We start from the raw sequence: 114,095 nt of genomic DNA, 5'->3' as shown, positions 1-114,095 counted from the left end.
AGATCGTCGGTGACGTCCGCGACGAACACGACGACGAGGCACCCGATGTGGTGCCCGCGGGCCGCGGCTGGCAGATATCGGGCCTGCTCCGCATCGACGAGGTAGCAGGCGCCACCCCGTTCCGGGCCCCCGAGGGCGACTACGAGACGATCGGCGGCCTGGTCCTCGAGAAGCTCGGCCACATCCCCGACGAAGGTGAGTCGGTCGAGCTCGAAGCGTTCGACCCCGACGGTCCGCTCGAGGATCCGAACCGCTGGCTGGCCACCGTGTTGCGGATGGACGGGCGGCGCATCGACCTGCTCGAGCTGACCGAACTGGGTCGCAGCGGCGAGGCCGTCGATCGGAGAAGCGTCGATGGGTGACCTCCTCGGTGTGCTGCTGACGGTGCTGCTGCTGGCCGTCAACGCGTTCTTCGTCGCATCGGAGTTCTCGTTGATCTCCGCGCGGCGCGATCGGCTCGAGGCGTTGGCCGAACAGGGCAAGAAGAGCGCCGTCACCGTGATCCGCGCCGGTGAACACCTGTCGTTGATGCTCGCGGGCGCCCAGCTGGGCATCACGATCTGCTCGATCCTGCTCGGTCGCGTCGGCGAACCCGCCGTCGCGCATCTGCTGGAGAAGCCGTTCGACGTCGTGGGGGTACCCGATGCGGTGCTGCACTCGGTGTCCTTCGTCGTCGCACTGACCATCGTGGTCGTCCTGCACGTGCTGCTCGGCGAGATGGTGCCGAAAAACATCGCGATCGCCGGCCCGGAGTCGGCGGCCATGCTGCTGATACCGACCTATCTGGTGTATATCCGCATCGCCCGGCCCCTGATCGCGTTCTACAACTGGTGCGCCAACGCGACCCTGCGACTGTTTCGGGTGGAGCCCAAGGACGAACTCGACGTCACGGTGTCCACCGTCGAGCTGTCGGAGATGATCGCCGAATCGCTGTCCGAGGGGCTGCTCGATCCCGAGGAACACAGCAGGCTCACCCGTGCCCTGCAGATTCGCGACCGCGCGGTCAAGGACGTCGCATTCCCGTTGCGCGACATCAGGACGGTGTCGGTGGCGCGCGAAGGGGCGGGACCGACTGTCGGCGCCGTCGAAGAGGCGCTGGCCGAGACGGGGTACTCGCGCTTCCCGATCACCGACGCGTCGGGCACCTACCTGGGATACCTGCACATCAAGGACGTGCTGGCGTTCGACGACGACCCCGACGCCCTGCTGGACCTGTCGATGGTGCGCCCGCTGCCGGTGGTGCCGTCGTCGCTGCCGTTGCCCGACGCGTTGTCGCGGCTGCGTCGCACCAACAGCCACCTGGCGCTGGTGACCGCATCCGACGGCAGCGTGGAGGCGATGGTCGCGCTCGAGGATCTCGTCGAGGACCTGGTGGGCACTGTGCGCGACGGGACCCATCGTGTCTGACGTCGCCGTGCGCGCCGCCGTCGTGCTCTACGAGTCGGACTGGAGCGTCCGCGAGCAGGCGCATCAGCGCCGGGCCGACGCGTTCTGCGCACCGCACCGTCGCCGGGCCCGTTGCGGCGAGAAGCACCCGGTCTGGGATTTCCTGTTCACCTACTACAGCCTGCGGCCCGCCAAGTTGCGGGTGTGGCATCCCGGCTTCGGCGTCGCCTTGGCCGGAGGCGGCGCACACCGGTTTCTGGGCCGAACGGGGTACGCGCGGGGCCACGACGGTGTGGTGGTGAGCCGCGGGCACCTTGCGGCGCGTATCGACACCGTCCGGTTCGTCGGCCGCCTGTTGCGGTCGACAGCGGCGCGTCCCGCCCGGCTGAACTGTTTCGGACTGCACGAATGGGCGATGGTCTACCGGACGCCGACGGTGCGCCACGACCGGGTACCGCTGCGGCTCGGCGCGGCGGGCACCGACGCGGTCGTCGAGTCGATGCCGTTGCGCTGCAGTCACTTCGACGCGTTCCGCTTCTTCACCGAACCCGCCGCCGGACGCAATGCCGAACGACTCACCCGGCAGGGCCAGGTCGCCACCGAACAGCCTGGCTGCCTGCACGCCGCGATGGACCTTTACAAGTGGTCTTTCAAGCTCGGTCCCCTGGTCGACTCCGAGCTCGTGATGGACTGCCTCGAGTTGGCCGCCGACGCCCGTGCACTCGACATGCGGGCCAGCCCCTATGATCTCCGCGAATACGGATTCGAACCGATCGCGATCGAGACACCGGCCGGTCGCGCCGAATACGTGCGGATCCAACAGACCATTGCGGAGCGGGCGGCCCCGCTGCGGGCCGACCTCGCCGATCGGTGCGAAAGGCTTCTCGCCGCGGTCGCCGGCGACGGCTGACCTGCCGGTCGCGGATGAGCCTGGTTACCCCTGGGTAAGCTGGGACGACAGTTCTAGGAGGAATGATGACCGATCGCGTGACGGTGGGAAACCTGCGCGTGGCCCGGGTGCTGTACGACTTCATCAACAACGAGGCGTTGCCCGGCACCGACATCGACCCCGACACCTTCTGGTCCGGGGTGGACAAGGTCGTCGCCGATCTGACGCCCAAGAACGAGGAATTGCTGGCCAAGCGGGACGATCTGCAGGCCCGCATCGACAAGTGGCACCGCCAGCGGGTCATCGAGCCGCTCGACCATGACGCGTACAAGGCGTTCCTCACCGAGATCGGCTACCTGCTGCCCGAGCCCGACGACTTCACGATCACGACCGCGGGCGTCGACGACGAGATCACCACAACCGCCGGACCCCAACTGGTGGTGCCGATCCTCAACGCCCGTTTCGCGCTGAACGCCGCGAACGCCCGGTGGGGTTCGCTCTACGACGCGCTCTACGGCACCGACGTCATCTCCGAGGACGACGGCGCGGAGAAGGGCGACAGTTACAACCGAGTACGCGGCGACAAGGTCATCGCCTACGCCCGCCGATTCCTCGACGGCGCAGCGCCGTTGGCCTCCGGCGCCTGGAGCGAGGCCACCGGCCTGCGCATCGACATGGCAGATGGCGCTGGTCAGCTGCTCGTCGATCTGGGCGACGGCAACTCGGTCGGGCTGGCCGCGCCCGAGCAGTTCGTCGGCTACACCGGCGAGCTCGGCTCGCCGCAGTGGTCGGTGCTGTTGCGCAACAACGGATTACACGTCGAGATTCTCGTCGACCCGGAGTCGCCCGTCGGCTCGACCGACGCCGCGGGCATCAAGGACGTCGTCCTGGAATCCGCGGTCACCACGATCATGGACTTCGAGGACTCGGTCGCGGCCGTCGACGCCGCCGACAAGGTGCTCGGGTACCGGAATTGGCTGGGCCTCAACCGCGGTGACCTCACCGAAGAGGTGACCAAGGGCGGCAAGACCTTCACCCGCAAGCTCAACGAGGACCGCACCTACACTCGGCCGAATCCGGGTCCCGATGGCCCTGGCGAGCTGACACTTCCGGGCCGCAGCCTGCTGTTCGTGCGCAACGTCGGTCACCTGATGACCAACGACGCGATCGTCAGGACCGACGGCAACGGCGAGGAAGTCGAGGTCTTCGAGGGCATCCAGGACGCGCTGTTCACCAGCCTCATCGCGATCCACGGCCTGAAGTCCGGGGACGGCAACGGCCCGCTGGTCAACAGCAGGACCGGCTCGGTGTACATCGTCAAGCCCAAGATGCACGGTCCCGACGAGGTCGCCTACACCGTCGAGTTGTTCAGCCGCGTCGAGGACGTGCTCGGGTTGCCCGCCAACACCCTCAAGGTCGGCATCATGGACGAGGAGCGCCGCACCACCGTCAACCTCAAGGCCTGCATCAAGGCCGCAGCCGACCGGGTGGTGTTCATCAACACCGGCTTCCTCGATCGCACCGGCGACGAGATCCACACCTCGATGGAAGCGGGGCCGATGATCCGGAAGGGCGCGATGAAGAGCACCCAGTGGATCCAGGCCTACGAGGATCAGAACGTCGACATCGGGCTGGCGACCGGTTTCTCCGGCAAGGCCCAGATCGGCAAGGGCATGTGGGCGATGACCGACCTGATGGCCGACATGGTCGAGCAGAAGATCGGCCAGCCCAAGGCCGGCGCCACCACCGCGTGGGTGCCCTCGCCGACCGCGGCCACGCTGCACGCCATGCACTACCACGAGGTCGATGTCTACGCGGTGCACAAGGAACTCGAAGGTGCGAAGCGCACCAGCGTCGAGCAGTTGTTGGCCGTGCCGCTGGCCAAGGAACTCGCCTGGGCACCCGAGGAGATCCGCGAAGAGGTCGACAACAACTGTCAGTCGATTCTCGGCTACGTGGTGCGCTGGATCGACGCCGGCGTCGGTTGCTCGAAGGTGCCCGACATCCACAACGTCGCACTGATGGAAGACCGTGCGACGCTGCGTATTTCGAGTCAGCTGCTGGCTAATTGGTTGCGTCACGGCGTCATCACTCCCGACGACGTGGTGGCCAGTCTCAAGCGGATGGCCGCCATCGTCGACAAGCAGAACGAGCAGGACCCCGAATTCAAGCCGATGGCAACGGATCCGGACCACAACATCGCGTTCCAGGCCGCGCAGGAGTTGATCCTGTCTGGCGGCGAACAACCGAACGGCTACACCGAGCCGATCCTGCATCGCCGCCGCCGCGAATACAAGGCCGCACACGGCGGTGCGTGATCTGGTGACTGGTCGGCGTCGCAGGTAGAGGGCGGAAGTGGGCAGGCACAGCAAACGGGATCCCGGCGATTCGGCAGGCAGGGGTTTCGGCAAACGGCACGACGAGTCTTCGACCGAACGCTTCGGCTATCTCGGCGACCGTCCGGAACCGGGGCCCGGAAGTCATGACGCGGGTTATGGCTCGCAATACGGCGATGTCGACCGTCCCGACTATGCGGATGGTCCGGAAAACCCCAATCATTTGGATCGCGAACCGGACTATCCGCAGTCCGGCGCCGCTGGATCGACTCCCCCGCCGGGAGTCCCGCCGCGCTCGGGTCCGCAGCACAGCGGCGAGTGGGAGGGCGGCGAGTGGACCGGTAGCCATCGGGCGGTGACCCCGGGCAGGCGCGGTGTCAGCGTCGGCGTCATCGTTGCCCTGGTCGCGGTCGTGGTGCTCGTCGGCGCGGTCATCCTGTGGCGATTCTTCGGTGACGCCCTGTCCGACCGCACCGATCAGGCCGCTGCGCGGTGCGTCGACGGCGAGCTGTCCGTCGCGGTGGTGGCCGACCCGAATGTCGCAGAGCCGATCCGGTCATTGGCCGACCGGTACAACGAGACGGCCGCCCCGGTGGCCGACAAATGCGTGAAGATCGGCGTCAAACCGGCCGAATCCGACCAGGTGGTCAACGGCTTCATCGGCGCCTGGCCGCGGGAGCTGGGTGATCGCCCCGCGCTGTGGGTTCCCGGCAGCTCGGTGTCTGCGGCCCGGCTCGAGGCATCGTCGGGTGCGCAGACGATCATCGACAGCCGCTCGCTGGCCACGTCGCCGGTGGTGCTTGCCGTTCGTCCGCAGTTGAAGGGCGCGCTGGCACAACAGAACTGGTCGACGCTGCCTGCGCTGCAGAGCAATCCGTCGTCGTTGGACGCGTTGAATCTGCCCGGTTGGGGTTCGCTTCGGCTGTCGCTGCCGCTGAGCGGCGACAGCGATGCGTCGTATCTCGCCGCGGAGGCGATTGCGGCGGCTTCGGTACCGGCCGGTGCGCCGCCCAGCGACGGCACGCGGGCGGTGAACACGGTGGTGGCGGGTCAACCGAAGCTGGCCGACAAGACGACCTCGACGGCGTTCGACGCGCTGGTCAACGCGCCTGATCCGGCCGCGGCCCCGGTGCACGCCGTCGCGATCACCGAACAACAGCTGTATCAGCGCAGCACCGGATTGCAGAACGCCGCCGGCGTTGTCTCGGCATGGCTGCCGCCGGGCCCGGCGGCGATTGCCGACTACCCGACCGTGTTGCTGTCGGGCGATTGGCTATCGCAGGAACAGAAGAGTGCCGCCAGCGAATTCGCCCGGTTCATGCGTAAACCCGAACAGCTCGCGGAACTGGCCAAGGCCGGTTTCCGCACCCAGGACGGGACGTCGCCGGACAGCGACGTCGTGGACTTCGGGCCGCTGCCGGCCCCACTCACGGTGGGCGACAACCAGACACGCGCGCTGTTGGCCGACACCCTGACCGCCCCGGTCGCCAACCCGGCGGTGACGATCATGCTCGACCAGTCGATGCCCACCGACGAAGGCGGGCAGACCAGGCTCGAGAACGTCGTTGCCGCGCTCAACGCCCGGTTGCAGGCGTTGCCGGCTTCGTCGGCGGTGGGACTGTGGACGTTCGACGGCACCGCCGGCCGTTCGGAGGTGAGCACCGGACCGCTGAGCGATCAAGTCGACGGCCAGCCGCGCTCGGCGGCCTTGACGTCGGCACTGGATGACCAGTCCGCCTCCGGAGGGGGCGCGGTCTCGTTCACCACGCTGCGACTGGTCTACACCGAAGCGATGGCGAACTTTCGTCAGGGACAGAAGAATTCGATTCTCGTGATCACCACCGGGCCGCACACAGACCAGACCCTCGACGGGGAAGGGCTGCAGCAGTACATCCGGGGTGCGTTCGACGAGGCGAGGCCGGTGGCCGTCAACGTCATCGACTTCGGATCCGACTCCGACCGTGCGACGTGGGAGGCCGTGGCCGAGATCAGCGGCGGCAGCTACCAGAACCTCGCCAGCTCCGACTCCCCCGAGCTGACGGCCGCGATCGCGAACTTCCTCGGTTAGCGGTTCAGCCGACTCACGCAGAAAGCCCAGAGGTCAGCCTGCCGCGCTATCCGCCGAACGTGGGTTACCGGCACACTTATTGCGGTTTGGCGTGCGGGTAACCCACGTTCGCCGGCAATCGGGCGGGCGTCCGTCACGCGAAGGCCTCGACCGGCGGGCACGAGCACACCAGGTTGCGGTCGCCGTACGCACCGTCGACGCGACGCACCGGCGGCCACACCTTGGGCCGGAAGTTCTTGCCCAGCGGATAGGCCGCCTGCTCGCGGGTGTAGGCGTGGTTCCAGTCGTCCACCAGCAGGCACTCGGCGGTGTGGGGTGCGTTGCGCAGGGGGTTGTCATCCACGGGCCAGGTGCCGTCGCCGACCTTGTCGATCTCACCGCGAATCGCGATCATCGCCTCGCAGAACGCGTCGACCTCGGCGAGGCTCTCACTTTCGGTCGGCTCGACCATCAGCGTGCCCGCCACCGGAAAGCTCATGGTCGGTGCGTGAAAACCGTAGTCCGCCAATCGTTTCGCCACGTCGTCGACGGTCACGCCGGTCCGCTTGGTGATGGTGCGCAGGTCGAGGATGCACTCGTGGGCGACCATGCCGTTCTCGCCGGTGTAGAGCACCGGGTAGTACTCGTCGAGGCGGCGGGCGATGTAGTTGGCCGACGCGATGGCGGTCAGCGACGCGGCGCGCAATCCGACTGCGCCCATCATCCGGATGTAGGCCCAGCTGATCGGCAGGATCGACGCTGATCCGTACGGCGCCGCCGACACGGTGTACCTGTCGGGAAGCTCCTCGGCGAGCGGGTGGCCGGGCAGGTAGGGCGCCAGGTGCGCTCGCACCGCGATGGGGCCGACTCCGGGGCCGCCACCGCCGTGTGGAATGCAGAACGTTTTGTGCAGGTTGAGGTGGCTCACGTCGCCGCCGAACCGACCGGGCCGGGCCAAGCCGACGAGCGCGTTGAGGTTGGCGCCGTCGACGTACACTTGGCCGCCCGCGTCGTGGACGGCCGCGCAGATGTCGACGATGTCGTGCTCGTACACCCCGTGTGTCGACGGGTACGTGATCATCAAGGCGGACAACCGATCCGCGTGCTCGCGCACCTTCGCGCGCAGGTCGTCGAGGTCGACGTCGCCGTTCGCTCGGCACGCCACCACGACAACCCGCATGCCCGCCAGCGCCGCCGAGGCCGCATTGGTGCCGTGCGCGCTGGACGGGATGAGACAGATATTGCGGTCGGGCTCACCGCGCTCGGCGTGATACGCCTGGATCGCCAGCAGCCCGGCGTACTCACCCTGCGAGCCGGCGTTGGGCTGCAGCGACACCGCGTCGTAGCCGGTGATGTCGACCAGCCACTGCTCGAGGTCCGCGATGAGCTTCCGCAGTCCCGGAGTGTCGGCGGCCGGGGCGAAGGGATGCTGACGGCCGAACTCCGGCCAGGTGATCGGTTCCATCTCGGCGGCGGCGTTGAGCTTCATCGTGCACGATCCGAGCGGAATCATGCTGCGGTCCAAGGCGATATCCTTGTCGGCCAGTGACCGCAAGTAACGCATCATCTCGGTTTCGGTGCGGTACCGCGTGAACGCAGGATGGGACAGGAACTCCGACGTGCGTGTCGCGATGCGGGGGCCGTCGAACTGCGAGTCGACCGGTGCGGCGTCGAAAGCCGACAGCACCGCCTCGACGTGTGCGGCGGTGGTCGCCTCGTCGCAGGACACCGATACGTGGTCGTCGTCGACCAGCCAGATGTTGATGCCGCGCGCCTTGGCGGTGTCGCGCACCGCAGCCGCCTGGCCCGGCACCCGAGCCAGCACGGTGTCGAAGAACGAGCGGTGCACGATCTGCACCCCGGCCGCCGTCAACCCTGCCGCCACCGCCCGCGCCCGCTCGTGCACTCGGCGGGCGATCCCGGTCAGGCCGTCGGCCCCGTGGTAGCTGGCATACATCGCGGCCATAACCGCGAGGAGCACCTGAGCGGTGCAGATGTTGCTCGTGGCCTTGTCGCGGCGGATGTGCTGTTCGCGGGTCTGCAACGCCAGCCGGTACGCCGGCGCGCCGTCGGCGTCGAGCGACACCCCGACCAGGCGGCCCGGCAGCTGCCGGGCGTGCGTGGCGTGGACGGCCAGATACCCGGCATGCGGCCCACCGAATCCCATTGACACCCCGAATCTTTGGGTGGTCCCGAACGCGATGTCGGCCCCGATCTCGCCCGGCGGGGTGAGCAGCGTCAACGCCAGCAGGTCCGCACCGATCGCGACCAGGGCGCCGCGATCGTGGGCCTGCGTGACGAGTTCGCTCCAGTCCACGACGGCGCCGCCTGCCCCCGGCAGTTGCGCGACGACGCCGAAGAACTCGCCGTCGGGCAGCCCCCGGGTCAGATCGGCGGTGACGATCTCGATGCCGAGCGGCTCGGCCCGGGTGGCGAGCACGGCCGCGGTCTGCCGGTACAGGTCGGCGTCGACGGCCAGCCGGTTCGACGGTCCGCGCACTGCGCGGTGCATCAGCGTCATCGCCTCGGCGGCCGCCGTGCCCTCGTCGAGCATGGACGCGTTGGCGACCTCGAGGGCGGTCAGATCGGTCACCATGGTCTGAAAGTTGAGCATGGCCTCGAGGCGACCCTGACTGATCTCCGGCTGATAAGGGGTGTAGGCGGTGTACCAGGCGGGGTTCTCGAGGATGTTGCGGAGCAACACCGGGGGGGTCAACGTGTCGTAGTAGCCCTGGCCGATCATCGACACGGCCACGGTGTTCACGTCGGCGAGCGCGCGCAGTTCGGCGAGCGCCTCCACCTCGGTGGCGGCCGGAGGCAGCCGGTCGAGACCCGGGGCCAGACCGTCGGCCGTCAACGGGTCCAGGATGCCCGACGGCAGCGCCTTCTCCGCGAGTTCGTCGAGCGAGCAGACACCGATCGTCTTGAGCATCGTGGCGACGGCGTCCGCATCCGGTCCGATGTGGCGGTCGGCGAAATCGGGCTGATGGTGATCGAACACTCGGGCTACTCCAGACGCGTGCAAGCAGAGGACCGCTGGGTTCCTCCCCCTCTGTCGTCGACCCGGTGCGGGTGCCTGAGAGATTCGGCGGTCACGACGGTGCGGGATACGCCTTTCCCCATGGGCGGGCGAGCGGACTCCGGGACGAACCCGCGGACCAGCTCACCGCTTTCCAGAGGCATCGGGGTCTCGTGCGGTCCGGGTGCCTGAGAGGTTGACGGAGAGGTGTTGCTCCTTCGGCGTCCGTGACTGGCCGCCACGAAACTCTCCCGCACAAGCGCGATGCGGTGACGAGTTTACCGGCACTCAGCCGATCTTGCGGTCGCGGTGCTTGCGACGCGAAGCCAACTCGTCCTCGGGGGCCGCGATCGACTCGCCGCCGTCGGCACGCTCGCCCGGGAAATCGGCGATCGCGCCGGTCAATTCCCGCATGGCGCCCGAAACGGCGATGCCGAACACGCCCTGACCGCCCTGGAGCAGGTCGACGACCTCTTCGGCCGACGTGCACTCATAGACCGTGGTCCCATCGGAGAACAGCGTGATGTTGGCCAGATCGCGGACTCCACGCTGGCGCAGATGGTCGACGGCGACGCGGATGTTGTGCAGCGAGATGCCGGTGTCGAGAAGGCGCTTGACGATTTTGAGGACCAGGATGTCTTTGAACGAGTACAGCCGCTGACTGCCGGAGCCGGCCGCGCTTCGGATGGACGGCACGACCAGCGAGGTACGTGCCCAGTAATCGAGCTGGCGGTAGGTGATGCCGGCGATCTGGCAGGCGCTCGGTCCCCGGTAACCGACGAGCTCGTCGGGAACCGAGTCGTCGGGGAACAGGCCCGCCTGCACCGGTTCTCCTGCCGGTTCCGAGGGGGTGGTCGGTTCCGAATCCGCGGGGCCGCTAGCAGAAGTGAGGTCCAGCTGCTCCTGACGTGGCGTGTCTCCCACTAGTCGATTCCTCTCGCCGATCGAACCTGCGTCTGTGACCTACGTGGGCACACATTTGCCAAGCCCGAGTGTGTCGAGCATACGCTTCTCGTCGTCCGTGGACTGCCCATCAGCGGTCCGGCCCTCAGAGTATGGCTGCCCGATTCGCCGATGGGGAAACCCTTGCGCCGCGTGTCGAAGCGACGAGACGCTTCCGTGACAAATCCGCAGGGCGCCGGCGCCGCGTCGATGGAGCTAGGTCGCCTTGAAGTCGTCCGGTGAGACGCTGTCGAGGAACTCCTTGAACTTCTCGACCTCGTCCTCGCGCACCGCGCCCGCCGCTTCGTCGTCGTTCTCGTCGGGAATGATCAGCCCGGCCTCTGCAAGCACCGCTTCTTCGACGTAGATCGGTACACCGACCCGCAGCGCGATCGCCACGGAATCCGACGGGCGGGCCGAGACCTTGATGTCGCGATCGAAGATCAGGTCGGCGTAGAAGGTGCCCTCCTGCAGGTCGACGATGCGCACTTCCTTGAGCGAATGACCAAGTGCGGCAATCACATCCCGGATCAGGTCATGGGTCAGCGGCCGGGCCGGCTCGACGCCCTGCTGTTCGAGCGCGATCGCCGCCGCCTCTGACTGCCCGATCCAGATGGGCAGATACCGGTCACCGTTGGACTCCCTCAGCAGCAGGACCGGCTGGTTCTGCGGCTGCTCCACGCGAATGCCGACCACACGAACCTCACCCATCTGTGTCTGCCCTCCGCACCGAAGAAGCGAGCCTGTAAGCCATCGCTCCGAGTCTAATCCTCAGCGATCCAGTACGTCGCGCACAGCCGACTTGATCAGCGACGTGTGCAAGGTGATCGCCAGGGCCGCCACTTCACGCGCCAGGTCGTCGGCGCGGTCGCGGGCACCCGCCTTGTCGGCCTTGACGATCGGCCCGGCGATCTGGGCGATCAGGTCGGATTGCCGATCGGCCGCCGACCGGAACGCCCGCAGATGCCGGGGTTCGACACCGTAGTCCGCCAGTGCGCGCGCACACTGGGCGATCACCACGGAATGCTCGTCGAAGAATCCGGTCCGGCCCGCAGTGATGATCCCGGCCTTCACCAGCGCGTTCAGCAGTTCTTCTCCGACACCCGAGCGGGCAAGCAGGTCCTCCCGGGACAGCCGCACCTGCGTCGCCGCCGTCGCCGCGCCCGCAGGGCTGTCGGCACCCTGCGCGGGAACCGGCACCAAACGCGGTACGCCGTACGCGGATCCGTTCTGCGGCAGCTCGCCGTCGGGTTGCGCGTCGAGCTGTGCCTTGATCACCTTCAACGGCAGGTACTGGTCGCGCTGGGCGGTGAGGATGAACCGCAGACGAGCGCAGTCGTAGGCGGTGAACCGCCGATAACCCGACGCGGTGCGCTCGGGAGTGACCAGGCCTTCGGCCTCCAGGAACCGGATCTTGGAAATGGTCACGTCCGGGAAGTCCGGTCGCAGCAGATCGAGGACCGCTCCGATCGACATCCCTGTGAGCGCGGGAGTGTCGGGTGCGGTCATTTAGCTCCCTGGACCGCTGTCGTCATTCTTCGGGCCGGTGAGGAACACCAGGCGGAACTTTCCGATCTGCACCTCGTCGCCGTTGGCGAGCACTGCGGAGTCGACCGGTTCGCGGTTGACGTAGGTGCCGTTGAGGCTGCCGACATCGACCACCTGGAACTCGCCGCCTTCGAGGCGGAATTCGGCGTGCCGGCGGCTCACCGTGACGTCGTCGAGGAAGATGTCGCTGTCGGGGTGCCGACCGGCCGACGTGGTGGGCTGGTCGAGCAGGAACCGGGAACCCGCGTTCGGCCCACGCTTGACGACCAGCAGCGCCGATCCGGCAGGCAGACCCTCGACCCCCGAAACGGCGCCCTCGGTGCCCGCCGTGGCCGGGGCGTCCAGTTCGTTGAGGAAGTCGGCGCGGAAGACGGATGTCGTTTCCACGGTGACTTCGTCAGACGTCTGGTCGGTCCCAGAGTTCTGGTCGTTTTCCGTCACCCGCTGCTCCTAACTGGCTGCTGTGGCGATACCGAGTCTGATGTCGACCGTACCGCGCGGCGGGCGCGATTGTGCCCACCACCGCCGGATCCGCCCTAGTTGGCGTCCGGTCTGCAAAACCCTAACAACCCGTCACTCGCTCACCGTGGCGCGGTAGCCGTCGGCATCCAGCAGCGCGCCCAGCCCCTCCTCCAGCGCGGCCGGATCGGCCTGCAACTCGACCAGCCAACCCTCCCCGTAGGGGTCGGAGTTCACGAGCTGCGGACTTCCCTCGAGATCGCCGTTGACCGCAACGACTTTCGCGGTGACGGGGGCGTAGAGGTCCGACACCGACTTGGTGGACTCCACCTCGCCGAACGACTCGCCTGCGGTCACCTCGGCGCCGACGTCGGGCAGTTGGACGAACACGACGTCACCGAGCGCCGACTGGGCATAGTCGGTGACGCCGACGCGCACCGTGTCGTCGCCGGTGCGCAGCACCCACTCGTGTTCCTCGGTGAAGTGCAGGTCGGCTGGGATTTCGCTCACGGCGCTCCTCGTGGTTCAGCGGCTCGGCCCGGGTCGGCAACCGACCTCATTTGACTGGCTGAGCGTATTGGCGCTGTTTCGGTTGCCGCAAGGCGGTCACGTCGACCCGATCGGACTGCTGCACAACCATGCTTCCCCCAACCCGTTCGACGCTGTCCATCGCGCCACCGGGAATGGTCATGGCAGCGGCCAGGGTAGGCGGATCGCCAATGGCCAGAACCGAATACGGCGGGCTCATCGTGGTGTTGTCGATCACCAGGGCGCCGGGGTTGCCGACGACCCAGGTGTCGACGCCGACACGCACAGCGGTCTGCGGGTCGGCTCCTCCGCCGCGGATCTCCATCGCCTCGGCGCCTGCGTTGCGCAGTTCGTTGATCACGTCGAGCAGCGCCTCGGCGGGCACGCCGGGCGCGGTGTCGGTGATGGTCAACGTCACGCCGGGGCCGGTCGCGGGCACGGTGCCGATCAGGATGGACAGCGCGGCGAGCCGGGCCTGAGCGTTCTCGATGGCCGCCTGATCGCTGCTGCCGGATGCCTGCAATTGCGCCAGGGTGCGCTGTAGATCGTTCACCTCGGTGTTCAGCGCCGCCTCCCGCTGTTGCAGCGAGTCCAGCAGCACCAGCAGGTCGGCGGGTCGGGCGCTCTCCAGCGAGTCACCGGACTCGTTCTGGCGAACCTGGGTCACGATCGCCACGCCGAGGAGAACGCACAGCACCACGGCCAGCGCCCCGAAAACCACCTGGGAGCGGCCCCGGCGCATCACGCCGGCGATTCCGCCCGCGCGCAGATCGCCGATCTGCTGAGACGGCTCGTCGGGCGGCAGTTCGTGGCGGCCGTGGTGGGCGGCGCGGCGGTCGTCCGAGTGGGCGGGATCGGAGTGCTGCGGCGTGTGCTCAGTCATCGCGTTGGCCCTGTCTATGCGCCGAACAACCTGCGGCGCAATGCAGCTGCGTTGCCGAAGATCCGGATTCCGAGTACCACGATGATCGCCGTCGACAACTGCGTGCCGACCCCCAACTGGTCGCCGAGATAGACGATCAGTGCGGCGACCAACACGTTGAACACGAACGACACCACGAACACCTTCGAGTCGAAGATGCGTTCCAGGTACGCGCGTAGGCCGCCGAAGACCGCGTCGAGCGCGGCGACCACCGCGATCGGCAGGTACGGCTGGACGAACTCGGGCACGTCGGGGTGGAACACCAGGCCGAGCACGACGCCCACCACCAGTGCGGCGATACCGATCATGTGTCTGACTTCATGTGCGTGTCATTGCCCAATCTGCTTGGCGAAGTTGACTTCTCGAACCGAGCCGGCCGGCAGCTGGAGCCCGTCGCCGGCGCTCACGCTCACCCCGACACCGTAGGAGGCCTCCAGCAGCCGCAGCCGCTGCAGGCCGGGGCTGCGGTCGAACACATCCTGCATCGCGTGGGGCGGTCCGATCGCGAGAACGACGTAAGGGCTGCTGATCGGTTGATTGTCGACCAGGATGCCGCCGCCCGCCTGCCGGACCGTCACATTGGGGCCGATCCGCACACCCCCGACCGACAGTGCTTCGGCGCCGCTGACCCACAGCGAGTTGACGACGAGTTGCAGGTCACGGTCGAGGATCACCTGTCGGCTGCCGGGAACCCGTTGTTTGGACACGTCGCTCAGGTCGGCCGACGACGCACCCGGGTCGGTGACGGTGATCGTCAATCCGGGCCCGATCACGGGTGTGGCGGCGGCGGCGAAGCTCGCCCCGTCGAGGCGGCTGAGCAACTGCTGGCCGCGCGCGTCGCCCTCCAGGCGTGTGCGCCGTTCGTCGTCGACCTCGGCAGCCAGCCTGTCCCGGCGCTCGGCGGCGGCGGTGGTGTCAGCCTGCGCCGTTCGCACGCTGCCCGCCAGCACGTGCTGCGTCTCGCGCACACCGGGGGCAGTTGTGCGCGCCTGGGCCACTGCGGCGGCGAACACGACCACCAACAGCAAGGCGCCGGCCAGCTGCCAAACCCACTGTTGCCATCTCGGCCGCTGGCGGCCGGCGCCCTTGGCCTCGGCGGCCGCCGCGTATCCCGGGTCGAGGTGCTCGGTCAACAGGGACCGCAGCAGCGACGGCACTGGAATCTTGGTCGGCCGGTTCGCCTCGTGGACATTGCGGCCCGCGTCCGGGTCGTAACCGCCGAGCGTGTTGCGGAAGCTCTGCGTCATCGCGACACCTTCGGCAGCCGGCGCACCACCATGCCCACCTGAATCAGGTAGAGCACCCCCGACCACAGGTACATCAGCAGCCCCCAGATCAGAAATCCCCAGCCGATGGCCAGCACCACCCGGCTCCACGTGGCGTCCCACTGGCCCAACAGGATCAGCGGAAGACCCGACATCAACGCGAACGTGGCGGCTTTGCCGATGTAGGTGACCGGCAGCGCGGTCAGGCCACGACTGCGCAGCAGCGGCAGCGTCGCGGCGAGTACGGCGTCACGTCCGATCAGGGTGAGCACGATCCACCACGGCAGCGATCCGTGAAGCCCCATGGCGATCGGGATGGTCACCATGTAGATGCGGTCGACCGCGGGGTCGAGCAACTCCCCCAGCCGCGACGACTGGTTGTCGACCAGCCGGGCGATCTTGCCGTCGGCCCAGTCGGAGAACCCGCTGAACATCAGGACGGCCACCGCCCACGCGTTGGCGTGCACCCCGAGCAGGAGCCACAGGAAGACCGGAATGAGCAACAGCCGCACCACGCTGAGCACATTGGGCACCGTCAGCACCCTGTCGGGGGCCTGACCCGCCCCCTCCGGCGGCGAAGGCACCCGGCCATGCGCCTCGGTCATGGGCTAAACCTAGCGGAACACGCCCGGCAGGCTTAGCGCCGAGAGCGAGTCGTCGGCGAGCGGGTTGTCGTGGACCATGTACGTCCATGTCGAGGTCGGGCGGGCCAGCTTGGAAAGATCCAGGCCAGGTCCTTCCTCCAGCTCCGTCGACGGTGCGGTCTCGAACGTCTGCTGGGCCGCCTCGATCGCGTCGGCGGCCAACGACGCGAACGCGTCGACGGCCATCCGGTGGAACTCGTCGATCGGCGTCTGGTTGCCCAACGCCCGCAGGTGGATGCTCTCCCGGATGTCGGCCAGGTACGCCAGGTGGTCGGCCCAGCCGCGATCGAGGTGGTAGAGCATGATCAACCGGCAGATCGTCTCGAGCTTCTCCTCACCGAATCGTTCGGCGAGCTCTTCGTAGCGTTTCGGTGACAGCTCGGCGAGCTCCTCGCGCGCGGTCTCCGTGCGCAACAGGGTGTTTCGTCGTTCGACGATGATCGCGCGCTGCTGGGCGATCAGCTGGTTGTAGCGCCAGTTGTTGGCGTGGATGTCGAGCATCCGGCCTTCGGCGATGCGTTGTGCGTGGTCGAGCAGGCTGGCCGCCTTGGGGCTGACGACGCGGCCGTTCTCGTCGGTCTCCATCGGCAGTTTGGTGGGCTCCAGATGCGCGACGACTACGTCGTCTTCCCAACTGGAGAAGAACACAGACGAGCCGGGGTCGCCCTGGCGTCCGGCGCGACCGCGCAACTGGTTGTCCAGCCGCTCGGTGTGGTGGCGGCCGGTCCCGATGACGTGCAGTCCGCCGAGTTCGGCGACCTCGTCTTTTCTGGCGTCGTGATCGCTGACGTCCGAACCACCGAGCCTGATGTCGGTACCGCGGCCCGCCATCTGCGTGGACACCGTGACGCTGCCCAGCTTGCCGGCCTCGGCGATCACCGCGGCCTCCTCGGCGTCGTTCTTGGCGTTCAGCACGACCGCGGGGACACCGGCTTTGACGAGTTTCTCGTGCAGCTCTTCGGATTCGGCGACGTCGCGGGTGCCGACGAGCACCGGTTGCCGCGTCTCGTGGATTTCCTTGATGTGTTCGACGATGGCGTCGTTCTTGGCCGCCGCGGTGACGTACACGCGGTCGGGTTCGTCCTCGCGGATGTTCGGCTTGTTGGGCTCGATCGGAGACACACCGAGCTTGTAGAACTGGCGCAGCTGCTCGCCGGCCGCCAGTGCGGTGCCGGTCATGCCGCATACCGTCTGGTACCGGTTGACCAGCGCCTGGACCGTGATGGTGTCGAGCACCTCGCCGGTTTCGGTGGTCTCGATCCCCTCCTTGGCCTCGACCGCGGCCTGTAGGCCGTCGGGCCAGCGCTGCAGCTGCGCGATGCGGCCGCGGGAGGCGTTGATCAGGTGCACGGCGTCGTCACGGACGATGTAGTGCACGTCGCGTTGCAGCAGGACGTGTGCGTGCAGCGCGACGTTGATCTCGGTCAGCGTGCTGGAGACGTGCTCTTCGGAGTAGAGGTCGATCCCGCCGAGCTTGGCCTCCATCTTCTGCGCGCCGATCTCGGTGAGATGGACGTTGCGGCTGTCGGTGTCGGTGTCGTAGTCGACGCCGGGCGTGAGTTCACCGACCAAGCGGATGATCTCGATCTTCGGGGTCTCGCGGTGGGTGGTGCCGGCCAGCACCAAAGGAACCAGCGCCTCGTCCACCAACACCGAGTCCGCCTCGTCGATCAGCGCGACATCGGGGTTCGGCGAGACCAGATCGGCGACGTCGGTGACCAACTGGTCGCGCAAGACGTCGAACCCGATCTCGTTCACCGAGGCGTAGGTGACGTCGCACTGGTAGGCCGCGCGGCGCTCCTCGGCCGTCGAACTCTCGGTGATCCACCCGACGGTCAGGCCGAGCGCCTCCAGAAGCGGGCCCATCCATTCGGCGTCGCGCCGGGCGAGGTAGTCGTTGATCGTGATGACGTGCACGCTGCGGCCGCCCAGGGCGTAACCGGCGGCGGCGATCGCCCCCGAGAGCGTCTTACCTTCTCCGGTGGCCATCTCGACGACGTCGCCTGCGAGCATGCGCAGTGCACCGAGAAGCTGCACATCGAAAGGACGCAGCGACGTCTTGCGTTCGGCGGCCTCCCTGGCGATCGCCAGGAACTGCGGGACGTCGGTGGACTCGGCGAGATCGTCGAGGTTCAGCAACGTGGCGGCCTTGCGCAACTGTCCGTCGTCGAGGGCCGCGGCCTTCTCGTCGAAGTCCGCCGAGCCACGCACCTGCGCCATCGATTGCGCCTGGTCCCGGTCGGTGCTGGCGCCCAGCAGCCGCCAGAACCTATTGCTGACACGACCTGACGTGCGGGTCTTCGTCTTCGCCACACCGCTACCGTACGCGCTGACCCCCTTGCCTCGAGCGTGCGAGTCGGCTTCGCGCCGCGCCGCATTTCGCCAGCAGTTTGCGCACACGGGGCCTACAGAGTCGTGGACGCGCACCTTCATGACCTCGGGATCGACGCGAATAGCCAACGGGCCGATTGATTTTCGTCGCCTTCGACCCGTGGCCAGCGTGCGCGAAGTGCTGAGATTTCGCGGCGTGTCGTGCGCAGGCGCGCACGCTCGCGTTGAGAGGGAGGTGAGCGGGGTGGGACCGAAGTCAGGCCAGGTTGGAGCGACGGGGGTACGCGACCGTCGGATCGGTCAGCACGTTGACCACCGCGGGCTGCGCCGACGAGAAAGCCCGCTCGAGGGCAGGTCGCAGTTCGGCGGGCGTCGACACCAACTCGCCATGTCCGCCGAGCGCGGTCACGACCTCGTCGTACCGGGTGCCCGGTCGCAGGTCGGCCACCACGGAATACCCGTAGATCGCCTCCATGGGGTGCTTCTCCAGCGCCCAGACGCCGTTGTTGCCGATCACCGAAACGACCCGAATTCCGTGACGTACCAACGTGTCCCATTCCATACCGGAGAATCCGAACGCACCGTCACCCTGAAGCAGGATCACCTGGCGATCGGGCCGGGCCAGCTTGGCGGCCAGGGCGTAGCCCGGTCCGGAACCGAGGCAGCCGAACGGGCCGCTGTCGAGCCAGGCGCCGGGCACGTAGCTGTCGATGACGCGGCCGGCATACGAGCCGAAGTCGCCAGCGTCGACCACGACGATCGCGTCGCGCTCGAGCATCGCGCTGATCTCCGCGTACACCCGCATGGGGTGCAGCGGTGTGCGGTCATCACGCAGCTCGTCGGCCTCGGACGCACGCGCTGCGGTCTCGGTGGCACGCAAGTCGGCGATCCAGGCTTCGTGATCGTTCGCCCCGGCCGCCGCGAGGGCGGACAGCGTGGCGGTGATGTCGCCGTACAAGGCTGCGGCGACCGGTCGCGGATGCGGTCGGTCCGGCGCGCCGCGGTCGACGGCGATCAGCGCGGTGTCCCCGCCGAACACACCCCCGAAGCCCAGCCGGAAGTCCATCGGCACGCCGACCACCAGCGCAACATCGGCCTGCTTCAACGCCTTTGACCGTGCTCGCGAGAACGCCAGCTGGTGGTCGGCGGGAACGGTGCCGCGGGCCATGCCGTTCATCAGCACCGGGATGCGCAGCGCTTCCGCCAGATTCAGCAGAGCCGTCTCCGCGCGGGCCCACCAGACATTGGTCCCGGCCATGATGACCGGCCGTCGCGCCTGGGCCAGCAGGCGCTGCGCGGCGGTCACCGCGTCGTCGTCGGCATGCGCCGCCGCCTCCGGCTTACTCAGCGCCCCAGGCGCACCGGTGTCCGTGGCCTCGCTGAACACGTGGTCCATCGGGAAGTCGACGAACGACACACCCGAGGGACGTCCCGCCGTCCCGGCCGCGGCCCGCAGCGCGTCATCCACCAGTCCCGCGACGGCATCCGGCGACTCCGCGGTCGCGGCGAAGCGGGTCAACGGCGCGACGAACGGGACGTGGTCGATCTCCTGCAGGCTGCCCTGCCCCCACCGCAACGCCGGTGCGCGCCCGCCGAGGATCACCAGCGGCGACTGATTCTGCTGAGCGGCGGCCATCGCGCTCATGCCGTTCGTGACGCCGGGCCCGGCTGTCAAGGCCGCGACACCGGGCACCCGGGTCACCTTGGACCAGCCCTCGGCGGCGAACGCGGCGGTCTGCTCGTGGCGGGTGTCGACCAGCCGGATGTCCTCCGCCCGGCACCCGTCGTAGATCGAGAACAGATGCCCGCCCGAGAGCGTGAAGACCGTGTCGATCCCGCTCGCCCGCAACCGGCGCGCGATCAGGTGTCCCGCGTTCACCGCGGCCGGAGCGTCGCTGCCCATGTCGGCAGCTTAATCAGGCACGCGTACACGGCGGGCGACGCCGGCGAGGGCTCGAGCGAGGCGACCGGATCGACACCTGCGCCCGGTGAACAACCATTGAACGGCCGCATGAAGGATGTCGCGGTACTTTGCCGGAGTGGATGAGGGAATGTTCACCCCGACGCTGGACTGGGGCAGCGAACTGTGGACCTCGCTGATATGGATCGCGCGGGGCTGGGCCATGGCGGCGGTGTGCACGCTGGTCGTCCTGGTGTTCATCGCCAGGTTCACCACCTGGGGCCGTCAGTTCTGGCGCATCACCGGCGACTACTTCAAGGGCCCGGAGAGCCTCAAGGTCTGGCTGTGGCTGGGCGCACTGCTGCTCTCGGTGATCGTCGGAGTCCGCCTGACGGTGCTGTTCACCTTCCAGGGCAACGACATGATGACCAGCTTCCAGGTGGTGGCGTCCGGCCTCGGCAGCGGCGACGACGCCGTCCGGAACTCAGGCAGAGACGGGTTCTGGCTGTCGATGATGGTCTTCGCGCTGTTGGCCGTCCTGCACGTCGCCCGGATCATGCTCGACCTGTTCATGACGCAGCGGTTCATGCTGGCCTGGCGGGTCTGGCTCACCGACCGCCTCACCGGCGATTGGCTGGACGGCAAGGCGTACTACCGCGGCCGGTTCATCGACGACACGATCGACAATCCGGATCAGCGCATCCAGCAGGACATCGATATCTTCACAGCCGGAGTCGGCGGCCTGCCCAATACCCCCAACAACACCTCGACTTCGACGCTGTTGTTCGGTGCGGTCAACGCGATCGCCTCGATGATCTCGTTCACCGCGATCCTGTGGAACCTGTCCGGGACGCTCACCTTGCCGATCGTCGGCGACGTGCCACGCGCGATGTTCTGGATCCTGCTGGTGTACGTGCTGCTGGCGTCGGTGTTCGCGTTTTGGATCGGTAGGCCGATCATCTGGCTGTCGTTCAACAACGAGAAGTTCAACGCCGCTTTCCGCTACGCGTTGGTGCGCCTGCGCGACGCCGCCGAGGCGGTCGCCTTCTACCGCGGCGAGATCGCCGAGCGGTCGGGGCTACGACGGCTGTTCGCCCCCGTCGTCTCGAACTACAAGCGCTACATCAACCGGATGATGGGCTTCTACGGCTGGAACCTGTCGATGGACCAGATCATCGTGGTACCGCCCTATCTGCTGCAGTTCCCCCGGTTCTACACCGGCGAGATCACGCTGGGCGCGATGAGCCAGACCGCAGCGGCCTTCGGCAACATCGAGCAGGGCCTGTCGTTCTTCCGCAACGTCTACGACCAGTTCGCCGGGTATCGAGCGGCGATCATCCGGTTGCACGGCCTGGTGATCGCCAACGAGGAGGGCCGCGCGCTGCCCGAGTTGACCACCACCGCATGCCACGACGGCACGGTGGAGCTTGCCGGTGTCGAGGTCCGCACCCCCGACGGTAGGCAGCTGCTCCGACCGCTCGATATGCGGCTGAAAGTCGGCGACACCCTGGTCGTCACCGGCCCGTCGGGCAGCGGCAAGACCACCCTGCTGCGCAGCCTGGCCCAGTTGTGGCCGTTCACCACCGGCACGCTGACGCGGCCGTGCGGACCCAACGAGACGATGTTCCTGTCCCAACTGCCCTACGTGCCGCTCGGCGACCTGCGCACGGTCGTCAGCTACCCCAACGAAGTGGGCACGATCGACGACGGGACGTTGCGCAGCATGCTGCACAAGGTGGCCCTGCCGCATCTTGCGGACCGCCTCGACGAGGTCGATGACTGGGCCAAGGTCCTGTCACCCGGCGAACAGCAGCGCATCGCGTTCGCCCGGATACTGCTGACCAAACCCAAGGCGGTGTTCCTCGACGAGTCGACGTCCGCGCTCGACGAGGGCCTGGAGTTCATGGTCTATCAGTTGGTGCGCACCGAGCTGCCCGACACCATCCTGGTCAGCGTGAGCCACCGCAGCACCGTCGAACAGCACCACACCCACGAGCTGGCGCTGCTCGGTGACGGCGAATGGCGGCTTGGACGCGTCGAGGGTGACGAACCGGCGAAGGTCTAACGCGCCGCGGCGTGTTCGCCGGCGCGGCGCGCTGCGTGTCTGCCCACCCGCCGCCCGAAGAACGACCCTTCGCCGAGTTGGGTCCCGCTGGCGTAGCCCTTGCCGTCATGGGCGATGTTCGATGCGCACGCACCGGCCGCATAGAGGCCGGGTACGACGGATCCGTCCTCGCGCAGCACTTCTCCGTCGACGGACACCGCCAGCCCGCCCATGGTGAAGCCGGAGTACATCGCCCGCCCCAGCGACAGGTCGAAGGCCGCGAACGGACCACGGTCCTGGGCGGCGAGATACTCGGGCTGCTTGTGGAAGTCGGGATCCTCACCGCGCGAGGCGAATTCGTTGTACCGGTCCACGGTCGCGACCAGGTTGCCCTGCGGAATACCCAGTGCCGCTTCCATTTCCGCCACGGTCTCCCAGCCATCGATGAACTTGATCAGCGGCATCTCCGGCATCTCCATGTGAGCCTCGTCGACGACGAGGTAGGCCGTCTGCTCTGGCTGCTCGAGCACGAAAGCCGAAGTGCGCGAATGGTATGAGTCCTCGGCGACGAAGCGCTTGCCGTCCTTGTTGACGATCACACCGGTGAGCAGGATCTCGGGCGGATACGCGGCCGCGGTGATGAACAGCTGGTCCATGTTCTTGGCGACTCCGCCCGCCGAGATGCCCATCCGGATGCCCAGACCGTCGTCGTTCGGATTGCCCAGGATGTAGGGCTCCACCTCACCGTGATGCTTGGTCTTGCGCTTCTGCCCGAGCGCGGGGGTGTAGCGAGCGACCATGTCGGGATTCATCGCAAAACCGCCCGCGGCGATGACCACCGCCTTCGCCTTGATCGCACCCGTCTCGCCGAAGTGCTTCCAGCGCACACCGACCACCGCCGCCCCGTCCTCGACGACCAGGTTCGTCACGCCTGTCTCGTAGCGGATCTGCACGCCGAGTTCGGCGGCGCGCTTCACCAACAGGTCGATGACCATGGCGGCACCGCCGAGCTCACCGGGCACCGGCACCGAATGGCCGCGCGGCGCCGGCTTGGCCTGCTCGCAGAACGGCCACACCTTCTCGTTGCCGGTGTACGACAGGCCCTCGGTCCCCGGCGGCACCACCACCTTGCCCGGGTAGTAGCTGCGCTCGAACTGAAAACCCAAGTCCTCCAACCAGTTGAAGTGTTCGACGCTTTCCTCGCAGTAGGCGCGCAGCTTCTCGTGGTCGGGGTCCGGTGAGACCGACACGAGGTACTTGTACATCTCTTCGGGGTTGTCGTCGTGGCCGGTGGCCTGCTGCACCGCGGTGCCGCCGCCGAGGTAGAAGTGCCCGCCGGCCATCGACGTCGTACCGCCCGCGTCGGCCGCCTTCTCCAGCACCAGGACTCGCGCGCCCTCGGCGGCCGCGCTGACCGCCGCACATCCGCCCGCGATGCCGAACCCGACCACCACGACATCGAATTCGTCGGACCACGACCCGACGTCGGCGGCGTCGAGGGTGTCGGGGATCTCGCTGGTGCTCACTGCTGCTCCTGTTTGATGTAGTCGAAGAATGCCCTGATCTCTTCGGGGATGTAGGCGATCTCCAGGTACGGCACACCGGTGGCGGCGATGTAGGCGAACTCCATACCGCCGCTCATCACCCCGCGCTGAATCGCCTCGGCTCCCCGTTCGGCCAATGCCGCCTCCACATCGCCGACCTCGACGCAGATGTGGTGCATCCCTGGGCCCGCGGTGGCGAGGAAGTCGGTGTAGATGCTGCGCCCGGAGACCGGTGCGATCAGTTCCAGCTGGGTGTCGCCCGCGTAGCTCAGCGAGATGTCCGCGACGAAGTCGGCGGGCTCACCGCGATACGTGCAAGTGTCGGGTGCGAAGTGGACGCCGGGCATACGCACCCATTTGCGGGCGCCCAGCAACGTGGTGAGCGCATGCTCGGTGGTGTCGAGGTCCTGCGTCACCCACGCGATCTGGACAGGTGTCTGGGCAAGCATCGCGTCGAGAATATCCGCGGCCCGCCCGATTGGCTAGAACGTGTTCTAGTTCAGGCGTTCACCGTAGTACGCCTTCAGGCAGCGGTCGGCGGCGACGGGGCCGGCCCGCCCGAGGCGATGTTCGCCTCGCGTCAAGGCAGGGATACGGAGCCGACGCTGGCGGATGCAGCGGAGATGACGTCCTCGCGTGCCTGCTGGCTGGCGGTCTGCCAGGACACCGCTGCCGGATACGTCCCCCAGGTGCTGTTGAACATGCCGATCAGCACCGCCCGGTTGTCGGGGGTGACCACATACACCGGGCCGCCCGAGTCGCCCTTCTGGCTGACGACACCGTTGGCCATCGTGAACCAGCCGTTGTTGACGGCCTCGACGTTGCCGCAGCTCTCACCGGTCACGACACCGAAGTGGCACACCGGCTGCCCGGCCGTCGGCACGACACCGGGGTCTGCCACCAGCACCTTGCCCCCCGGCAGGACGTTGTTGACCACGACGTCGGGTGCCAGCGCGATCGCCTCCCAGTCGGCGATCTGATGATTGGTGTCGACGGTCGCGCCGTTGGGGGTGTTGTCGCGGTACACCGTCTGCATCCCGATGAGGTTGCCCTGCCGGTCGCGCACGGGTCCACTGCCCCGGCAGTGGCCGGCGGTGAACGCGATCCGGGTCGCGGGATCGACGTAGCCGAGGGTGCAGACGTTGCTGTCCTGGTGGATCTCCATGCCGGGGTGGACCATTACGCCCGGAGTGGCCTGCGCGGGCGCGGAGCCCAGCGCAAGCGCGGCCATCGGGGCGGCCAGCGCCGCCAGTACCCGTACCGCATGTCGGCGCACTGTCGTCTCCGCTCGTCGAGCCGATGAAGGTCCGGCACCGCCGCGTTGTGAGCCACTGAACCGGGTCAGAAGATGCGACAATCACCGCCCGACCAGGAGCAACCACTCGACGATGGTCCCGTCACCTGCCCATCGGTGAAGGTCACAGAGACGTTACGCCCCGGCCGCGGTTTCGGCACGGGACAGCTACGAATCGAAACCCGGATCAGCGCATCCAGCGTCCGCGGTACGTGTTCCGGCGTTCGGTGGTGTGGTCCTCGCGGTCAAGCGACCACCGGGACGCCCGGATGCCGAGGCGGGCCATCGGCTCAGGTGCTCACCGCGGCCGGGTGGTCTGCCGTGAGCGGTGGTCGCGCCGGCGCCCACCCGGGCGGACCGAACATGTAGCCCAGCTTGTCGCGCCACCGCGGCGCCCGGCGGACGTCACGCGCGATCGCCACGTACTCGTGTGTCTGCAGCGTCCAGATGTTGTAGGTGTCGACCTGCTTGGTCAGCCCGTAGTGCGGGCGAATCGTCTCTGCCTGAAAGCTGCCGAAGATCCGATCCCACAGAATGAAGATGCCGCCGTAGTTCTTGTCGAGGTATTGCTGGTCCATGCCGTGGTGCACTCGGTGGTGTGACGGCGTGTTGAAGACGAATTCGATTGGGCGCCAGAGCCTTCCGATCCGCTCGGTGTGAATCCAGAACTGGTAGATCAAGTTGATCGAGAAGCTGGCGAAGACGATCCACGGCGGTACGCCGAACAGCGGCAGCAGGGCCCGCAGAAACACGTCACCGCTGATGTTCCACTTCTGGCGCAGCGCGGTGGCGAAGTTGAAGTACTGGCTGGAGTGGTGCGCTTGATGGGTGGCCCAGATCAACCGCACCCGGTGTGCCATCCGGTGGTAAAGGTAGTAGAGCAGGTCCACCCCGACGATCGCGATCACCCACGTGTACCACGCGTCCGCGGGCAACTGCCACGGCGCGACGTAGACGAACAACGCCGCATATCCCAGCAGCGCCACGAAGTTCAGCACCCCGCTCGTGCCGATCGAGACCACGCCCATCCAGATGCTGGCCCACGCATCGGACCGCTGATACGCACCTGCCGGTGCACGATCGGCTCCCGCTTCCTCGTGTGCCAGCCTGGCGGCAGCCGCCCACTCGATGACGAGCAGCAACAAGAAGAACGGGACCGCGAATATCACCGGGTCGTGCATCAACGGCGGCAACACCTGCGCGAAGGCGCCACTCACATCCACTTCGAAACCTCCGGGCAAAGCATACGACTCAACGGAAGCTCAGCACCTGATCGCCCCACGCGGTGCGCAGATCGCGGTCGAGGTCGTCGACCACCCGGTCTTGGGCGTCGATCAGCAACGTGGCGCGGTCGCCGGCGCGGTACGACCGCCACACCGGGTCACCGGCCGCACCCACGGGTGTGTGGTCGACGGCGAAGTTCAACCAGCGTCGCCGGATTCGCGCCGACACCCTCTTTCCCGCCTTCGCCCCGCCGAGCTTGAAAGTCGGGTCCTTCGGGCCGGTGTTGAGATTGCCCCAGACATAGGGCAATTCGGTGGCGTGCGCGGCGCCGAGCCGCAGGAGGCGCAACATCGGGGTGGCGAAGTCGAATCGGTAGAGGTACACCGGCGCGACCTCGCGATGGCCTTCGGCGAACCAGACCGACGGCATCCGGAACCCGATGTCGCGTGCGACGCCCAAACCGATGGTCTTGCCTCGCCCCCGGTAGGCGGCGCGGATCTGGCGTTCGTCGGGCAATCGCAGATCGGGTTGCTCGGCTGCGATCTCGGCGAACATCGCCCGGATCGCCTTGGGTGTGATCGGCATCAACGGCGACCTCATCCAGCGGAACAGTGCGGCCTCGTGCTTGTTGGTTCCGATGATCAGTGGCACCGGGCGTGTGCGCCCGTCGCGGGCGAGTTGAACCGGATGCGCAGGCACCACATCGCCGTCGATGATCGGCGCGAACGCCAGCGTGCCAGGTGTGCGCACGGGGATGCGGTCGAATACGTGCTTGGAGGCGGCCAGCAGAGCGGAGGTGGGGACCGACGCCAGCCGCGGGGCGTCGTTGGAGCCCAGCCCGAGGTGCTCGAGGAACATCGCCGCCACCCGTTGGGAGCGCTCGCGGTCGTACACCGAGGTCGCCGGTGAGCTCTGGGCGATCGCGGCGCCGAACAGTCCCTCGGCGGCCGGGCTGGCCAACAGCGTGGTGATGATCCCGGCGCCCGCGGATTCACCGAACACGGTGACGCGCGTCGGGTCTCCCCCGAAGCCCGCGATGTTGTCGCGAACCCATTGCAGCGCGAACAGGACGTCACGCAGCCCGAGGTTGGTGGCGAAGTTTTCGCCCAGCGCGGAAAGATCCAGGAAGCCCAGTGCGCCCAGCCGGTAGTTGACCGTGACGATCACGGCGTCGCCGCCCGCGGCGAGGGCACGGCCGTGATACAGCGGTTGCGCCGACGAACCGAGGACGTAGGCCCCGCCGTGCACCCACACCATCACCGGCCTGCCCGCGCCCGGGTCGATGTCTGATTCCGCCCACACGTTCACGCTCAGGCAGTCGTCGCCCTGCGGAGCGCCGAGGTCGATCGGGAGGCGGCGGTCCGTCGGCTGCGGGCACACCGGGCCCACCCTGGTGGCATCCGCCGGTTCGTCCCAGCGCCGCGGCGGTTCAGGTGCCCGCCACCGCAGCTCACCTGACGGCGGAGCGGCGAACCGAATCCCCTTCCAGGCCTTCACGGTTCCGTCGTCGAGTCCGCGGACCGGTCCGTATGCGGTGTCGACGACGAGCGCGTCATCGGCGGCCCGTGACCCGCCGGTCACCGGAACTCGATCTCGTACGGCATGGGACCCCTCCATCGATGGAACACAGCGAGTTCAGGCTACGTGCGCCGGCGAACAGTCCACCGGCCAGCGGAGCGGCTCGTGCCGGACGGGTGAAGTCCGTTCGGTCGGCTAACTTGATCGCGTGCAGAAGTGGGCCTTGCTGGCCGGTGCGATCATCGTCGAGGTCGCCGCGACGTTGTCGCTGCGGGCGTCCCAGGATCATTCGGCATGGCTTGTGGTCGTCGTCGCCGGCTACGTCGCGGCGTTCACATTCCTGACGCTGGTGTTGCGTGCCGGAATGCCGGTCGGGGTGGCCTACGGAATCTGGGGAGCGGTCGGCACGGCGGGGACGGCGGTTCTGGCCGCGGTTTTCTTCGGTGACCCGTTCACCTGGCCGATCGTCGCGGGCATCGGCTTGATCATCGCCGGTGTCCTGCTCATCGAGTTCGGTTCCCACCGGGCGGTGGAACAGCGGTGATGTATTGGACACTGGCGGCCGCGATCGCCTTCGAGGTGTTGGCGACGCTCTCGCTGCGGGCATCGGAGGGGTTCCGCAAGAAGGCCTGGATCGCACCGATCGTCCTGGGCTACCTGGCGTCCTTCTATCTGCTGTGGCTGACGCTGGCTCTCGGGATGCCCGTCGGCATCGCCTACGGCGTATGGACCGCGTGCGGCGTGGCGCTGGTGGCGGTCATCGCCCGCTTCCTGTTCACCGAACCCCTGACCTGGGTGATGGCGCTGGGGATCGCGCTCGTCGTCGGTGGCGTGCTCACGATCGAGTTTGCCGGCGTCGCGCACTGAGCACGCCGGACACGAGCACGACCAGGACACCGGCGATCGGCACGTCGAGCAGGCCGGTCCGCAGGCTCGTCGCGTCGGCGATCGCTCCGACCAGCACCGGGGCAGCGAAAAATCCGATGCGCATCAGCCAGGTGAGGATCGTCAGCCCGCTCCCCGGCCGCAGGCCCGGCAACTGATCTGCGGCGTGCATCGCCGACGGCACCAGGGTCGCCACGCCGAAGCCGGCCATTGCGAATCCCGCGATCGTGCCGGCAATGGACGGGAATGCCAGCGCCAGACCCATGCCGATCGCGGTGATCGCGCCGCCCGCCCGGACAACGGCGCGTTCGCCGAACCGGTCGACCAGCCTGTCGCCGACCAGTCGCCCGATGAAAAGAAAGGTGGCCGCGGCGATGTAGCCCGTCACCGCGATCGGTCCGGACGCACCGAACGCGTCACGCAGATACAACACCGCCCAGGAGTTGCCGGCGTCCTCGACCGTCGCACCGGCCACCGCGATCAGCACCAACGCGAGCAGCGCGGCGTACACCGCAGCGCCGGCGCTGCCCCCACGGTCGGCGCGCGCTTCCTGGTGGCCGTCGTGATCGGGGACGGGTAGCAGGTGGCGGTACGCGACGAGCACGACCACGCTGCACAGCACAGCCGAGAAGCCGAGATGCAGCGCGCGCGGGACACCCAATACGACCGCCGCCCCGCCCATCACACCGCCGATGATCGCCCCCGCCGCCCACACCGCGTGCAGCGAGTTGATGATCGAGCGACCGTAGATGCGTTGTACCCGCAGCCCGTGCGCATTCTGCGCGACGTCGGTCACCGAATCGCAGGCGCCGGCCGCAAACAGCCCGGCGGCCAACAACACCGGCGACGTCGCCACCCCCGCGAGAACCACGAAGAAGCCGATTCCGATGGTGCCGACGACAGCCACCCGCGACGAGCCATAGCGCCGGATGAGCGTGCCCGCTGTCAGCCCGGCAGCCAGCGCACCCGCGGAGAACGCGGCGACCGCCGCGCCGTAGACCGAATTCGACAGACCCAGATCGCTCTTGATCTCGGGATAACGGGGCAACAAGTTGGCGAACACGGCGCCGTTCGTCAAGAACAGCGCGGCCACCGCAATCCGGGCCCGTCGACCCTGCACCTCGGCCGTCTCCGGTCGGTGGGGCGCCATACCGGCCGACCCTACCCACCGGACCGACCGTACCGAGTGCCGGTTGAGTTCACGCAGATCGGGTATGAGCGAGCCTGTGATGAGACGTGGCGACCGATTCCGGGCAAGATCGGCGACATGACAGACCCCGCCGCGTCACTTGTGGAGTTGGCGCGACGCTACGGTGTCGCAACCGATTACGAAGACTGGACGGGCACGCGCATCGCCGTGGCCGAGTCGACGCTGATCGCGGTGCTGGCGGCCTTGGGTGTCCCCGCGGTCACCGAGGACGACCGCGCCGTCGCGCTTGCCGCACACGACCGCGAGTACTGGTCACGCCACCTTCCGCCGACGATCATCGGGCGCACCGGGGCAACCTCGACGTTCTGGGTACACGTCACACACGGGAACCCGGTCTCGCTGCGGGTCGACCTGGAGGACGGATCCATCCGCACCGATTTGCGTCAACTCGAAAACAACAGGGCGCCTTATGAATTGGATGGCAGACTGGTCGGCGAGGCATCCTTCGAAATACCCGCCGACCTGCCGATCGGATACCACACCCTGAAGCTGCATGCCGATGCGTCGGAGTTCAGCACTCCGATCATCGTCTCCCCCTCGGCACTGCAGCCCCCCTCGGGCAGGAACTGGGGTCTGGCCACCCAGCTCTACAGCGTGCGCTCCGAAAGGTCATGGGGCATCGGTGATCTGACCGATCTAACCGATCTGGCGGTCTGGTCGGCCACCCGCCATGGCGCGGGTTTCATCCTCGTCAATCCCTTGCACGCCGCCGCTCCGGTCGCGCCGATGGAGCCCTCGCCCTACCTGCCGACGTCCCGCCGGTTCGTCAACCCGATCTATCTTCGGGTGGAAGCAATCCCGGAATACGCCTATATCCGCCGTCGCAACCGGTTACGGAAGCTGCGCGAGGCCGTGCAGTCCCGCGCCGACCGCACCGATCAGGTGGACCGCGACGCGGCGTGGAAGGCCAAGCGCTCGGCGCTGAAGGCGGTCTACGAGGTGCCGCGCTCCGCAGGGCGGGAACTGGCGTACGCCGCTTACCGCGACCGCGAGGGGCGCAGCCTCGACGACTTCGCCACCTGGTGCGCGTTGGCCGAACGGTACGGCGCCGACTGGCACCGGTGGCCGAAGCAATTGCAGCATCCGGGCAGTGAAGCCGTCGCGGCCTTCGCCGCCGAGCACGCCGACGCCGTCGACTTCCATCGCTGGCTGCAATGGCAGCTCCACGACCAGCTCACGGTGTCGCAGGCCACCGCGCTGCAGGCGGGGATGAGCCTGGGCATCATGCACGACCTCGCGGTGGGCGTGGACCCCGATGGCGCCGACTCGTGGGCGCTGCAGGATGTGCTCGCGCTCGGTGTCACGGCGGGTGCTCCTCCCGACGAGTTCAACCAGCTCGGCCAGGACTGGTCGCAACCGCCGTGGCGCCCCGACCAACTCGAGAAGCTTGCCTACGAGCCGTTCCGCGCACTGGTCAACGCCGTGTTGCGGCACGCAGGCGGTGTGCGGATCGACCACATCATCGGGTTGTTCCGGCTGTGGTGGATTCCGGACGGGGCGAGACCCACCGACGGCACGTATGTGCGCTACGACCACGAGGCGATGATCGGCATCGTGGCGCTCGAGGCCCATCGAGCGGGAGCCGTCGTCGTCGGCGAGGACCTCGGCACAGTCGAACCGTGGGTGCGCGACTACCTGCTCGAACGCGGCCTGTTCGGCACCTCGATCCTGTGGTTCGAGGCCGACCGCGACGGCGCAGACGGTCCCGCGGGGGGTCCGCTGGCCGCCGAGCGGTGGCGTGAGTACTGCCTGTCGGCCGTCACCACGCACGACCTGCCCCCGACGGCCGGTTACCTGGCAGGCGAGCACGTCCGCCTGCGCGACGAACTCGGACTGCTGACGCGGCCCGCCGTCGAGGAGTTGGCCGACGACCGCGAGCAGCAGAACAGATGGCTGGACGAACTGCGTCGTGTGGGCCTGCTGGATGGGGCCGACGCGGAAGCCGACACCGCATCGATCGTCGAGGCCCTGCACCGTTACCTCGGCCGCACACCGTCGCGGTTGCTGTCGCTGTCACTGGCCGACGCCGTCGGCGACCTGCGCACCCAGAATCAGCCCGGAACCACCGACGAGTATCCGAACTGGCGGGTGCCGTTGGCCGGCCCGGACGGTAAGAAGCTGCTGCTGGAGGACGTGTTCGACGACGTCACCGCGGCGCGGCTCGGTGAAGTCATGCGAGAAGCGGTGCGCCCGGCGGTGTAACGCCGACGGCTTCTGCTCCGGTTTCACATTCGCCACGGCTGCGATATGTTCGCACCGCAGCGACCTGAGGAGATCACGTGAACAAGCTTGTTGTGCTCAGCGGCGGGCTCGTGGGCGTCGGCTCGGCGGCGCTGGTCGGGGCCGGTATCGCGATGTCGCAGCCCAGCACTTTGAACGTGGTCGGCGAACCGTACAACCGGGCGCTGCAGATCTTGAAGTCCCAGGGCGTCAAAGCCTACTTCGGCGGTTCGGTCGGCAGCGTGCTCCCGCAGGCGGAATGCCTGGTCAACCAGCAGAAGATCACCTCCGGCGGTCGGATGCTGCTGATGCTGGACTGCAGCCAGAAGGCGGCGGACCTGATCGCGGAGATGGGTCCCTCGGGCGGGCCGACGGTCGGCCGAAACGGCGTCACCACCGTGACCCCGACTCCGGTGGTGCCGATCCAGGGCGCCCCCGGCGCGGGCACCCCGCCGCCGCCTCCTGCGGGCTGATCAGCCCTCCACCATCCGGCGCAGATTGGTCAGCGTCTGGCTCATCGTGCGGCCGACCTGACGCGCGGCCACCCGGTCGGCGATCAGGCCCAAAAGGTTGCCCGCGGACTCGTAGGACAACCGGAACGTCACCTTGGTGCGCCCGTCCCCGGTGTCGCGCAGGCGGAACCGGCCGCGCTGGGAGACCCCGGTGATCCCGATCCACGACACCTCACGCGGCGCGTCGAACTCGACGACCTCCACCGTGCCGCCGATCGGCACCGAACCGACCTTCCAGTGCACGGTGTAGCGGGACCCGAGCCCGGCGGGCGCATCGGTCATCATCTCCCAGCGCTCCAGACTGGCCATGAACTCCGGATAGCACGCCGGGTCGCTGACGACCTTCCATACCTGCTCGCGATCGGCGTCGATGACGCACTGGCGTTGAACTCTCATGTCTCAGCCCAGAATCGGGAAGCGTCGTTCGGCGGCCAACCGGTCGACCCCGGCCTGCAGGCTGCTCAACACCTTGTCGTTGATGACGTCGTCGTCACTGGCCGCGATGTCGTCGGCATCGATCGGATCCTGCACCTCGATCGCGATCTTCGTCGGCAGCGGCAGCCGAGGAATGAAATCGCTGATGGTCAGCCCCCACGGCGGGGCGACAAGTATGGGCACGCTCTTGAGGCGGGCCAGCCGGTCGACCATCAGCAGCCGCGCCAACCACTGGCCGCGGTCGAGGAACAGCGCCGCCTCCTGACCGCCCACGCTGGCCACCGGCACGATCGGCACACCGGCCTCGCGGGCGAGCTTCACGTAGCCCTTGCGGCCGCCGAAGTCGACCTCGTGGCGCTGCCACGACGGCCGGAACACCTCGTAGTCACCGCCCGGGTACACCAGCAGCGCCCCGCCCGAATCCAACGCCAGCTTGGCGTTGTCGTGATTGGCGGCCACGGTGCCGAACTTGCGCAGCGATCCCAGCCCCGGCATCGAGACCACGAGATTGTGCGCGAGTTGATAGAAGGGCCGCTCGACGCCGAAGTACGAGCTGAACGCCAGGGTGAACACGAACGTGTCGGGCGGGAGGTTTCCACCGCTGTGGTTGCCCACCAACAGGACCGGCCCCTCGGCGGGGATGCGCTCGAGACCGCGGACGTCGGCGCGGAAGTACAACGACGCCAGCAGCCACAGCCCCGGCAACTGCTCACGGATGTAGTCGGGATCGCGCTGGTCCAGATCGGCACTCGGAACCCGGTCAGCCACCTGCTGCCTGGCCCATCCCAGAATGTCGTCGATCGCCACCATGAACGAGTTATAGACGAACCCCGCGAACCTGAAACCTGCGTTCCCACCTATCGCACGTAGACTGTCCGGCACGAAGGAGGAGCCGAGATGGCACAATCACCGGCCCGCGCTGAAGCTCATTCGCCGGCTGGGGCACTGCGGCCACGACGTTTCGCACACGAGGTCGACCCCGGTCCCGTCCAGATCCAGGCCCGCAAGGTGCACTTCGACCTGTCCGGAGTCCCCCTCGAGTGGATCCCGGGCCATCCGGTCGCCTCCACGATGATCAACCTGTTCAACGTGGTGTTGCCCGCCGCCGAGCACTGGTTCGTCCGCACCTACAACGAGGCGTTGCCGTTGGTGCGGGACGCCAAGCTCGCCGACGACATCCGCGGCTTCATCGGCCAGGAGGCGACACACGCCGCAGCCCACGACAACGTGATCTCCGAGTTCCTCATCGGCAACGGGGTCGACCCGACCCCGATGCTCGACCTCGTCGGTTATATGTTCGAAAAGGTCCTGGCGCCAAAGCATTTCGACGACCCCGAGCGGCGCCTGAGCAACCTGTGTGAGCGGTTGTGGCTGATCGCGGCGATCGAGCACTACACCGCGGTGCTCGGCGACTTCGCGCTGAACTCCACCTGGGACGACCACGGCGCGGACCCCACCCTCGTCGACTTGTTCCGCTGGCACGGCAGCGAAGAGGTCGAGCACCGCTGCGTCGCCCACGACGTCGCGGTCTACTTCCACGACAGCTATCCGGACCGGATCCGGGCGATGACGGTCGCCGCGACGGCGATGTTCACCTTCTTCCAGCGCGGCACCTGGTACCTGCTGAAGTCCGATCCCAACAGCGACATCGGCTGGGTGAAGATGCAGCGCCTGCGGATGCGGGACTCCGAACTCGGCCTGCTGCCGAAGTTCCGGACCCTGTTCGGGGCGAACACGCTGTCCTACTTCCGCCCCGGTTACTCGCCCGAGGACATGGGCTCGACCGCCCAGGCCGTGGCCTACCTGGCCACCTCACCCGCCGCGCGCGCCGCGCACCGTTGATGGGCCTGCGGGAGCGCTACCGGCAACTGCCCGCCCATCCGCTGCGGCCGGGACGACGGTACAAGATGATCGGCGTCGCCGACGTCGTGATCAACGGGATGGAAGCGCTGGCCGGCGCCGTGCGCAAGGTCGCACCTCCCCAGAAGCTGGACCGCACGCTCCTCCTGCGGGTCGCCGACCGACAGGTGGTGGCCCGCGACGAGAACGTCGTGGCTCTGACGCTGGTCGCCGCCGACGGCACGCCGCTGCCCCGATGGCATCCCGGCTCACACATCGACATCACGCTGCCCAGCGGGCTGGTGCGGCAGTACTCGTTGTGCGGCGACCCCGCGCACACCGACAGTTACCGCATCGCGGTGCGGCGTATCCCTGACGGCGGCGGTGGTTCGGTCGAGGTGCACCAGTCGCTGACTCCGGGCGCGACCGTCAGCTCGCACGGGCCCCGCAACGCCTTCCCACTGACGGTTCCCGGTTACGGCTCCCCGACCCGGCGGTTGCGGTTCATCGCCGGCGGCATCGGCATCACCCCGATCCTGCCGATGCTTCGTCTCGCGCAAGCGCTCGGTGTGGAGTGGTCGATGGTGTACACCGGGCGCAGTCGCGACAGCCTCCCGTTCGTCGACGAGGTCGCGCGGTTCGGCTCTCGCGTTCAGATCCGCACCGATGACGTCGACGGACTGCCGAGCGCCGACGACCTGCTCGGCGACTGCCCCGACGGCACCGCGGTCTACGCGTGCGGTCCCGCGCCGATGTTGACGGCCATCCGCGAGCGACTGGCCGGTCGCGACAACGTGGAACTGCACTTCGAACGGTTCGCCGCCCCGCCGGTCGAGGACGGCACGAACTTCTCGGTGACGGTGGGCTCACGAAGCCAGACCATCGCCGTCGGAGCCGACGAGACGCTGCTCGCAGCGCTGCGCAGATCCGGTGTGCACCCCCCGTATTCGTGCCAGCAGGGCTTCTGCGGGACGTGTCGCAGCCGGGTGCTGGCCGGCGCCGTCGACCACCGCGACACGCTGCTCACCGACACCGAACGCGACGACGGACTGATGCTGATCTGCATCTCCCGCGCCGCCGAGGGTTCCCATCTGACACTCGATCTGTAGTTGTCTCGTACTATTCGGCCATGCCGTTGGCCGAGGGGGCGACTTTCGCCGGATACACCATCGTGCGACTGCTCGGCTCCGGCGGCATGGGCGAGGTGTATCTCGCCCAGCATCCGCGCCTGCCCCGCCGCGACGCGCTCAAGGTGCTCCCGGCGTCGGTGTCGGCCGACGACGAGTACCGCAGACGGTTCCAACGCGAGGCCGACATCGCCGCGACGCTATGGCATCCGCACATCGTCGGGGTTCACGACCGCGGCGAGGCCGACGGCCAGATCTGGATCTCGATGGATTACGTCGACGGCACCGACGCGGCACAACTGCTCAAGGAGCACCATCCCAACGGCATGCCCCCGCGGGAGGTCGCCGCGATCGTCACCGCCATCGCCGACGCCCTCGACTACGCCCACCAGAGCGGCCTGCTGCACCGCGACGTCAAACCCGCCAATATCCTGCTCGCCCGGCCCGAGACCGGCGATCAGCGAATCCTGTTGGCCGACTTCGGGATCGCGCGCTGGGCAGATGACGTCAGCGGGCTCACCGCGACCAACATGACGGTCGGCACCGTGTCCTACGCCGCACCCGAGCAGTTGATGGGCGAGACGCTCGACGGCCGGGCAGACCAATATGCGTTGGCCGCCACAGCATTTCACCTGTTGACCGGTTCGCCGCCGTTTCGCAATTCGAACCCCGCCGTGGTCATCAGTCAGCACCTGTCGGCGGCGCCGCCGGCGATCGGCTCCCACCGACCGGACCTCGCGAATCTTGACTCCGTGTTGGCCAAGGCGCTGGCCAAGAACCCCAAAGACCGGTTCGAGCGGTGCGCGGATTTCGCCAGGGCGCTCAGCCACCACCTCGGTGTCGCCTCATCGGACCCCGACAGCACCCGACTCGCCATGGCCGCCGCCCGGCCGAAGCGGTCGTGGCTGCGACCGGGCATCCTGGTGCCGCTGCTGCTTGGGGTGCTGCTGATCGTTGCGGTCGTGGTTGCGGCCTTCGAGTTCGGCCGCGTCGACGAGGAACATGCCACTGCGGCAACCACATCGACGACCGTCGCCTCGTCACCTGCCCGACCCGCACCCCCGCCACCACCGCCGACGACCACCGCCTCGGACGCGCCGACCACGACAGACGACGACGCCACCACTCCGTCGTCATCGCCGGCCGCAGCGCCCGCCGCGGTGATCGGCGCCAATTGCTCTCCCGTCGGTAGCACGGCCCAGACCGCCGACGGCTCGACCGCCTACTGCTCGACGCTGCAGAGCACGGGAGCCACGATCTGGTCATTGACCGAGGGTGACGTTCCGAGCCCGACGGTCACCACCGAGGCGACCGACCCACCCTTGCCGGCGGCCGAGGAATCGCCGGTGCGGGTGTGCATGGAGCAGACCGGGCAGACCCGCCGCGAGTGTCGAAGGGACATTCGGGAGAGCAACGGTTTGCCGCCGCTGCCATGAAATTCGCCGTCGTCGCGCCGGTTGCGGCGGGCGTCACCGCAGACCCCGCCTTCATGGCCGCCTTCGCGCGGCATCTCGAGGCCTGCGGGTTTGAGTCGCTGGTCGTGGTGGAGCACACCGTCCTGATGTCGCGGTACACCAGCGTCTACCCCTACGACGCGTCCGGCCGCGTCGAACTGCCCGCCGACTGCGCGGTGCCCGATCCGCTCGACCTGCTCGCCTTCCTGGCCGGCCAGACCCGGCGTCTCGGACTCGCCACCGGTGTGCTCGTGCTGCCCAACCATCATCCCGTGGTGCTGGCCAAGCGGGTGGCCACACTCGACGCGCTTTCGGGCGGGCGACTGCGGCTGTGCGTGGGCACAGGCTGGCTCAAAGAGGAGATCGAGGCGTGTGGAGCCGACTTCGGCAGCCGGGGCCGGCGCGCCGACGAGCAACTCGCCGTGCTGCGGCTGCTGTGGGAGGACCGTCCCGAGGGAGCCGACTTCCACGGCGAGTTCTTCCACTTCGACAACGCGATGTGTTATCCGAAACCTCTGGCGCACATACCGATTCACATCGGCGGGCACAGCACGGCAGCGGCGAGGCGGGCCGGCAGGCTCGGCGACGGGTTTCAGCCGCTCGGCGTCGGCGGTGCCGAACTGGCCGAACTGGTGTCGCTGATGCGCGACGAGGCCGAACGGTGTGGGCGCGATCCCGATGCGCTGGAACTCTCGCTCGGCCACCTGGTCACCAAGATCGACGGTGAGCGGGCGGCCAAACTGGAGGCCCTCGGTGCGGACCGCCTGATTCTGGCCATGCCGCCGAGGGTCGATATCGACGAAGCGCGCGACGTGCTTTCGGCGTGCGCGCAGCGGCTGGAGCTTGGCTCCGTGAGGCCCGGATGAGGCCCAGATGAGACTGAGTACCGCGGACCGACTGGCGGTGGCCGACCTGGTGCACGTCTACGCCGCAGCCGTCGACGACCGCCGCTTCGACGACGTCGCCGAACTGTTCACCGAGAACGCCGAGCTGCGGCTGCCGGACCCGCCGCGGACGTTGGAGCCGGTTCGTCGCCACCACGGCCGCGACGGCGTGCGGGCGGCGATGGCCGCACTGGCCGCTGTCGCGGGGACCGAACACGCGATCGTCGGCGAGGTGTACGCCGCGGCCGATGAAGCCGACTACGCGCTCGGACGGATCACCTGCATCGCCCACCATTGGACTGTCAGCGACGGTCAGGCGTCCGATCTGGTTTGGCATCTGCGCTATGACGACGAGTATCTGCGGACACGGGCGGGCTGGCGGATTCACGGTCGCGCGCTGACGATCAACGCTATCGAGACCCGGCCGGTTCGCCGTCTGAGATTGCCGCCGTCAGACGGTCCAGCAGGATCCGCTGACCCTTCAACAGCTTGGACCGAGCCTCAGCCACGGAAAACCAATCGAGGCGGTCGATTTCGGGGAATTCCCTGAACGTGCCCGACCCTTTCGGCCACTCCATGGTGAACGTGTTGGAGAAGGTGCCGTCCAGGTCGAGGTCGCCGCGCACCGCGAAGGCGGTGACGATCTTGCCGCCGGGCTGTTTAACGGGTGCGAACTCGATGCGGGGGCCTTCCGGCGGCGGCTTGCCGACTTCCTCTTCGAATTCGCGGCGCGCGACCGCCCACGGATCCTCGCCCTCGTCGTATTCGCCCTTGGGGATCGACCAGGCCCCTTCGTCCTTGCGCGCCCAGAACGGTCCGCCCGGGTGGCCGATGAGCACCTCGACCACACCCTCATCCACCCGGTAGAGCAGCAGCCCCGCACTCAGCTTCGCCACGCCTTCCCTTCCCTACCGCGAGAGACCGCGTCTGTCCCGCGACACGCCGTATCTGGGTGTACAAAACCGGTCACTCGCGGCCGGTGTGTGGGCACACGCGGCATGGAAAGCGTCAGTATTTGCGGTCGCCCTCGCTGCTGTCGAAGAAGTCCCATTCCCCGTCGTCGGTCTTGACCTCCATGCGCCACCCGAGCTCGGGGTCCGCCTTCTGGTCGACGAACCAGGCGTGGGCGTCGTCGGCGCTTTCGATGTCCTTGGTGTCGACGACCTCGCCCTTGGGATTGAGCACGCGATAAGTAGCCATGCCGACACAGTTCCCCGGTTCAACCGGTTTGAATCAGCCCGCTTTAGGCGTCGGAATGCCCTCGCTGGCCGAGAACTGCGCGTCCTCCTGCGTCGACAGCCCGAACGAGACCACGGACCGGTCGAAGAACAGATCGGTCAGGTAGGCCAGCGCCACCGCCCAGCGGTTGACGAACCGCGGAATCGCGTACACATGGTAGGCGCGGGTCACCACCTTGGCGGGGAAGCCGGACAACTGGATGTTGAGCGGATTGGCCACGGCGTATCGCGGGCCGAGGTCGACGACCAGGCCCATGTTGCGGTGCTTGTAACGCTTCGGTTTGCCTACACCGAGGCTGGCTGCGACGTTGTGCGCCAACACCTTTCCCTGTCGGGTGGCGTGCTGCGCGGTCGGCGGCGTGATCTCGCCGGGCTGTGTGATATCGGGCACAGCGGCGGCATCGCCTGCGGCGAACACCCCGGGATGGCCGGGAACCTCGAGTTCTGTGGTCACTTTCAAGCGGCCCCGCTCGGTCGGCAGCCCGAGGCTTTCGATCAGCGGCGCACCGGTCACGCCGGTCACCCACGCGACGGTATGAGTGCGGACCAACGAATCATCGCTGAGCACAACGTGTTCGGCGTGCACTTCCTTGAGCGTGACGCCCAGCCGAACGTCGATGCCGCGCGACTTGAGCACGCGCTGCGCCGCGGCGCCCAGCTTCTCCCCGACTTCCGGCATCACCTGCTCGGCGAGGTCGAGCAGTAGGAACTTCACCTCGCTCGGGTCGAAGCCCATCTGATTGGCGGCCGAGTCGGCCAGCGCCCGCAGCTGCACCGCCAGTTCCGTACCCGAGTACGACGCGCCGACCACGACGATCGTGCGCCGCGCCTGACGGCGGCCGGCATCGTCGTCGACGTCGGCCAGCTCGAGTTGCTCGAGCACGTGATCGCGCAGGTACAGCGCTTCTGCGGTCGACTTGAGACCGCGCGCGTGCTCAGCGAGGCCGGGCACGTCGAACAACCGGGTGACCGAACCGGGGGTCAACACCAGTCGGTCCCACGACAGAGCACGCGACCGTTCCTCGGGATCGGTGAACATGACGGTACGTCCTTCGAAGTCGACGCCGTCGACCCGGCCGCGGATCGCCTGGACCCCGCGCAACGCGTTGGCCAGCGGGATCGCGACGAAGCGGGCATCGACCAGCCCGCCCGCGACGTCCGGCAGCAGCGGTGTGTACAACATGTAGTCGACCGGCGAGATGATCGAGATCTCGACGTCCGAACGCTGTTTGCGCAGTTTCCTGGCCAACGTGCGCGCACATTCGAAACCGGTGAACCCGCTGCCGACGATTACCACGGAGGTCATGTGCCCGACTGTACGGAACCGCCTCCGCCGGGGAATGCTGGAGGCATGACGCGCCAGGAACCTCTGCGCCGATTCGATCCGTTCCGGCCCATCGACATGTTGACCGCGTTGTGGTCCTCGGCCGCGGTGACGCCGGTCAGCACCGGGGCGGCCGCGGCGTACCGCACGCTGTTCATGACGGTCCGCCGGCTCGTGGTGGGCAGGCGGATGAGCGTCCGGCTCGACGATGCGGACCTGAGGCTGACGGTCACCGAGTTCGACTCGCGCCTCGACGTCCGGGGACTCTCGGTTGGCCAACTCAACGACGTGCGGCTGGCAGCGCGCGACATCCGGTTCAACGGGGCGCAGTTCGACCATGCGACCGCGGTGTTGCACAACGTGCACATACGGCCGGCGGCACCACCGGTTCTGGTCGCGGCGCCGGTCGAGCTGACGTTGGAGGTGCCGGCGCCGGTTCTCGACGACGTGTTCCGCTGGGCCGCGCCGCGGCTGTCGGGCGCGGTTGGCGCCGACGGTGTGGCCCGTTTGCGTCTCGCTCGGCGGCCAGGGGCCGGCCACCTCGAGGTCGACGCCCATCTGGACGGCTCGACGCTCTGGCTCAAGCCGCGCTGCCTGACCTTCCGCGGGACCCGCTGTCGGCTGCCCGCGCGAACGCCGGCGTATCCCGTGCGGCTGCCCGAACTACCGCACGGCGTCCGGCTCACCCGAATCAGCTTTGCGCCGGGCGTGGTACGGCTGTCGGCTTCGGTGGCGGAGTGGCGGATGGACCTGCCGCTGGCGAGGCTCGAGGACATCCTCGGTCAGTTGAGCGCAGTCGGCCGTCCGCTGCAACTGAACCGGTTGGGGCGCCTGCTCTGACGTTGCGGGTTCGCCCGACCATCTGGAATGAATCCGAATACGCGGCCGTTGTGTTAGGTGAGCCTAACTCGACGCGGCTGAACCATGCGCTCCAGACCGCCTTCGACGGCTTTGAGGACAACAGAAGAGAGGCAAGAGATGAAGAAGACAGGAATCGCAGCCGTGGCAAGCGGACTGGCCGCCGTGATCGGGCTGGCCGCACCGGTAGCCGCCGCACCGTCGGGGTCACAGAACGCGCAGGACACCATCAACCAGCTGCGGTCCGAGGGATACCGGGTCATCGTCACCCAGGTGGGCACCGCCCCACTCAGCGAGGCTGAGGTGGTCGCGGTCCGCGAGGGCCCCACCTTCACCCGGATGGAGGTGGGCGGCCCGGTGATCGGGAGCAGCCGGAACTACACAACGCATCAGGACCGTCTCGTCTACGTCGACGTCAAGTAGCCGAGCTGGACACGAGGGGCACCCGCAGGGGTGCCGCTCTTCGTATCCGGAGGCGCCGACGCCGGTCCGGCCCGCGGTTGTGAATCTGACGACGAAATCGGCCGAAAAGCGTCGCCGGATTCACAACCGATCGGCCGCGCTTGGAGACCCGGGCGCTTTTGGAATCCTGGCCGCTCAGATCCCGAGGAACGGCAGCGGGATCGGCGAGTCCCCGCTGCCGATCGAGGACACCATCGCGGGGCAGAACATCGAGATCGCGATCCCGGTGAACATGGTGGCCGGGCCCAGTGGCATGCCGCCCATTTCGGCGACCTTCGCCGCGACGTTGGCGGCGTTCTGGCCCGGATCGGCCAGCATGGGGCACACCTGTTGGCCGACCGCGACGGCACTGCTCGGGTCGCTCATGACGACGCCGGCCTCCGTCACCGCGTTGAGAAACGCGTCATCGACGGGGTCCGCCTGCGCGGGCGCGGAAACCAAGGCCGCGACGGCGAGAAGTCCGGAGGTCAGCGCGATCGCCGACACGGGTTTGCTAAGCACCCGGGAATCCTACGTTGTCGGCCCCTCAGACGCCCGTCCAGGTGGTGTCGATGGTGGCGCTCACATCGATCACCTTGGCCTTTTGGGAGGCCGGGCTGTCGATCTCGCCGGCGACGTGGGCGGCGATGAACCGCCGGATCTCGGCGTCGATGCCCCCGAGGATGCGGACCAGCTCGCCACGCAGCGACTTGGACGTGACGTGGATGGAGATGTCGGAGGCCCGCGGTTTCTCGACGTCGAGGACCAACAGCAACGGTTCGGCGGCGCGCGCGGTGGCGCGCAACGCGATCTCGCCGAAGACCATGAACTTCGGCTTGTCGATGCGCAGATCGACCTGCATGTCGATTTCCAGCGGGATGCGGATGGCGAACGTGATCAGCGGTCCGACGTGGCGGGTCAGTCGTGGCTCCTGGATCCGGACCTTGGCGGTGACCTTCGCGATCTTGCCGGGTCCCTGAGCGATCGGACCCATCTCGAACTCGTCGCCCGCGATTTCGGCGATGGCGTCGCCGACCCGCTGCTCGGTGACGGCGACCTCGAAGAATTTGCGGCCGAATTCCTCGTAGGTTATCTCGGTGGACTCATCGTCGACAGGCATGGTGCTCATACCGTCTCACGTGCCCACGGTGCGCCGCACGCGACGCGACCGCCGCGACCGAATCGAGACACCTCGTGCAAACCTCTCGCGACGTTCTTGCGACCGTTCCGCAACCCTGTGTCCGGCCCCGTCAACGACTGTCGTCGCTGCGCGCCTCGGCGCCGGTCTCCTCCGCGTCGATCGCGTCGTCGGAGAACGTCTGGCCGACGTAGGTGCCGTCGTCGTCGCCGCCGTCCTTCCCGGCGCGAGAGGCCGCCACGTGGTCGTCCTCGGTGACGCCCTCTTCGCTGCTGTCGTCGCCTTCACGCGGAGTCATGCGCTCCGATTACCCGTGACGGATGTGGTCAAACGATCGGGTGGCCGGGAGCGAGGCGGCACCAGCTTGAGCGCCAGCACCCCGACCACCGCCACGATGAGGGCCGGTGTCCCGTACAGCAGGACACCCATGGCCAGGGTTGTCGTCGAACCGCTCATCGCGGCGGCCACCACATGAACCGAGAACGCCCAGCTGGCCATCAGTGCGATGCCCATGACGATCACCGCGACGGCCACGCTGCGTGCCGGCCCGTAGTGCCGGTAGCCGGTCACCGTGAGCACCGCGACGGTGGGGATGCCGAGGATCGCCGCGGCCGTCCACGTCTGGTCGAGCGTCGCGAGCCTTCCGATCGTGGTCAGGATCAGACAGGACGCCAGTACCGCGGCCACGACCACGCCCACGATCGCGACCTCGCGGGAATCGGTGCCTCGCATGGTTGCCGGGTTGCCGCGGCACGAGGAGGCGAAACGTCCGGCGGAGTCAGGCCGCCGTACCGGCGTAGTAGCGGATTCGCCTGATCGCGAACGGCTTCCCCGCCACGTCGGCGACGAGCACGTCGCGGGACCCGGCGCCCTCGATGCCGCACACCAGGCTGTGGCCCGAGACGATCAGTTTGCGCGAGCGGGTGCCGGTCAGCCTGGACAGCAGTTCGGTGCTGCCCATCGGTGTGCGCTCGCCGGCGGTGATGTGTGTGCCGCCTCCCAACCAGCGCCGCAACCCCACCTCGTCACCCGCGTGGCCGGCCGCGAGGAACTCGTCGAACCGCCGCTTACCCTGGGGGCCGACGCCACGGAAGCCGCCGAGAAAACCGAGCGCCCCGACGAGGCCCTGATTCGTCAGCAGCCCCCGGGACAGCTGGAGCCCGGCGGGCACGGATCGGATTCCGCCTTTGAGAAACTGCCCGACCATCGCGGGAAGTTCCCAAAACGCCGACAGCTCAACAATTTTCAGTTCGCCCGCGCGGTCTTCGAGGCGGTACCGCAGGTAGGCGGGGATCCGCATCCTCAAACCGGCCGTCATCTGGATCTCGAGTTCCAGGTCGCGGATCACGGTCGAGGCCACCACGATGTCGACGTCGCGGTGGAACGCTATGTCGCGCGGACCGATGAAGGTGTCGTAGAAGCGGGCGATGGCCGTCGTTCCCCGGTGCGGTTGCGATCCCACCGGGTCTTCGACGACCCCGTCGACGGTGAAGGCGGCGACCCACGCCTGGCGGTCGTGGACGGCGATCGCGTCCGGGGATCGCTCGACGGCGGCCAGGGCGTCGGCCCGGGAGATGGCCATAGAGTTTGCCTACCACTTCGGTATCGCTCCAGTCGACTACTTCCGCGCCGGCGGGCACACTGGAAGCATCGCCGCGCAGTGGTGCGGGGCGCCGAGGAGGATCACCATGAGCAGCAACGGCCCGTTCGGGTTCGACCCCGAGGAGTTCGACCGCGTCGTGCGCGAAGCGGGCGAGGGATTGCGTGATGCGCTCGACGGCCTCGGTAGGTTCTTCAGCACGTCGGGGGAACGCGCGGGCTGGGCCAATCTGGTCGACGAGTTCACCCGCTCGTCGCGGCCGCGGCGCGAACCGGAGACCGCCGGTGAGACCGGCGACGGGGTGTGGGCGATCTACACCGTGGACGATGATGGCGGGGCACATATCGAGCAGGTCTACCCCACCGAGCTGGACGCGCTCCGCGCCAACAAGAACAACACCGATTCCGCCCGCAAGGTGCGGTTCCTGCCGTACGGCATCGCGGTCAGTGTGCTGGACGCATCCGATCCGGACTCCACGCCGACCGACGGCGTCTAGCGCGAATCCCCCTGCATCACTTCACCGTTCGGTCGTCGGCTGGGTCTCCAGGACTCGCTGGATGTCGGGTTTCATCTGCTGTAACTGCTGACCGGCGTACCCCCAGCTGTGGATACCGGCTGGAAAGTTGAAGACGCCGTTGTTCCCCCCGGCGGCGATGTATGCATCGACGAACGCGCGGTTGGAGTCGATCGCGAAGCCCTCGAGGAAGCCCAGCCCGGCGATGGGCGCGTCGGGATTGGTCAGCGCGGGGTCGGTGAGTGTGCCGTTGCCGCAGTAGATCCAGACGCGCGTTCCGTTGGCGGCGAGCCGGCCCGCCTGCACCGTGGGATCGTTGCGGGCCCATGCCGGATCGCCGGGCGGGCCCCACATCGCGACCGGATCGAAGCCCCCGTTCCACATCTGAGCGACCCTGACCTGCCCAGGTCCGTCGGGTGCGGACAGGTTCAAGAAGCCCGACAACGATCCGGCGTAACTGAACAACTGCGGGTGGTAGGCCGCCAGGATCAACGCCGCCGACCCGCCCATCGAGAACCCGACCACGGCGTTGCGGGTCGGCCGTACCCCTTTGTTGGCGGCCAGCCACGCCGGCAGTTCCCGGGTCAGAAACGTCTCCCACTTGTACGTATACGTCGTACCGTTGCCCGCTGCCGGTGCATACCAGTCGGTGTAGAAGCTCGATTTCCCGCCGACGGGCATCACCACGGAGATGCCGGAGCCGTCATACCAGTCGAAGGCCTGGGTGTTGATGTCCCAGCCGTTGAGGTCGTCGCCGGCCTCCATGCTGTCGAGCAGATACAACGCCGGTGATTCGGCGCCCGCGGCGAGGAACTCGACGCGGACGGTGCGGTTCATCGCCGCCGACGGCACCTCCAGGTGTTCGATCGGAAGACTCGGATCCGAAAAGGCCTGTGCGGCTGGGCCGGCGCCTACGGCGGCAAGGGCAGGCAGCAGGGCAACGGCCAACGCCGCTGCACCCCATCGTGCCGCCCGGCCCAGTGACAGAAACCTCACGAGCGTCATCGACGCACCTCCCTCTCGCCGCCGTGTCTGAGCGGACGATACGCCCGAACGCGCCATCACCAGCCGTTTTTCGCCACACTGGCATAGCAGTTTGCTATCTTCGCAGCAATAGTGATTCAGCCGCGTAGGTGTCGCCCGATGCGGAACGCACCCGTTGGTCGACGAGGAGGCGCCGTCATGAGATCGCTGACATACGAACGGCTTTTCATCGGCGGCCGATGGGAGACGCCGGCCACCGGCCAACGTATCGCGGTCATCTCGCCGCACACCGAGGACCAGATCGGCGAGACGCCCGAGGCCGCCGCCGAGGACGTCGACCGCGCGGTGCAGGCCGCGCGGGAGGCGTTCGACCAAGGCCCGTGGCCGCGGATGAGCGTCGACGAGCGCATGGAGAAGATCGAGAAGCTGGCGACCGTCTACGCGGCTCACACCGACGAGATGGCCGACCTCATCACCGCGGAGATGGGCTCGCCGCGCAGCTTCAGCCGGTTGGGGCAGGCCACCGGTGCGCTGGCCCAGATGCATCTGATCCTGGCCACCGCGCGGGACTTTCCGTGGATCGAGCGGCGGGCAGGGTTGTTCGGCGACGTGCAGGTCCGGCGCGCACCGGTCGGCGTGGTGGGCGCGATCGTGCCGTGGAACGTCCCGCAGTTCCTCATCATGCCGAAGATGATCCCGGCGCTCATCGCGGGCTGCACCGTTGTGGTCAAACCGGCTCCCGAGACGCCCATCGACGCGTTGTGGCTGGCGGAGATGATCGAGGAGGTCGACCTTCCCGACGGCGTCGTCTCGATCATTCCCGGCGGACGGGACACCGGTGAGCACCTGGTGCGCCACCCCGGTGTGGACAAGATCTCGTTCACCGGTTCGTCGGCCACCGGACGACATATCGCCGCCGTATGCGGAGAGCAACTCAAACGTGTCAGCCTCGAGTTGGGCGGCAAGTCGGCGGCGATCATTCTTGATGACGCCGACATCGACCGCACCGTAGAACATTTGAAGACGGCCAGTCTGATGAACAACGGGCAGGCCTGCGTCGCGCAGACGCGGATCCTGGTGAGCGAACGCCGCCACGACGATGTGGTGGAGGCGCTGGCCGCGATGATGTCGGGGCTTCAGGTGGGTGACCCGGCCGACGATGCCACCGACATCGGTCCGCTGGTGGCCCGGCGACAACAACAGAGGGTGCAGGGCTACATCGAGGCGGGACTCGCCGAGGGTGCGCGAATGGTGTTGGGCGGCACCGACAAACCGCGTGACCGCGGATGGTACGTCCAGCCGACACTGTTCACCGACGCGGCCAACGAGATGCGCATCGCCCGCGAGGAGATCTTCGGGCCGGTGCTCACGGTGCTCACGTACTCCGACGAACGTGACGCGATCCGGATCGCCAATGACAGTGACTACGGGCTGGCCGGCTCGGTCTGGACGGCCGATGTCGCCCACGGCCTCAAGATCGCGGCCGAGATTCGGACCGGCACATACGGGATCAATATGTACACGCTCGATACGTCCATGCCGTTCGGCGGGTTCAAGCAGTCCGGAATCGGTCGCGAGTTCGGCGCGGAGGGGCTCTCGGAGTATGTCGAGTTGCAGACCACCGTCAGCGCGGACAAGCTGCCGGATCTAGCTTGACAGCTCGAGCGTCACCTCCGCCGGGCAGCACAGCTCTCCGCGTTGGTTGGACACGGTGATCTGCAGGTCGACCAGGCGGCAGTCACGCTTGGCCACGACCCGGCCGCGACCCACCATCGAGTCGCCGGCGTAGATGGAGCCGAGCAGGGTGATCTTGCGGCGCACCACGCGGCTGTACGGGCCGGCCCAGTCCGTCGCGATACGGTCGACGAATCCGGCGATGTGCATCGTGTTGACGAAGATCGTCGGATGTCCATGCCGTTCGGCGTAGCCCGGATCATAGTGTGCGGGAAAGTAATCCCACGTCGCGCCGGGGTTCATCACGACGCGCTGGTAGTCGATGTGGTCGACCAGTTCCGGAAGGTCCGACGGGACCGCGACCCGCTCCCAGTGCACACCGGGGTGCGCCCTCACGCCTGCGCCTCGGGAGTGAAGCGAAACAAGGTGTTGCGGTTGACGGCGACCAGAGTGCCGTCGTCACGGTGGAACTCGTCGCAGGTCTGGACGAAATGACCGACTCCCACGCGGGTGCGTTTTTCGGGCGAGACCGAGACGACCTCCTCGATCAGGTGCAAGCGGTCACCTTCAGCGATGGTGCAGAAGAACTCGGCGTCGTTGGCGGCGTTGATGAACGTGGTCCCCGGAAGCGGTACGCGGATCGCGATCGCCGCGACCGGTGGCCGGCCGTTCGGCAGCCACGGCGGTGGGATCAGCCAACCCATCAGCAGGCCGGGCGGGGCGAGCAATCCACCCCACTGTCGGCGAGCGAAGTCCTCGTCCCAGTACGCCGGGTTCGAGTCACGGACCATGGCCGCGAAATGCTGGATGCGGGCCGCGCTCACCGCGGTGCCCGCGTACCTCGGCGGCGTGCGCGTGCCGACCATCCGCAACGCGTCTTCGTACGTGCCGAAGGCCAGCTCGTACCGGACTGTCTCGGTCACCCCGGTAGCGCGCTCTCGTGCGGAACGGCATCCCAGGCCAGTCGTCGCGAGGCGAAGTACCACCCACCGCGCTCGTAGACAAGGCGGTCGGTGTAGCTGCCGGTGGCCTCGAGTCGGTTGTCGCAGAACAGCAATGCGACGCACTGTTGAGTCGCTTCGACACCGTCGACGGTGATGTCGTGGTCGACCGTGACCAGTCGCCGTCCAGTCCCGCCGTCGAATGCCTCCGCGAGGTTGGAGAAAGTCTCTGCGCCCCTGGTGTAGGTCGCACCCGAATGCCGGAACGTGGCCAGCCAACCGGCCAGGTCGCCGCTGGAGAACAACCGGTTGTGCCTGGCGTCGAGGTTGAGGATCGCCGCCCGCCCGGCCAGCCCGTCGAGGACGTACTGCTGTTGGTAGCTCAATGCCATCGCCTGACTCCTTCACCGACTCAGCAGGTAGCCGTGGGCTTCTCGATCCCACACCGCCGCCCTCAGACCCCGTTGCCGCAGGAGATCCTTTCGCACCCGCCCGATGACGTTCTTCGGAATCTCGTCCAGCACTTCGAGATACCGGGGCACGCAGAAGTACGGCATGCGCGCGGCGCAGAAGTCGAGCAGTTCGGGAAGGTCGACCGTCTCGCCGGGACGAAGGGCCACGACGACGAGGATGTCGTCCTCGCCCAACTCGCTGGGGACGCCGATCGCGGCGGCCTCGGCGACCGCCGGGTGCTGCATCACCACGTGCTCGAGCTCGACCGAGGACACGTTCTCGCCACGTCTGCGCAGCGAGTCCTTGACGCGGTCGACGAAGGTCAGGTTGTTGCCGTCGTCGAGGGAGCCCAGATCGCCTGTCCGGAACCACTCCGGGTGGGGCTCGACCCGCAGGCCGCGGTGCCCGGGCGCGGACGACACATACCCCTCGCTCATCACATGCGCTGTCCGCGGCCGGCACGCGATCTCACCCGTCACGCCAGCGGCAACGGGGCGACCGTTCCCGTCGACGATGCGGACCTCGAAGGCCGGATTGACTTTTCCTGACGTACCCGGGACGCCGTCGTCCGAAACCGCCTTGTAGGCGATCGGGAACGCTTCGGTCATTCCGTACATCGTCACCACGCGGCACCGGTACCGGTGCTCGATCGCGCGGTACAACTCGGCCGGAATGGGTGCGGCCGAGATGAATCGGATTCCGAGCTGTGCGTCGCGCGGGTCGGGGGGCAGATTCCACAGCATCGACACCATCGCGCCTGCCCCGGCGAATCCTGCTGCGCGGCAGGCTCGTAACTCGTCCCACACATCGGCAGGGTGAAAGGCGCTCGCCAGCACGCTGGTTCCGCCGACGAGCATCGGGGCCAGCACGGTTGGAGCGGCGCTGAGGTGGAACAGCGGCATCGCGGTCCAGATCACGTCACCCCGGCCGTACTCCCACGCCGATGCGACGGTGGCCGCCGCGACGAACAGGTAATGCCAGGTGGTCGCCACCGCCTTCGACGGGCCGGTGGTTCCCGAGGTGAAGAACAGTGCTCCCACCTCGTCGGCTTCGGTGCGCGCCGCCGGGTAGGTGGCGCGGTGCGATCCGCTCAACTCGGTGGCGACCGAATCGTCGATCGGCAGAGTCCCCAAGCCGTCGAGGGAGTCGGCGACCTCGGCGAGTCGAGCACGGCGGGCATCGTCGGTCACCACCAGCTTGGCCCGCGACACGTTGAGAGCGTTCGTCAGGAATTCGCCCTTGTAGGCGGCGTTGACGGCCGCGCTCACAGCACCGATGCGGGCGGCCCCGAGCCAGAAGTACACCCACTCCGGACAGGTCCCGGCGAACAGAGCGACGGTGTCACCCCGGCACACGCCTCTGTCGGCCAGCATCGCCGCGGCGGCGCAGGACTGCTCGCGCATCTGAGCGAACGTGATGGGTGTGCCGTCGATGGCCATCATCACCTGGTCGCCGAACCGGTCGGCGCCCCGATCGAGGACCGAAGCGACCGTGAAGCGTTCGACGCCGAATGCCGCGGGCTCCACGCGCCGCGTCCGGTCCGTGGCCATCAAGCCTCGGCTGCGGACGGGTCGGGCTCGCCGGTGGGCGTGTACCCGAAGTCGGTGCCCGACGGTTCGGCACCCGGATAGAACCGGTGTGCCCAGCGGCGCAGCGCGGCGTAGTCGCGGGCCTCCTCGGGGGCGAGGTTCGGCTTCTCCAGGTACTTCATGTTCTCCCAGGTGAAGAAGTCCTGTTTGATGACCTCCTGCTGCAGCTGCAGGAACTTCGCCGCTCGGCCGGTGGGTTTGTCGCCCCGGTCGCCCGGTTCGCGGATCGATGCCTGGGTGTAGAAGTAGTCGGTGTAGTCCTCGTCGACCGGGGTCTGGCCCGTCACCTGGACGGTGGCGACCAGCTCCGAGGGGAAGCGCACGACGCCGAGGCCGAGCGAATAGTTGTCGTAGATGATCTTCGCGTCGACGGGTCCGTTCGGGGTGAGCCACGTCTTGGCCCGTCCCCCACCGAAATTCGCGTTCACCGTCGCGTGCAGGTGATAGCCGGACACTTCGAACGACGCGGTGTTGGCGGGATTGGCGGCCTTGTGCACGTACTGGACGTGGTATGGGTCGGCCGCGTTCTCGATGATCATCTGCGCGTGCACCTTGACCCTGTTGACCATCCGAGTGTGGGGGTGCAGCGGGTAGTATTCGTCGGTCTCGAGTTCAGGCAAGACGGGCGGCTGCCAGTACGGCGCGCGGCCGTGGCGTTCGTGCCAGACGAGGATGAAGCCGTACCACTCGGTGCTGTGATAGCGCTTGATACGCACGTTCTGTTTGCAGCCGATCTTGCTGTACGGGATCAGCGCGTTGGTGCCGTCGCCGGTCCACTGCCAGCCGTGCCACGGGCAGACGATGTTCTCGCCTTCGACGGTGCCGCCGACGCCCATGTTCGCGCCCAGGTGCTGACAGTAGGCGTCGAGGACATTGACGCGACCCGACCGGGTCCGGAAGATCACCAACTCCTCGCCGAAGTAGTGGGCGCGTTTGACCTGACCTGAGGGCAGGTCCGAGGAGAAGCCGACAATGAACCATCCGGTCGGGAACCGGTAGGTCGACAGGCTGATACCGCTGGGCCCGAACTCGCGCTCCGACGGGTCGAGTGTGGGATCGTCGACCGTGTCCGTCATCGCAACTCCGTCCGCGCACGCACCAGCCGGGGTCAGCGGCGCTGTCCGTTGCCTATTTTTACTATTTTAGGCATTCTGGGTCAAGAACGGCGAAGGGAACGGCGCATGGCCACCACCACCCCGGTTGACCTATCGGATCCGGCGTTGTGGCAGAACGGGTTTCCCGACGAACTTTTCGCGGAGTTGCGGCGCGAACGACCGATCTTCCGGCACGGGGTCACCGACCGGGTGGCAGCGACGTTGAAACGTGACTTCTGGGTGACCACCAAGTTGCACCACGCGCACCGCATCCACCGCGACACCGAATCGTTCACCGCCGCCGAGGGGCCGTTGATCCAGGGCGTGGGCGCCGTGGGCGCGTTCCCGACGATCATCAACATGGATCCGCCCGATCTGGTCAAGCGGCGCCGGGTGATGTCACACGCGTTCACACCCAAGGCGATCGGCAAGCTCGAGCAGGACATCCGCACGCGGGCCGCCGCGATGATCGACCATCTCCTCGAGGCCGGCGGCGGTGACTGGATCGCCGATGTCGCCGACGCGCTTCCGATGTCGGTGATAGGCGACATCGTCGGAATACCCGAACAGGACAGGCCGGAGATCTTCGACACCTTCGATCTCATCCTGCAGGCGAATTCGGCTTCGTCGGTACAAGATGCCGAGCAACAGCATCTCGAGTTGTTCGGCAAGGTATTCACCTACGCCGCGGAACTGACCGCCGAGAAGCGCCGCCACCCCACCGACGACATCTGGAGCACCTTGGCCACGGCGGTGGTGACCGACGAGAGCGGCGAGCAACTGTCGATTCCCGCCGCCGAGCTCGACATCTTCTTTTTCGTGATCGCATTCGCCGGTAGTGACACCACCAAGAACGCCTTGGCGTACGGGCTCCAGGCCTTCGTCGACAATCCCGAGCAGATCGAGCGGTATCGGAACGATCCGTCCGTGCGCCAGTCGGCGGTCGAAGAAGTCCTGCGATGGTCGACGCCGGTGGCGTTCTGGAGTCGGGTCACCAAGGTCGACGTCGAGATCGACGGCGTCACGATCCCGCCAGGCGAGCGCGTGGTGTCGATGTTGCGGTCGGCCAACCGCGACGAGGACGTCTTCGCCGACCCGTTCGCTTTCGACATCGGCCGCGCGGACAACCCACACGTGGCGTTCGGCGGCGGCGGACCGCACCACTGCCTCGGCGCGATGCTGGCGCGCGCGGAGATCCGCGCGGTGCTCGACGAGGTGTTGTGCCGCGCCAGGGACATCACGCTCGGACCGGTGGGAGTCGCCTACCCGACCCTCACCAACAACATGACGATCTTTCATTCGATGCCGGTCTCGTTGCGGCACCGCTGAATTCACAGGCCCTTCGGTCGGGACCCGAGAACGCCCTGGGTTTCGAGCCGGTCCAGATCACCTTCGGACAGGCCGCACAGCGCGGTGAGCACCTCGGCGTTGTGCTGACCGAGCGTCGGAGGCGGGCACCTGAGCCATCGATCGCAGCCAGGCAACCGGGTGAAGGGCGGGCACGGATACAGGTTCTCCCCGGTGCGAGGATGGTCCAGGGGTTCGAAGAACCCGCGGCGCCGTAGTTGGGGGTTCTCGGTGACGAGAGACGGCGACACCACGACCGCCGCGGGCACGCCCGCGCGGGTCAACTCCTCTGCGGCCGATTCGGCGTCTCGCGCGGCGAGCCAGTTCTCGACCGCCGCACCCCCGATGAGATCGGTCAGAGCGCTGCGTTCGCGTTCGGTGCGCGCGGCGACCGCGATCCAGTTGTCCTCTCCCGCACACCGATAGACATCCTGGACGGCTGCTCCCTGCCCTCGGTTGCCCCGCCGCTCCATCACGCGCCCGAACACCTCGTATTCGATTGTCTGCACGGCAGTCACGTTCAGCACGGCCTCGATCATCGGCACCTCGACGAGTTGCCCTTCGCCCGTACGGTCGGCGAACTCGAGTGCTGCGAGCGTCGCGAATGCCGCATGGGCCCCGGCGAGCGGATCGCAGGCGCCGCGTGGCGCGATCGGCGGTCCGTCGGGCAACCCGGTGACCCAGGCCAGGCCGGCGATCTGCTCCATGGTCGGAGCGAAACCGACGCGGTCACGCCAGGGACCGGTCAATCCGAACGCGGGCATCCGAACCACGACCAGGCGCGGGTTGAGCGCCAGCAGCGCGTCGGCGCCCAGCCCGAACTGCTCCATCACGCGCGGCGAGAAGTTCTCCACCACGACGTCTGCCTGACCGATCAGGCGACGGACCAGCCGATGCCCCTCGTCGGACTGCAGATCCAGGGTCACCGACCGCTTGCTGGTGTTCATCGCGTGGAAAACCCAGCCGTACTCCCACCAGTCGTCGACGTCCTTGCGCATCCCACCCGAATAGCGGATGCCGTCCGGACGCTGGATCGATTCGATCTTGATGACGTCCGCGCCGAATGCGGCCAACGAATGGGTGGCAGCCGGGCCGGCCCAGAACGCGGTGAAATCGACGACCCGCACGCCCGCGAGCGGCATGCGCTCGGTCCCCGAGACGCCGAATACCCTTTGTGGCCAGTCCGATTGGCCGTCTGCGTCACCGACCGAGGGAGCGGTCCGGACCGACGCGGGGCATGCTCTCGACATGAGCCACGGGGGTCGGGGTTGGCGGAATCCGGCCGGGTTGTCGACGTAGACGCCGCGTTCGAGGAGATGATCCATCGAGGGGATCGTCGCGCCGTTGCCCAGCGGCGCCAGCGGCAGTCGGAACAGTTGTCCCAGCTCGACGATCTCGGCAACCGTCCGCTCTCTCATCCACGGGTCGATACGTTCCCGGATCCAGTCGCGGTACTCCCAACGGCCGATCTGAAACTGCAACTGCGGGATCTCGGTCAACTCCGGGCAGTCGACCATCGCGGCGAAGTCCAGCCACTGCTGGCCCGTGACCATGCTGATGCCGACGTATCCGTCCTTGGCCGGTTCGATCGAGGGCACCTCGACCGACCGCCGCACCGGGGGGACCTGCAGCAGGGCCGAATGCAACCACTCCCCGCTCTGCATCAGCGTGATCGCCTCGAGCATCGACAGATCGAGGTGGCCGCCCACACCGCCGTCGCGTACGCGCCGTCGCAGCGCCAGCGCACCGTAGGCGGCCCACACCCCGCCCATGTACTCCCCGAGATCTCCCCCGATCGAGATCGGCGGACCCGCGGGGTCGCCGCGGAACCCGGTGAGTCCCGACGCGGCCTGCAGCGTGAATTCGGTCGCGGGCCGCCCAGCCCACGGCCCCGTCCAGCCGAAGTCCGAGATCGAGACGACGATGCATCCGGGCGCCGAGTCGAGCAGCGCGGCCGGGTCCACGCCTTGCTGGCGGGCGGCGGTCTCGCTCGCCGTCACCACGATGACGTCGGCCCATGCCAGCAGGTCGTCTGAAAGGCTTGTGACACTGCGCTTTCCGGCATTGAGGTAGCCGAACAGCGGGGAGTCGGAGTTCTCGTCGGGCGCGGCTCCGGTTACCGTGATCCGGCGTTGCGGGTCGCCGTCGGGTGGTTCGACCTTGACCACCTCGGCGCCCGCGTCGATGAGCAGCTTGCCGCAGTATGCCCCGGCGATCCGGTCGCTGATCTCGACCACCCGCACGTCGTCCAGCGGGGTGGGTACCGTGGCACTCACACGTTCACCCACGCACACCTCCAGGTTTCCCGCCATATTAGTGATTCGACCGCAGACACGGGCAGGCAACCGCTGCGGCTATCACTGTTAATATTGCTAAGACATGACAACACTGGGTATCGGGGCCGAAGCACGCCGCCGACTGGGCTCGCGCAGGACCGCGGAGATCGTCGCCGACGAGCTCCGCCGGCAGATCATCGACGGTGAGCTCAACGACGGTGACCTGCTGCCGCGTCAGGAAGTCCTCGTCGAGCAGTTCAACGTGAGCCTGGTGTCGCTGCGAGAAGCGTTGCGAATTCTCGAGACTGAGGGGTTGGTCTCGGTGCGGCGCGGCAATCGCGGCGGCGCCGTCGTGCACGCACCGGCCAAGGCCAATGCCGCCTACATGCTCGGTTTGTTGCTGCAGAGCGACTATGTCCCGCTGGCCGACCTGGGCACCGCACTTCAGGAACTCGATCCGATGTGTGCGGCGCTGGCCGCGCGGCGACCGGATCGGGAGAAGGCGCTCGTCCCGAAGCTCCGCGAACACAACGCGGCGATGGAGGAGAACATCGAGGACGGCGCTCGCTTCACCGAGATCGGCGGGCAGTTCCACGACGAGATCGTCCGCGGCTGTGGGAATCACACGATGGTCGCGGTCGTCGGCAGCCTCGAGACGCTGTGGACCGGCCACTTGAACTGGTGGGCCAACGAAACCGCCGCCAAAGGTGAGTACCCGTCGATCAAGCGACGCCGCATCGCGTTGACCGTGCACACCAAGATCACCGACGCGATCGAGGCGGGTGACGCCGAACGCGCTCGCAAGCTGGCCGCCAAGCACGTCGCCGACACCCAGACCTACCTGTTGGCGGGCGATCCCGAACAACGCATCGTCGCCCTGTCCCCGCATGCACTCGCAGAGCGGAAGCGCTGATTGCCCTTGAAAGGCCCTGCGTGCGAACAGCTTTGATTACCGGCGGCAGTGGCGGCATCGGTAAGGCGTGTGGCCGCAGGCTCGCCCAACTCGGTTACGACGTCGTGCTGACGGCTCGGCGGGAGGCGCCGCTGCGGGCGGCCGCCGAGGAGATCGGTGCGCGCTACGTCGTCGCCGACGCGAGCCTGCCCTCGGGGTTCACGCCCGCCGTCGAGGCTACCGAAACCATCGACCTGCTCGTCCACGCCTCGGGGGTTCTCGGTGGAACCTACGCCCGCAAGCAGACTTTCGAGCAGTGGCGCGCGACGATGTCGGCGAACCTCGATTCCTGCTTCGTGGTGACGTCGGCCGCCCTACCGCGGATGCGGGCCGGTTCCCGGTTCGTGTTCATCTCGTCGTCGGCCGCGCATGAGCCGATGCGGGCCCGCACCGCCTACTCGGCGGCGAAGGCGGGCATGAACGCGTTCGCCGGTGCGCTGGCGCAGGAGGTCGACCGCGACGGGATCAACGTGCACCTGGTTACTCCAGGGCCGGTCGAGACCGAGATGCTGCAAGATGTGCCGTTCGAGATGTACGCGATCCGTGCCGCCGACGTGGCCGACGCCGTCGCCTGGCTCGACACCGTCGACCCGGCGGTGGACGTGCCCGAGATCCGATTGCATGCGATGACGCGCGGGCCGTCGGCCCGTCCCCCGGTCATCCCGCTCGAAGCGCAGCGTCGCGCCGAAATCCCTACAGAGCCTTGACGGTTGACGGCAGCTTGTACAGCGCGGTGGCATTTCCGCGCATGATCCGCTCGCGTTGATCGGCGGGGAATCGGCGGATCGCCCACTCGGGCGAGTCGTAGCTCCAATGTGGGTAGTCGGTGGAGAACATCAGGTTGTCACCGAGGTCCATCATCTCGAGGTACTCGCGGTACGCCCCGACGTGAACCTCCTCCAACGGCTGGGTGGTGAAGCGCACATGCTCACGCACGTAGTCGGACGGTCTGCGCTTGACATGCGGTAGATCGGATCTGCGCTGCGCCCAGATGCGGTCCATCCGCCACATCACCGGCATCGCCCACGTGAATCCACCTTCGACGAAGACCACCCGAAGGTCCGGGTGACGGTCGAAGGCCCCGTCGAACACCAGGCTCATCAGATGCGATACGTACAGCAGCGGCCACGACGCGAAGAAGTCGTGCCAATGCGCCGGGTTGCCGACCGGGTAGATCGGGATCAACTCGAACGGCGTCTGCCCCATCAGGTGCGTGGCGACCGGCAGGCCGTGACGCGCCGCGGCGCGATAGAGCGGATCGAAGTGCGGGCTGCCGAACGGGATTCCGCGGGTCTGCGGCGTCATCAGCACCTCGGCCATATACGGATGCCCCGCCCAGCGTTCGACTTCGGTTGCCGCGGCAGGGGGATCCTGTGCGGTGACGCTGATCGTCCCCCGCCACCGGCCGTGCCAATTGGCCTCACCCAGCCACACGTCGGCGAGCCAGGCGTTGTAGGTGGCCTTGAGGACGTGCTCAGCCTGCGGCAGTTGGGCATCGCACATCGGCTCCAGCACGGCGATACTCACGCCGGCGTCGATCAGTAACTGTTGGGCCGCGTAGTCGGGGTCACTGCCCGGCATCCCGCCGTTGGGCGGTCCGGCGTCGACGCGCAGCGAGTTGGTTTTGTACGAGTCGGGGGTGTCGTAGAAATGCGGCACCGGCGAGACGGCGTTGCCGGTGGGCCACAGCGTGTCCTTCCACTTCGCCGGGGCGTAGGACTTGAGCTCATCGACCGAAACGGGCAGCGGATGCACGTCGGTGTCGACGATCGTGACCGCGACTTCCGCCGCCGAGGATCGTTGCACCGATTCGATGGTCGTCACGTCGCGTCCGCCTTCTCCTCGACATCCAACCCGAACAGTTCACTTGCGTTGCGCCACAGCACGTTGTCGCGTTGCCGCGCGTTGAGGCCCGCCACCGCCTCGCCCGGGCCCGTCGTCGACCAGTGGGGATAGCTCGATCCGTACATCACCAGATCGGCCTTGTCGGTGAAGTCCATCCACCGCTCGGCCTGCCGGGCGTCAGTGGGTCCGTCCAAAGCCGAGGTGCAGAACCGCACATGGTCGCGCAGGTATTCGCTGGGATAGCGGTCAACCCAGGGGGTCTGGTCGCGCATCGACATCCAGAACGTGTCCAACCGCCACATCAGCGGGGTGAGGATGTCGTAGCCGCCGTCGGCGAAGACGAACTTCAGCCGGGCATGCCGACCGAAGGTTCCCTCGATGATCAGGGTCGCCAGATGCACGAAGCCGTTGAGCGGCATGAACGACGCGTAACCGGGATAGGTGTGGGCGTGACCGGCGAAGGTCGGCGCATGGTCGACGCCGTTGCCGCCGTTGATGTGCACCGCGACCGGAAGTCCGTGCGCGGCCGCCGCCTCCCAGATCGGCTCGAACATCGGCTTGCCATACGGCTCACGTGACTGCAGGGGAACACCGACCTGGACCATCTTCGGATGGTTGGCCAACCGCTCGATTTCTGCCACCGCTCCCCTGACGTCCTCGGGGTTGACCCGGATGGTGCCTCGGAACCGTCCGCTGGCGTCGGGGTCGAGCCAGCGGTCGAGCAGCCAGTCGTTGACCGCCGCGCAGATGCGGCTGTTGAGCAGGTAGTCGGCGATGTTTCCTCGGGTCAACGGGTTGAGGATCGCGTAGTCCACGCCGCCCTCGTCGAACAGGTGACGTGCCACCACGTCGGGGTCCGAGCCCGGATAGCCGTCGCCGTAGAGATCCGTCCGGTAGTCGCCTCCCGGCGCCTGGTACCACTGCTGTTCGACGTCCGGGATCGCCCGCAGTTTGTGCGGGTCGGCCAGGTAGCGCCGGATTTCGGCGTTGTACCGGAAGTGGGGCTGCACCGATGCGTCTACGACGGTCATGCGGTCAGATACACCTGTCCGTCCGTGACATCGACCTCGTAGGTGCGCACCCGTTTGGTCGGGTCGGCGAGGTTGACGCCGGTGGGGATGTCGAATTCCCATTGATGCCAGGGGCATCGGATGACCCGGCCGGCGCGCACATGGCGAACGCGGTCCGGCAGGTCGGGCGCGTACTCGGTGGTGCCCCGGACGTATCCGGCGCACAGCGGTGCGCCCTCGTGTGTGCAGTAGTTGGCGATCGCGTAGAGGGATCCGTCGATGTTGTACACCCCCACGCCGAACTTGCCTGCCTGCACCAGTTTCATGCTGCCTGGCGGCAGGTCCTCGATGGCACACACCGGTCGGCGCCGCATCGCATCCCTTCGCTAACCTTGACCTAGATTACCTAAAATAGTAAAGATAGGCGAAAGAGCGCCAAAGCCGCTGCCGGGAGGCAAGGTGACGATCAGCACCCGTTCGGATGACCAGACCGTTCCCGATGTGGCGAGCGATCCCTACGCCTTTTTCGAGTACAAACGCAGGACCGAACCGGTGTGGCGCGGCACGATCATGGACACCTCGATGGTGCCGCCGGAGCTCCTGCCGTCCGACGAGTGGACGCTTTTCGACTTCGACAGCGTCTTCGCGGCGTTCCGTGACGACGAGGTCTACGGCTCCGAGATGTACAACCAGACGATCGGGCTCGTGTTCGGGCCGACGATCCTGGGCATGCACGGCAAGCAGCATCACGACCACCGCAGCCTGGTCGCGAAGGCGTTCCGACAGAGCGCGTTGACGCAGTGGGAACCGCAAGTGATCGTCCCGATCTGCGAACAGTTGGTCGACGAGTTCATCGAGGACGGTCAGGTCGATCTGATCAAGGCGTTGACGTTCGAATTCCCCACCCGGGTCACCGCCGCGTTACTGGGGCTACCGCAAGACGATCTGGAGCTGTTCCGCCGCCTGTCACTCGACCTGATCTCGATCACGGACGACATCGAGGCCGGTCTGACCGCCTCGGTCGAACTCGGCACGTATTTCCAGGACCAGGTCGAGCAGCGCCGCCGGCAGATGACCGACGACATCATCGGCGATCTGGTCGGGGCGGAAATCGACGGCGAGAGGCTCACCGACGAGGCGATCATCTCGTTTCTGCGCCTGCTGCTACCCGCAGGGCTGGAGACCACCTACCGGTCGTCGAGCAATCTCCTGTCCCTTCTTCTCACCCATCCCGATCAGCTGGAGGACCTGCAGCGGGAGCGCGAGCTCATCCCCGCTGCGATCGAGGAGGGCCTGCGCTTCGAGACACCCCTGGTGTCGGTGCCGAGGTCCGTGACGCGTGACGTCGAGATCCACGGCATCCCGATACCGCAGGGTGCGCAGGTCAACCTCTGCATCGGTTCGGCGAACCGCGACGAGAAGCGTTGGGAGAAAGCCGACGAATTCGACATCCATCGGTCGCGGCGTGCCCACATCTCGTTCGCCGGTGGCCTGCACAGCTGTCTCGGCATGCATTTGGCGCGGGTGGAGACGCGTGCCATGTTGACCAGCCTCTTCGATCGCGCCACCGATTTCGAACTGCAAGCTGACGACGACACCCGGATCACCGGTATGCCGTTCCGCTCCCCCAAACACCTGCCTGTCACGTTCCGCCCGGCGCGATGAGGAGCCGTGCGGCGATCCTGCACGATGTCGGGGGTCCATGGTCGGTCGAAGAATACGAACTCGATCCCCCGCGTGCCGGTGAGGTGCTCGTCGAGATGGCCGCGGCCGGGTTGTGCCACTCCGACGATCACATTCTCACGGGCGATATGTCGATTTCGAACGAGATCGCGCGCCAGTACGGGATCACGCCGATGTTCCCGATGATCGGGGGGCACGAGGGCGCCGGCACGGTGGTCGAGACCGGCGAGGGTGTCACGGAGTTCGCGGTCGGCGACCACGTCGTGATGTCGTTCGTCGCGGTGTGTGGCCAGTGCCGCTGGTGCGCATCGGGTTTGGAGTACCTGTGCGACGAGGGCGCCGGCACGATGGTGCCCGGTATGCCGACCGATCAGACGTTTCGCCACCACACCGTCGACGGTCGTCCGCTCGGGCACCTGTCCAAGGTCGGCGCCTTCGCCGAACACACCGTGGTGTCGGCACACTCGCTGGTCATGATCGACCCGCACCTGCCGCTGCTCGCGAGCGCGCTGCTGTCGTGCGCGGTCCCCACCGGCTACGGTTCGGCGGCCAACCGCGCGAACGTGCGTGGCGGGGACACCGTCGTGGTGATCGGAGCGGGCGGTATCGGCACCGCGGCCATCCAGGGCGCGCGGATCAACGGTGCTGCGCAGATCGTCGCCGTCGACCCTGTGGAGTTCAAACAGAAGGCGGCGCTGGGATTCGGTGCCACGCACAGTGTTTCGACCCTCGGGGAGGCGCTGGATCTGGTCCGCGATCTGACTCACGGCGTGATGGCCGACAGCGTGGTGGCGGCGCCGTCACTGATCGAGGGCGACGACGTCAACGCGTACCTGAAGCTGACGCGCAAGGGCGGCACGTGTGTGCTGACCGGTATGACGGCCCAGACGACACGATCGGTGAAGATAGCGCTGCAGGACTTCATCCTGTGGAACAAGAACCTCGTCGGCACCGTGTTCGGTTCGTGTAATCCCCGGGCGGACATCGGCCGGCTGGCCACGCTTTATCAAACGGGTCAACTTCAGCTCGACGAAATGATCACTCGCCGGTATCGGCTCGACGAGATCAACAACGCATATGACGATCTGCGCAACGGTGAGATCATCCGAGGAGTCATCGATTTCGCGTTGAACTAGCTCATCGACGACCCCGTGGGTTCACATGATTCGTGAGGTGTGGCCCTGCCAGTAGCGGTCGCGGAGGCGCCGCTTGTAGAGCTTGCCGTTCGGGTCGCGCGGTAGTTCGGATTCGAAGTCGATTGTGCGCGGGCACTTGTAGGCCGCCAAGCGGGACCGGCAGTAGTCGATGAGCTCCTGCTCGAGCGCGGGTCCGGGTGCTACTCCGCCGGCCGGTTGGACGACGGCCTTGACTTCCTCTCCGAACTCCGCGTTCGGCACGCCGAAGACGGCGGCGTCGACGAGCTTGGGATGCATGATCAGAACATTCTCCACCTCCTGCGGGTAGATGTTGACCCCGCCCGAAACGATCATGAATGTCGAGCGATCGGTCAGATACAGGTAACCGTCTTCGTCCACGTAGCCCACGTCTCCCAGTGATCGCCAGCCGTGCTCGTTGGCGACCGAGGCCGTCTTCCCGGGGTCCTTGAAGTACTCGAAGTCGGGCCCTCCCTCGAAGAACAGTTCACCCGCTTCGCCCGGCGGCAGTTCTGTTCCGTCCTGGCCGATGATGTGCACGGGATTCACCGGTCTGCCGACTGAGCCCGGGTGCGCGAGCCACTCCTGCGGCCCGATCGCGCTGCCGGCGAATCCTTCGGTGCCCCCGTAGTATTCGTGGATGATCGGGCCGAACCAGGCCATCATCTGATGCTTGACGTCGACCGGACACGGTGCGGCGGCATGGATGACGCATCGCAGGCTGGTTATGTCGTAGCGCTGACGGGTTGCGATGGGCAGCTTGAGCATCCTAACGAACATCGTCGGCACGAATTGCGCATGGGTGACGCGCTGGGTTTCGATGAGCCGCAGGACCGTCTCGGCGTCGAACTTGCGCATCAAGGTCGCGGCGGCACCGACTCGGTGCACCGCCATGGTGTAGTTGACGCCCGCCGCGTGGTAGAGCGGAGCCGGCGAGAGGTACACGCTGTCGGCGGTCATCCCGTACCGCCGCAGCAGAGTGGTCTCGAGGACATTCTGTCCCCAGGAGCCCGCTCCGTCCGTCGGCAGCGGCCGTCGCACGGCCTTGGGCCGCCCGGTGGTGCCCGACGAGTACAACATCTCGCTGCCGTCGGAGATCGGAGGTGGTGGTCCCGCCGACGCGAGGGCGTCCCGGTAGCAGAGCCAGCCCGGCAACTCCCCGCCGACGACGACGTGAAGATCCACCCGAGGAGACGTCTCGCGGATGTACGCGGCCAGCCCGGGCATCGACGAGTCGACGAAGACCGCCTTCGCCTCGGAGTCGGCCACGACGTAGGTGACCTCATCCGGTGTGAAATGGGTGTTCACCGCCGAGTAATAGAGTCCGGAAAGCTGGCAGCCCCAGGTGATCTCGAGGAACTCGCGGCGGTTGGGCAGCACCAGAACCACGCCGTCGCCCCGGTGAAGGCCGGCGTTGTACAGCAGCGCGGCGACCTGCCGGCTGCGGGTATGCAGCTCTGCGTAGGTGACGACGTCGCCATCCGCCTCGATGAGTGCGGGAGTGTCGGGTGCGCGCTCAGCGTGGTCGGTGATGTTCACCGGCGGTCACGACGTCGTGGCGGCGCCGTCGGTCGATGCGGCGGCCTGGCGTTGCGCCATCTCCGACGGCAGGATCTTGTCGCGGAACACCTGCTGGATCAACTCCTGGACGTCCTTGCTGATCGAGGCGAGCGCGACGAGGTCGTTGGAGCTCTGCCAGTGCACCCGCATGCCCATCAGCTCCCATGCGCGTTTGAGGTTGGCCTTCGTCGCCAGCAGGGTGGTCATCGGCGCGCGGGCGATGTGGCGGGCGATCGCTTCCACACGGTCGTCGAGTTCGTCGCGGGTGACCACCTCGTTGACCAGTCCGATCTCCAATGCTTTCTTCGCGTCGATCACCTCGGCGAGGTACAGGTAGTAGGCCGCTCGGCGCCAGTTCATGAAAACCCATGGCTCGATGGAGCATTCACCCGACGGCATACCGAAGCCCTGTAACGGCGGGTAGGAGAAGTATGCGTCTTCGGACGCGATCACGATGTCGGTGGTCAACCCCATGTGGGTGCCGCCGCCCACGCAGTAGCCGTGCACTTGCGCGATGGTGGGTTTCGAGAACTCCCACAGGTTCAGGGTCGGCTTGACGAAGAGGTCCGACTGCGGCTTCCACGGATGGCCCATCTTCATCGCGCCCTCGACGAACGCCGGGTAGTCGACGGCGTTGTTGCCGATCGCATGCCCCGAGCAGAAACCCTTGCCATTGGCCTTGAGCACCAGCACCTTGACGTCGTAGTCGCGATCGGCCTCGAGCAGCGCGGCGTCGACCTCCTCGGCGAGTTTCTGATCCTGCGCGTTGGCCTTCTCGGGCCAGTTCAGGATGATGCGCGCGATCGGACCATCCTTCTGATAGATGATCCGTTCCCGTGTCTCGTTGAGTTCCATGTGTGGTCTACCTTCCGTTGCCTTCTGCTGAAAACCGAACGAACTCATGTTGTGATGACACCTATTTCGGCGCCGATGCCATAGACGGAGCCGACCACGCCCGTCCACCGCACGGTGCCCGACGCGCCCGCCTCGATCTCCTGTTCCGCCTTCTCCGTGGCGATCGTGTAGAGAGGCGTCCCCGCTTCGACGTGCTGGCCGTTTTGGACGAGGAATTCCGTGATTTCGGCTTCGGCGACCGCCACCGAGACGCGGGGAATGCGGATGACGAACTCACCCACGCGCTTCCGCCCGCTCGAACGTTTCGCGCACGGCGGCGATGATGCGTGACGCCGACGGGTAGATCAGCGCCTCGAGGTTGGCCGCCGCCGGGGTGGGCACGAACGGTGCCGCAACCCGGCCGATCGGAGCGGCGAGGCGGTCGAAGCACTCGGACTGCAAGATCGCGGCGACCTCGGCGCCCGGGCCTGCGAATCGCACCGCGTCGTGGACCACGACGGCGCGGCGGGTGCGGCGCACGGAATCGACGATCGTCTCGATGTCCAGCGGCACCAGCGTGCGCAGGTCGATCACCTCAGCGCTGATGCCGTCGGCCGCCATGGCATCCGCGGCGGCCAGTGATTCGTTCACGCCGTGCCCGTAGGTGATCACCGTGACATCCGAGCCGGCGCGTTTGACATCGGCCACCCCGAGCGGGATGGAGAACGTGGGATCGGTTGGGACCAGGCCTTTCTGGGACTGGAGGCGGATGGTTTCGATGAACAGACACGGGTCGTCGTCGAATATCGCCGACGTCAGCAGCCCTTTGCCGTCGCGAGGAGTGGACGGCACGATCACCTTCATTCCGGGGATGTGCATGAACCAGGCCTCGAGGCTCTGGGAATGCGTTGCGCCGGTGGCCAGTCCGCCGTACACCTGCGTGCGGACCGTGATCGGCGCGGTGGTCCGTCCGGCGGTCATGAACCGGAGTTTGGCCGCGTTGATGATCAACTGGTCGGCGGCGATGCCGATGAAATCCATGATCATGATCTCGGCGACGGGTAGCAGGCCGTCGATGGCGGCACCGATGGCCGCGCCCATGATCGCGGCCTCGGAGATCGGAGTGTCGATCACGCGGTCGTGCCCGTGCTTGGTGGACAGCCCGGCGGTCGGCCCGGTGGCGCCGGGATCGGCGATGTCCTCGCCGAGCAGGAAGACGCGGTCGTCGGCGGTGAGCGCCTGGTCGAGCGCGAGGTGCAGCGCCTCGCGCATCGACATCTGCTTCTCGTCCATCGGCGTCATCCTCAGGTGGGAAAGCCGATCGGCGTGGCGTACACGTCGCGGTCCAGTTCGGCCGGGGACGGAACATCTGCTGCGAGCACGGTCTCGAGCGCCTCCTCGACTTCGGCGAGTGCGCCTTCGTCGATACGGGCGAGGTCGTCGTCGCTACAGATGCCATTGTCGACCAGGTGGCGGCGGAAGCGCGGTACGGGGTCGGCGTCGACGGCGGCCGCCATCTGCTCGTCGGGGATGTAGCGCATCCGGTCGCCGAAGTAGTGGCCGCGGAACCGGAACGTCACGCATTCGACGAGCGAGGGTCCCTCGCCGGCCCGTGCCCGCGCGAGCGCGTCCTGGAGCGCGGCGGTCACCGCGATCGGATCGTTGCCGTCAACGCGGACGCCGGGCATCCCGTATCCGGCGGCTCGATCGGCGATGTGGTCGAGTTTCATGGTGTCGCCGGTGGGGGTCATCTCGGCGTACAGGTTGTTCTGGCACACGAAGACCGCCGGCAGATCCCACAGCGCGGCCATGTTGGCTGCTTCGTGGAACGAGCCGGTGTTCGTCGCGCCATCGCCGAAACTGACGACGGTGACCCGGTCGAGGCCCTTGCGTCTGGCCGCCATCGCCAGCCCGACCGCGACCGGCGGTCCGGCGCCGACGATCCCGGTCGACAACATCACACCGCGGTCCGGATTGGCGATGTGCATGGTCCCGCCCTTACCGCGGCCCGCGCCGACGGTTCGGCCCATCATCTCGCCGTAGATCTCTTCGAGCGGAACGCCTTTGCCGATCAGGTCGTGCAACCCGCGGTAGGTGGTCACCAGTTGGTCGTCGTCTCGCATGGCCACGGCCATCGCGGCCGCGATCGCCTCCTGGCCGCGCGAGGGCCAGTACACGCACATGAATTCGCCGGTGCCGATGCCCCTGCTGAGCCTGTCGTCGGCGGCCTTCATCAGAGCCATCAACGCATAGATGCGTCGCTTCAGGTCCGCGGGTGGTGTCACGAACCCAGCGACCCGATCTCGCGGTACACCCGCGGTACCGGCGGCGGCTCCATCGACAGGTTCTCCATGCCGGTCAACCCGCCCTCGGCGCCCAGTTCACCGAGTCGCTGGACGGTGGCCTCGAGGTCGTCACAGTCGAGTTCGTAGATCGCAATGAACGGACCGCACCCGTCGGTGGGAGCGAACCGGCGCGCCGAGACGATCCCGTCGATCTCGAGGATCTGCGCGAGATGCGTTTCGTTGTACCACTTGTGGTAGTCGGCTTCGGCGGCCGGCGATGCCGGCATCGTCTCGACGTACATGATTCCCCTGGGCATCCACCACTCCCTACGCGCCCGACTCTGGCCGGGCCCTCGTGAAGCCGTACCCGTCGACGCGCACCTCTTGGCCGGCCCCACTGACGTGCGTCCCGTCCATTTCCGGGCCCTCCTCCTCTGCATGGAGCGCGAAGAGCGGCGTTCTATCGGCACAAGAGTAGCTATAGTCATAAAAATACAAAAGAAACCCGCCAAACCAGCCCGACAGGACCACGGTGGACTTCTCCTACCCACCCGACGTTGAGCAGTTCCGCGAGGAGTTGCGCACGTGGCTTGCCGCCAACCTCACCGACGAGGTGGTCGCGGCCATCCGCCGACGCGGACGCGACCCCGGAACATTCGAACTCCTCAAGGCGTGGGATGCCACGGCGGCCGACGCGGGATGGGGTGCGGTGTCGTGGCCTGCGGAGTACGGTGGCCGCGGTGCGACACCGCTCGAACAGCTGGTCTACGCCGAGGAAACAACGAGGGCGCGAGCACCGCTGCCGCTCAACGTAATCGGGCTCAACAACATCGCTCCGGCGATCATGCAGTACGGCACCGAACAACAGAAGCGCGACCTGCTCCCCCGCATGGTGCGCGCGGACGACATCTGGTGCCAGGGTATGTCCGAGCCGGACGCCGGATCCGATCTGGCATCGCTTCGCACCAGGGCGGTGCGCGAGGGAGACCATTTCGTGGTCAACGGCCAGAAGATCTGGACCTCGCTGGGGCATCGAGCCGACTGGTGCCAACTCTATGTGCGCACCGATGCCGAGGCGCCCAAACACAAGGGCATCTCCTGCCTCATCGTCGACATGGGACTGCCCGGCATCGAGGCCCGCCCGCTCCTGACGCTCAACGGCGCGTCGGACTTCGCAGAGATCTTCTTCCACGATGTCCGGGTGCCGGTCGACTCGCTGCTGGGTCCTCTCAACGGTGGCTGGGCGGTCGCGACCACGACGCTGAGCCACGAACGCGCAGGCGCCGCGCGGCTCTATGCCCAACTACAGCTGCAGTTGGGCGACCTGGTCAACGATCTGTCCGAGGTGCGATACGCGGAAAGACCCGCACTGGAGGACCCCTCGGTGCTGCGTCGTCTTGGCGAGATCTCGGTCCGGGTCGACTACCTCGAAACCTTGTGTAAGCGCGCCGTTTCGGCGGCGATACACGGCGGCGACGCGCTCGGTTCGGCCAGCCTGGCCAAGAGCGTCTGGGCGGAGGCGGGACAACACCTCGCGTCGCTGGCCTTCGATCTGCTCGGCCCCCGGCGTGCGGACGGCCGCTGGACCGATCAGCGGCTGGCGTCACGTTCGCTGACCATCGCCGGCGGAACGACACAGATCAACAAGGGCGTCACCGCCACTCGCATCCTCGGGCTCCCGCGCGCATGAACCTCGAACTCACCGACGAGCAGCTGGCCCTGCGCGAAACCGTGGGACGTTTCCTCTCCGAGAAGGCCGCGGTGTCAACGCATGTGCGCGAACTGCTCGACGACCCGGTCGGGACCACCGTCGAGGTGTGGAAGGGCCTGACGGAGTTGGGGGTCGCGGGCCTTCTGGTCACGGCTTCGCATGGCGGTGCCGGCGCGACGATGACGGAGGCGGGGATCGTTGCCGAGCGACTCGGCGCGGTGGTGAACCCGGGGCCGTGGTTGTCCACCGCCGTCGCCGCCCCGCGGGCGCTCCTGCGCACGGGCGCGGGCGCGGAGGCGGCCGACCTGTTGCAGGGCATCGCCGACGGATCGACGCTCGCCACTGTGGGCCCGCTGCACGGTGGGCGGCCCAGGGCGGCTCGCTCCGGCGCGCAGTTCCGGATACGGGGAACGATCGAAGCGCTACCCGATGCGGCCGCGGCCGACGTCCTGCTGATACTCGCCGAACATGGCGGAGGCGTCGGGCTTTTCGCGGTGGAAGCCGCCCACATCCGCGTCACCGCTCGCGCCCACGTCGACCAGACGCGCAAGTTGTTCGATGTCGTCCTCGACGACGCTCCCGCGCGGCATCTCGCGCCCGCAACCGCAGATGCGGTCGGCGCCGTTGTCGACGACGTGCTGATCGCCTATGCCGCAGATGCGCTGGGTGCCGCCGACGCGGTGATGCGGCTCGCCGTCGATTACGCCAAGGTACGCAAACAGTTCGGCAAGCCGATCGGCAGCTTTCAGGCCGTCCAACACCTCTGCGTCGACATGTTCGAGACCGTCGAGCTCGCGCGAAGCGGGGTGATGCACGCGTTGTGGGCCGCCGATACCGCCGATCCGGCCGAACGCCACCTGGCGGCTCTTCGCGCGAAGGCCTTCGCCGGTCGGCTCGCCGCGGTCGGCGACACCGCGATACAGGTCTTCGGAGGCATCGGGTTCACCTGGGAACACGATGCGCACCTGTATCTGAAGCGGCTCCTCGGTTTCAGCGCCATGTTGGGCGGAACCGACTGGTATCTCGAAGAGGTCGGCCGAAGCGTGGTCGCCCGTGCGGGTGGCCGGGAAAGGGTGAAGCTGTGACAGGCGTACTGAGCGGCGTTCGCGTGGTCGAACTCGCCTCCTGGACCTACGTGCCGTCGGCAGGGGCCGCGTTGGCGGACTGGGGCGCCGACGTCATCAAGGTCGAGGACGTCAAGGCCGGCGACCCGGGCCGGGCGTTGGTGATCGGCGGGTTCACCAAGGACTCCGCTCGCGCGAAGGTGGACTTCATCCTCGAAATCGGGAACCGCGGTAAGCGCAGCATCGCACTCGACATCAAGTCCGACACCGGTCGCGAACACCTCGGGCGCTTATTGGCGACGGCCGATGTCTTCCTGACCAACTGGCTGCCCGGACCTTTGGCACGGGCCCGGCTGACGGTCGACGACATCCGGGCGTTCAACCCGAACATCATCATCGCCCGCGGCACCGGCACCGGCGTGCGGGGCCCGGACCGCAACAAGGGCGGATTCGACGCGGCGACATATCTGTCCCGTGGCGGAGTCGCCTACACCCTCACGCCGTTCGGCACCGAGACACCGGCGGTACAGGGGCCGGGTTTCGGGGACCTGCAGGGCGGCATCACGCTCGCCGGCGGTGTCTGTGCCGCACTGTTCCATCGTGAGCGCACCGGCAAGCCGTCGATCGTCGACTCATCGCTTCTGGCGCAGGCGATGTGGACCATCGCCCCGTCGATCGCCGTTGCAGACCTGTTCGGGATCGACGGCATCCCCGGCGCGCCACCCGGTCTCGCGATCAACCCCCTCGTCAACCGCTACAAGACCAAGGACGACCGGTGGCTTCAGCTGGTGTTTCTGCAGCCCGATCGGTTCTGGGCCGGTTTCTGTGCGCGCATCGGGCTGCCCGAGCTCGCCACCGACGAACGGTTCGTCCCGTCGAGCAACCTCATCGCGAACGCCGCCGAGGCCTGCGCTCTTGTGGGTGAGGCGATCGCCGCCAGGGACCTGGCGCACTGGCGTGAGGCACTCGCCGAGGAACCGGGGGTGTGGGCGCCGTTGGCCACCCCGAAAGAAACGCTGAACGATCCGCAGGTTCGGCCGAACGGGTACGTCGTTGCCAATGTCGACGACCACGGCAACGAGTACCAAGTCGTCGCCGCCCCGGTGCAGTTCGACGAAACCCCGCCGTCGCCGGCGCGGGCGCCCGAACACGGTCAGCATACCGAGGAGATCCTGCTGGAATTGGGTCTGGACTGGGACGACATCACCGCCGCGAAAGACCGAGGCGCGATCCTCTAGGAGAGCCGATGAACCCGTCATCCGTGGAACGGCGCACCCTCGCGTCGGTGATCTATGAGCGCGAACCGCCGATCGCGCGGATCATCCTCAACCGCCCGTACAAGGCCAACACCAAGGACGCGAGCCTGGTTCAAGAGGTCGACGCGTGCCTGCGGGAAGCCGACCGTGACAAGGAGATCAAAGTCGTGATCCTGAAGGCCAACGGCAAGGGCTTCTGCGGAGGCCACGTCGCGCGCTGGGGTCCCGACGAGAACCCCTACCCCGACTTCGGCGACACCTTCGAGGACTTGTACAAGGGCACCGCTGACCTGTTCCTATGGCCGACGCTGTATCTGTGGGAATTCCCGAAGCCCACGATCTCCCAGATCCACGGCTATTGCATGGGCGGCGGCATCTATCTGGGGCTGCTGACCGACTTCTGCGTCGCCGCCGACGACGCCTACTTCCAGATGCCGTTGGCGCAGAGCCTCGGTGAGCCCGGCGGCCACACCATGATCGAACCGTGGCTGCTGATGAACTGGCACCGCACGATGGACTGGCTGCTGCTCGCGCCCACGCTGTCTGCGCAGGAGGCGCTCGAGTGGGGCCTGCTCAACAAGGTCGTGGCGCGCGACGACCTCGAGGACACCGTCGAGGATATGGCCCGGCGGATCGGCCAGATCCCGCTCACCACGCTGATGGCGGTGAAGAACAATGTCAAGCGGGCGTACGAATTGATGGGGATGCGCGTGCACCTGCAGGTCAGTCACATCCTGACCAACATGGTCGGTGCCGCCACCGACGTGCAGGAACGGCGGCGTCAACTCATCGAATCAGGTTTGAAGCCAACGGAATTCGTGGAGCGCGAGAATTAGTCGCAACCCGCGGCGTGCCGGGCCGCGACGTAACCGAAGATCATCGTGTTGGCGATGCTGCCTCCGGCGCCGAGGTACTTGCGACCCATCACTGTCGCGGTGATGTTTCCCGTCGCGTACAGCCCCTCGATCACGCGGTCGGACTCGTCGATCACCTGGGCGTGCTCGTTGGTGACCACTCCCCCGCACGTACCGACGTCGGCCGGGTACACCCGCGTGGCGTAGAACGGTGGCCGGTCGAGCGGGCCGAGCGCGGCGTTGGGTTTGTATCCGGGATCGCCGAGGCAGATGTTGTACGCCGACTGGCCCCGCCCGAAGTCGGGGTCCAGACCGTCGGCCGCGAAGTGGTTGAAGCGCTCGATTGTCCGGACCAAAGCCTGTGGCGGGACGCCGATCTGGCGGGCCAACTCCCCGACGGTGGCTGCACGTTTGACCGCGCCCTGTTCGATCAGCGGCTCGGCGATACCGCGCTTCTTGAACGGATTGGCACCCGACACATACCGACCGACGTACCCGTGGTCGAAGACCTGCCAGCACGGGACAGCCTTCGCCGCGTACATCGCCTTGCCAACCTCGACATAGGAATTCGACTCGTTGCAGAACCGCTTGCCGCTGCCGTCGACGTAGATCGCACCGGGCCGCTGACGGCCCGAACCCAGTGACGCCGCACCCGGATCGGCGAGGAAAACCATTGGCAGCCACCAAGCCTCGTCCAGCAGATCCGTCTTCGCCCCGAGTGCCATGGCTGTTCGCAGGGCTTCGCCGGTGTCGCCCGCGTTTGCGATGGACCACTGACCATCGTTGGGTTGACGGCCGCTGTAGCGGCGCCGCATGTCGGCGTTGCGGCTGAAGCCGCCGGCCGCGAGCAGCACGCCCTTACGGGCTTCGACGTTCAGCGTCGATCCGCCCCTGGTGACCCGGGCGCCGACCACCCTGCCGTCGTCGACGATGAGATCGTCGAGTGCGGCTCCCGTCCAGATCGGCGGCTCGGGACGCTGATCCAGCATGACCTTGAGCATTTGGCCGATCAACGACGCACCGTTGGTGAGCATGTCGCGGCGTCGCAACCGCGCCGCCCTCGTGCGCAGGAACACCCGCATCGCCGTGGCGAACGCCCGTGGGGAGCGGTTGAAGTACTGCACCGCGCGCAGTTCGTTGGTCTTGACCACGAAGCCGTAGTTCTTGCCCATCGACGGCTGGACCTTATCGCTCCAGGCACCCAGAGCGGCCGCGTTGTACGGGACGCCCTCGACCGCACGGCCGGCGGCGTTGCCGCCCTTGTGGTTCGGGTAGTAGTCGCTCCAGCCGGGGCATCGCACGAGTCGCACACCCTTGCCGACAAGAAACTCGATCATCTCGTTGCCGGCGGTCAGGAACGTCTCCCGTCGTGCCGGTGACGACGCGTCGCCGATGTCGCCGACGACGTCCTCGAAGTACGCCATGCCGTCGGCGTGGGAGTCCTCGATACCGGCGGCCTGCATGAGCGGGTTGTTCGGCAGCCACACCATGCCGCCGGACAGACCGGTCGATCCTCCGATCAGGTTCTGTTTCTCCACGACTAGCGGCTCGATACCCGAGTCGAGCGCGGCCAGGGCCGCGACCATTCCGCCCCCGCCACTGCCGACGATCAGCACGTCGACCGACGCGTCCCAGGTCACCATGCCGAAACCCGCTCGGCCAGGCCGAGATCCGCGATCGGCACGTCGATCGTTGTATTGGTCTTCTGGATGGCGGGCACCAATCGCTCGTAGGGAAGACCGGCCAAGAACCCGTCGATGACGCGTTCGAAGTTGGAGATCAGGCCTTCGATCTGGTCCGACAAGCGCATGTACTCAAACCCCTTGGCGTGCAGCCCTTTCTGCTGACGAGGCAGATTCGAGAAGTCCTGGCCGGGGATCGTCGGCCAGCTCGGGTCGTCGGGCGCCAACGGCTCGGGCGGCGTGGGGCGGCCCGGCGAGCGGTCGCCGGGGTAGCGGGTCAGCGACCAGATCTCGAACAGCGTCTCCTCCGGGCCCAGCGGGCGGATCCGGTACGACGATGCGCTGCTGTACTGCGGCAGCAGAAAGTAGTGCGGAAAGCAGAATCCGATCGGGTCGATGACGCCCCGTCGGTCCAGATCGTTGAGGTCCGGGAAATCACAACCGCGGGCCCGATGCCACCGGGTGACACCGTCGTTGACGGCGCTGCGCCATGCCGCCAAGGCCTCGCCGGGATCGTCTGGCAGCGAGATGTTCTGCAGCCCCTCGGCGACGCGTAGATCGTTCTCGTGGGTCATGCCGCCCATCCCGGAGCCGAGGGTGCGCATGAAGTGCAGGCTGGTCTGCACGACGGGATGTACCGAGTTCGCTTCCGGCTGAAACGATGACGGAAGAAGCTGCGGATGGGTCTGGGGCACGTGGTAGCCCTCCATGAACGCCGCGGTCGCGAGCTTCCAGTTCACCGGCAACAGGCACGACTTCCACCACTCGGTGCGCAACGCCGCGACGTTCCACTCGTCGTGCCGGGAGGCGAAGGGTTCGACGCAGTCCCGCAGGGGCGGTGCGGTGTCGTCGAGGTTGATCCACGCGCAACCGCCCCACAGCTCGCAGCGGACCGTCGCGAGCGCCAGATCGTCGGCGCCCATGTTGGTCTCGTCGAAGGCGTCCTGACGAAGGACGAACGTGTTTGTCCCGTCGAGACTCCAACACCAGCCGTGGAACGGGCAGACGAGACTGCGTCGCGAGCCGCGCCCCTCCACCAGTTTCATGCCGCGGTGCCGGCACGCGTTGTGGTACGCGCGCACTGTGGTCATGTCGACCCGCACGACGATGACCGACTGGTCGAGAATCTCGTACTCGACGAAGTCACCGGGTCGCGGGATCTCTTCCAATCGGCACGCCATCTGCCACACCCGTGGCCAGAGCATCTCGGTTTCCAGTGCGTAGAAATCGGGATCGTAGTAACGCTGTTTGGGTATCCGGTCCGGGGCCTGGACCCGCCACGGCACGGCAGGCGATGTCTGGTCCACCGGACCCGATCGCGAATCCACCCGCTCGCCCTCCTGCCCGCGACAACCGGCAGGTCTAAACTAGCAAAAATAGCAACAAAGCCCTAGACCCCGAGCGGTCAGGGCAAGCCGTAGAAGCGCTGGGCGTTCCGGCCGGCGATCCGCAGGCGGGCGTCCTCGCTGATGTCGTCGCGGGTGCGCAATGGCGCTGTGCTCTCGGGCCATTCACCGTCCCAGTGCGGGTAATCGCTGGCGAACATCAGGAAGTGGTCGCCGAGCACGTCGATGACGCCGGGAAGGATCGGCTCCTCCGACTCGCAGGTGGCCCAGATGTTGCCGGCCGCGAGGTATTCGTGGGGATCGCGGCGCCACCCGCCGGCGATCCAGTCCCCACGCTTCTCGTAATGCTCGTGAAGCCGGTCGATGAAGAACGGCACCCAACCGGCCCCGGCCTCGAGGAACGTGACCCGCAGCGCCGGATGCCGGTCGAAGACGCCGCCCGACACCAGCGCCGTCATCGCCGTCATCTGATCGAAGGGGAAACTGATGCAGTGGACCTGGATGTAGTTGGTGAAGCGGTCGACGCCGATCTTCGGTAGGTGGATCCCCGGGGCGCCGTGCACGCCGAGCGGCATGTCGAGTTCGACCGCCGCGGCGTAGAACGGGTCCAGACTCGGGTCGTCGAGGTTGCGCGTCCGCAGCGCCGGAGGGATATGGGTGGCCACCAACCCGAGATCCTTCGCCTCGCGCATGATGTCGACCGCGGTCGCGCCGAGTTCGATGGGCGTCACCGCGACGCCGCGCAACCGGCCGCTCGACGAGGCGCAGTAGTCGGCGATCCACTCGTTGTAGAGCCTGGCGAAACCGGCGGCGAACTCCGGATCCTGCAGCGTCGGCGTACACAAGCCGAGGCTGGGGTACAGCACCATGGTGTCGATGTGGTCGCGGTCGGCGTCACCCAGGACGCCCTGTGCGCTACGACAATTCAGCCCGGGCGCCGTGGTCAACCCGCGATCTGTCGGACACCCCGCGCCCGGACCGCTCGACTCGGGGTAATTGCGGCCCTCGATCACCAGCCCGAGGCCGTCGGTGCGCGGTGCGATATGCCGCGGCCATCTCTGCATCGCCTCGACCGCCAGCGACGCTCCTTCTGCGACATGCCCGTCGGCATCGATGATCCGCATAGCCGTGCGCTCAACGTATCAGCTCGACGCCGATCTGGAGGTGGCCTGCGCCTAGTACTGTCCCAGTGGGCGGCACACGTTCGAGATCGGATTCCAATACTCGCCGGGTGCGCATGCCAACGGGACGGTCGCCACCGGTCCGCGACACACGTTCGCGACCGGATCCCACCACCCGTTCGGGCAGTCGAGGGGTTGCGCCGAACCGGTTGCCGCGGTTGCGATCGAGAATGCCGCAATCGGACCGGCAGCGGCGGCGAGGACCATTGCACGAGAAATGACCTTGCTCATGTGACGAGGCTGCCCCAAACGGCGCCGTCGCAAACAGCCGGCTCGCGCCAACCTGCGTGCCTTAGGAGGTTGATCGCCCTCGTCAGGTGAGTGCGATCAACCGGTCAAGGCATGGATCCGCCGCTCTAGGGCAACACGACGTCGAGCCGCTCCCAGCCACGGACGGTCGACGTGGGCGCCAGACGCGCGGTCTCGGTGTCGATGTGCCACTCCGGCCAGCGGTTGAGCAGCTCGTCGAGCGCGACGCGCCCCTCCAACCGGGCGAGGTTGGCGCCCAGGCAGTAGTGCACCCCTTTGCCGAACGTGATGTGGCTGATGTTCTCGCGGTGGATGTCGAACGTGTCCGGATCGTCGTAGCGGCGCGGATCCCGGTTGGCCGCTCCGAACATCAGAAGCATCGCGCTGCCGGCCGGCACGGTACGTCCGTGCGCCTCGAAATCCCTTGTGACCAAACGAGCCACGTTGTGGCCGGTCGGTTCGTACCGCAGCGTCTCGTCGACCGCACGCTGCAACAACGATCGGTCCTGCACCACCTCGCGGCGCTGATCGGGGTGCTCGGCGAGTACCTTCGCGAGCCAGCCGATGAGCCGGCCCGTCGTCTCGTTACCGGCGCCCGCGACAACCTGCGTGTAGTGCAGGACCTCCTTGCGGGTCAGCTTGCGCGTCACGCCGTTCTCATCGGTGAACTCGACGTTGAGAAGGGCGGTCATCAGGTCGTCGGAGGGGTTCTTCGCGCGCCAGTCGACGTATTCGGCGTAGATGCTGCCGTCGGCGATCTTGTCTGCGCGGACCACTTTCATCGGTGAGCCCGGCTTGGTGCGCAGGCTCGCGTCGTTGGCGTCACGCACCGACACCTGCTCTGATTCGGGTATGCCGAGCAGCATCCCGATGACCCGCATGGGCATCATCGACGCGAGTTCGGCGATGATGTCGAATCGGTCGGCACCGACCAACGGATTGAGGCAGTTGACGCAATACCGACGGATCTGGTCCTCGAGCTCGGCCATACGGCGCGGAGTGAACACCCGAGACATGAGGCCGCGCAGCATCGTGTGAACCGGCGGATCCTCCATCATCATCACGCCTTTGGGCATCTCGAACTCCGACTGGATGAGTTCGAGGATGTCGCCCCGGCTGTTGGAGAACGTCTGCCAGTCGAGCAGCGCCCGCTCGACGTCCTCGTGGCGGGACAACGCCCAGAAGTCGTAGGACTCGTTGTAGTAGAGCGGTGCTTCCTCCCGCAGGCGGGCGTACGTCGGATACGGGTCAGCGACGATGTCGACGCGGTACGGGTCGTAGTAAAGGGCGCTGCCGTGCGCCTTGTCGTCAACTGCGGTCATCGGATCTTCCCTACTTCAAGAGGCTGCCGGCGTCGACGGGCAGAGTCACGCCGGTGATGTAGCGGGCTTCGTCGGAGGCGAGGAACAGCACCGCGTTGCTGATGTCGACCGGCTCCACCCACGGGATCGGAAGGAAATGGAACGACTGGCAGATCGGCGCGAGGTCATCGGGGCCCGGATGCTCCAGGTCCGGTCGGAACAGCCGGTATGTCGGTTCGTTCATCAACAGCGGAGTGCACACATGGGTCGGATGCACGCTGTTGACCCGGATCGAGTGCTGTCCGAGTTCGACGGCGAACGTGCGCATCAGCCCGACGACACCGTGTTTCGCGGCGATGTAGTGGCCCACCTGCGGGTAGGCCTTGATCCCGCCGACCGAGCTGGTGAGGATGATCGATCCGCCGCGGCCGCCGGCCAGAAGATGGGGCACGGCCGCTTTGACGGTCTTCCACACACCGCCGAGGTTGACGTCGATCGTCTCGTCGAAGCGGTCCTCGTCCATCTTGTGCAGCTTCACTCCGGTGGTGCCGATGCCCGCGTTGGCCACGACGATGTCGAGGCCACCCAGCTGTTCGACACCGTTGTCGACGGCCGACTTCAGCGCGTCGAAGTCGCGGACGTCGACTTCGGCCGTGACGATGCGGCGGTCGAGGTTCTTGACCATGTCGGCGGTCTCGGCGAGGTCTTCGGGAGTGGCCGCGGGCGCGGTCGAGCCGGGGAAACCGCGACAGATGTCGACCGCGATGATGTCGGCGCCCTCCTGCGCCAGCCGCACCGCGTGGCTGCGCCCCTGCCCCCGTGCCGCACCGGTGACGAATGCGATCTTGCCCGCTACCCGACCAGCCATCGCCGCAGCTCCCCTCACTTGTTGGGCGATCGCCCAACATTTAGGCTGGCGCCATGTCTAGCAGCCCCGTCGGCGAGCGGTCAAGGGGTGGACGAGAGTCGGCCGCGCGCTCGGCGCTGATCGAGGCGACCGCCCAGGTCATGCTCGAAGACGGCTACGCCGCGGCCACGTCGAGGAGGGTGGCGGCACGGGCAGGGGTGAAACCCGCGCTGGTGCACTACTACTTCCCGAGCATGGACGACCTGTTTCTTGCCGTGCTGCGCGAGGGCGCCGAGGCGAACCTGGCCCGCCAACGTGAAGCGGCCGATGCCGACGAACCCCTGCACGCGCTGTGGCGCCTCAACAGCACCCACGGGGCCCGGCTCTTCATGGAGTTCGTGGCCCTGGCGAACCATCGCAAGGCCATCCGCAGTGAGATCGCGGCGTACGCCGATCGGTTCGGAGCTGTCGAAGAGAGCGTGGTGGCCGCGGCGATGAAGGCGCGCGGCGCCGATGTCGAGGCGTTCCCGCCCGTGGTCATGTCCATGATCGTGACCAGCTTGGCCCGCATCGTCCTGCTCGAACGGGGACTCGGTATAACCAGAGGTCACGCAGAGGCCGAAGCGTTCATCGAGCGTTACCTGGACCGCTTCGAGATCACGTCATCGTGACCTGGCCCACACCGGGATCCCGCCCGTGACCACCAGCACTCTGACTTGAGTTAACCTAGGGCCCAGTGAGAACTTATACGGGCTAAGTTACGCGGAGACGCACGCACATCGACGAATACGACTTGAGGGCGGACATGGGTTGCATCGGGCGGGGCCGGTAATGCTTCGAATGGCGAGGAAGGTCTGGCTGCCCATCGTCATCATCGTCGTGGTGACCATCGCGGGATTCACGGTCAGCCGCATCCGAACCTTCTTCGGCGCGGAAGGCATCATCGTCACCCCCCGCGTGTTCGCCGACGATCCCGAGCCGTTCGATCCGAAGGTCATCACGTACGAGATCTTCGGCACGGGTTCGTATGCCGACATCAACTATCTGGACCTCGACGCCCGCCCGCAACGGATCGATGGCGCGTCGTTGCCCTGGTCGCTGACGCTGCAGACCACGGCGCCGTCGGCCGCGCCCAACATCGTCGCTCAGGGTGACGGCCAGAGCATCACCTGCCGAATCACCGTCGATGACGAGATCAAGGACGAAAGAACCTCCACCGGCGTGAGCGCCCAGACCTTCTGCTTCGTGAAATCCGCATGACGTCACCGGCGAACGAGGCTCCGACGGACGCCATCCCTCCCGTTCGGCACGCCACGCGGTCCTTCATTCCACGCACCATCCGCGCGTTGGCGGTCCCGATCATCCTGGGTTGGATCGCGGTCATCGCGGTGCTCAATGTCACTGTGCCGCAACTGGAAACGGTCGGCCAGCAGCGCGCAGTCTCGATGAGCCCGGAATTCGCGCCGTCGATGATCGCGATGAAGCGCGTCGGTCACGTTTTCGAGGAGTACGACTCCGACAGCTCGGCGATGATCGTGATCGAGGGCGAACAGCCGCTCGGCGAGGACACCCGCGCCTTCTACGGCGAGATGGTCGCCAAGCTGGAGGCCGACAAGAAGCACGTCCAAAGCGTCCAGGATTTCTGGAGCGATCCGCTGACCGCCTCCGGCGCGCAGAGCAGCGACGGCAAAGCGGCCTATGTGCAGGTGTACCTGTCCGGTAACCAGGGTGAGGCGCTCGCGAACGAGTCGGTCGAGGCGGTCCAGGACCTCGTGGCCGGCATGCAGCCTCCGCCGGGTGTGAAGGTATACGTCACCGGCCCGGCGGCGCTCGCCGCGGATCAGCACATCGCCGGGGACCGCAGCATGCGGGTCATCGAGGCGCTCACGTTCACCGTGATCATCACGATGTTGCTGCTGGTGTACCGGTCGATCATCACCGTGTTGCTGACGCTGGTGATGGTGGTGCTTCAGTTGTCCGCCGCTCGCGGCGTGGTGGCTTTCCTCGGCTACCACGAGATCATCGGGCTCTCGACGTTTGCGACCAACCTGTTGGTGACATTGGCGATCGCCGCGGGAACCGACTACGCGATCTTCCTCACCGGGCGCTACCAGGAGGCCCGCGGAACCGGAGAAGACCGGGAGACCGCGTACTACACCATGTTTCACGGAACGGCCCACGTGGTGTTGGGCTCCGGTCTGACGATCGCGGGCGCGCTGTTCTGTCTGAGCTTCACCCGGCTGCCGTACTTCCAGACGATGGGCGTGCCGCTGGCCGTCGGCATGGTGACCTCGGTGGTGGCGTCGCTGACATTGGGGCCGGCGATCATCAGCTTCGCCAGCCGGTTCGGCAAGGTGCTCGAACCCAAGCGGGCGATGCGGGTGCGGGGCTGGCGCAAGGTCGGCGCTGCCGTCGTGCGATGGCCCGGGCCGATCCTGGTCGCAACCGTGGCCCTGTCGCTGGTGGGCCTACTTGCGCTGCCGGGGTATCGCACCAACTACAACGACAGGAACTACCTGCCCGCCGACCTGCCGGCCAATCAGGGATATGCGGCAGCCGACAGGCACTTCTCGCAGGCCCGGATGAACCCCGAACTGCTGATGGTCGAGAGCGACCACGATCTGCGCAACTCCGCCGACTTCCTGGTCATCGACAAGATCGCCAAGCAGATCTTCCGGGTGCCCGGAATCTCCCGCGTGCAGGCGATCACCCGGCCCGACGGCAAACCCATCGAGCACACGTCGATTCCGTTCCAGATCAGCATGCAGGGCACCACCCAGCAGATGAACCAGAAGTACCTGCAGGACCGGATGGCCGACATGCTGGTGCAGGCCGACGAGATGTCCAAGACCATCGCGAACATGGAGCGGATGTCCAAGCTGACCGAGGAGATGGCCGCGACCACGCACAGCATGGTCACGAAGATGAAGGACATGACGGTCGATGTGGCCGAGCTGCGCGACAACATCGCGAACTTCGACGACTTCTTCCGGCCGATCCGCAACTACTTCTACTGGGAACCGCACTGCTTCAACATCCCGATCTGCTGGGCGTTCCGATCGGTCTTCGACACCCTCGACGGCATCAACACGATGACCGACGACATCCAGAACCTGCTGCCCGACATGGAGCGGCTGGACCGGCTGATGCCGCAGATGGTCACGCTGATGCCGCCGATGATTGAAACGATGAAGACGATGCGGACGATGATGCTGACGATGTACTCGTCGCAGAAGGGTCTGCAGGACCAGATGGCAGCCATGCAGGAGAACTCGACTGCCATGGGTGATGCCTTCGACGCGTCGATGAACGACGACTCCTTCTACCTCCCGCCGGAGGTCTTCGACAACGAAGAGTTCAAGAAGGGCATGGAGAACTTCATCTCCCCGGACGGCAAGTCGGTGCGCTTCATCATCGCCCACGACGGTGACCCGATGACCCCCGAGGGCATCGCGCGGATCGACGCGATCAAGCGGGCCGCCAAGGAGGCCATCAAGGGCACTCCACTGGAGGGCTCGAAGATCTACCTGGCAGGCACCGCCGCGGTCTACAAGGACATGTCGGACGGCAACAGCTACGACCTGTTGATCGCGGCCATCCTCGCGCTGGCGCTGATATTCACGATCATGCTGTTGTTGACCCGCGCGGTCGTGGCCGCCGCGGTGATCGTCGGCACCGTGGTGATCTCGCTCGGCGCGTCGTTCGGCCTGTCGATCCTGATCTGGCAGCACATCTTGGGTATCGAGTTGCACTGGATGGTCATGGCAATGGCCATCATCATCCTGTTGGCCGTCGGCGCCGACTACAACCTGCTGCTGGTGTCGCGGCTGAAAGAAGAGTTGCACGCCGGGATCAGGACCGGGATCATCCGGGCGATGGGCGGCAGCGGTTCGGTCGTGACCTCGGCAGGTCTGGTGTTCGCCTTCACGATGATGTCGATGGCTGTCAGCGAATTGACAGTCATCGGACAGGTCGGAACGACCATCGGACTGGGCCTGTTGTTCGATACTCTTGTCATCCGGGCATTCATGACGCCGTCCATCGCGGCGCTCATGGGTAAGTGGTTCTGGTGGCCACAGCGGGTTCGGGAACGTCCAGTACCTGTACCGTGGCCGAAACCGAGGGAACTGACGCCGTCAGGGGGGGAAGGAGCACAGTCATGAAACGACTGATCAGTGGAGTTGCTGCCGTGGCGGCCGCGCTGGTGCTGGCCGCGCCCGCCCAGGCGCAGGACATCGACACCGACTTCACCAACGAGCTGAACACGTACGGGATCTACGGGCAGAAGGACTACAACGCCTGGATCGGCAAGATCACCTGCAAACGAATACGCAAGGGCGTCGACCGGGATGCCTTCGCCTCCGCGAAGTTCGTCCAGAACCAGCTGGCGCGCAGTCAGAACAGCACCGACCAGTCGTGGAAGTTCCTCGCCGGGGCGCTGCGCTTCTACTGCCCCGACCTCCTCCCGATTCTGGACCAAGCCCGTGACCGTCGTTGAAGCTAGGAGTCGGAAAATGTTTCGTAAGGCCACCATCGCGCTGGCATCCTTCGGCTGCGCGACGATGATCTTCCCGGCCACCGCCGCCGCGGACGCCACCGACGACTACCCGATCCCCAACCGGATCATGCGGACCACCTGCACGGTCGACCAGTACATGGCCGCCGTTCGCGATCAGGACCCGTTCTACTTCGAGCGCTACATGATCGACTACAGGAACCGGCACCCTGACGTCCAAAAGGGTGCTCGCGACCGGATCTACTGGTTCTTCTCACTGGACTATGCGGGCCGCCGCCAGTACGCGGAGAACACCGCGACCAACGTTTTCTACGAGACGATGGCGCAACGGTGGGCCAACTGGGCAAAGCTGTTCTTCAACAACAAGGGCGTCGTCGCGCACGCCACCGACGTGTGTATGAACTACCCGCCGAGCCAGCCCGAGATCTGGAACTGGACCACGACGCCGTAGCTCGGCTCAGGGCAGGTCGCCGAACACTGCTGTGTCACGTCTCGGCGCTTCGGTGCGACATACGCGTATGAGCGCATTCGCCCGTCGCACGGCCCTCCTGCTGGCCGCGATCACGATGTCCGCACCGATCGCGGCCCCCGCAGCCGGGGCGGCGCCGTGCCCGGATGTCGAGATCGTCTTCGCCCGCGGTACCACCGAACCGCCAGGGGTGGGCGGCATCGGACAGGCCTTTGTCGACTCGGTGCGCTCGCGGTTGGGTGACCGGTCCGTCGGTGTCTACGCCGTCGACTACCCCGCCAGTCGCGACTTTGCGGTGAGCACGCGCGCGGGCGCCGAGGACACGCGTGCCCACGTGCAATCGACGGCCGTTGGGTGCCCCGCGACCCAGATGGTGCTCGGTGGCTATTCCCAGGGCGCCGCGGTGATGGACGTCGCCACCGCCGCGATGCCGCCGACGGTCGCTCCGCATGTCGTCGCGGTCGCGTTGTTCGGCGGTCCGCGCAGCAGCTTTGCCGACCGGCTGGCCCCGGGGCCCCTGCCCTCCGTGGGTCCCGAATACGCGGCCAAGACGATCGACCTGTGTGTCCCGAACGATCCGATCTGCTTCGAAGGGGGACGCGACATGGGCGCCCACGTCGCGTATGTCGAGGCCGGATTGGTTAACCAGGCTGCAGAGTTCGCTGCGGGGCGGATCTGACTACCGGTCGGCGTGCCTTTTCTGGTAGGACTAAGGCGGTCCTAACACCATAGGGAGGAGCTCGGCCGAGGTGAAACCCTGGTGAGCGCTCCCACCGCGCGGTCAACTGAACAGATCGCGCAGTCCCCGCGGTCTCAGCTGGCCAAGTGGATCCGGCGGCTTGCCCTTCCGATCATCGTCGCGTGGATCGCACTGATCGCGCTGCTCAACGTGACCGTGCCGCAACTCGAGGTTGTCGGCCAGATGCGATCGGTGTCGATGAGCCCGTCGGAAGCTCCGTCGGTGATCGCGATGCAGCGGGTCGGTCACGTCTTCGAAGAGTTCAAGTCCGACAGCTCGGCGATGATCGTCCTCGAGGGCGAGCAGCCGCTGGGCGACGATGCGCGCCGGTACTACGACGAACTCGTCGACAGGCTCGAAGCCGACAACGAGCACGTCGAGCACATCCAGGACTTCTGGGGCGACCCGCTGACAGAAGCCGCGGCCGTCAGCGCCGACGGAAAGGCCGTGTACGTCCAGGCCTATCTGGCAGGCAACATGGGCGAGGCGCTGTCCAACGAGTCGGTGGAAGCCGTCAAGGGCATCGTTGACAGCCTCCCTCCCCCCCAGGGCGTGAAGGTCTTCGTCACCGGCGGGTCAGCCCTGGTCGCCGACCAGCAGATCGCCAGCGACCGCAGCATCCGCATCATCGAGTACGCCACGTTCGCGGTGATCATCACGATGCTGTTGCTGGTCTACCGGTCGATCGGCACCATGCTCATCACGCTGGCGATGGTGTTCCTGGCGCTGGCGGCCACCCGAGGAGTGGTCGCATTCCTCGGATATCACGACCTGATCGGCCTGTCGACGTTCGCGACGAACCTACTCGTGACGCTCGCGATCGCGGCGTCCACCGACTACGCGATCTTCCTCATCGGGCGCTACCAGGAAGCCCGGACCCTGGGTGAAGACCGGGAGTCGGCGTTCCACACCATGTTCCACGGCACCGCCCATGTGGTGTTGGGCTCGGGTATGACGATCGCCGGCGCCACCTTCTGCCTGTCGTTCACCCGCCTGCCGTACTTCCAGTCGTTGGGTGTCCCGCTGGCGGTGGGCATGACGACCGCGGTGTTCGTTGCGCTGACGCTCGGACCGGCGATCATCACCATCGCGACCCGTTTCGGGCTTCTGGAGCCGAAACGCGCCATGCGGATCCGTGGTTGGCGCAAGATCGGCGCGGCCATCGTCCGGTGGCCCGGTCCGGTGTTGCTCGCGACCGTCGCGTTGTCACTGGTGGGGTTGTTGACGCTGCCCGGGTACCAGCCCAACTACAACGACCGGCTGTATCTGCCCGCCGATCTCCCGGCGAACCAGGGTTTCGCCGCTGCCGAACGGCACTTCTCCCCCGCCACCATGAATCCTGAGTTGCTGCTCATCGAAAGCGATCACGATCTTCGCAACTCGGCCGACTTCCTGGTGATCGACAAGATCGCCAAGGCGGTCTTCCGGGTGCCGGGCATCTCGCGGGTCCAGGCCATCACCCGTCCCAACGGTAAGCCGATCGAATTCAGCACCATCCCGGCACAGATGAGCCTCGGCGGCGTCGGCCAGGACCTGAACCGCAAGTACACGCAAGACCGCATGGCCGACATGCTGGTGCAGGCCGACGAGATGCAGAAGAACATCGACACCATGACGCGGATGATGGCGTTGATGGGCGAGATGAACGCGACCACGCACAGCATGGTGGAGAAGACCAAGACCATGGCCGTCGACACCGCCGAATTGCGGGACCACATCGCCGATCTCGACGATTTCTTCCGCCCGATCCGCAACTACTTCTACTGGGAACCGCACTGTTTCAACATCCCGGTCTGCTGGTCGATACGGTCGATCTTCGACACCATCGACGGTACGAACAAGCTGACCGACAGTGTCCAGGACCTCATTCCGGACCTGGAGCGGCTCGATGCGCTGATGCCGCAACTGTTGGCGCTGATGCCCGAGCAGATCGAGTCGATGCGCACGATGCGCACCATGATGTTGACGATGCACGCCTCGCAAGGGGGCCTGCAGGATCAGCAGGCCGCTATGAGCGAGAACCAGTCGGCGATGGGCGACGCCTTCAACGACTCATGGAACGACGACACGTTCTACCTTCCACCTGAGATCTTCGACAACGAGGACTTCAGACGCGGCATGGAGAACTTCATCTCGCCCGACGGCCGTGCGGTGCGGATGATCGTCCAGCACGAGGGCGACCCCCTCAGCGCCGACGGCATCGAACGCATCGACGCGATCAAGCAGGCGGCGAAGGAAGCCATCAAAGGCACGCCCCTGGAAGGGTCAACGATTTACGTCGGCGGCACCGCGGCGGCGTTCAAGGACATGCAGGAGGGCAACAACTACGACTTGATGATCGCCGGCATCCTCGCGTTGGCGCTGATTTTCACGATCATGCTGATCATCACGCGCAGCGTCATCGCCGCCGCGGTGATCGTGGGCACCGTTGTCCTGTCGCTCGGTGCGTCCTTCGGCCTGTCGATTCTGGTGTGGCAGCACATACTCGGCATCGAGTTGCAGTTCATGGTCATGGCCATGGCGGTGATCATCCTGTTGGCCGTGGGTGCGGACTACAACCTGCTGCTCGTCGCGCGGTTGAAGGAGGAACTGCCCGCAGGCATCAACACCGGGATCATCAGGGCCATGGGCGGCAGCGGATCGGTGGTGACGGCGGCGGGACTGGTCTTCGCCTTCACGATGATCTCGATGGTGGTCAGCGAATTGACCGTGGTGGCGCAGATGGGCACGACGATCGGCATGGGGCTGCTGTTCGACACTCTGGTGATCCGCGCGTTCATGACGCCGTCGATCGCCGCGCTGCTCGGCCGCTGGTTCTGGTGGCCGCAGCGGGTCAGGCAGCGGCCTAAGCCCGTGCCATGGCCCGCGCCGTCGCAGCCGACGCGGTGAAGCAACCCAGCATCGTCCAACCCAGGGTTCCGGTCAGCCCGTTCTTGGCCAGCATCACCAACGCCACACCTGCCAGCACGATCAGCACACCGGCGGCGGTCGATCGTGCACCGGTCGCCCGGACGGGCGTGTCCCACCACGCGAGGCGGCGATGCTCGAGCGGCGAGAGCAGCCGGAACAGGGCGAACATGACGACAGCGAACACGACCGCTCGAAGTGCGAGAAACGCCCAAAAGTACGGTGCAGCAACGTCATACGCGTCGAGGCCGACGGCGTGCAGTGAGAACGCGGCGATGGCGATCGCGACGATGTGCCAGAGGTAGAGCGTCATCGCTCCCCCGTTGCCGGTCGCGACGACGTACCAGACCCGCGGCCGCTGAGCCCACCGCTGGATCGCCCCGGCGCACGCGATGAACGCTGCCGACACCCACGTGCAGTGCAGCGCGAGAAGCAGGGTGGGGGGCGAGACGTTCGACAACTGCTCGGTTCCGGTCACGACGAGCGAGACCTCGTAGGGCCCGGCGATTGCCAGAATCGCCTGTCCGACAATTGCGCCCGCGGCTGTCGCGAGCGCCGCGCGCGGGTCGATCAGCCGACGCGCGTAGCCCACGCCGAAGACGACGGGGATGAGCCAGACGATGACGAAGTTCGCGACTCCGGCCATCGGCGTTCCCACGGAGAGCCGGATCGTGTCGACGACCGCGGCGGCGGCCAGCAGACCACCCACTATGACGGCGACGCCGCGGCCCGTCGACAGGCGGGTCAGAGCGGGGACGTACGCGAGCACGACCAGATAAACGCCGAGGAACCACAGCAGCGCGACGGATTCGCGCCCGAGGTCGGCGGTGGAGTCCGGGCCGAGGGTCAGTCGCACCGCGAGGAGTCCGACCGTCCAGGCGGCGAGGTACCAGAACACCGGCCGGCACAATCGCTGCGCGCGAGCGACCAGCCAGGTGCCCCACGACTTGCCCGCATGCCAGCCGTATGCGCCCGCGGCGCCACCGGCAAGGAAGAACAACGGCATGACCTGCACGACCCACGTCACCGGGGCCAGAGCGGGGATCTCCCCGAGGATGTTGCCGATCCGGACACCGCCGGCATCGATGGTCGCCAGCAGCAGCGCGCAGTGGCCGAACATGACCACGATGAGCGCGGCCAGGCGGGCGACGTCGACGGCGCGGTCGCGCGTCGGCGGGGTGTCGGCGGCCAGTTCGTCGGCACCGGCCAGGGGTTTGGTGAGCGACATGAGTTCAGGATGCCCGGCCGGCCCTGCCGCGGGCTTGAGTAGTACTACGCGACGCGCTACTTGATGCCCACCACCATGGAGTCTGGTCCCACCAGGTGTTCGACGTAGCTGTCGCGGAAGCCGGCGTCGGCCATCCACCGGCGGCACTCCGCGCCGGTGAAATCAAAGCCCAGACCTTCGATCAGCATGTTGAGGCTCATCAACAGCCCGAATGCGTTTTCTCGCCGATCGTCGTCGATGATCGCTTCGTAGACGATCAGCGCACCTCCCGCGGGAAGGGCGGCATGCGCTTTGCGCAGCAGAAGGCATTTCTGCTCGAGATCCCAGTCGTGGAGGATGTGACCCATCACGATGACGTCGGCGCTGGGTAGGGCCTCGGCGAAGAAATTGCCAGGCACGAACTCCAGTCGGTCGCTGAGGCCGTGCTCTGCGACGTACCCGTTGAAAACCGGTTCGACAGGAGCCAGATCGAATCCCCGGCCGGTGAGATGAGTGTGGGCTTTCGCTATCGCGGCTGCGACGGCGCCCTGCGCGCAGCCGACATCGACGAAACTGGCGTAACGCTCCCAGGAAAATTTCGCAGCCAGCGCCTCACCGGCCGCGCGGCTGAGTCCGCTCATCGCCGCGGTGAACTGCGCAAGTTTGGCAGGATCGGCGTATACCGACTCGAAGAAGTCACCACCGCTTTTCACTTCGCTTTGAGCCTGACCGGTGCGAAGACCTTCGGTGAGCGACCCCCAGAACGTGTACAGGCGGGCGTTCGCCATTTCCAAGACTCCGCCCATGTATGTCGGCTTGGCCGGGTCGAGGAACCGGTCGGTCGCCGCGGTGTTGCGGTAACGACCGTCGACGCGGTCCAGCATCTTCAGTGCCACGAGCGCATCGAAGAAATCCCGTGCGCCGCGCGGGTGGATACCGATGTGGTCGCGGAGTTCGTCGGCGGTGAGGTGGCCCGTCCTGCTGAGTATGCCGAAGACTTCCAGTTCGATCGCGCTGAGGAGCGTCTTGGAGCCCCAGAACGCCAGCCCCAACTGCATGATCGCGTCGGGTGTGACGGCATCGTCGGGGTCGGTTTCGCTGTCCATGACCGACATAGCAGACCTCACTTTCCGAGAGCCGAGGCATTACGTACGCGTCGCCGCTTGATTGTCGTCGCTCGGGCGCGAAGCTTCTACGTCCAACCTTCCCGAGGCAACTACTTACAGCGTCAAAGGTGTTGTGGGTCAACGTCCTCGAGTAAGGCACGGTACGCATTCTCACGCTCGGTGAAAGCAGGTGAGGTGATCGCATCGAAAGCGGCGGCATCGCGGGCGAATCGAGCCGGTGCCTCGTCCAGTGCATCGGGACCGTCGAGGCGGAAGCAGCTCGGCGCGAGGGGCCCGAACAGCAGGGCGCGGGTGAACTCCGGCCAATTGTCGATGGTCGGTTCGACGCCCGCGGCGCGGGCGAACGTCAACGCCACGAGATTCATCCGGGTTTTTTGCGGAAGCCCCCGGCGTGAGCGGTAGACCCCGATCGCACGGCGTTGTTCGGCATCGCTCGGAGGGCGGACCGTGCCGCCCCACGTGTAGGCAATCCAGCGGGCCTGCAACTCGAGCGGCACGAAATAGCCACCGGACTGGTCCCACATTCCCATGAACGCCAGGCCGGGAAGATCGGGATGGAAGGTGTGGCGGTCGGTGTCGAAGTGCGCGCCGTCCATGTCGAGCGTTGCTCGAATCTCGTTGTCCAGGAGAGGCATTGACAGCTCGAAACCGGTGCCGAGGAGAATGCCGTCGAACTGCTCGACGTGGCCATCGGCGAACGTCACGGTCGTACCGTCGACCGACGCCATCCACGGGCGCACTTCGATCCGGCCTTCGGCCACCAGGGGCAGGTAGAGCTGGCTGAGCGTGATGCCGGCGGCGAACAGCGATGGATCGGGCGCCGGTGCGCCGTACTGCTGCGGCGTTCCACCAGCTTCGACGACGATTTCCTTGAGCTGACGGTCGACCTCGGCGATCGGCAGTGTCTCGTCGGCCAACGCCCCGTACCGGGTGAAAATCCGGTGGTCCGAAGGAACACCCGCGGCGAATTTCGGTAACACGTAACGCTGGTGGCGCTGAGTGACCACGACGCGCGCCCCGTGTTGAGCCAACTCGGAGGCGATCTCCAAAGCACTGACAGAACAGCCGGCGACAAGCACGCGCTTACCGCGGTAGGAGGTCGCACCGCGGTAATGGAACGTTGGTTCGGCTCCAGCCGAGCCGGCGAAAGTCGGCAGACCGTCGACCGCCGGAATGGCGGGCGACTGAAAGCGTCCGGTGGCGACGACGGCCCGCTCGTATCGCTGCTCGGCACCGGCGGCGCGCACCAGCCAGCCACCGTCACCGCGACGAAGACTCGTTACCGGGGTGAGGAACCGGATCCGTCGTGTCAGGTCGAACATCGCGGCGTAGCGGTGGAGGTAGCGAAGGACCTCGCGGCCGGACGGAAAGACAGCAGCGCAGTCAGGCTCTAGGTCGCTGAACGCGGTCAGGATGCGGCTGGTGTTGGTGTGCATGTCGGGCCAGACGCCGCTGCTGCCCGGTTCGCCGGTCCATTGGCCGCCCAACTGTGCGCCCCGCTCATAGATGGTGGGCTCGAATCCCTGGGCGGACAGCCAGCGAGCCGCGACGAGCCCGCCGGGACCCGCACCGATGACGGCGACGTCACCATTGCGCGACGCCCTCGGCGGCGCCGAAGTCGGCATGCCGGGGAATCTACTGCGGATGAGTGCCGCTCCCGTGTCGAATCGGCCCGCCACCGTCGGGTGGCGGGCCGATCATCGGGAGAGATTCAGGGCAGGCGGGTCAGCACCGGCAGCTTGCCGGCAGGCAACGACGGCCGGACGTTGGCTCCGCCGCGTGCCGGCGCGGTGGTGATCGTGATCTTCCCGCCGCGGCAGGAGACGATTTTGCCGTCGACGAAGACATCCTGGCCGTCGTCGATCGGGATGGGATAGCCGTCAGCGTCGGTGTAGGTGCAGCCGCCGCCGGGGGTGGGCTCGTTGTCGACGGCATAAGCCGTCGCCGGAGCGAAGACGAAGACGGCGAGGGCGCCGACGAGGGTGGCGACGTACCGAATGCGGGTCGTGCGGCGGGTGATGGTGGTCATGGCGTTTCCTCTCGGGGGTGGTGCGGGGGTGTTGAGAGAAATGATTGCGAGTCGACCAGGGGCTACGTAATCGCCGCAGGGCCAGAATCCGTCCGCGTACGGGGAGGGTTTCCTATCCCCGCGGTAAGGGTGTGCGGTTCGCCGCTTGACGGTTGAAATCTCCGTTGCTTGGAGGCTGGGCAGCCTGGGTATAAGAGCCGAAAGTCTTCACAGGGGAGGGCGACAACGATGGCAGAGCACGAGTCCGGCCAGTGGAACGTCGCGGCGAAGGATGATCTCGTTTACCTGGAGCGGGCGAACGACAGCGGGGAGTTATTGTTCGGCGACTCGCTCGAACCGCACGAGGCGCGACAACTCGCGCGGGCGTTGACGAAATTCGCGGACAAGCTCGACGAGGGCGGCCGGTCGAGCGATCGGAAGGAGTCCGACGATTCCGACCGTTCTGACGACGACGCCGACGATTCCGACCGTTCTGACGACGACGACGCCGCCGATTCCGACCGTTCTGATGACGACGACGACGATTCCGACCGTTCCGACGACGACGACGATGACAACGACTCGGCCGATCGAGAGAAATCCTCGTCGTGAAATCCGGCTGAACGCGTTGACTCCTGTTGACTCACAAGGTGTTTCACGGGCGCGTGGCGGGTATGACCGGCCGGTCGGCATGCCCCGCCATGGCGGTGTGCGGTCCAGGGCGAGCATCAATCGTTATCAGATGCAGCGGCCATCGTTATCAGAAACACCGCACGCCCTCTTCCCGTCGGTGGCCACCCTGCTGCACGATTGCTTCATGCGCGGCGATGCCGGGGACATCGCCCGCGAGTGATCGGTTGGACACGGCTGTCACGGGGAGGATTACATGCGCCAACCAGCGACGGCATTCGGTGCCGCGATGGTCTGTCTTCTGGTCGCCGGATGTGCCAGCTCAGTCGGAAATGCAGATACGCCCACGCCCACCCGCACCTTGATACCCCGTCCCCTCGTCGAGCGTGAGCTGGACGAGTTGCTGCTGAATCCCGGAGAGCTGAACGCCGCGATGGGGTCACAGACCCTGGCCGTCACCAGCGCTCAGAGCGCGATGTCGGACAACAGCGCGACGATGCAGCCGCGTGAGTGCCTCGGCATCGACGGGGCGGCGGAGGCGCCGGTCTACGCCGAGAGCGGGTTCCAAGCGGAGCGCGATCAGAGCCTCAACGACGGCGACAAGTTCGCCCACTACGTGAAGCAGGCTGTCGTGCTGTACCCGCTCGTGAAGAAGGCTCGGGCCTTCTTCGATGCCTCCGCGCAACAGTGGCCTGCCTGCCACGAATACACCCACCTGCAGAGCGGAACGAAGTGGACCGTCGGGCCGATCAGCAACACCGACGACGTGCTGAGCACAGTCGCGACGCTTCAAGAAGCCGCCGCACCCGGGTGGGCTTGCGGACACGCGGTCGCGGTGGAGAACAACGTCATCATCGATGTCAACACCTGCAGCCCCAACCCGGGCGACTCGGCCGTGCGGATCGCCAAACAGATCGCGGAGAAGGTGGCCGCTCGCTGGTGACACGGAGTCTGGAAGGCGGTAGTCCGACAAAGCGTGTCGTCTGACGCTGGAACGGTGCCTTCCAGAGGTCCAGGAAGCGCTTCTGACTTGGTCGGGCTGACAGGATTTGAACCTGCGACCACTTGACCCCCAGTCAAGTGCGCTACCAAACTGCGCCACAGCCCGCGGCGCCGCCGGGATCGCCGGCAGCAGGACGAAATGCTACCGCAGGCCTGTCCTGCGATCCCAACCGCCACCCAGCGCGCTCGTCGGGTTCACCGCCACTTCGAACTCCTACCGAGCGGCGCTCGGCACCACCTCGACCTCGTCGGTCGCCGGCACCGACTCCACCGTCCGCCGGTAGCGCCAAGCCACGTAAAGCGCTGCGGCCCAGCCGATCACGATAAGCGTGTAGACGCCCGACGACCACGGCCATTCGATACCGAAGTAGTGCACCAGCTTCTGGCTGTTGGTCAACACGATGACGCCGCCGACGGCCGTGCCCAACAGCGCGGGCCGGATTCGGCTCACCAGCCAAGCCGCCAGCGGGGCGGCGATCACACCGCCCACGGCCAGTCCAAGAACCACCGGCAGGTTCTCGACGAACTCCTCGCGTAGCCCCATACCGAAACCGACCGAGGCCGATGCCGCCACCAGGAATTCCGAGGCGCTGACCGAGCCGATCACCGTGCGCGGCGCCGTCTTGCCGCGCGAGAGCAACGTGCTCGTCGTCACCGGACCTCAGCCGCCGCCACCGGAGGCGTCGATGAACCCCCCGAACAACCCGAGCGGGCTGAGAAACCTCGCCGTATGCGGTGTCTCACCGTGTCGCATCACCGGAGGGTTGCGCAGCGAGAACCGCAGCAGCACGTAGATCCCGATCGCGACCAGAATCGCCGCCATCAGCGGGGCCGCATGCTCGGTCGACAGCGACGACAACACGGTCGCACCCGCGAAGGCCCCGATCGCGCCGGGCACGCCCAGTTTCAGCACGATCGACCAGTCGAGGTTGTTGAACCGCCAGTGCGACAGGCCCGAGGCCAGCGTCTGCCGACCTCGGCCAGGTGCACCGCCGCGCTCGCCTGCGCGGCGCCGAGTCCGCTCAGCACCAGCAGTGTCGAGGCGGTCACGCCGAACGCCATGCCCAGCGCGCCGTCCACCAGCTGTGCTCCGACGCCGACGAGCGTGAATATCAGGAGCGAACGCATACGTTCGATTGCTTTCGGAAGTGGTCAGCGCGGCGGGCGGCCGACCGGAGGGACAGGTGGGCGCGAAGTCAGATCCGCGCGCGACACCACTCGTCGAAGGCGATGATCCGGCGTGACGGCCAGAACGGCTCGAGGGCGCACAGGGCCGACGGCGCGGTGCGGAATCGGCGTTCGGCCACCCGGCTCCCCTTCCTGGTCCTCAGCTCGGACCAACCTTACAGAAGTGTTCTAGAGGGTCAGCAATCGATACAGGCCGATGATTCCTACCACCACGATGACCGCCCGCAACGCATTGGGTGAAAGCCGGCGACCGTAGCGGGCCCCGAGGAAACCGCCAACCAACGAACCGGCCGCGATCAGGCCCGCCGCCGCCCAACTGATCCGGTCGAACGCCACCACCGTGTAGGCCACCGCGGCCACCACGTTGACGACCAACGACAGGAGGTTCTTGGCGGCGTTCATGCGCTGCAGATCCTCGGGGAGCAGCGCGCCCATCGCCGCGATCAGCAGGATGCCCTGCGCGGCGGTGAAGTACCCGCCGTAGACCCCGACCGCGAACGTCGCGACGACCACGGCGACCATCCGGAATCGCGACACGTGCTCGGCGGATCGCCCGGCCGCTTCGGCCCGCACCCGCGCATACGACTGAATCCGCGGACCGACCACGACCAACACCAGCGCGCCGATCAGAAGCACGGGCACGACCTGCTCGAACACCGTCTCCGGCAGATGCAGCAGCAGCCACGCCCCGAGTACCGCCCCAACGAACGAGGCCGGGATCTGCCACCGAAGCCGATGCCACTGTCCTCGCAGTTCGCGGCGATAACCCCAGGTGCCCGACACGCCGCCGGCCACCAACCCGATCGCATTCGACATCGTCGACGTCACCGGCGGATACCCCAACGCCACCAGCGTGGGGAAGGTGATCAGGGTGCCGGAGCCGACCAGCGTGTTGATCACGCCCGCTCCCAAGCCCGCCAACGCGATGAGGACCATGTCGACGACGGGCACTCCGACGAGATTAATCGTCGAGGTGTGGAGCGGCAGCGATGCCTACCACCGGTAAGACTCCACAAATCACCGAGAGCGGGTCCCCCGCTTCTCGCGCATCCGCACGTTGATTCGGATCGGGCTGCCCTCGAAGCCGAACGCCTCGCGCAGCCGTCGCTCCAGGAACCGCCGGTAGCCCGCTTCCAGGAACCCCGAGGTGAACAACACGAAGGTCGGCGGGCGGGCCGTCGCCTGGGTGGCGAACAGGATCCGCGGCTGCTTACCCCCGCGCACGGGCGGCGGATGCGCCGCCACCACTTCCTTGAAAAACGTGTTCAACCGGCCGGTCGGCACACGGGTGTCCCACGACTCGAGCGACTTCTCCAGGGCAGGCACAAGTTTCTGCACCGCGCGGCCCGTCTTGGCCGAGATGTTCACCCGCGGCGCCCACTGCAGCTGCACGAGCTCGCGGTCGATCTCGCGGTCCAGCAGGTAGCGACGGTCCTCGTCGACCAGGTCCCACTTGTTGAACGCCAGCACAAGCGCCCGGCCCGCCTCGATCACCATCGACAGCACGCGCTGGTCCTGCTCGGTCAGCGGTTGCGACGCGTCGATCAACACGATCGCCACCTCGGCCGCGTCGATGGCGCCGTGCGTGCGCACCGACGCATAGAACTCGTGCCCGCTCGCCTGCCCGACCTTGCGGCGCAAACCCGCGGTGTCGACGAAGCGCCACAGCTTGCCGTCCATCTCGATCAGCGAGTCGACCGGATCGACCGTGGTGCCCGCGACATCGTGGACGACCGAGCGCTGATCACCGGCCAGCCGGTTCAATAGAGAACTCTTGCCCACGTTTGGCTTGCCCACCAACGCGACTCGGCGCGGTCCTCCGCCGCCGCCCGCCATCTCCGACACGGTCGGCAGCGCGTCGATCACGGTGTCGAGCAGATCGGCCACACCCCGGCCGTGCATCGCGCTGATCGGGTGCGGCTCACCGAGACCGAGCGACCACAGCATGGCGGCGTCGGCTTCTCCACGCTCGCTGTCGATTTTGTTGGCCGCGAGGAACACCGGCTTACCGGACCGCTGCAGCAGTTTCGCGGCCGCCTCGTCGGCGGTGGTGGCACCGACCACCGCGTCGACGACGAAGATGATCGCGTCGGCCGTACGCATCGCGACCGACGCCTGCTCGGCCACCAGCTGTTGCAGACCCTTGGCGTCGGGTTCCCAGCCGCCGGTGTCCTGCAGGACGAACCTGCGGCCCGACCACGACGCGTCATAGGACACCCGGTCGCGGGTCACTCCCGGCACGTCCTGCACGACGGCTTGGCGCCGGCCAAGGATCCGGTTCACCAGTGTCGACTTACCCACGTTCGGCCGCCCGACGACGGCGACGACGGGCGGCGCGGTCGCCGCCTCCTCGATGGCTTCGGCGATGTCCTCTGGGATGTCTTCCGGGCCGTCTTCTGGGATGTCTTCGGCGATCTCCCAATCGCTTTCGTCGACCCAGGTGCCGTCCTCGCTCATCGCTGCGCTCCCGCTCGCTCCCGCACGAGGCGCGTCAGATGCTCGATCACCTCGGGCTGTGTCATCGCGCTGGTATCGACCACGACGGCGTCGTCGGCGGGCCGCAACGGCGACACCGCTCGCGTGGAGTCGAGGTGGTCGCGCCGCTTGACGTCGGCCAGCACAGCCTCGTAGTCGTCGTCCAGTCCGGCCGCCTTGTTCTGATCGTTGCGGCGCCGGGCACGCTCCTCGGCCGACGCCGTCAAGAAGATCTTGAGGTCGGCGTCGGGCAGCACCACCGTGCCGATGTCGCGGCCCTCCACGACCACGCTGTCCTGTCCGGCGGCCAGCTTGCGCTGGATGTCGACCAGCCGGGTGCGCACGGCGGGCACCGCCGAGACGGCCGACACCGCGTTGGTCACTGCGTTGCCGCGAATCTCGACCGAAACATCTTCTCCGTCAAGGTAAGAACGGTCTTCATCGGGGTCGTAGCCGACCGCCAGTTGGGCCTCTGCGGCCGTCACTGCGACGGCTTCGGTGTCGGTCAAGTCGACACCGGCACGTAGCACGGCCAACGTGACGATCCGGTACATCGCTCCGGTATCCAAGTACCGTGCGTTCAGCTCACGCGCCAAACCCCTTGACACCGTTGACTTTCCAGTTCCGGCAGGACCGTCGACGGCGATGACCAGTGCCGTCAAAGTCCGACCGCCTTGTACAACTCGCCGAGCTCCTTCTGCGTCAACACCCGGATGCTGCCCGGACGCTGATCGCCGAGCGCCACCGTGCCGATGTCGGTGCGCACCAGCTCCTGCACCGGAAAGCCCACCGCCGCGAGCATGCGACGCACGATCCGCTTGCGGCCCTCATGCAGTGTGACCCGCACCAGCGTCTTACCGGGAACCTTGTCGACCACCGCGAAATCGTCGACGCGCGCGGGGCCGTCATCGAGCTCGATACCGTTGCGCAGTGCGCGGCCCAATCCGCGCGGCACCGTGCCCAGCACCGTGGCCAGATAGGTCTTGGGCACCTCGAAGGAGGGGTGCATCAGCCGGTGGGCCAGCTCGCCGTCGTTGGTCAGCAGCATCAGCCCCTCGGTGTCGGCGTCGAGCCTGCCGACGTGAAACAGCTTCTTGTTGCCCCGAACCCGATGCTCGACGAGGTCGCCGATGCACGGGCGGCCCCGGTCGTCGGACATCGTCGAATGCATCCCTCTGGGTTTGTTGATCGCCAGATGCACCAACGTGTCGTCGAGCGTCACCCGCGCCCCGTCGACCCGGATCACCGAAACCTCGGGATCGACGCGGGTGCCCAATTCGGTGACGACGCGGTCGTCGACCTCGACGCGGCCGTCCCTGATCATCTTCTCGGCGACCCGCCGCGAGGCGATGCCCGCCTGCGACAACACTTTCTGTAGTCGCACGCCTTCGGGTTCAGCCATGTGCATCGGTGTCCACGTCGAACGACAGCGGCTGTTCGGGCGCTGCAGCCCCGCTGAGTTTCATGAAACGCGGGTCGTCGTCGAGGGTTTCGCTGAGGTCGTCTATCACGTCGACGTCGGGCAGCAGCGGCGTGATGTCGGGGAGATCGGCCAGCGATGTGAGGCCCAACCGTTCGAGGAAGAGTTCAGTGGTGGCGAACGTCACTGCGCCGGTGTCGGGATCGGTGCCCGCCTCGGTGATGAGCCCGCGGGCCACCAGCGTGCGCATCACCGCGTCCACGTTGACGCCGCGCACCGCGCTCACCCGGGCTCGAGTCACCGGCTGCCGATAGGCCACCACGGCCAGCGTCTCCAATGCCGCACGGGTCAGCTTGGAGCGCGCCCCGTCGAGCAGCATCCGTTCCACGTACGGGGCGTAGCGCGACCGCGTGTACATGCGCCAGCCGCCGCCGGCCTCGCGCAGATCGATCCCGCTGTCACGGGCGGTGTACTCCTGCGCCATCGCCTGCAGCTTGGCCGCGACCCGGTACGGCGGTTGCTCGATCGCCAGCGCGAGTTGCTCGACGGTCGCCGGGGTGTCGACCACCAGCAGCAGTGCCTCGAGCACCGCGCCGAGCTCACCGTCCGTCAGCTCGGGTGGTTCGGCGACGTCGATCCCGAGATCGGTGGCGTCGGCCGCGACTCCGTCGTCGTCGAGGTCCGTCGCGACCTCGTCGAAATTGTCGTGGTCGTCGCTATCCATACTGATCTTCTTCCACCGCCAGGTGTTGGTGTGTCGGCCGCTCGCCGGTCCACGAAATCTGCAGCACACCAAGCGCTTCAGGTTGTTCGAATGCTACCGCCCGGGCGCGATACAGCTCGAGCAGCGCCAGGAACCGTCCCACGATCTCGATCGGCGCGTCACAGTCGGCGACCAGATCCCCGAAGGACGCCCACTGGCCGATCCCGCGGCTCTCCAACAGTGCCATCAGGTTACCGATCTGCTCGGGTACCGACACCGCCGCATGGTGCAGATGCTCGGTGCTCACCGTCGGCACCGGCCGCGGCGTGAACGCCGCCGCGGCGATCTGTGCGAAGGCCTCAGCGTCGACTCCGATCATCACCTCTGGCAGCAGCGCGGAGTAGCGCTCCTCGAGCGCGACCGCGCGCGGGTAGCTGCGCAGCGCTGCGGCCTCCAGTTCGGCGAACATCTCCGCGACGTGCTTGAACGCGCGGTACTGCAGCAGGCGGGCGAACAACAGGTCACGCACCTCCAGCAGGGCGAAATCCTCCTCGTCGTGCACCTCGCCGGCCGGCAGCAGCCGTGCCGCCTTCAAGTCGAGCAGCGTCGCGGCGATCACCAGGAACGCGGTGGTCTCGTCGAGCTCCAGCTGCGGGCCGACCGCCTTGGTGTAGGCGATGAAGTCGTCGGTCACCTGGTGTAAGGCCACCTCCGTCACGTCGAGGCGGTGCGCGAAGATCAGCTGCAGAAGCAGGTCGAACGGACCCTCGAAATTGCTCAGGCGGACCTGGAAGCCCGACGACGCGGCATCGTCCGAATCCGGGGTGGTCGCGGCTCCGGTCTCGGTCACCGGGTCATTCACGCGCCGAACCGGTGGATGACCTCGCGAGCCAGCGATCGATACGATTGCGCCCCACCGGATTTCGGCGCCCAAGTGGTGATCGGTTCGCCGGCGACGCTGGTTTCGGGGAAGCGCACCGTGCGGGTGATGACGGTGTCGAACACGAGGTCACCGAAACGCTCCACTACCCGGGCCATGACTTCGCGAGAGTTCACGGTGCGCGGGTCGTAGCGGGTGATCAGGATGCCGCTGATCGACAGCTTCGGGTTCAGCCGGTCGTGGACCTTGTCGACGGTGTCGGTCAGCAGCGCCAACCCCCGCAGCGAGAAGAACTCGCACTCAGTCGGGATGATCACACCGTCGCTGCACGCCAAGCCGTTGACGGTGAGCAACCCGAGCGACGGCTGGCAATCGATCAGCACATAGTCGTAGCGGTCCAGCACCGGGTACAGCGCACGCGCGAGCGACTGCTCGCGGCCCACCTCGTTCACCAGCTGGATTTCGGCGGCGGACAGGTCGATGTTGCTGGGCACGAGGTCGAGGTTCTTCACCCGTGTGTTGATCAGCACGTCATCGATCGACACTCGCGGCTCCACCAGCAGGTTGTGCACGGTCTGCTCGAGTTCGTAATGCGGCACTCCCAGGCCCGCCGACAGTGCGCCCTGCGGGTCGAGATCGACGAGCAGCACCCGGCGGCCGTACTCGGCGAGGCTGGCGCCGAGGTTGATCGTCGAGGTGGTCTTGCCGACTCCGCCCTTCTGGTTGCACATCGCGATGACCTTGGCCGGACCGTGCGTCGTCTTTGGCTGCGGTTCGGGGATGTCTCGCGGTGGACGGCCGGTCAGGCCCACTTCCACCGCTGCCCTGTCGTCGCTCATACCCGACCGTCGCTGGTCAGGCAGTTCACGAGCATGGCGGACATCCGGGCAAGTTTAACGGCAGGAACGGCCCAGGTCAGCCAGACCCGCGGGCAAGTTGGAACGATCGAGCAGCGTCGCCGCCTAGGCTGACGCCATGGGTTTGAAGCAACGGATCCCGCTGCTGAGGTGGTCGTTCCTGCGGATGGCTGTCGGCGCGCGCAACATCTCCACCACAGGTCAGATCGGTGACGGGCGCGAGGCGGCGCTGCGCAACTATGTGGTGACGAACGCGCGGCAAGGTGACATCGACGACGTCATCGCCACGATCGATCGGTTCGCCTACCAGAAGTCCTTCCTGATCAACGTCGGCGACGAGAAAGGCGCGATCCTCGACGCCGCGGTGCGCCGGACCGACCCGAGCCTGGTGCTCGAACTGGGGACCTATTGCGGATACGGCGCACTGCGACTGGCCAGGGCGGCACCCTCGGCGCGGATCTACTCGGTGGAACTCGCCGAGGCCAACGCCGAGATCGCCCGGGATGTGTGGGCGCACGCCGGCGTCGCGGACCGCGTCACCTGCGTGGTCGGCACCGTCGGCGACGGCGGTCGAACGCTCGACGCGCTGGCCTCCGAACACGGCTTCGGCCCCGGTCTCCTCGACGTCCTGTTCCTCGACCACGACAAGAACGCCTACCTGTCGGATCTTCAGAGCATCCTCGACCGCGGCTGGCTGCACCGCGGGTCCGTCGTCGTCGCCGACAACGTCAAGGTTCCCGGCGCGCCGAAGTATCGCGAGTACATGCGCCAGCAGCACGGCAGGTTGTTCGACACCGTCGAGCACAAGACCCACGCGGAGTACCAGTCGCTGCTCGCCGACCTGGTGCTCGAATCGGAATATCTCGGCTGACGGTCGGACACTAAGGGGTTGATTCCACGCAGGACATGAGGCGATCAACCCCTTAAGGCCGATTGTTACCGCGCCCGCGGATGGGCGCCGGCCCAGACCTCTCGCAGGGCGTTGACGGTGACCATCGTGTAGATCTGCGTGGTCGTCACCGAGGCATGGCCGAGCAGCTCCTGCACGACACGGACGTCGGCGCCGCCGTCGAGCAGATGCGTGGCGAACGAGTGCCGCAGCACGTGGGGCGACACCTTCGAGGTGATTCCGGCCCGCTCGGCGGCGTCCTGCAGCACCTGCCATGCGCTCTGCCGCGACAGCCGCCCGCCCCTGGCGTTCAAGAAGATCGCGGGGGTGCCCCTGCCGCGGCGCGCCAAGTCAGGACGCCCGCGCACGAAATAGACGTCCAGCGCGGTTACCGCGGGCCTGCCGATCGGGACCAGCCGGTGCTTGCCGCCTTTGCCGCGCAGCAGCACCGAGCGTGCGTGGGTGTCGACGTCGTCGATGTCGAGCCCCACCGCCTCCGAAATCCGGGCCCCGGTCGAGTACAGCAGTTCGAGTAGCGCCCGGTTGCGCAGCGTCAGCGGGCTGTCGGCGTCGCTGTCGCCGCCGGCCGCCTCGAGCAGGGCCAACACCTCGTCGATCGACAGGCTCTTGGGCAGCCGTCTGCTCGGGGTGGGCGGCTTGACCTGCGAGGCCACGTCCAGTTCGGTCAGCCCCTCGGCGGCCGCGAAGCGGTGCAGCCCGCGCACGGCGATCAGTGCTCGCGCCGCCGAGACCGCCGACAACGGGGCGGTTCCAGCCTCGGGGTCCCCGCGGCGCAAGGCGACCAGGAACTCACTGACATCGGTTTCACCCACGCCGGTCAGGTCGTCGATACCGCGAGCGCGTAGGTGTTCGGTGTAGCGGCGCAGGTCGCGGCGGTAGGAGCTCAAGGTGTTGGCGGCCACGCCGCGTTCGATGGTCAGGTGGTCGAGATAGCCGCGGACCTGACCCTCGAGCACAGACGCAGAGGGCGATGAGTCGCTTACGCGGAGAGGAGACGATGTGGTCACAGATGCCCCTTGCGGCGACCGAAGGCGGTGGGACGATCGACCCACGGTGCGTCGACGCCCCGCAGCGCGTCCGGATCCGTCACCGCGTTGGCGGCCAAAACGCCACTCACCGCAAGGGAATTCACGATCTCACCGGCCAGTACCATGCGCACCGCCTCAGTGAGCGAAAACCACCGCAGCGTCAGGTCGGCCTCCTCGTCACGGGCGTCCGGGCGTCCGACGTCGGTGAGTCCGGTGGCCAGATAGACCCGTACGCTCTCGTCGCTGAAACCCGGCGCGGAGTCGAGGTCGACCAGCACCCGCCAATCGGTGGCCGACAGTCCGGCCTCCTCCTCGAGTTCACGCGCGGCGGTGACGTGAGGCGGTTCGCCACCGAGGTCGAGCAGTCCGGCGGGCAACTCCCAGAGTCGACGCCCCAGCGGGTGCCGGTACTGGTAGACCATCGCGATGTCGCGGTCCTCGTCCATCGCGAGCACTGCGACGGCTCCGTAGTGCTCGACGACCTCGCGGCGCGCGGTGTGGCCCCCGGGCATACGCACTTCGTCGGCGCGCAACGCGAAGATGTTCCCGACGTAGAGGGTTTGGGAGGAGACCGTCTCGAAGTCGTGGTCAGCCACGGGTCGCGGGCTCTTGCAGCAGGGCGCCGACCTCGGCGCCGTGCTCGACGCCGTTGGACCGCTGCTCGGGGATGTCCATACCGGGCAAGCGCTCCTCGGCCTTGTAGTCGAGGGCCGCCCCGACGAACGCGACGAACAGCGGGTGCGGCCGGGTGGGCCTGCTCTTGAGTTCGGGATGCGCCTGGGTCCCGACGATGAAGCGGTGCATCTCGCGCGGATACTCGACGAACTCGACGAGGTGCCCGTCGGGAGACATTCCCGAGAACCGCAGTCCGCTCTCGGCGATGCGGTCCCGGTACTGGTTGTTCACCTCGTAGCGGTGACGGTGCCGCTCCGACACCTCCGTGGCGTCGTAAGCCCGCGCCACGATCGAATCAGGTTCCAGCACAGCCGGATACGCGCCCAAACGCATGGTGCCGCCCAGGTCCGCCTCCCCTGCTACGGCCTCACGCTGATCGGCCATGGTGGAGATCACGGGGTGTGGGGTGGTGGGGTCGAACTCCGCGGAGTTGGCCTCGGCGATGCCGACCGAACGGGCCGCCTCGATCACGATGCACTGCAACCCCAGGCACAGCCCCAACACGGGCAGCCCCCGCTTACGGGCGTACCTGATGGCGCCGATCTTGCCCTCGATGCCGCGGATGCCGAAGCCGCCGGGAATCAGCACGGCGTGCACGTCGGCCAGTGCCGCGGCCGCGTCGCCGTCGACCTCGCAGTCGTCGGAAGCCACCCAGCGCATCTCCACCTTCGCGCGGTGGGCGAACCCCCCCGCTCGCAGCGCCTCGGCCACCGACAGGTATGCGTCGGACAAGTCGATGTACTTGCCCACCAACGCGATTCGCACCGTTTCGTGTGGTTCGTGCACTCGCTGAAGTAGGTCGTTCCATTGCGTCCAGTCGACGTCGCGGAACGCTAGGTTCAGCCTTCGCACGACGTAGGCGTCGAGTTCCTCCCGGTGCAGCACCTTGGGGATGTCGTAGATCGACGGGGCGTCGGGGGTGGAGATGACACCGTCGATGTCGACGTCACACATCAGCGCGATCTTGTTCTTCAACGGCTCGGGCACATCCCGGTCGCAGCGCAGAATCAGCGCGTCCGGGGTGATGCCGATGCTGCGCAGAGCGGCCACCGAATGCTGAGTCGGCTTGGTTTTCAGCTCACCCGACGGCGCCATGTAGGGCACCAGCGAGCAGTGCAGAAAGAAGCAGTTCTCCCGGCCCACCTCGTGGCGCACCTGGCGGGCCGCTTCCAGGAACGGCAGCGATTCGATGTCGCCGACCGTGCCGCCGATCTCGGTGATCACCACATCCGGACGCCGGCCGTCGACGTCCGGCGTGGCCATCTCGAGGATCCGCGCCTTGATCTCGTCGGTGATGTGCGGGATCACCTGCACGGTGTCGCCGAGATACTCGCCGCGGCGTTCCTTGGCGATGACCGTCGAATACACCTGTCCCGTGGTCACGTTCGCCGACCCGGACAGGTTCCGGTCGAGGAAGCGCTCGTAGTGCCCCACATCGAGGTCGGTCTCAGCACCGTCCTCGGTGACGAAGACCTCACCGTGCTGGAACGGGTTCATGGTGCCGGGGTCGACGTTGAGGTACGGGTCGAGTTTCTGCATCGTCACCTGCAGGCCGCGCGCCGTCAGCAACTGCCCGAGGCTCGAAGCGGTGAGTCCCTTGCCGAGTGACGAGACGACGCCACCCGTGACGAAGAGGTGCTTGGTGGCCGTTTGCGGGTGCTTGCGTAACGCTGGCAAGAGCGACCTCCGTGACGACGGGCAGGGCTTACGGCTCTAGGGTGATCCCCAGTTTGGGGCCTGCCGACCCACGGAACCCCACCCTAACACCGAGGGCGACACCGCGTCGGTGACGCGCCGAGGGCTCACTGCGGGACGGTGACCGACGCCGCCCCTTGCCCGATCCCGTACTGGCCCGGCCGGCCGCCGTTCACCAGATCGCCCAGCGCCAGCACCGAAGTGATTCGGCCCGATTCGGTGCCGACGTCGTCGACCGTGCTCACCGCTGAGGTCAGTGCGGGGTCTGAGCGCGTCACGGCGATCGCGGCGGTGCCCGATGCCGAGCCGTCGCGGCCCACCAGCACTGTGCCCGAGCCGTGCGGGGCCAACCCGCCGGCGAATCGGGCGACGGTGGCGCCCCGGTTACCGGCATCGTCGCCCAGCGGCCCACCGGTCACGATCAGCGCCGTGTTCGCCGCACCCATGCGGTCGCTGTAGGTGATGAAACCGGTGTCGCGCAGCGTCGCGAGCACCGTTTCGCGTTGGGTGTCGTCGACGGTCTGCACTTTGGGGTCGCGATCGATCAACAGCGCGATGCCCAGGAGGTCGCCCGCCTGCGAGCCCTGGTCCACCGAGGTGGTGCTCAGCTGTTTGCCCGCCGGCACGATCGGCGAGTTGACCACCGACAGCAGCTTTTCGGCGGCGTTGGCCTCGACGAACTGGGGGGTCAATCCCACCGTGCCGCTGACCGTCCCACCGGCCTGACCGACCAGCCGGGTCACCGCGTCGACATCGTCGTCGGCGGCATCGGGGGTGCGGAACAACACCACCGATTTGTCGACGAGTGTGTCGCGCAGGATGCGCGGTGACATCTGCGCATCGAATTCCCCTGCTGCACTGAGCTTTTCGTTGAGCGCATTCCGCTCGTCGGTCAGGGTGTTGATCCGCTCCTGCAGTTCGTGTTTGTCATCACGCAGCCCGGACAGCACGGTGTTGGACAGCATCCCCGACCCGAGTGCGACGCCGATGGCGAGCGCGAGAAACACCGCCGCGAGCGAAATCGCGTGTGTGCGTAGCGATATCATCGGGCGCTCCTAGGTGACCCAGCCCTGGACCCACAGCGAGAAGCGGTTCCAGTAGTCGACGATCCAGTCCAGCAGCGCGGCATCGACGCGCGCCACCCACAGCGCGACGATCACCGCGACCAGCACCGCGAGCACCAGCATCGCGATCGCTCCGCCCGAAACCCGGCTGCGGTACAGCGTGGCAACGGCTTTGGCGTCGACGAGCTTCTCACCGACCTTGAGCCGGGTCAGGAACGTCGACGGGTTGCTCTGCTGGCGGGCCCGATCGAAGAACTCCTCGATGCTGGCGGTGTGACCGGCGGTGACGATCAGCGATGCGCCGTGATGGTCACACAGCAACAACGCCAGGTCGGCCGCTGATCCCGCAGCAGGGAACGTCATCGCCCCGACCCCGAGGTCCTGGATTCGTTCGAGTCCGGCGGCGTGCCCGTCGGCGTCGGCGGGCAAGACCACCTGGGCGCCGGAGCGCAGCACTTCGGCGCTCATCTTGTCGGGGTCGCCGACGATGAGTTGCGGCCGGTAGCCCGCCTTGCGCAGGACGTCGGCGCCGGTGCCCACGCCGACGAGCACCGGTTGGTACTCCTTGATGAAGGGTTTGAGCGCCTTGAGGTCGACTGCGGCGTCGACGTCCTCGGCGACGATCACCACGTGGCGCCGGGTGAGGTCGACGTCGATATCGGGGATACCGATGCCGTCGATCAGCAGTGGGCTCTCGCTGCGGATGAACTCGATGGTGTTGCCGGCGAACGCCTCGAGGTGCGCGACCAACCCGCTCTTGGCCTCGTGCATCAGCTCGTGGATCTCATGATCGGTGCGCTCGACCCCCTGCACGAGGCGGCGGTCGCCGGTGTAGACGCCGCCGTCGTGCAGTCGTACGCGCGCGCCGTCCTTGACCTTCTTGAAGACGTCGTCGCTGGTGTCGTCGATCAGGGTGATCCCGTTGGCGACCAGGACTTCGGGTCCCAGGTTGGGATACCGCCCGGAGATGGAGGGGGAGGCGTTGACCACGCCGGTGACGCCGGCCTCGACCAGCGCATCGGCGGTGATGCGGTCGAGATCGAGGGCGTCGATGACGACGATGTCGCCGGGGGTGACGCGCCGCAGGAGCCGATCGATGTCGCGATCGACTCTGGCCGTGCCGGTAAGGCCCGGACGTGAGCTGGCATTGCGAGATAGCAGCGCTGACATCTTCATGCGGCGATTTTGTCGAGATCGGCGTGCTATCTGTCGGAGGCGCGCCGCATCATCTGTCCCTTTTGTCACACACGTAACACTCAGCGGGCTGGTTCGAACAGCTCGACGAGATTGCCCGAGGGATCCACGGCCAAGGCCTGACGCCCACCGCGTCCGGTGATGACGCTCTCGCGAAAAGGCACGCCGGCGTCGACGAGCCGGGAGACGGTGTCGTCAAGGTCGTCGACTTCCAGCTGGATTCGATTCCAGCCACCGGGAACGGGCCGGCTCCCGTCGCTGAGCGACTCCCCGGCTCCGCCTCCCCCGCCGGGCGAGTTCAACAGCAGTCGCAACTCGTCGCGACGGAGCATGACGAACCCGGGTCCAGGTCGCATGACCACGTCAAAGTGCAGCTGGTTGGTGTAGAACTGGACGGCCGAGTCGACGTCGTCCACGATGTAGCGAACACTGGTGCCTGCCATAATTGCACCTCCTGAAAGTTATGATACACCAATGTCCCAGAAAAGCCGGCCCGATCCGCGGGCCGAACATTCTCGGCGGATGATTCTTCGCGCTGCGCTCGACGAGTTCGCCCGCGTCGGTTACGCCGGGTTCCGCATGGAGTCCGTCGCCGCAGGAGCACGCGTAGGCCGCAGCACGCTGTATCGGCATTGGCCGAACAAAACCGCGTTGATCGCCGATGCGCTCGAGACTCTCAATGTCCAGCCGGACCCTGGCCGGGAAGTGCCCACCGCGACAGCACGCGAGCAGGTTCGGATTCTGCTGGAGCACCTCGCCCGCGCCCTGAGCGAGTCCGCGGTGTCAGCCTGCATTCCCGCGCTCGTGCACGCCGCGCAGAAAGAACCGGACATCCGCCGGTTCTTCCACGTGTATTCGGCCCTACGGCGGCAGCGGCTCACAGCCAGCATCACCTCCGGTGTCGATGATGGGCAATTCCCTGAGCGCATCGATCCCGAGGCCGCGTCGGTGGCACTGTCGGGTGCGCTGTTCTACCGGCGACTCGCCACCGACGAACCGGCCGAGCCGGAATTCCTTGAGGCGCTGATCGACACCGTGCTGGGAGGTTAACCGCCTTCAGCGCGCTCTTTCTGCGCCGCCTCGAGCAGCTCGCGGGCGTGCGCGCGTCCGCTGTCGGATTCGCCGAGCCCGGCCAGCATGCGTGCCAGCTCGCCCACCCGCTCCTCGTCGTCGAGGCGCCGAACCCCGCTCCTCGGGGCCTTCCCGCCACCGCTGTCCACCACGAGGTGCACGTCGGCATACGCGGCGACCTGCGGCAGATGCGTGACGACGATGACCTGGTGGGTGCGAGCCAACCGGCCCAACCGGCGGCCGATCTGCACCGCGGCCCGGCCGCCGACCCCGGCATCGACCTCATCGAACACCATCGTGGTTCCTTCGGCCGACGAGGACAGCACCACCTCGAGTGCCAGCATGACCCGGGAGAGTTCGCCGCCCGATGCACTCTTGTGCAGGGGTAGGACATCGGTGCCGCGCGCTGCGAATCCGAACTCGACGTTGTCAACGCCGTCGCGGCCGGCATGCACCGTCTCGCCCGACGGCAACACCACCGGCGCCGAGTCGTCGGCGCGGGCGAGCAGCGGGCCCACCGACACGGTGAACACGGCGCCGGCCATGGCCAGGCCGGACAACTCGGCGGTCACCGCCTTGGCGAGACCTTTGGCCGCCTTGGTTCTGGCCTTGGTCAGATCGGACGCCGCGGCGACGGTCTTCGCCTCGAGTTCATCGACCCGGCGTTGGAGACCGGTCAGCGCTTCCTCGGACACGTCGAGTTGCTCGAGCCGTTTCCGGGACTCACGAGCCCACTCGAGCACGCCGTCGATGTCAGCTGCGTATTTGCGGGTGAGCGAACGAAGTTCGGCCTGCCGTGCGAGCTTTGTCTCCAGCGCGCTGGTGTCGGTCGGCAACGCGGACAGGTAGGAGCCGAGTTCCCCGCTGACATTGGTGATCACCGCGATGGCTTCGCTGAGTTGCTCGGCGAGGGCGGTCAACGCCGTGTCACCCGCTGCCTCCAGTGCTGATTTGGCGTGTGCGACGCCATGGGCCGCGGACACCGCGTCGGGCGTGGGGTCGTCGGGGCCTGCGAGCGCTGCCCGAGCGACCTGGGCCGCTTCACGTAGTGCGTCGAGTTCGGAAAGCCGCCGAATGTCGTCGACGAGGGCGGCATCCTCCCCCGGTTGTGATGCGGCGGCATCGATTTCGTCGAGGCCGAACTTCAGCCGGTCGGCTTCGAGCGCGAGCTCCCTCGCGCGCTGTGTGCGGTCCAGCAGATCGCGTCGAGCCGCAAGCCACTCCTCCCGCACGCGGTGGTAGCGCTTCAGCTGTGTCTCGACATCGGCGAACCGGTCGAGCGCGGCGCGTTGTTCTTCGGGGCGCATCAACCGCAGCTGGTCGTTCTGACCGTGCAGCGTGAGCAGTTCGGCGGTGAAGCCGCTCAACGATTTCGCCGGCACGCTGCGGCCACCGAGGTAGGCACGTGACGGCCCGTCGCGGCTGACCGAGCGGGCGGCGATGACGCTGCCGTCGTCGTCGCGTTCGGCGCCCGAGCTGTCGAGGATCTCATCCACCAACGATGCCACGCCGTCAGCGAGTTCGGTTGTGGTGAAACGCCCTTCGACAACCGCCCGGCTGTCCCCGGAGCGCACCCGCGTGGCGTCGGCGCGTGCGCCGCCGAGCAGGTGTAGACCGGTGACCACCATTGTCTTGCCGGTACCGGTCTCGCCGGTCAGCACGGTGAAGCCGCGGTCGAATTCAGCGGTCGCGGCGCTGATCGCACCCAGTGACTCGATACGGATCTCGGAAAGCACTACTGTCCGCGCCACCCCGTGACCGGCAACCGGAACTTGCGCACCAGACGGTCGGTGAACGGTGCGCTGTCGAGGCGCACCCACTTCACCGGGGTGCCGCACCGGGTGACCTCCACGCGTCCCCCCGCGGGCACCACCATCTCGCGGCGCCCATCGCAGAACACCAGCGCGTCGTGACCCCTCGCCTCGATCTCGATCGCGATGGCCGCCTCGGGGCTGGTGACCATCGGCCGGGCGAACAATGCGTGAGCGTTGTTCGGTACCACCAGGATTGCCTCCAGTTCGGGCCACACGATCGGCCCGCCGGCGGAGAACGCCCACGCCGTCGATCCGGTCGGGGTTGCCACCAACACGCCGTCGCAGCCGAAGGACGACACCGGGCGGCCGTCGACCTCGAGGACGGCTCCCAGTACTCCGAGCCGGGGCCCCTTTTCCAGGCTGGCTTCGTTGAGCGCCCAGCCCCGGTCGACGATCTTGCCGTCGACCCGCACCACGACGTCGAGCGTCATGCGCTCCTCCACGCGGTAGTCGCGCTTGACGACGCGGTCGAGTACCGCGTCGATGGAGTCGGCCTCCGCCTCGGCGAGGAAGCCGATGCGTCCGAGATTGACTCCTAGCACCGGGATTTCGACGTTGCGAGCAAGTTCGGCAGCGCGCAGGAAGGTGCCGTCACCGCCGAGGACGAGGACGAGTTCGCAACCCTCGGCGGCGCGCTCGTCGGCGTCGACCACTTCGATCTCCACGCCGAGCGAGCCCATGTCATCCTGCGACGGGGGAACGGGCCCACGGTCGACGGCTTCGGCCGACAGCACCTTTAGCCGTATTCCGTTGTCGGTGAGCACTTTCTGCACTCGTCGGGCAACTTCGGTGACTTCGTCGCGCCCGGTGTGCACCACCATCAGAATCGCCCGGTCGGTGTTCACTGCGGACCCTCCGCGACGGCGGTACGCACCGCGTCTTCGATCTCGCCGCCTTGCAGTCCCGCGTCGGTGCGTAGGTGCAGGAAGTATTCGACGTTGCCAGACGGCCCGGGCAGCGGGCTCGCTGTCACCGCGACCGGATGCCAGCGCAGTTCGGCCGCACGGCGGGCCACCGAGAGGACCGCCTCGGCGCGCAACGCCGGATCGGTGACCACGCCCCCGGCACCGACCCGGTCCTTGCCGGCCTCGAACTGCGGTTTCACCATCGGAACGATATCGCCGCCGGGTGACGCGCACGACGTCAGCGCGGGCAGAACTGTGGACAGCGAGATGAAAGACAGGTCGGCGACGATCACGTCGACGGGTCCGCCGATCGCATCGGCCGTCAGCTCGCGCACATTGGTGCGTTCCATCACCGTCACGCGTGGATCGTTGCGAAGCGACCAGGCCAGCTGTCCATAACCGACATCGGCAGCTATCACCTGACGTGCGCGCCGATCAAGCAGCACTTCGGTGAAGCCGCCCGTCGACGCGCCGGCATCCAGGCACCGCCTGCCGGTCACCGGGAGGCCGAATGCGTCCAGTGCGCCAATCAGCTTGTGCGCGCCCCGCGACACCCAGGTGCGCTCGTCGGCACCCTCGATGGTCAGGCTCGCCGTGATCGAGACGGCGGTGGCGGGTTTGGCAGCCGGCATCCCATCGATGCTCACCCGTCCCGCGCCGATCAGCTCGGCCGCCTGCTGGCGGGACCGGGCCAACCCCCGTCGCACCAACTCGGCGTCCACTCGCGCGCGCCGTGCCACGGAACTCAGCCCTTCTCGACCGACTCGAGCGCCTGCACGAGCATGTCGTGCGCCTCTTCCAGCCGTGCCGCGAGGAGCTCGACCTCGTCGTCGGCCAGGTCCGCGAAACCCGAACCTTCCTGCGCGGGGTCGGGCAGCTCCGCCAGCAACTCCGCGATCCGGGCGCGAATCTGTTCAGGATCGGTACTCATATCGAGGTTCACGCTAGCTGATTCGGCTCGGGAAGCAGGCACCAGCGGTTCAGTGCCTGTCGAGCGGTGTCGTCACCGGCGGTGATCGTGACCGACCGGCCGTCGAGGCCGGTGTTCCACACGGTGTGGGCAGTGGCCCGCACGACCGATAGGTCGTCGCCGGGAGCGTGGCCGGTGGAGTGCACCGTCACCGTCGGTGGGGCAACCTCGAGGCGCCAGGCGGGATGTGCCCCGATGCGCAGCATGTCCGTCGGCGCGTCGAGCGACCGCAGATCGGCCGCCAGGTAGGTCGGTCGCTCCGACGCCTGTGCACAGACGAGGTCGACGGCCGTGCTGACACCGGTGAGCACGAGGAGGCTGGGCAGTCCGGCGGCATTGGCCCCAGCGATGTCGGTGTCGAGGCGGTCGCCGATGACCAGCGGAGCGTGAAAAGTGCCTCGGGCCAAGGCATCGGTGAGCAGAGTCGGCTGCGGCTTGCCCGCCACCTGGGGTTCGCGGTCGGTCGCCGCGCGCAGCGCCGCCACCATGGAGCCGTTGCCAGGCAACAAACCCCGTTCCGACGGCAGAGTCCGGTCGACATTGGCCGCCACCCACAGTGCGCCGGCCCGGATGGCCAAGGCCGCTTCGGCCAGATCGGGCCAACCGGTCTGCGGTGAGTGTCCCTGCACGACGGCGATGGGTCCATCCGACCACTGCCGGACTGGTTTGAGCCCGACGCGCATGACCTCGTTGGCGAGCGCTTCGGTTCCGACGACGAGAACGATTGCGCCCGAGGACAGTTGGGCGGCAAGGAGCCGTGCGGCGCTCTGGGCGCTGGTGACGACGTCCTCCGGCGTGGCGCGAAAGCCGAGAGCGTGGAGATGCTGGGCGACGTCGGCGGGCTCACGCGAGGCGTTGTTCGTGACGTAGAGGGTGCGCGCACGAATCGTTGCCAGCGTGTCGACCGCTCCGACTGTGGCCTCGTGTCCGCGGAACACGGTGCCGTCGAGGTCGAGCAGAAGGCAGTCGTGCTCGTGGGCGAGGGTCCTCACCTCAGGAGAGCTCCGTGATGCGTTCTTCGGCGTCGGTCACGCCCTCGAGGTCGGCGGCGGCGGCGTTGATGAACCATTGCAACGCGTCCTCGTTGTGGCCAAGGGCCAGAAGTGTTTCGGCGTACGCATAGAACAGGCGCGCCGCGGTATGTCCCTTGCGGCTCGGATCCAGTTGCGGCGTAGACAGAAGCGCCAACGCCTGCTCGTGCTGTCCGAGATCGGACCGGGCGCCGGCCACGACGATTCTCAGCTCGTCGGCGTCGTCGCCGGTGAGTTGGGAGGCCTCCGGGCTGCGGGCCAGTTCGATCGCACGCTCCGGACGGCCGACCCCGCGTTCGCAGTCGGCGATCAGCGCCAGCAGGGATGATTTGCTACCCATCCGCCTGGCTGCGCGGAGTTCGGCGAGCGCCTGCGCCCAATCGCCGCAGTGGTATGCAGCGATGCCGACCGCTTCGCGTACCGCGGGGATGCGGGCGGCGCGGTTGCGTGCGGCGCGGGCGTGCTCGAGCGCCGTCTGCGGATCGTCGTCGATGAGCTGGCCGGCGGCCACCAGATGGCGGGCGACGAAGTCGGCGGTGGAGCGGTCGAGCGTCGTGAGCTCGCCGCGCACGTCGGGCGCGAGTTGCCGAGGCTCGATACCCTCCGGTATCGGCGGACCCGACGGTGGCCGAGCGTCGCCGTGGGGCTTGGGCTGTGCCCTGCGGGCGCGGTTCGGGCCGGAGCTGCGCGGCGCCGACCGCTGCGGGCGTCGCCCGGCGTCGCCGCCCCTTTTGTCCTCAGCCACGTATGCCTTTCTACCCGATGGAGGAGTCTCGCGATAATACGGAATCGATTGCCGCGAAATAGAATTACCCCCCACGCAATTGTGGGGGGTAATCCTGATGTGTGTTCGGCGGTGTCCTACTTTTCCGCCCGGGTTGGGCAGTATCATTGGCGCTGGCAGGCTTAGCTTCCGGGT

The 114,095-nt window shown here is 67.1% G+C and carries 111 protein-coding genes, 1 tRNA gene, 2 pseudogenes and 1 riboswitch (1 of these 115 running past the window's edge); of the genes and pseudogenes, 39 read left to right on the top strand and 75 right to left on the bottom strand.

Annotation, left to right across the window (positions count from 1 at the left end; all coding sequences use genetic code 11):
- The 5 genes from AU193_RS08200 to AU193_RS08180 form a co-directional block, all read left to right on the top strand.
- Positions 1-362 carry the 3' end of a hemolysin family protein gene (locus AU193_RS08200; protein WP_064421864.1) on the top strand. The gene continues 1,012 nt to the left of window position 1, outside the view, so only the last 362 of its 1,374 coding nucleotides appear in the window; its start codon lies beyond the left edge, outside the window; it ends in the stop codon at positions 360-362.
- Positions 355-1,407 carry a hemolysin family protein gene (locus tag AU193_RS08195; RefSeq protein ID WP_064421863.1) on the top strand — a complete coding sequence of 351 codons (1,053 nt, stop codon included), beginning with the start codon at positions 355-357 and terminating at the stop codon, positions 1,405-1,407. The genes AU193_RS08200 and AU193_RS08195 overlap by 8 nt, the downstream gene beginning before the upstream one ends.
- On the top strand, positions 1,400-2,296 hold the full coding sequence (locus AU193_RS08190) for a 3-methyladenine DNA glycosylase (RefSeq protein WP_371259166.1): 897 nt from the start codon (positions 1,400-1,402) through the stop codon (positions 2,294-2,296). Before AU193_RS08195 ends, AU193_RS08190 begins: the two co-directional genes overlap by 8 nt.
- A 65-nt stretch (positions 2,297-2,361) precedes the next feature.
- Complete coding sequence (locus tag AU193_RS08185) at positions 2,362-4,593, top strand: malate synthase G (protein ID WP_064421896.1); 2,232 nt, start codon at positions 2,362-2,364, stop codon at positions 4,591-4,593.
- A 37-nt stretch (positions 4,594-4,630) separates the two neighbouring features.
- A complete protein-coding gene (locus tag AU193_RS08180; RefSeq protein ID WP_064421862.1) occupies positions 4,631-6,679 on the top strand; it encodes a substrate-binding domain-containing protein in 2,049 nt (682 codons plus the stop codon).
- A gap of 133 nt (positions 6,680-6,812) precedes the next feature.
- Here AU193_RS08180 and gcvP read toward each other — a convergent pair whose 3' ends face one another.
- The 12 genes from gcvP to AU193_RS08120 all read right to left on the bottom strand — a co-directional run bounded on the left by gcvP (position 6,813) and on the right by AU193_RS08120 (position 20,219).
- Entirely contained in the window at positions 6,813-9,659 is a 2,847-nt protein-coding gene (gcvP, locus tag AU193_RS08175) for an aminomethyl-transferring glycine dehydrogenase (protein WP_064421861.1), read from the bottom strand.
- A gap of 184 nt (positions 9,660-9,843) precedes the next feature.
- A riboswitch (glycine riboswitch) is annotated at positions 9,844-9,941 on the bottom strand.
- Positions 9,942-9,965: 24 nt separating this feature from the next.
- On the bottom strand, positions 9,966-10,601 hold the full coding sequence (locus tag AU193_RS08170) for a MerR family transcriptional regulator (RefSeq protein WP_064421860.1): 636 nt from the start codon (positions 10,599-10,601) through the stop codon (positions 9,966-9,968).
- 234 nt (positions 10,602-10,835) lie between these two features.
- Positions 10,836-11,330, bottom strand: a complete 495-nt coding sequence (locus tag AU193_RS08165; RefSeq protein ID WP_059098552.1) for a bifunctional nuclease family protein — start codon at positions 11,328-11,330, stop codon at positions 10,836-10,838.
- Positions 11,331-11,390: 60 nt separating this feature from the next.
- Positions 11,391-12,128, bottom strand: a complete 738-nt coding sequence (locus tag AU193_RS08160) for a MerR family transcriptional regulator (protein ID WP_064421859.1) — start codon at positions 12,126-12,128, stop codon at positions 11,391-11,393.
- Entirely contained in the window at positions 12,129-12,608 is a 480-nt protein-coding gene (gene garA / locus AU193_RS08155; protein ID WP_064421858.1) for a glycogen accumulation regulator GarA, read from the bottom strand.
- 132 nt (positions 12,609-12,740) lie between these two features.
- Positions 12,741-13,136: a glycine cleavage system protein GcvH gene (gene gcvH / locus AU193_RS08150; RefSeq protein WP_064421857.1), complete on the bottom strand. Its 396-nt coding sequence runs from the start codon at positions 13,134-13,136 to the stop codon at positions 12,741-12,743.
- Between the two features lie 46 nt (positions 13,137-13,182).
- Positions 13,183-14,037, bottom strand: coding sequence for a DUF881 domain-containing protein (locus tag AU193_RS08145; protein WP_064421856.1), 855 nt, complete (start codon positions 14,035-14,037; stop codon positions 13,183-13,185).
- Positions 14,038-14,051: 14 nt separating this feature from the next.
- Positions 14,052-14,384: a small basic family protein gene (locus tag AU193_RS08140; RefSeq protein ID WP_064421855.1), complete on the bottom strand. Its 333-nt coding sequence runs from the start codon at positions 14,382-14,384 to the stop codon at positions 14,052-14,054.
- Positions 14,385-14,405: 21 nt separating this feature from the next.
- The gene (locus tag AU193_RS08135) at positions 14,406-15,323 is read right to left on the bottom strand and encodes a DUF881 domain-containing protein (RefSeq protein WP_064421854.1); all 918 of its coding nucleotides are present in this window, start codon (positions 15,321-15,323) and stop codon (positions 14,406-14,408) included.
- The gene (locus AU193_RS08130; protein ID WP_064421853.1) at positions 15,320-15,946 is read right to left on the bottom strand and encodes a CDP-alcohol phosphatidyltransferase family protein; all 627 of its coding nucleotides are present in this window, start codon (positions 15,944-15,946) and stop codon (positions 15,320-15,322) included. The genes AU193_RS08135 and AU193_RS08130 overlap by 4 nt, the downstream gene beginning before the upstream one ends.
- 9 nt (positions 15,947-15,955) lie before the next feature.
- Positions 15,956-18,298, bottom strand: coding sequence for an accessory Sec system translocase SecA2 (gene secA2 / locus AU193_RS08125; protein ID WP_064421852.1), 2,343 nt, complete (start codon positions 18,296-18,298; stop codon positions 15,956-15,958).
- A gap of 274 nt (positions 18,299-18,572) precedes the next feature.
- Positions 18,573-20,219, bottom strand: coding sequence for an acetolactate synthase (locus AU193_RS08120; protein WP_064421851.1), 1,647 nt, complete (start codon positions 20,217-20,219; stop codon positions 18,573-18,575).
- A 148-nt stretch (positions 20,220-20,367) separates the two neighbouring features.
- On the opposite strand from AU193_RS08120, the gene AU193_RS08115 reads away from it, so the two are divergent.
- Positions 20,368-22,281 (top strand): ABC transporter ATP-binding protein/permease, encoded by a 1,914-nt coding sequence (locus tag AU193_RS08115; RefSeq protein WP_064421895.1) that lies wholly within the window; start codon positions 20,368-20,370, stop codon positions 22,279-22,281.
- On the opposite strand, the gene AU193_RS08110 is transcribed toward AU193_RS08115, so the two are convergent.
- The 5 genes from AU193_RS08110 to AU193_RS08090 all read right to left on the bottom strand — a co-directional run bounded on the left by AU193_RS08110 (position 22,278) and on the right by AU193_RS08090 (position 27,939).
- Positions 22,278-23,786 (bottom strand): FAD-binding protein, encoded by a 1,509-nt coding sequence (locus AU193_RS08110; RefSeq protein ID WP_064421850.1) that lies wholly within the window; start codon positions 23,784-23,786, stop codon positions 22,278-22,280. The genes AU193_RS08115 and AU193_RS08110 overlap by 4 nt on opposite strands.
- Positions 23,783-24,253: a VOC family protein gene (locus AU193_RS08105; protein ID WP_064421849.1), complete on the bottom strand. Its 471-nt coding sequence runs from the start codon at positions 24,251-24,253 to the stop codon at positions 23,783-23,785. The genes AU193_RS08110 and AU193_RS08105 overlap by 4 nt, the downstream gene beginning before the upstream one ends.
- A gap of 131 nt (positions 24,254-24,384) precedes the next feature.
- Positions 24,385-25,080, bottom strand: a complete 696-nt coding sequence (locus tag AU193_RS08100) for a hypothetical protein (RefSeq protein ID WP_064421848.1) — start codon at positions 25,078-25,080, stop codon at positions 24,385-24,387.
- Positions 25,081-25,388: 308 nt separating this feature from the next.
- Entirely contained in the window at positions 25,389-26,279 is an 891-nt protein-coding gene (locus AU193_RS08095) for a sterol desaturase family protein (RefSeq protein WP_064421894.1), read from the bottom strand.
- A 70-nt stretch (positions 26,280-26,349) separates the two neighbouring features.
- Entirely contained in the window at positions 26,350-27,939 is a 1,590-nt protein-coding gene (locus tag AU193_RS08090; protein WP_082682884.1) for a carboxylesterase/lipase family protein, read from the bottom strand.
- A gap of 109 nt (positions 27,940-28,048) precedes the next feature.
- On the opposite strand from AU193_RS08090, the gene AU193_RS08085 reads away from it, so the two are divergent.
- The gene (locus AU193_RS08085; protein ID WP_064421846.1) at positions 28,049-28,384 is read left to right on the top strand and encodes a multidrug efflux SMR transporter; all 336 of its coding nucleotides are present in this window, start codon (positions 28,049-28,051) and stop codon (positions 28,382-28,384) included.
- Positions 28,384-28,707, top strand: a complete 324-nt coding sequence (locus AU193_RS08080) for a multidrug efflux SMR transporter (RefSeq protein WP_064421845.1) — start codon at positions 28,384-28,386, stop codon at positions 28,705-28,707. Before AU193_RS08085 ends, AU193_RS08080 begins: the two co-directional genes overlap by 1 nt.
- Here the strand turns inward: AU193_RS08080 and AU193_RS08075 are convergent.
- Positions 28,676-29,875 carry an MFS transporter gene (locus tag AU193_RS08075; RefSeq protein WP_064421844.1) on the bottom strand — a complete coding sequence of 400 codons (1,200 nt, stop codon included), beginning with the start codon at positions 29,873-29,875 and terminating at the stop codon, positions 28,676-28,678. The genes AU193_RS08080 and AU193_RS08075 overlap by 32 nt on opposite strands.
- A 117-nt stretch (positions 29,876-29,992) precedes the next feature.
- Here AU193_RS08075 and malQ point away from each other — a divergent pair, with 117 nt between their 5' ends.
- Positions 29,993-32,137 carry a 4-alpha-glucanotransferase gene (malQ, locus tag AU193_RS08070; RefSeq protein WP_064421893.1) on the top strand — a complete coding sequence of 715 codons (2,145 nt, stop codon included), beginning with the start codon at positions 29,993-29,995 and terminating at the stop codon, positions 32,135-32,137.
- 77 nt (positions 32,138-32,214) lie between these two features.
- A complete protein-coding gene (locus AU193_RS08065; RefSeq protein ID WP_064421843.1) occupies positions 32,215-32,628 on the top strand; it encodes a hypothetical protein in 414 nt (137 codons plus the stop codon).
- On the opposite strand, the gene AU193_RS08060 is transcribed toward AU193_RS08065, so the two are convergent.
- Both AU193_RS08060 and AU193_RS08055 read right to left on the bottom strand, forming a co-directional pair.
- Positions 32,629-33,063, bottom strand: coding sequence for an SRPBCC family protein (locus AU193_RS08060; RefSeq protein WP_064421842.1), 435 nt, complete (start codon positions 33,061-33,063; stop codon positions 32,629-32,631).
- A 3-nt stretch (positions 33,064-33,066) separates the two neighbouring features.
- Entirely contained in the window at positions 33,067-33,912 is an 846-nt protein-coding gene (locus tag AU193_RS08055) for a lysophospholipid acyltransferase family protein (protein WP_064421841.1), read from the bottom strand.
- 87 nt (positions 33,913-33,999) lie between these two features.
- On the opposite strand from AU193_RS08055, the gene AU193_RS08050 reads away from it, so the two are divergent.
- From AU193_RS08050 to AU193_RS23535, 5 genes and pseudogenes are all read left to right on the top strand, one after another.
- The gene (locus tag AU193_RS08050; RefSeq protein WP_064421840.1) at positions 34,000-34,944 is read left to right on the top strand and encodes a metal-dependent hydrolase; all 945 of its coding nucleotides are present in this window, start codon (positions 34,000-34,002) and stop codon (positions 34,942-34,944) included.
- On the top strand, positions 34,944-36,050 hold the full coding sequence (locus tag AU193_RS08045) for a PDR/VanB family oxidoreductase (protein ID WP_064421839.1): 1,107 nt from the start codon (positions 34,944-34,946) through the stop codon (positions 36,048-36,050). Before AU193_RS08050 ends, AU193_RS08045 begins: the two co-directional genes overlap by 1 nt.
- Before the next feature lie 20 nt (positions 36,051-36,070).
- Positions 36,071-37,504, top strand: a complete 1,434-nt coding sequence (locus AU193_RS08040) for a serine/threonine-protein kinase (protein ID WP_064421838.1) — start codon at positions 36,071-36,073, stop codon at positions 37,502-37,504.
- Positions 37,501-38,388, top strand: a complete 888-nt coding sequence (locus tag AU193_RS08035; protein ID WP_064421837.1) for an LLM class F420-dependent oxidoreductase — start codon at positions 37,501-37,503, stop codon at positions 38,386-38,388. The genes AU193_RS08040 and AU193_RS08035 overlap by 4 nt, the downstream gene beginning before the upstream one ends.
- A gap of 7 nt (positions 38,389-38,395) precedes the next feature.
- Positions 38,396-38,788, top strand: a pseudogene (locus tag AU193_RS23535) (nuclear transport factor 2 family protein); the annotation flags it as partial.
- A 28-nt stretch (positions 38,789-38,816) separates the two neighbouring features.
- On the opposite strand, the gene AU193_RS08030 reads toward AU193_RS23535, so the two are convergent.
- From AU193_RS08030 to AU193_RS08020, 3 genes are all read right to left on the bottom strand, one after another.
- Complete coding sequence (locus AU193_RS08030; protein WP_064421836.1) at positions 38,817-39,302, bottom strand: NUDIX domain-containing protein; 486 nt, start codon at positions 39,300-39,302, stop codon at positions 38,817-38,819.
- A 112-nt stretch (positions 39,303-39,414) separates the two neighbouring features.
- On the bottom strand, positions 39,415-39,606 hold the full coding sequence (locus tag AU193_RS08025) for a hypothetical protein (RefSeq protein ID WP_064421835.1): 192 nt from the start codon (positions 39,604-39,606) through the stop codon (positions 39,415-39,417).
- Between the two features lie 33 nt (positions 39,607-39,639).
- The gene (locus tag AU193_RS08020; protein ID WP_064421834.1) at positions 39,640-40,950 is read right to left on the bottom strand and encodes an NAD(P)/FAD-dependent oxidoreductase; all 1,311 of its coding nucleotides are present in this window, start codon (positions 40,948-40,950) and stop codon (positions 39,640-39,642) included.
- Positions 40,951-40,995: 45 nt separating this feature from the next.
- Between AU193_RS08020 and AU193_RS08015 the strand changes: the two genes are divergently transcribed.
- Together AU193_RS08015 and AU193_RS08010 are read left to right on the top strand one after the other, a co-directional pair.
- On the top strand, positions 40,996-41,808 hold the full coding sequence (locus tag AU193_RS08015; protein WP_064421833.1) for a hypothetical protein: 813 nt from the start codon (positions 40,996-40,998) through the stop codon (positions 41,806-41,808).
- 138 nt (positions 41,809-41,946) lie between these two features.
- Positions 41,947-42,249, top strand: a complete 303-nt coding sequence (locus AU193_RS08010; RefSeq protein ID WP_064421832.1) for a hypothetical protein — start codon at positions 41,947-41,949, stop codon at positions 42,247-42,249.
- Between the two features lie 174 nt (positions 42,250-42,423).
- Here AU193_RS08010 and AU193_RS08005 read toward each other — a convergent pair whose 3' ends face one another.
- From AU193_RS08005 to AU193_RS07985, 5 genes are all read right to left on the bottom strand, one after another.
- Positions 42,424-42,789 carry a DUF732 domain-containing protein gene (locus tag AU193_RS08005; protein ID WP_064421831.1) on the bottom strand — a complete coding sequence of 122 codons (366 nt, stop codon included), beginning with the start codon at positions 42,787-42,789 and terminating at the stop codon, positions 42,424-42,426.
- A gap of 25 nt (positions 42,790-42,814) precedes the next feature.
- The gene (locus tag AU193_RS08000) at positions 42,815-43,396 is read right to left on the bottom strand and encodes a hypothetical protein (RefSeq protein ID WP_172798241.1); all 582 of its coding nucleotides are present in this window, start codon (positions 43,394-43,396) and stop codon (positions 42,815-42,817) included.
- A gap of 121 nt (positions 43,397-43,517) precedes the next feature.
- On the bottom strand, positions 43,518-43,703 hold the full coding sequence (locus AU193_RS07995) for a hypothetical protein (RefSeq protein WP_064421830.1): 186 nt from the start codon (positions 43,701-43,703) through the stop codon (positions 43,518-43,520).
- Entirely contained in the window at positions 43,700-44,137 is a 438-nt protein-coding gene (locus AU193_RS07990; protein ID WP_064421829.1) for a hypothetical protein, read from the bottom strand. The genes AU193_RS07995 and AU193_RS07990 overlap by 4 nt, the downstream gene beginning before the upstream one ends.
- 46 nt (positions 44,138-44,183) lie before the next feature.
- The gene (locus AU193_RS07985; protein WP_064421828.1) at positions 44,184-44,987 is read right to left on the bottom strand and encodes a nuclear transport factor 2 family protein; all 804 of its coding nucleotides are present in this window, start codon (positions 44,985-44,987) and stop codon (positions 44,184-44,186) included.
- Positions 44,988-45,093: 106 nt separating this feature from the next.
- On the opposite strand from AU193_RS07985, the gene AU193_RS07980 reads away from it, so the two are divergent.
- Entirely contained in the window at positions 45,094-45,501 is a 408-nt protein-coding gene (locus tag AU193_RS07980) for a hypothetical protein (protein ID WP_064421891.1), read from the top strand.
- Between the two features lie 21 nt (positions 45,502-45,522).
- Here the strand turns inward: AU193_RS07980 and AU193_RS07975 are convergent, their stop codons facing one another.
- Positions 45,523-46,524, bottom strand: a complete 1,002-nt coding sequence (locus AU193_RS07975; protein ID WP_064421827.1) for an esterase family protein — start codon at positions 46,522-46,524, stop codon at positions 45,523-45,525.
- Positions 46,525-46,701: 177 nt separating this feature from the next.
- Between AU193_RS07975 and AU193_RS07970 the strand changes: the two genes are divergently transcribed.
- Positions 46,702-48,159, top strand: a complete 1,458-nt coding sequence (locus AU193_RS07970) for an aldehyde dehydrogenase (protein WP_064421826.1) — start codon at positions 46,702-46,704, stop codon at positions 48,157-48,159.
- Here AU193_RS07970 and AU193_RS07965 read toward each other — a convergent pair.
- Genes AU193_RS07965 through AU193_RS07945 form a run of 5 tightly spaced genes read right to left on the bottom strand, consistent with a single transcriptional unit; the run spans position 48,151 to position 52,236 of the window.
- Positions 48,151-48,573: a MaoC/PaaZ C-terminal domain-containing protein gene (locus tag AU193_RS07965; RefSeq protein ID WP_064421825.1), complete on the bottom strand. Its 423-nt coding sequence runs from the start codon at positions 48,571-48,573 to the stop codon at positions 48,151-48,153. The genes AU193_RS07970 and AU193_RS07965 overlap by 9 nt on opposite strands.
- Positions 48,570-49,043 (bottom strand): MaoC family dehydratase N-terminal domain-containing protein, encoded by a 474-nt coding sequence (locus tag AU193_RS07960; protein WP_064421890.1) that lies wholly within the window; start codon positions 49,041-49,043, stop codon positions 48,570-48,572. Before AU193_RS07960 ends, AU193_RS07965 begins: the two co-directional genes overlap by 4 nt.
- Positions 49,044-49,096: 53 nt before the next feature.
- The gene (locus AU193_RS07955; protein ID WP_064421824.1) at positions 49,097-49,510 is read right to left on the bottom strand and encodes a nuclear transport factor 2 family protein; all 414 of its coding nucleotides are present in this window, start codon (positions 49,508-49,510) and stop codon (positions 49,097-49,099) included.
- Between the two features lie 12 nt (positions 49,511-49,522).
- Positions 49,523-51,121, bottom strand: coding sequence for an AMP-binding protein (locus AU193_RS07950; protein ID WP_064421823.1), 1,599 nt, complete (start codon positions 51,119-51,121; stop codon positions 49,523-49,525).
- Positions 51,121-52,236: an aromatic ring-hydroxylating dioxygenase subunit alpha gene (locus tag AU193_RS07945; protein ID WP_064421822.1), complete on the bottom strand. Its 1,116-nt coding sequence runs from the start codon at positions 52,234-52,236 to the stop codon at positions 51,121-51,123. Before AU193_RS07945 ends, AU193_RS07950 begins: the two co-directional genes overlap by 1 nt.
- Before the next feature lie 105 nt (positions 52,237-52,341).
- On the opposite strand from AU193_RS07945, the gene AU193_RS07940 reads away from it, so the two are divergent.
- Positions 52,342-53,583 carry a cytochrome P450 gene (locus AU193_RS07940; RefSeq protein WP_064421821.1) on the top strand — a complete coding sequence of 414 codons (1,242 nt, stop codon included), beginning with the start codon at positions 52,342-52,344 and terminating at the stop codon, positions 53,581-53,583.
- 2 nt (positions 53,584-53,585) lie between these two features.
- Here the strand turns inward: AU193_RS07940 and AU193_RS07935 are convergent, their stop codons facing one another.
- Entirely contained in the window at positions 53,586-55,913 is a 2,328-nt protein-coding gene (locus AU193_RS07935; RefSeq protein ID WP_082682883.1) for a CaiB/BaiF CoA-transferase family protein, read from the bottom strand.
- A 67-nt stretch (positions 55,914-55,980) separates the two neighbouring features.
- Between AU193_RS07935 and AU193_RS07930 the strand changes: the two genes are divergently transcribed.
- Together AU193_RS07930 and AU193_RS07925 are read left to right on the top strand one after the other, a co-directional pair.
- Positions 55,981-56,790, top strand: a complete 810-nt coding sequence (locus tag AU193_RS07930; RefSeq protein WP_064421820.1) for a FadR/GntR family transcriptional regulator — start codon at positions 55,981-55,983, stop codon at positions 56,788-56,790.
- A 20-nt stretch (positions 56,791-56,810) separates the two neighbouring features.
- Entirely contained in the window at positions 56,811-57,536 is a 726-nt protein-coding gene (locus tag AU193_RS07925) for an SDR family NAD(P)-dependent oxidoreductase (protein WP_064421819.1), read from the top strand.
- Here AU193_RS07925 and AU193_RS07920 read toward each other — a convergent pair.
- From AU193_RS07920 to AU193_RS07910, 3 genes are read right to left on the bottom strand one after another with little or no spacing between them, the layout of a single operon-like run.
- Complete coding sequence (locus AU193_RS07920) at positions 57,523-58,653, bottom strand: amidohydrolase family protein (protein WP_064421818.1); 1,131 nt, start codon at positions 58,651-58,653, stop codon at positions 57,523-57,525. The genes AU193_RS07925 and AU193_RS07920 overlap by 14 nt on opposite strands.
- Complete coding sequence (locus AU193_RS07915; RefSeq protein ID WP_064421817.1) at positions 58,650-59,705, bottom strand: amidohydrolase family protein; 1,056 nt, start codon at positions 59,703-59,705, stop codon at positions 58,650-58,652. Before AU193_RS07915 ends, AU193_RS07920 begins: the two co-directional genes overlap by 4 nt.
- Entirely contained in the window at positions 59,702-60,058 is a 357-nt protein-coding gene (locus AU193_RS07910; protein WP_064421816.1) for a Rieske 2Fe-2S domain-containing protein, read from the bottom strand. Before AU193_RS07910 ends, AU193_RS07915 begins: the two co-directional genes overlap by 4 nt.
- Before the next feature lie 85 nt (positions 60,059-60,143).
- Here AU193_RS07910 and AU193_RS07905 point away from each other — a divergent pair, with 85 nt between their 5' ends.
- On the top strand, positions 60,144-61,349 hold the full coding sequence (locus AU193_RS07905) for a cytochrome P450 (RefSeq protein ID WP_064421815.1): 1,206 nt from the start codon (positions 60,144-60,146) through the stop codon (positions 61,347-61,349).
- On the top strand, positions 61,346-62,503 hold the full coding sequence (locus AU193_RS07900) for a Zn-dependent alcohol dehydrogenase (RefSeq protein WP_064421814.1): 1,158 nt from the start codon (positions 61,346-61,348) through the stop codon (positions 62,501-62,503). The genes AU193_RS07905 and AU193_RS07900 overlap by 4 nt, the downstream gene beginning before the upstream one ends.
- A 21-nt stretch (positions 62,504-62,524) precedes the next feature.
- On the opposite strand, the gene AU193_RS07895 is transcribed toward AU193_RS07900, so the two are convergent.
- Genes AU193_RS07895 through AU193_RS07870 form a run of 6 tightly spaced genes read right to left on the bottom strand, consistent with a single transcriptional unit; the run spans position 62,525 to position 67,517 of the window.
- Positions 62,525-64,060 (bottom strand): acyl-CoA synthetase, encoded by a 1,536-nt coding sequence (locus AU193_RS07895; protein ID WP_064421813.1) that lies wholly within the window; start codon positions 64,058-64,060, stop codon positions 62,525-62,527.
- 6 nt (positions 64,061-64,066) lie between these two features.
- A complete protein-coding gene (locus tag AU193_RS07890; protein WP_064421812.1) occupies positions 64,067-64,936 on the bottom strand; it encodes an enoyl-CoA hydratase/isomerase family protein in 870 nt (289 codons plus the stop codon).
- Between the two features lie 44 nt (positions 64,937-64,980).
- The gene (locus AU193_RS07885) at positions 64,981-65,217 is read right to left on the bottom strand and encodes a biotin/lipoyl-containing protein (protein WP_064421811.1); all 237 of its coding nucleotides are present in this window, start codon (positions 65,215-65,217) and stop codon (positions 64,981-64,983) included.
- Positions 65,210-66,208, bottom strand: coding sequence for an alpha-ketoacid dehydrogenase subunit beta (locus AU193_RS07880; protein ID WP_064421888.1), 999 nt, complete (start codon positions 66,206-66,208; stop codon positions 65,210-65,212). Before AU193_RS07880 ends, AU193_RS07885 begins: the two co-directional genes overlap by 8 nt.
- An 11-nt stretch (positions 66,209-66,219) precedes the next feature.
- Entirely contained in the window at positions 66,220-67,158 is a 939-nt protein-coding gene (locus AU193_RS07875) for a thiamine pyrophosphate-dependent dehydrogenase E1 component subunit alpha (protein WP_082682886.1), read from the bottom strand.
- A 38-nt stretch (positions 67,159-67,196) separates the two neighbouring features.
- On the bottom strand, positions 67,197-67,517 hold the full coding sequence (locus AU193_RS07870) for a DUF4286 family protein (protein ID WP_064421809.1): 321 nt from the start codon (positions 67,515-67,517) through the stop codon (positions 67,197-67,199).
- Between the two features lie 215 nt (positions 67,518-67,732).
- Between AU193_RS07870 and AU193_RS07860 the strand changes: the two genes are divergently transcribed.
- Genes AU193_RS07860 through AU193_RS07845 form a run of 4 tightly spaced genes read left to right on the top strand, consistent with a single transcriptional unit; the run spans position 67,733 to position 72,067 of the window.
- A complete protein-coding gene (locus tag AU193_RS07860; protein ID WP_064421807.1) occupies positions 67,733-68,890 on the top strand; it encodes an acyl-CoA dehydrogenase family protein in 1,158 nt (385 codons plus the stop codon).
- A complete protein-coding gene (locus AU193_RS07855) occupies positions 68,887-69,996 on the top strand; it encodes an acyl-CoA dehydrogenase family protein (protein ID WP_064421806.1) in 1,110 nt (369 codons plus the stop codon). Before AU193_RS07860 ends, AU193_RS07855 begins: the two co-directional genes overlap by 4 nt.
- Positions 69,993-71,213: a CaiB/BaiF CoA-transferase family protein gene (locus AU193_RS07850; protein WP_064421805.1), complete on the top strand. Its 1,221-nt coding sequence runs from the start codon at positions 69,993-69,995 to the stop codon at positions 71,211-71,213. Before AU193_RS07855 ends, AU193_RS07850 begins: the two co-directional genes overlap by 4 nt.
- An 8-nt stretch (positions 71,214-71,221) precedes the next feature.
- Positions 71,222-72,067 carry an enoyl-CoA hydratase-related protein gene (locus tag AU193_RS07845; protein ID WP_172798240.1) on the top strand — a complete coding sequence of 282 codons (846 nt, stop codon included), beginning with the start codon at positions 71,222-71,224 and terminating at the stop codon, positions 72,065-72,067.
- Here AU193_RS07845 and AU193_RS07840 read toward each other — a convergent pair.
- The 6 genes from AU193_RS07840 to AU193_RS07815 form a co-directional block, all read right to left on the bottom strand.
- Complete coding sequence (locus AU193_RS07840; RefSeq protein ID WP_064421803.1) at positions 72,064-73,728, bottom strand: FAD-binding protein; 1,665 nt, start codon at positions 73,726-73,728, stop codon at positions 72,064-72,066. The genes AU193_RS07845 and AU193_RS07840 overlap by 4 nt on opposite strands.
- Positions 73,722-75,095: a Rieske 2Fe-2S domain-containing protein gene (locus AU193_RS07835; RefSeq protein WP_253867682.1), complete on the bottom strand. Its 1,374-nt coding sequence runs from the start codon at positions 75,093-75,095 to the stop codon at positions 73,722-73,724. Before AU193_RS07835 ends, AU193_RS07840 begins: the two co-directional genes overlap by 7 nt.
- Positions 75,096-75,172: 77 nt before the next feature.
- Positions 75,173-76,237, bottom strand: coding sequence for an amidohydrolase family protein (locus AU193_RS07830; protein ID WP_064421802.1), 1,065 nt, complete (start codon positions 76,235-76,237; stop codon positions 75,173-75,175).
- Between the two features lie 51 nt (positions 76,238-76,288).
- Positions 76,289-76,525, bottom strand: coding sequence for a hypothetical protein (locus AU193_RS07825; RefSeq protein ID WP_064421801.1), 237 nt, complete (start codon positions 76,523-76,525; stop codon positions 76,289-76,291).
- A 125-nt stretch (positions 76,526-76,650) separates the two neighbouring features.
- The gene (locus AU193_RS07820; protein WP_064421800.1) at positions 76,651-77,865 is read right to left on the bottom strand and encodes a cytochrome P450; all 1,215 of its coding nucleotides are present in this window, start codon (positions 77,863-77,865) and stop codon (positions 76,651-76,653) included.
- Between the two features lie 10 nt (positions 77,866-77,875).
- Entirely contained in the window at positions 77,876-78,712 is an 837-nt protein-coding gene (locus AU193_RS07815) for a mycofactocin-coupled SDR family oxidoreductase (protein ID WP_064421799.1), read from the bottom strand.
- 53 nt (positions 78,713-78,765) lie between these two features.
- Here AU193_RS07815 and AU193_RS07810 point away from each other — a divergent pair, with 53 nt between their 5' ends.
- The 7 genes from AU193_RS07810 to AU193_RS07780 all read left to right on the top strand — a co-directional run bounded on the left by AU193_RS07810 (position 78,766) and on the right by AU193_RS07780 (position 87,304).
- Positions 78,766-79,362 (top strand): TetR/AcrR family transcriptional regulator, encoded by a 597-nt coding sequence (locus AU193_RS07810; RefSeq protein WP_082682882.1) that lies wholly within the window; start codon positions 78,766-78,768, stop codon positions 79,360-79,362.
- A 160-nt stretch (positions 79,363-79,522) separates the two neighbouring features.
- Positions 79,523-79,951 carry an MmpS family protein gene (locus AU193_RS07805; RefSeq protein WP_064421798.1) on the top strand — a complete coding sequence of 143 codons (429 nt, stop codon included), beginning with the start codon at positions 79,523-79,525 and terminating at the stop codon, positions 79,949-79,951.
- Positions 79,948-82,854, top strand: coding sequence for an RND family transporter (locus AU193_RS07800; RefSeq protein ID WP_064421797.1), 2,907 nt, complete (start codon positions 79,948-79,950; stop codon positions 82,852-82,854). The genes AU193_RS07805 and AU193_RS07800 overlap by 4 nt, the downstream gene beginning before the upstream one ends.
- Positions 82,851-83,189 (top strand): DUF732 domain-containing protein, encoded by a 339-nt coding sequence (locus tag AU193_RS07795; RefSeq protein ID WP_064421796.1) that lies wholly within the window; start codon positions 82,851-82,853, stop codon positions 83,187-83,189. Before AU193_RS07800 ends, AU193_RS07795 begins: the two co-directional genes overlap by 4 nt.
- Positions 83,190-83,205: 16 nt before the next feature.
- Complete coding sequence (locus tag AU193_RS07790; protein ID WP_064421795.1) at positions 83,206-83,658, top strand: DUF5078 domain-containing protein; 453 nt, start codon at positions 83,206-83,208, stop codon at positions 83,656-83,658.
- Positions 83,659-83,725: 67 nt separating this feature from the next.
- Entirely contained in the window at positions 83,726-84,355 is a 630-nt protein-coding gene (locus tag AU193_RS07785; RefSeq protein ID WP_064421794.1) for a cutinase family protein, read from the top strand.
- An 81-nt stretch (positions 84,356-84,436) separates the two neighbouring features.
- The gene (locus AU193_RS07780; protein WP_064421793.1) at positions 84,437-87,304 is read left to right on the top strand and encodes an RND family transporter; all 2,868 of its coding nucleotides are present in this window, start codon (positions 84,437-84,439) and stop codon (positions 87,302-87,304) included.
- Here AU193_RS07780 and AU193_RS07775 read toward each other — a convergent pair.
- From AU193_RS07775 to AU193_RS07760, 4 genes are all read right to left on the bottom strand, one after another.
- On the bottom strand, positions 87,261-88,550 hold the full coding sequence (locus tag AU193_RS07775) for an acyltransferase (protein ID WP_064421792.1): 1,290 nt from the start codon (positions 88,548-88,550) through the stop codon (positions 87,261-87,263). The two genes, AU193_RS07780 and AU193_RS07775, sit on opposite strands and share 44 nt — an antisense overlap.
- Positions 88,551-88,606: 56 nt before the next feature.
- Positions 88,607-89,635 carry a methyltransferase gene (locus AU193_RS07770; RefSeq protein WP_172798239.1) on the bottom strand — a complete coding sequence of 343 codons (1,029 nt, stop codon included), beginning with the start codon at positions 89,633-89,635 and terminating at the stop codon, positions 88,607-88,609.
- Positions 89,636-89,757: 122 nt separating this feature from the next.
- Complete coding sequence (locus AU193_RS07765; RefSeq protein ID WP_064421885.1) at positions 89,758-91,281, bottom strand: NAD(P)/FAD-dependent oxidoreductase; 1,524 nt, start codon at positions 91,279-91,281, stop codon at positions 89,758-89,760.
- Positions 91,282-91,367: 86 nt separating this feature from the next.
- The gene (locus tag AU193_RS07760; RefSeq protein ID WP_064421790.1) at positions 91,368-91,685 is read right to left on the bottom strand and encodes a hypothetical protein; all 318 of its coding nucleotides are present in this window, start codon (positions 91,683-91,685) and stop codon (positions 91,368-91,370) included.
- 228 nt (positions 91,686-91,913) lie between these two features.
- Here AU193_RS07760 and AU193_RS07755 point away from each other — a divergent pair, with 228 nt between their 5' ends.
- Positions 91,914-92,276, top strand: a complete 363-nt coding sequence (locus AU193_RS07755; RefSeq protein ID WP_064421789.1) for a hypothetical protein — start codon at positions 91,914-91,916, stop codon at positions 92,274-92,276.
- 274 nt (positions 92,277-92,550) lie between these two features.
- Complete coding sequence (locus AU193_RS07750) at positions 92,551-93,237, top strand: sensor domain-containing protein (protein ID WP_064421788.1); 687 nt, start codon at positions 92,551-92,553, stop codon at positions 93,235-93,237.
- Positions 93,238-93,325: 88 nt separating this feature from the next.
- Here AU193_RS07750 and AU193_RS07745 read toward each other — a convergent pair.
- From AU193_RS07745 to AU193_RS07705, 9 genes and pseudogenes are all read right to left on the bottom strand, one after another.
- Positions 93,326-93,402 (bottom strand) — tRNA-Pro (locus AU193_RS07745).
- Positions 93,403-93,510: 108 nt separating this feature from the next.
- Positions 93,511-94,424: pseudogene (locus tag AU193_RS07740) on the bottom strand (sulfite exporter TauE/SafE family protein).
- 228 nt (positions 94,425-94,652) lie between these two features.
- Positions 94,653-95,435, bottom strand: coding sequence for a sulfite exporter TauE/SafE family protein (locus tag AU193_RS07735; RefSeq protein ID WP_064421787.1), 783 nt, complete (start codon positions 95,433-95,435; stop codon positions 94,653-94,655).
- A gap of 66 nt (positions 95,436-95,501) precedes the next feature.
- Positions 95,502-96,941, bottom strand: coding sequence for a ribosome biogenesis GTPase Der (gene der / locus AU193_RS07730; RefSeq protein WP_064421786.1), 1,440 nt, complete (start codon positions 96,939-96,941; stop codon positions 95,502-95,504).
- A complete protein-coding gene (gene cmk, locus AU193_RS07725; protein WP_064421785.1) occupies positions 96,938-97,621 on the bottom strand; it encodes a (d)CMP kinase in 684 nt (227 codons plus the stop codon). The genes der and cmk overlap by 4 nt, the downstream gene beginning before the upstream one ends.
- The gene (locus AU193_RS07720) at positions 97,618-98,361 is read right to left on the bottom strand and encodes a pseudouridine synthase (protein ID WP_064421784.1); all 744 of its coding nucleotides are present in this window, start codon (positions 98,359-98,361) and stop codon (positions 97,618-97,620) included. The genes cmk and AU193_RS07720 overlap by 4 nt, the downstream gene beginning before the upstream one ends.
- Positions 98,354-99,103 (bottom strand): SMC-Scp complex subunit ScpB, encoded by a 750-nt coding sequence (gene scpB / locus AU193_RS07715; protein WP_082682881.1) that lies wholly within the window; start codon positions 99,101-99,103, stop codon positions 98,354-98,356. Before scpB ends, AU193_RS07720 begins: the two co-directional genes overlap by 8 nt.
- Positions 99,096-99,932 (bottom strand): segregation/condensation protein A, encoded by an 837-nt coding sequence (locus tag AU193_RS07710; RefSeq protein ID WP_156425150.1) that lies wholly within the window; start codon positions 99,930-99,932, stop codon positions 99,096-99,098. Before AU193_RS07710 ends, scpB begins: the two co-directional genes overlap by 8 nt.
- Positions 99,933-99,940: 8 nt before the next feature.
- Positions 99,941-100,801: a ParA family protein gene (locus AU193_RS07705; RefSeq protein WP_064421782.1), complete on the bottom strand. Its 861-nt coding sequence runs from the start codon at positions 100,799-100,801 to the stop codon at positions 99,941-99,943.
- A gap of 136 nt (positions 100,802-100,937) precedes the next feature.
- On the opposite strand from AU193_RS07705, the gene AU193_RS07700 reads away from it, so the two are divergent.
- Positions 100,938-101,690, top strand: a complete 753-nt coding sequence (locus AU193_RS07700; RefSeq protein WP_064421781.1) for an O-methyltransferase — start codon at positions 100,938-100,940, stop codon at positions 101,688-101,690.
- Positions 101,691-101,755: 65 nt separating this feature from the next.
- Here the strand turns inward: AU193_RS07700 and xerD are convergent, their stop codons facing one another.
- The 6 genes from xerD to AU193_RS07670 form a co-directional block, all read right to left on the bottom strand.
- Positions 101,756-102,685 (bottom strand): site-specific tyrosine recombinase XerD, encoded by a 930-nt coding sequence (gene xerD / locus AU193_RS07695; protein WP_172798238.1) that lies wholly within the window; start codon positions 102,683-102,685, stop codon positions 101,756-101,758.
- Positions 102,686-102,732: 47 nt separating this feature from the next.
- On the bottom strand, positions 102,733-103,353 hold the full coding sequence (locus tag AU193_RS07690) for an NUDIX hydrolase (protein WP_064421779.1): 621 nt from the start codon (positions 103,351-103,353) through the stop codon (positions 102,733-102,735).
- Positions 103,346-105,109, bottom strand: coding sequence for a CTP synthase (locus AU193_RS07685; protein WP_064421778.1), 1,764 nt, complete (start codon positions 105,107-105,109; stop codon positions 103,346-103,348). Before AU193_RS07685 ends, AU193_RS07690 begins: the two co-directional genes overlap by 8 nt.
- 125 nt (positions 105,110-105,234) lie before the next feature.
- A complete protein-coding gene (locus AU193_RS07680; protein WP_064421777.1) occupies positions 105,235-106,173 on the bottom strand; it encodes a copper transporter in 939 nt (312 codons plus the stop codon).
- Positions 106,174-106,182: 9 nt separating this feature from the next.
- Positions 106,183-107,367: a putative cytokinetic ring protein SteA gene (gene steA / locus AU193_RS07675; protein WP_064421776.1), complete on the bottom strand. Its 1,185-nt coding sequence runs from the start codon at positions 107,365-107,367 to the stop codon at positions 106,183-106,185.
- An 80-nt stretch (positions 107,368-107,447) separates the two neighbouring features.
- Positions 107,448-107,828, bottom strand: coding sequence for a VOC family protein (locus AU193_RS07670; protein WP_064421775.1), 381 nt, complete (start codon positions 107,826-107,828; stop codon positions 107,448-107,450).
- A gap of 31 nt (positions 107,829-107,859) precedes the next feature.
- Between AU193_RS07670 and AU193_RS07665 the strand changes: the two genes are divergently transcribed.
- The gene (locus AU193_RS07665; protein ID WP_064421774.1) at positions 107,860-108,435 is read left to right on the top strand and encodes a TetR/AcrR family transcriptional regulator; all 576 of its coding nucleotides are present in this window, start codon (positions 107,860-107,862) and stop codon (positions 108,433-108,435) included.
- Here the strand turns inward: AU193_RS07665 and recN are convergent.
- From recN to AU193_RS07635, 6 genes are read right to left on the bottom strand one after another with little or no spacing between them, the layout of a single operon-like run.
- Positions 108,432-110,192, bottom strand: coding sequence for a DNA repair protein RecN (recN, locus tag AU193_RS07660; protein WP_064421773.1), 1,761 nt, complete (start codon positions 110,190-110,192; stop codon positions 108,432-108,434). The genes AU193_RS07665 and recN overlap by 4 nt on opposite strands.
- Complete coding sequence (locus tag AU193_RS07655; RefSeq protein ID WP_064421883.1) at positions 110,192-111,091, bottom strand: NAD kinase; 900 nt, start codon at positions 111,089-111,091, stop codon at positions 110,192-110,194. Before AU193_RS07655 ends, recN begins: the two co-directional genes overlap by 1 nt.
- 20 nt (positions 111,092-111,111) lie before the next feature.
- Complete coding sequence (locus AU193_RS07650) at positions 111,112-111,915, bottom strand: TlyA family RNA methyltransferase (RefSeq protein WP_064421772.1); 804 nt, start codon at positions 111,913-111,915, stop codon at positions 111,112-111,114.
- A 5-nt stretch (positions 111,916-111,920) separates the two neighbouring features.
- Positions 111,921-112,106: a hypothetical protein gene (locus tag AU193_RS07645; RefSeq protein ID WP_064421771.1), complete on the bottom strand. Its 186-nt coding sequence runs from the start codon at positions 112,104-112,106 to the stop codon at positions 111,921-111,923.
- An 8-nt stretch (positions 112,107-112,114) separates the two neighbouring features.
- Complete coding sequence (locus AU193_RS07640) at positions 112,115-113,137, bottom strand: HAD-IIA family hydrolase (RefSeq protein ID WP_064421770.1); 1,023 nt, start codon at positions 113,135-113,137, stop codon at positions 112,115-112,117.
- A 1-nt stretch (position 113,138) separates the two neighbouring features.
- Complete coding sequence (locus tag AU193_RS07635) at positions 113,139-113,921, bottom strand: tetratricopeptide repeat protein (RefSeq protein WP_253867680.1); 783 nt, start codon at positions 113,919-113,921, stop codon at positions 113,139-113,141.
- Positions 113,922-114,095 lie beyond the last annotated feature (174 nt).

The sequence above is a fragment of the Mycobacterium sp. GA-1285 genome (assembly GCF_001499905.1).
Taxonomy (GTDB): Bacteria; Actinomycetota; Actinomycetes; order Mycobacteriales; family Mycobacteriaceae; genus Mycobacterium.
This window is presented reverse-complemented; position numbering and strand designations above follow the sequence as displayed.

Excerpts from the sequence above, each read along its gene's own strand:
- AU193_RS08195 (WP_064421863.1), top strand. The coding sequence starts at position 355 with ATGGGTGACCTCCTCGGTGTGCTGCTGACGGTGCTGCTGCTGGCCGTC.
- AU193_RS08185 (WP_064421896.1), top strand. The coding sequence starts at position 2,362 with ATGACCGATCGCGTGACGGTGGGAAACCTGCGCGTGGCCCGGGTGCTG.
- AU193_RS08165 (WP_059098552.1), bottom strand. The coding sequence starts at position 11,330 with ATGGGTGAGGTTCGTGTGGTCGGCATTCGCGTGGAGCAGCCGCAGAAC.
- AU193_RS08160 (WP_064421859.1), bottom strand. The coding sequence starts at position 12,128 with ATGACCGCACCCGACACTCCCGCGCTCACAGGGATGTCGATCGGAGCG.
- AU193_RS08145 (WP_064421856.1), bottom strand. The coding sequence starts at position 14,037 with ATGACTGAGCACACGCCGCAGCACTCCGATCCCGCCCACTCGGACGAC.
- AU193_RS08140 (WP_064421855.1), bottom strand. The coding sequence starts at position 14,384 with ATGATCGGTATCGCCGCACTGGTGGTGGGCGTCGTGCTCGGCCTGGTG.
- AU193_RS08135 (WP_064421854.1), bottom strand. The coding sequence starts at position 15,323 with ATGACGCAGAGCTTCCGCAACACGCTCGGCGGTTACGACCCGGACGCG.
- AU193_RS08130 (WP_064421853.1), bottom strand. The coding sequence starts at position 15,946 with ATGACCGAGGCGCATGGCCGGGTGCCTTCGCCGCCGGAGGGGGCGGGT.
- AU193_RS08120 (WP_064421851.1), bottom strand. The coding sequence starts at position 20,219 with ATGGGCAGCGACGCTCCGGCCGCGGTGAACGCGGGACACCTGATCGCG.
- AU193_RS08115 (WP_064421895.1), top strand. The coding sequence starts at position 20,368 with ATGTTCACCCCGACGCTGGACTGGGGCAGCGAACTGTGGACCTCGCTG.
- AU193_RS08105 (WP_064421849.1), bottom strand. The coding sequence starts at position 24,253 with ATGCTTGCCCAGACACCTGTCCAGATCGCGTGGGTGACGCAGGACCTC.
- AU193_RS08095 (WP_064421894.1), bottom strand. The coding sequence starts at position 26,279 with ATGCACGACCCGGTGATATTCGCGGTCCCGTTCTTCTTGTTGCTGCTC.
- AU193_RS08090 (WP_082682884.1), bottom strand. The coding sequence starts at position 27,939 with ATGGAGGGGTCCCATGCCGTACGAGATCGAGTTCCGGTGACCGGCGGG.
- AU193_RS08080 (WP_064421845.1), top strand. The coding sequence starts at position 28,384 with ATGTATTGGACACTGGCGGCCGCGATCGCCTTCGAGGTGTTGGCGACG.
- AU193_RS08075 (WP_064421844.1), bottom strand. The coding sequence starts at position 29,875 with ATGGCGCCCCACCGACCGGAGACGGCCGAGGTGCAGGGTCGACGGGCC.
- malQ (WP_064421893.1), top strand. The coding sequence starts at position 29,993 with ATGACAGACCCCGCCGCGTCACTTGTGGAGTTGGCGCGACGCTACGGT.
- AU193_RS08060 (WP_064421842.1), bottom strand. The coding sequence starts at position 33,063 with ATGAGAGTTCAACGCCAGTGCGTCATCGACGCCGATCGCGAGCAGGTA.
- AU193_RS08055 (WP_064421841.1), bottom strand. The coding sequence starts at position 33,912 with ATGGTGGCGATCGACGACATTCTGGGATGGGCCAGGCAGCAGGTGGCT.
- AU193_RS08050 (WP_064421840.1), top strand. The coding sequence starts at position 34,000 with ATGGCACAATCACCGGCCCGCGCTGAAGCTCATTCGCCGGCTGGGGCA.
- AU193_RS08045 (WP_064421839.1), top strand. The coding sequence starts at position 34,944 with ATGGGCCTGCGGGAGCGCTACCGGCAACTGCCCGCCCATCCGCTGCGG.
- AU193_RS08040 (WP_064421838.1), top strand. The coding sequence starts at position 36,071 with ATGCCGTTGGCCGAGGGGGCGACTTTCGCCGGATACACCATCGTGCGA.
- AU193_RS08035 (WP_064421837.1), top strand. The coding sequence starts at position 37,501 with ATGAAATTCGCCGTCGTCGCGCCGGTTGCGGCGGGCGTCACCGCAGAC.
- AU193_RS08025 (WP_064421835.1), bottom strand. The coding sequence starts at position 39,606 with ATGGCTACTTATCGCGTGCTCAATCCCAAGGGCGAGGTCGTCGACACC.
- AU193_RS08020 (WP_064421834.1), bottom strand. The coding sequence starts at position 40,950 with ATGACCTCCGTGGTAATCGTCGGCAGCGGGTTCACCGGTTTCGAATGT.
- AU193_RS08015 (WP_064421833.1), top strand. The coding sequence starts at position 40,996 with ATGACGCGCCAGGAACCTCTGCGCCGATTCGATCCGTTCCGGCCCATC.
- AU193_RS08010 (WP_064421832.1), top strand. The coding sequence starts at position 41,947 with ATGAAGAAGACAGGAATCGCAGCCGTGGCAAGCGGACTGGCCGCCGTG.
- AU193_RS08000 (WP_172798241.1), bottom strand. The coding sequence starts at position 43,396 with ATGAGCACCATGCCTGTCGACGATGAGTCCACCGAGATAACCTACGAG.
- AU193_RS07995 (WP_064421830.1), bottom strand. The coding sequence starts at position 43,703 with ATGACTCCGCGTGAAGGCGACGACAGCAGCGAAGAGGGCGTCACCGAG.
- AU193_RS07990 (WP_064421829.1), bottom strand. The coding sequence starts at position 44,137 with ATGCGAGGCACCGATTCCCGCGAGGTCGCGATCGTGGGCGTGGTCGTG.
- AU193_RS07985 (WP_064421828.1), bottom strand. The coding sequence starts at position 44,987 with ATGGCCATCTCCCGGGCCGACGCCCTGGCCGCCGTCGAGCGATCCCCG.
- AU193_RS07980 (WP_064421891.1), top strand. The coding sequence starts at position 45,094 with ATGAGCAGCAACGGCCCGTTCGGGTTCGACCCCGAGGAGTTCGACCGC.
- AU193_RS07975 (WP_064421827.1), bottom strand. The coding sequence starts at position 46,524 with ATGACGCTCGTGAGGTTTCTGTCACTGGGCCGGGCGGCACGATGGGGT.
- AU193_RS07970 (WP_064421826.1), top strand. The coding sequence starts at position 46,702 with ATGAGATCGCTGACATACGAACGGCTTTTCATCGGCGGCCGATGGGAG.
- AU193_RS07960 (WP_064421890.1), bottom strand. The coding sequence starts at position 49,043 with ATGGTCGGCACGCGCACGCCGCCGAGGTACGCGGGCACCGCGGTGAGC.
- AU193_RS07955 (WP_064421824.1), bottom strand. The coding sequence starts at position 49,510 with ATGGCATTGAGCTACCAACAGCAGTACGTCCTCGACGGGCTGGCCGGG.
- AU193_RS07950 (WP_064421823.1), bottom strand. The coding sequence starts at position 51,121 with ATGGCCACGGACCGGACGCGGCGCGTGGAGCCCGCGGCATTCGGCGTC.
- AU193_RS07945 (WP_064421822.1), bottom strand. The coding sequence starts at position 52,236 with ATGACGGACACGGTCGACGATCCCACACTCGACCCGTCGGAGCGCGAG.
- AU193_RS07940 (WP_064421821.1), top strand. The coding sequence starts at position 52,342 with ATGGCCACCACCACCCCGGTTGACCTATCGGATCCGGCGTTGTGGCAG.
- AU193_RS07935 (WP_082682883.1), bottom strand. The coding sequence starts at position 55,913 with ATGGCGGGAAACCTGGAGGTGTGCGTGGGTGAACGTGTGAGTGCCACG.
- AU193_RS07930 (WP_064421820.1), top strand. The coding sequence starts at position 55,981 with ATGACAACACTGGGTATCGGGGCCGAAGCACGCCGCCGACTGGGCTCG.
- AU193_RS07915 (WP_064421817.1), bottom strand. The coding sequence starts at position 59,705 with ATGACCGTCGTAGACGCATCGGTGCAGCCCCACTTCCGGTACAACGCC.
- AU193_RS07910 (WP_064421816.1), bottom strand. The coding sequence starts at position 60,058 with ATGCGGCGCCGACCGGTGTGTGCCATCGAGGACCTGCCGCCAGGCAGC.
- AU193_RS07900 (WP_064421814.1), top strand. The coding sequence starts at position 61,346 with ATGAGGAGCCGTGCGGCGATCCTGCACGATGTCGGGGGTCCATGGTCG.
- AU193_RS07890 (WP_064421812.1), bottom strand. The coding sequence starts at position 64,936 with ATGGAACTCAACGAGACACGGGAACGGATCATCTATCAGAAGGATGGT.
- AU193_RS07880 (WP_064421888.1), bottom strand. The coding sequence starts at position 66,208 with ATGGACGAGAAGCAGATGTCGATGCGCGAGGCGCTGCACCTCGCGCTC.
- AU193_RS07875 (WP_082682886.1), bottom strand. The coding sequence starts at position 67,158 with ATGGCTCTGATGAAGGCCGCCGACGACAGGCTCAGCAGGGGCATCGGC.
- AU193_RS07870 (WP_064421809.1), bottom strand. The coding sequence starts at position 67,517 with ATGCCCAGGGGAATCATGTACGTCGAGACGATGCCGGCATCGCCGGCC.
- AU193_RS07855 (WP_064421806.1), top strand. The coding sequence starts at position 68,887 with ATGAACCTCGAACTCACCGACGAGCAGCTGGCCCTGCGCGAAACCGTG.
- AU193_RS07845 (WP_172798240.1), top strand. The coding sequence starts at position 71,222 with ATGAACCCGTCATCCGTGGAACGGCGCACCCTCGCGTCGGTGATCTAT.
- AU193_RS07840 (WP_064421803.1), bottom strand. The coding sequence starts at position 73,728 with ATGGTGACCTGGGACGCGTCGGTCGACGTGCTGATCGTCGGCAGTGGC.
- AU193_RS07830 (WP_064421802.1), bottom strand. The coding sequence starts at position 76,237 with ATGCGGATCATCGATGCCGACGGGCATGTCGCAGAAGGAGCGTCGCTG.
- AU193_RS07825 (WP_064421801.1), bottom strand. The coding sequence starts at position 76,525 with ATGAGCAAGGTCATTTCTCGTGCAATGGTCCTCGCCGCCGCTGCCGGT.
- AU193_RS07820 (WP_064421800.1), bottom strand. The coding sequence starts at position 77,865 with ATGACCGCAGTTGACGACAAGGCGCACGGCAGCGCCCTTTACTACGAC.
- AU193_RS07815 (WP_064421799.1), bottom strand. The coding sequence starts at position 78,712 with ATGGCTGGTCGGGTAGCGGGCAAGATCGCATTCGTCACCGGTGCGGCA.
- AU193_RS07810 (WP_082682882.1), top strand. The coding sequence starts at position 78,766 with ATGTCTAGCAGCCCCGTCGGCGAGCGGTCAAGGGGTGGACGAGAGTCG.
- AU193_RS07805 (WP_064421798.1), top strand. The coding sequence starts at position 79,523 with ATGCTTCGAATGGCGAGGAAGGTCTGGCTGCCCATCGTCATCATCGTC.
- AU193_RS07800 (WP_064421797.1), top strand. The coding sequence starts at position 79,948 with ATGACGTCACCGGCGAACGAGGCTCCGACGGACGCCATCCCTCCCGTT.
- AU193_RS07795 (WP_064421796.1), top strand. The coding sequence starts at position 82,851 with ATGAAACGACTGATCAGTGGAGTTGCTGCCGTGGCGGCCGCGCTGGTG.
- AU193_RS07790 (WP_064421795.1), top strand. The coding sequence starts at position 83,206 with ATGTTTCGTAAGGCCACCATCGCGCTGGCATCCTTCGGCTGCGCGACG.
- AU193_RS07785 (WP_064421794.1), top strand. The coding sequence starts at position 83,726 with ATGAGCGCATTCGCCCGTCGCACGGCCCTCCTGCTGGCCGCGATCACG.
- AU193_RS07775 (WP_064421792.1), bottom strand. The coding sequence starts at position 88,550 with ATGTCGCTCACCAAACCCCTGGCCGGTGCCGACGAACTGGCCGCCGAC.
- AU193_RS07770 (WP_172798239.1), bottom strand. The coding sequence starts at position 89,635 with ATGGACAGCGAAACCGACCCCGACGATGCCGTCACACCCGACGCGATC.
- AU193_RS07765 (WP_064421885.1), bottom strand. The coding sequence starts at position 91,281 with ATGCCGACTTCGGCGCCGCCGAGGGCGTCGCGCAATGGTGACGTCGCC.
- AU193_RS07760 (WP_064421790.1), bottom strand. The coding sequence starts at position 91,685 with ATGACCACCATCACCCGCCGCACGACCCGCATTCGGTACGTCGCCACC.
- AU193_RS07755 (WP_064421789.1), top strand. The coding sequence starts at position 91,914 with ATGGCAGAGCACGAGTCCGGCCAGTGGAACGTCGCGGCGAAGGATGAT.
- AU193_RS07750 (WP_064421788.1), top strand. The coding sequence starts at position 92,551 with ATGCGCCAACCAGCGACGGCATTCGGTGCCGCGATGGTCTGTCTTCTG.
- der (WP_064421786.1), bottom strand. The coding sequence starts at position 96,941 with ATGAGCGAGGACGGCACCTGGGTCGACGAAAGCGATTGGGAGATCGCC.
- AU193_RS07720 (WP_064421784.1), bottom strand. The coding sequence starts at position 98,361 with ATGGCTGAACCCGAAGGCGTGCGACTACAGAAAGTGTTGTCGCAGGCG.
- scpB (WP_082682881.1), bottom strand. The coding sequence starts at position 99,103 with ATGGATAGCGACGACCACGACAATTTCGACGAGGTCGCGACGGACCTC.
- AU193_RS07705 (WP_064421782.1), bottom strand. The coding sequence starts at position 100,801 with ATGAGCGACGACAGGGCAGCGGTGGAAGTGGGCCTGACCGGCCGTCCA.
- AU193_RS07700 (WP_064421781.1), top strand. The coding sequence starts at position 100,938 with ATGGGTTTGAAGCAACGGATCCCGCTGCTGAGGTGGTCGTTCCTGCGG.
- AU193_RS07680 (WP_064421777.1), bottom strand. The coding sequence starts at position 106,173 with ATGATATCGCTACGCACACACGCGATTTCGCTCGCGGCGGTGTTTCTC.
- steA (WP_064421776.1), bottom strand. The coding sequence starts at position 107,367 with ATGAAGATGTCAGCGCTGCTATCTCGCAATGCCAGCTCACGTCCGGGC.
- AU193_RS07670 (WP_064421775.1), bottom strand. The coding sequence starts at position 107,828 with ATGGCAGGCACCAGTGTTCGCTACATCGTGGACGACGTCGACTCGGCC.
- AU193_RS07665 (WP_064421774.1), top strand. The coding sequence starts at position 107,860 with ATGTCCCAGAAAAGCCGGCCCGATCCGCGGGCCGAACATTCTCGGCGG.
- AU193_RS07655 (WP_064421883.1), bottom strand. The coding sequence starts at position 111,091 with ATGGTGGTGCACACCGGGCGCGACGAAGTCACCGAAGTTGCCCGACGA.
- AU193_RS07645 (WP_064421771.1), bottom strand. The coding sequence starts at position 112,106 with ATGAGTACCGATCCTGAACAGATTCGCGCCCGGATCGCGGAGTTGCTG.